The 115343-nt window shown below is 41.8% G+C and carries 80 protein-coding genes, 2 pseudogenes and 1 CRISPR repeat array; of the genes and pseudogenes, 37 read left to right on the top strand and 45 right to left on the bottom strand.

Annotation, left to right across the window (positions count from 1 at the left end; translation table 11 throughout):
- The first annotated feature begins 269 nt into the window (after positions 1–269).
- A complete protein-coding gene (locus ACYRY3_RS33005; RefSeq protein WP_460205887.1) occupies positions 270–572 on the top strand; it encodes a hypothetical protein in 303 nt (100 codons plus the stop codon).
- 301 nt (positions 573–873) lie between these two features.
- On the opposite strand, the gene cas2 is transcribed toward ACYRY3_RS33005, so the two are convergent.
- From cas2 to ACYRY3_RS32980, 5 genes are all read right to left on the bottom strand, one after another.
- The gene (gene cas2, locus ACYRY3_RS33000; RefSeq protein ID WP_460205886.1) at positions 874–1152 is read right to left on the bottom strand and encodes a CRISPR-associated endonuclease Cas2; all 279 of its coding nucleotides are present in this window, start codon (positions 1150–1152) and stop codon (positions 874–876) included.
- Positions 1153–1155: 3 nt separating this feature from the next.
- Entirely contained in the window at positions 1156–2148 is a 993-nt protein-coding gene (gene cas1 / locus ACYRY3_RS32995) for a CRISPR-associated endonuclease Cas1 (RefSeq protein WP_460205885.1), read from the bottom strand.
- 29 nt (positions 2149–2177) lie between these two features.
- Positions 2178–2456 carry a CRISPR-associated protein Csx18 gene (gene csx18 / locus ACYRY3_RS32990; RefSeq protein WP_460205884.1) on the bottom strand — a complete coding sequence of 93 codons (279 nt, stop codon included), beginning with the start codon at positions 2454–2456 and terminating at the stop codon, positions 2178–2180.
- A 275-nt stretch (positions 2457–2731) separates the two neighbouring features.
- A CRISPR array of direct repeats spans positions 2732–3960; the repeat unit is 36 nt; unit sequence GTCGCTTCTCACCTGAGAAGTGGAATTAATGGAAAC.
- Between the two features lie 185 nt (positions 3961–4145).
- Complete coding sequence (locus ACYRY3_RS32985) at positions 4146–6110, bottom strand: hypothetical protein (RefSeq protein WP_460205883.1); 1965 nt, start codon at positions 6108–6110, stop codon at positions 4146–4148.
- An 805-nt stretch (positions 6111–6915) separates the two neighbouring features.
- The gene (locus ACYRY3_RS32980) at positions 6916–9033 is read right to left on the bottom strand and encodes an AAA family ATPase (RefSeq protein WP_460205882.1); all 2118 of its coding nucleotides are present in this window, start codon (positions 9031–9033) and stop codon (positions 6916–6918) included.
- Between the two features lie 551 nt (positions 9034–9584).
- Here ACYRY3_RS32980 and ACYRY3_RS32975 point away from each other — a divergent pair.
- The 7 genes from ACYRY3_RS32975 to ACYRY3_RS32945 all read left to right on the top strand — a co-directional run bounded on the left by ACYRY3_RS32975 (position 9585) and on the right by ACYRY3_RS32945 (position 18724).
- On the top strand, positions 9585–11177 hold the full coding sequence (locus tag ACYRY3_RS32975; protein ID WP_460205881.1) for a Cas10/Cmr2 second palm domain-containing protein: 1593 nt from the start codon (positions 9585–9587) through the stop codon (positions 11175–11177).
- On the top strand, positions 11162–12148 hold the full coding sequence (locus ACYRY3_RS32970; protein WP_460205880.1) for a CRISPR-associated protein: 987 nt from the start codon (positions 11162–11164) through the stop codon (positions 12146–12148). The genes ACYRY3_RS32975 and ACYRY3_RS32970 overlap by 16 nt, the downstream gene beginning before the upstream one ends.
- The gene (gene cmr4, locus ACYRY3_RS32965) at positions 12148–12984 is read left to right on the top strand and encodes a type III-B CRISPR module RAMP protein Cmr4 (RefSeq protein ID WP_460205879.1); all 837 of its coding nucleotides are present in this window, start codon (positions 12148–12150) and stop codon (positions 12982–12984) included. Before ACYRY3_RS32970 ends, cmr4 begins: the two co-directional genes overlap by 1 nt.
- Before the next feature lie 2 nt (positions 12985–12986).
- On the top strand, positions 12987–13412 hold the full coding sequence (locus ACYRY3_RS32960) for a hypothetical protein (protein WP_460205878.1): 426 nt from the start codon (positions 12987–12989) through the stop codon (positions 13410–13412).
- Positions 13399–15015, top strand: a complete 1617-nt coding sequence (locus tag ACYRY3_RS32955) for a hypothetical protein (RefSeq protein WP_460205977.1) — start codon at positions 13399–13401, stop codon at positions 15013–15015. Before ACYRY3_RS32960 ends, ACYRY3_RS32955 begins: the two co-directional genes overlap by 14 nt.
- Before the next feature lie 2 nt (positions 15016–15017).
- Positions 15018–16556 (top strand): hypothetical protein, encoded by a 1539-nt coding sequence (locus tag ACYRY3_RS32950; protein ID WP_460205877.1) that lies wholly within the window; start codon positions 15018–15020, stop codon positions 16554–16556.
- Between the two features lie 962 nt (positions 16557–17518).
- Positions 17519–18724, top strand: a complete 1206-nt coding sequence (locus ACYRY3_RS32945) for an RNA-guided endonuclease InsQ/TnpB family protein (RefSeq protein WP_460205876.1) — start codon at positions 17519–17521, stop codon at positions 18722–18724.
- Positions 18725–19232: 508 nt separating this feature from the next.
- Here the strand turns inward: ACYRY3_RS32945 and ACYRY3_RS32940 are convergent.
- The 15 genes from ACYRY3_RS32940 to ACYRY3_RS32870 form a co-directional block, all read right to left on the bottom strand.
- Positions 19233–20090, bottom strand: coding sequence for a hypothetical protein (locus ACYRY3_RS32940; protein ID WP_460205875.1), 858 nt, complete (start codon positions 20088–20090; stop codon positions 19233–19235).
- Positions 20091–20356: 266 nt separating this feature from the next.
- Entirely contained in the window at positions 20357–20566 is a 210-nt protein-coding gene (locus tag ACYRY3_RS32935) for a hypothetical protein (protein WP_460205874.1), read from the bottom strand.
- Between the two features lie 47 nt (positions 20567–20613).
- Entirely contained in the window at positions 20614–21807 is a 1194-nt protein-coding gene (locus tag ACYRY3_RS32930) for an MFS transporter (RefSeq protein WP_460205873.1), read from the bottom strand.
- A 97-nt stretch (positions 21808–21904) separates the two neighbouring features.
- Complete coding sequence (locus tag ACYRY3_RS32925) at positions 21905–25117, bottom strand: efflux RND transporter permease subunit (RefSeq protein ID WP_460205872.1); 3213 nt, start codon at positions 25115–25117, stop codon at positions 21905–21907.
- Between the two features lie 103 nt (positions 25118–25220).
- On the bottom strand, positions 25221–26552 hold the full coding sequence (locus ACYRY3_RS32920; RefSeq protein WP_460205871.1) for an efflux RND transporter periplasmic adaptor subunit: 1332 nt from the start codon (positions 26550–26552) through the stop codon (positions 25221–25223).
- A gap of 462 nt (positions 26553–27014) precedes the next feature.
- Complete coding sequence (locus tag ACYRY3_RS32915; RefSeq protein ID WP_460205870.1) at positions 27015–28205, bottom strand: MFS transporter; 1191 nt, start codon at positions 28203–28205, stop codon at positions 27015–27017.
- 288 nt (positions 28206–28493) lie between these two features.
- Positions 28494–29210, bottom strand: coding sequence for a pirin family protein (locus tag ACYRY3_RS32910; protein WP_460205869.1), 717 nt, complete (start codon positions 29208–29210; stop codon positions 28494–28496).
- Between the two features lie 328 nt (positions 29211–29538).
- The gene (dps, locus tag ACYRY3_RS32905) at positions 29539–30114 is read right to left on the bottom strand and encodes a DNA starvation/stationary phase protection protein Dps (protein WP_460205868.1); all 576 of its coding nucleotides are present in this window, start codon (positions 30112–30114) and stop codon (positions 29539–29541) included.
- A gap of 281 nt (positions 30115–30395) precedes the next feature.
- The gene (nifT, locus tag ACYRY3_RS32900; protein WP_460205867.1) at positions 30396–30599 is read right to left on the bottom strand and encodes a putative nitrogen fixation protein NifT; all 204 of its coding nucleotides are present in this window, start codon (positions 30597–30599) and stop codon (positions 30396–30398) included.
- A 54-nt stretch (positions 30600–30653) separates the two neighbouring features.
- Positions 30654–30947, bottom strand: coding sequence for a nitrogen fixation protein NifZ (locus tag ACYRY3_RS32895; RefSeq protein ID WP_460205866.1), 294 nt, complete (start codon positions 30945–30947; stop codon positions 30654–30656).
- The gene (gene nifV, locus ACYRY3_RS32890; protein ID WP_460205865.1) at positions 30934–32070 is read right to left on the bottom strand and encodes a homocitrate synthase; all 1137 of its coding nucleotides are present in this window, start codon (positions 32068–32070) and stop codon (positions 30934–30936) included. The genes ACYRY3_RS32895 and nifV overlap by 14 nt, the downstream gene beginning before the upstream one ends.
- 316 nt (positions 32071–32386) lie before the next feature.
- Positions 32387–32581 carry a DUF2949 domain-containing protein gene (locus ACYRY3_RS32885; protein WP_460205864.1) on the bottom strand — a complete coding sequence of 65 codons (195 nt, stop codon included), beginning with the start codon at positions 32579–32581 and terminating at the stop codon, positions 32387–32389.
- Positions 32582–32768: 187 nt separating this feature from the next.
- Entirely contained in the window at positions 32769–33008 is a 240-nt protein-coding gene (locus tag ACYRY3_RS32880; RefSeq protein WP_460205863.1) for an Asr1405/Asl0597 family protein, read from the bottom strand.
- Between the two features lie 2 nt (positions 33009–33010).
- Positions 33011–33778, bottom strand: coding sequence for a serine O-acetyltransferase (gene cysE, locus ACYRY3_RS32875; protein ID WP_460205862.1), 768 nt, complete (start codon positions 33776–33778; stop codon positions 33011–33013).
- A 587-nt stretch (positions 33779–34365) separates the two neighbouring features.
- Complete coding sequence (locus tag ACYRY3_RS32870) at positions 34366–35307, bottom strand: NAD(P)-dependent alcohol dehydrogenase (RefSeq protein ID WP_460205861.1); 942 nt, start codon at positions 35305–35307, stop codon at positions 34366–34368.
- 363 nt (positions 35308–35670) lie between these two features.
- Between ACYRY3_RS32870 and ACYRY3_RS32865 the strand changes: the two genes are divergently transcribed.
- On the top strand, positions 35671–36156 hold the full coding sequence (locus ACYRY3_RS32865) for a hypothetical protein (protein WP_460205860.1): 486 nt from the start codon (positions 35671–35673) through the stop codon (positions 36154–36156).
- A gap of 274 nt (positions 36157–36430) precedes the next feature.
- Here the strand turns inward: ACYRY3_RS32865 and ACYRY3_RS32860 are convergent, their stop codons facing one another.
- Positions 36431–37057: a type I restriction endonuclease gene (locus ACYRY3_RS32860; RefSeq protein ID WP_460205859.1), complete on the bottom strand. Its 627-nt coding sequence runs from the start codon at positions 37055–37057 to the stop codon at positions 36431–36433.
- 181 nt (positions 37058–37238) lie between these two features.
- On the opposite strand from ACYRY3_RS32860, the gene ACYRY3_RS32855 reads away from it, so the two are divergent.
- Genes ACYRY3_RS32855 through ACYRY3_RS32845 form a run of 3 tightly spaced genes read left to right on the top strand, consistent with a single transcriptional unit; the run spans position 37239 to position 38246 of the window.
- The gene (locus ACYRY3_RS32855) at positions 37239–37763 is read left to right on the top strand and encodes a Uma2 family endonuclease (protein WP_460205858.1); all 525 of its coding nucleotides are present in this window, start codon (positions 37239–37241) and stop codon (positions 37761–37763) included.
- Positions 37711–38034, top strand: a complete 324-nt coding sequence (locus tag ACYRY3_RS32850; RefSeq protein ID WP_460205857.1) for a class I SAM-dependent methyltransferase — start codon at positions 37711–37713, stop codon at positions 38032–38034. The genes ACYRY3_RS32855 and ACYRY3_RS32850 overlap by 53 nt, the downstream gene beginning before the upstream one ends.
- 41 nt (positions 38035–38075) lie before the next feature.
- The gene (locus tag ACYRY3_RS32845; RefSeq protein ID WP_460205856.1) at positions 38076–38246 is read left to right on the top strand and encodes a hypothetical protein; all 171 of its coding nucleotides are present in this window, start codon (positions 38076–38078) and stop codon (positions 38244–38246) included.
- A gap of 46 nt (positions 38247–38292) precedes the next feature.
- Here the strand turns inward: ACYRY3_RS32845 and ACYRY3_RS32840 are convergent, their stop codons facing one another.
- The 4 genes from ACYRY3_RS32840 to ACYRY3_RS32825 form a co-directional block, all read right to left on the bottom strand.
- Positions 38293–38538, bottom strand: coding sequence for a type II toxin-antitoxin system RelE/ParE family toxin (locus tag ACYRY3_RS32840; RefSeq protein ID WP_460205976.1), 246 nt, complete (start codon positions 38536–38538; stop codon positions 38293–38295).
- A gap of 40 nt (positions 38539–38578) precedes the next feature.
- On the bottom strand, positions 38579–38824 hold the full coding sequence (locus tag ACYRY3_RS32835) for a ribbon-helix-helix domain-containing protein (RefSeq protein ID WP_460205855.1): 246 nt from the start codon (positions 38822–38824) through the stop codon (positions 38579–38581).
- A 164-nt stretch (positions 38825–38988) separates the two neighbouring features.
- Positions 38989–41049 carry an AAA-like domain-containing protein gene (locus ACYRY3_RS32830; RefSeq protein WP_460205854.1) on the bottom strand — a complete coding sequence of 687 codons (2061 nt, stop codon included), beginning with the start codon at positions 41047–41049 and terminating at the stop codon, positions 38989–38991.
- A gap of 112 nt (positions 41050–41161) precedes the next feature.
- The gene (locus ACYRY3_RS32825; RefSeq protein WP_460205853.1) at positions 41162–42856 is read right to left on the bottom strand and encodes an AAA-like domain-containing protein; all 1695 of its coding nucleotides are present in this window, start codon (positions 42854–42856) and stop codon (positions 41162–41164) included.
- A 451-nt stretch (positions 42857–43307) separates the two neighbouring features.
- On the opposite strand from ACYRY3_RS32825, the pseudogene ACYRY3_RS32820 reads away from it, so the two are divergent.
- Positions 43308–44237 (top strand): annotated as a pseudogene (locus tag ACYRY3_RS32820) (penicillin-binding transpeptidase domain-containing protein); the annotation flags it as partial.
- Between the two features lie 38 nt (positions 44238–44275).
- Here the strand turns inward: ACYRY3_RS32820 and ACYRY3_RS32815 are convergent.
- On the bottom strand, positions 44276–44473 hold the full coding sequence (locus ACYRY3_RS32815) for a hypothetical protein (protein WP_460205852.1): 198 nt from the start codon (positions 44471–44473) through the stop codon (positions 44276–44278).
- Between the two features lie 142 nt (positions 44474–44615).
- Between ACYRY3_RS32815 and psb35 the strand changes: the two genes are divergently transcribed.
- Positions 44616–44852, top strand: coding sequence for a photosystem II assembly protein Psb35 (gene psb35 / locus ACYRY3_RS32810; RefSeq protein ID WP_460205851.1), 237 nt, complete (start codon positions 44616–44618; stop codon positions 44850–44852).
- Positions 44853–44927: 75 nt separating this feature from the next.
- On the opposite strand, the gene ACYRY3_RS32805 is transcribed toward psb35, so the two are convergent.
- The 3 genes from ACYRY3_RS32805 to ACYRY3_RS32795 form a co-directional block, all read right to left on the bottom strand.
- A complete protein-coding gene (locus ACYRY3_RS32805) occupies positions 44928–45353 on the bottom strand; it encodes a tellurite resistance TerB family protein (protein WP_460205850.1) in 426 nt (141 codons plus the stop codon).
- Positions 45354–45514: 161 nt separating this feature from the next.
- Positions 45515–46966, bottom strand: coding sequence for a 16S rRNA (cytosine(967)-C(5))-methyltransferase (locus ACYRY3_RS32800; RefSeq protein WP_460205849.1), 1452 nt, complete (start codon positions 46964–46966; stop codon positions 45515–45517).
- Positions 46967–47132: 166 nt separating this feature from the next.
- On the bottom strand, positions 47133–48581 hold the full coding sequence (locus ACYRY3_RS32795) for a glycoside hydrolase 100 family protein (RefSeq protein WP_460205848.1): 1449 nt from the start codon (positions 48579–48581) through the stop codon (positions 47133–47135).
- Between the two features lie 1906 nt (positions 48582–50487).
- Here ACYRY3_RS32795 and ACYRY3_RS32790 point away from each other — a divergent pair.
- A complete protein-coding gene (locus ACYRY3_RS32790; RefSeq protein ID WP_460205847.1) occupies positions 50488–51573 on the top strand; it encodes a hypothetical protein in 1086 nt (361 codons plus the stop codon).
- 141 nt (positions 51574–51714) lie between these two features.
- Here ACYRY3_RS32790 and ACYRY3_RS32785 read toward each other — a convergent pair whose 3' ends face one another.
- A complete protein-coding gene (locus ACYRY3_RS32785) occupies positions 51715–54153 on the bottom strand; it encodes a PAS domain-containing hybrid sensor histidine kinase/response regulator (protein WP_460205846.1) in 2439 nt (812 codons plus the stop codon).
- Positions 54154–54688: 535 nt separating this feature from the next.
- Here ACYRY3_RS32785 and ACYRY3_RS32780 point away from each other — a divergent pair.
- Positions 54689–59269: an AAA family ATPase gene (locus ACYRY3_RS32780; protein ID WP_460205844.1), complete on the top strand. Its 4581-nt coding sequence runs from the start codon at positions 54689–54691 to the stop codon at positions 59267–59269.
- A gap of 13 nt (positions 59270–59282) precedes the next feature.
- On the opposite strand, the gene ACYRY3_RS32775 is transcribed toward ACYRY3_RS32780, so the two are convergent.
- The 3 genes from ACYRY3_RS32775 to ACYRY3_RS32765 all read right to left on the bottom strand — a co-directional run bounded on the left by ACYRY3_RS32775 (position 59283) and on the right by ACYRY3_RS32765 (position 60890).
- Complete coding sequence (locus ACYRY3_RS32775) at positions 59283–59489, bottom strand: response regulator (protein ID WP_460205843.1); 207 nt, start codon at positions 59487–59489, stop codon at positions 59283–59285.
- Positions 59490–59652: 163 nt separating this feature from the next.
- Entirely contained in the window at positions 59653–59937 is a 285-nt protein-coding gene (locus ACYRY3_RS32770) for a WD40 repeat domain-containing protein (protein ID WP_460205975.1), read from the bottom strand.
- A 515-nt stretch (positions 59938–60452) separates the two neighbouring features.
- Positions 60453–60890 (bottom strand): QcrA and Rieske domain-containing protein, encoded by a 438-nt coding sequence (locus ACYRY3_RS32765; protein ID WP_460205842.1) that lies wholly within the window; start codon positions 60888–60890, stop codon positions 60453–60455.
- 145 nt (positions 60891–61035) lie between these two features.
- On the opposite strand from ACYRY3_RS32765, the gene ACYRY3_RS32760 reads away from it, so the two are divergent.
- The 3 genes from ACYRY3_RS32760 (at position 61036) to ACYRY3_RS32750 (ending at position 66057) form a co-directional block, all read left to right on the top strand.
- A complete protein-coding gene (locus ACYRY3_RS32760) occupies positions 61036–62235 on the top strand; it encodes a Coenzyme F420 hydrogenase/dehydrogenase, beta subunit C-terminal domain (RefSeq protein ID WP_460205841.1) in 1200 nt (399 codons plus the stop codon).
- Positions 62236–62688: 453 nt separating this feature from the next.
- The gene (locus ACYRY3_RS32755) at positions 62689–64044 is read left to right on the top strand and encodes an alkaline phosphatase PhoX (RefSeq protein WP_460205974.1); all 1356 of its coding nucleotides are present in this window, start codon (positions 62689–62691) and stop codon (positions 64042–64044) included.
- 387 nt (positions 64045–64431) lie between these two features.
- Positions 64432–66057 (top strand): TAXI family TRAP transporter solute-binding subunit, encoded by a 1626-nt coding sequence (locus ACYRY3_RS32750; protein WP_460205840.1) that lies wholly within the window; start codon positions 64432–64434, stop codon positions 66055–66057.
- Positions 66058–66165: 108 nt separating this feature from the next.
- Here the strand turns inward: ACYRY3_RS32750 and ACYRY3_RS32745 are convergent.
- Positions 66166–67335: pseudogene (locus ACYRY3_RS32745) on the bottom strand (methionine gamma-lyase family protein); the annotation flags it as partial.
- A gap of 240 nt (positions 67336–67575) precedes the next feature.
- On the opposite strand from ACYRY3_RS32745, the gene ACYRY3_RS32740 reads away from it, so the two are divergent.
- Entirely contained in the window at positions 67576–68310 is a 735-nt protein-coding gene (locus ACYRY3_RS32740; protein WP_460205839.1) for a hypothetical protein, read from the top strand.
- 55 nt (positions 68311–68365) lie between these two features.
- Here the strand turns inward: ACYRY3_RS32740 and ACYRY3_RS32735 are convergent, their stop codons facing one another.
- Positions 68366–69499 carry a quinone-dependent dihydroorotate dehydrogenase gene (locus ACYRY3_RS32735; RefSeq protein WP_460205838.1) on the bottom strand — a complete coding sequence of 378 codons (1134 nt, stop codon included), beginning with the start codon at positions 69497–69499 and terminating at the stop codon, positions 68366–68368.
- Between the two features lie 108 nt (positions 69500–69607).
- Here ACYRY3_RS32735 and ACYRY3_RS32730 point away from each other — a divergent pair, with 108 nt between their 5' ends.
- From ACYRY3_RS32730 to ACYRY3_RS32710, 5 genes are all read left to right on the top strand, one after another.
- Positions 69608–72472 (top strand): sensor histidine kinase, encoded by a 2865-nt coding sequence (locus tag ACYRY3_RS32730; RefSeq protein WP_460205837.1) that lies wholly within the window; start codon positions 69608–69610, stop codon positions 72470–72472.
- 265 nt (positions 72473–72737) lie between these two features.
- Positions 72738–75881, top strand: coding sequence for a PAS domain S-box protein (locus tag ACYRY3_RS32725; protein WP_460205836.1), 3144 nt, complete (start codon positions 72738–72740; stop codon positions 75879–75881).
- 623 nt (positions 75882–76504) lie between these two features.
- Complete coding sequence (locus ACYRY3_RS32720) at positions 76505–77215, top strand: hypothetical protein (RefSeq protein ID WP_460205835.1); 711 nt, start codon at positions 76505–76507, stop codon at positions 77213–77215.
- 168 nt (positions 77216–77383) lie between these two features.
- Positions 77384–77548, top strand: a complete 165-nt coding sequence (locus ACYRY3_RS32715) for a DUF2256 domain-containing protein (protein WP_460205834.1) — start codon at positions 77384–77386, stop codon at positions 77546–77548.
- Between the two features lie 112 nt (positions 77549–77660).
- Positions 77661–78620, top strand: coding sequence for an isoaspartyl peptidase/L-asparaginase (locus ACYRY3_RS32710; RefSeq protein ID WP_460205833.1), 960 nt, complete (start codon positions 77661–77663; stop codon positions 78618–78620).
- A gap of 46 nt (positions 78621–78666) precedes the next feature.
- On the opposite strand, the gene glmU is transcribed toward ACYRY3_RS32710, so the two are convergent.
- The 3 genes from glmU to ACYRY3_RS32695 form a co-directional block, all read right to left on the bottom strand.
- On the bottom strand, positions 78667–80031 hold the full coding sequence (gene glmU, locus ACYRY3_RS32705) for a bifunctional UDP-N-acetylglucosamine diphosphorylase/glucosamine-1-phosphate N-acetyltransferase GlmU (RefSeq protein ID WP_460205832.1): 1365 nt from the start codon (positions 80029–80031) through the stop codon (positions 78667–78669).
- A gap of 103 nt (positions 80032–80134) precedes the next feature.
- Positions 80135–81373, bottom strand: coding sequence for an HD domain-containing phosphohydrolase (locus tag ACYRY3_RS32700; RefSeq protein ID WP_460205831.1), 1239 nt, complete (start codon positions 81371–81373; stop codon positions 80135–80137).
- A 566-nt stretch (positions 81374–81939) separates the two neighbouring features.
- Positions 81940–82851, bottom strand: a complete 912-nt coding sequence (locus tag ACYRY3_RS32695) for a tRNA (5-methylaminomethyl-2-thiouridine)(34)-methyltransferase MnmD (protein ID WP_460205830.1) — start codon at positions 82849–82851, stop codon at positions 81940–81942.
- Between the two features lie 92 nt (positions 82852–82943).
- Here ACYRY3_RS32695 and ACYRY3_RS32690 point away from each other — a divergent pair, with 92 nt between their 5' ends.
- Entirely contained in the window at positions 82944–83807 is an 864-nt protein-coding gene (locus tag ACYRY3_RS32690; protein ID WP_460205829.1) for a sulfurtransferase, read from the top strand.
- A 39-nt stretch (positions 83808–83846) separates the two neighbouring features.
- Here ACYRY3_RS32690 and ACYRY3_RS32685 read toward each other — a convergent pair whose 3' ends face one another.
- Positions 83847–85421 carry a hypothetical protein gene (locus tag ACYRY3_RS32685; protein ID WP_460205828.1) on the bottom strand — a complete coding sequence of 525 codons (1575 nt, stop codon included), beginning with the start codon at positions 85419–85421 and terminating at the stop codon, positions 83847–83849.
- Positions 85422–85770: 349 nt separating this feature from the next.
- On the opposite strand from ACYRY3_RS32685, the gene ACYRY3_RS32680 reads away from it, so the two are divergent.
- Entirely contained in the window at positions 85771–87603 is a 1833-nt protein-coding gene (locus ACYRY3_RS32680; RefSeq protein WP_460205827.1) for a FecR domain-containing protein, read from the top strand.
- A 94-nt stretch (positions 87604–87697) separates the two neighbouring features.
- Here ACYRY3_RS32680 and ACYRY3_RS32675 read toward each other — a convergent pair whose 3' ends face one another.
- Both ACYRY3_RS32675 and ACYRY3_RS32670 read right to left on the bottom strand, forming a co-directional pair.
- On the bottom strand, positions 87698–87820 hold the full coding sequence (locus ACYRY3_RS32675) for a hypothetical protein (RefSeq protein ID WP_460205826.1): 123 nt from the start codon (positions 87818–87820) through the stop codon (positions 87698–87700).
- Between the two features lie 242 nt (positions 87821–88062).
- Positions 88063–90441: a CHASE2 domain-containing protein gene (locus tag ACYRY3_RS32670; RefSeq protein ID WP_460205825.1), complete on the bottom strand. Its 2379-nt coding sequence runs from the start codon at positions 90439–90441 to the stop codon at positions 88063–88065.
- 445 nt (positions 90442–90886) lie between these two features.
- On the opposite strand from ACYRY3_RS32670, the gene ACYRY3_RS32665 reads away from it, so the two are divergent.
- The 3 genes from ACYRY3_RS32665 to ACYRY3_RS32655 all read left to right on the top strand — a co-directional run bounded on the left by ACYRY3_RS32665 (position 90887) and on the right by ACYRY3_RS32655 (position 93146).
- The gene (locus tag ACYRY3_RS32665; protein WP_460205824.1) at positions 90887–91021 is read left to right on the top strand and encodes a hypothetical protein; all 135 of its coding nucleotides are present in this window, start codon (positions 90887–90889) and stop codon (positions 91019–91021) included.
- Between the two features lie 486 nt (positions 91022–91507).
- Positions 91508–92008 (top strand): phytanoyl-CoA dioxygenase family protein, encoded by a 501-nt coding sequence (locus ACYRY3_RS32660; RefSeq protein ID WP_460205823.1) that lies wholly within the window; start codon positions 91508–91510, stop codon positions 92006–92008.
- 82 nt (positions 92009–92090) lie between these two features.
- On the top strand, positions 92091–93146 hold the full coding sequence (locus ACYRY3_RS32655) for a glycoside hydrolase family 43 protein (RefSeq protein ID WP_460205822.1): 1056 nt from the start codon (positions 92091–92093) through the stop codon (positions 93144–93146).
- 301 nt (positions 93147–93447) lie between these two features.
- Here the strand turns inward: ACYRY3_RS32655 and ACYRY3_RS32650 are convergent, their stop codons facing one another.
- Entirely contained in the window at positions 93448–95445 is a 1998-nt protein-coding gene (locus ACYRY3_RS32650) for an amylo-alpha-1,6-glucosidase (protein ID WP_460205821.1), read from the bottom strand.
- Between the two features lie 777 nt (positions 95446–96222).
- Here ACYRY3_RS32650 and ACYRY3_RS32645 point away from each other — a divergent pair.
- Genes ACYRY3_RS32645 through rppB form a run of 3 tightly spaced genes read left to right on the top strand, consistent with a single transcriptional unit; the run spans position 96223 to position 98770 of the window.
- Positions 96223–96750 carry a hypothetical protein gene (locus tag ACYRY3_RS32645; protein ID WP_460205820.1) on the top strand — a complete coding sequence of 176 codons (528 nt, stop codon included), beginning with the start codon at positions 96223–96225 and terminating at the stop codon, positions 96748–96750.
- 27 nt (positions 96751–96777) lie between these two features.
- The gene (gene rppA / locus ACYRY3_RS32640; protein WP_460205819.1) at positions 96778–97482 is read left to right on the top strand and encodes a two-component system response regulator RppA; all 705 of its coding nucleotides are present in this window, start codon (positions 96778–96780) and stop codon (positions 97480–97482) included.
- Positions 97469–98770, top strand: coding sequence for a two-component system sensor histidine kinase RppB (gene rppB, locus ACYRY3_RS32635; RefSeq protein WP_460205973.1), 1302 nt, complete (start codon positions 97469–97471; stop codon positions 98768–98770). Before rppA ends, rppB begins: the two co-directional genes overlap by 14 nt.
- Before the next feature lie 51 nt (positions 98771–98821).
- Here rppB and ACYRY3_RS32630 read toward each other — a convergent pair whose 3' ends face one another.
- The gene (locus ACYRY3_RS32630) at positions 98822–99127 is read right to left on the bottom strand and encodes a hypothetical protein (RefSeq protein WP_460205818.1); all 306 of its coding nucleotides are present in this window, start codon (positions 99125–99127) and stop codon (positions 98822–98824) included.
- Between the two features lie 766 nt (positions 99128–99893).
- Between ACYRY3_RS32630 and ACYRY3_RS32625 the strand changes: the two genes are divergently transcribed.
- The 3 genes from ACYRY3_RS32625 to ACYRY3_RS32615 all read left to right on the top strand — a co-directional run bounded on the left by ACYRY3_RS32625 (position 99894) and on the right by ACYRY3_RS32615 (position 102544).
- On the top strand, positions 99894–101003 hold the full coding sequence (locus ACYRY3_RS32625) for a M12 family metallopeptidase (RefSeq protein WP_460205817.1): 1110 nt from the start codon (positions 99894–99896) through the stop codon (positions 101001–101003).
- A gap of 258 nt (positions 101004–101261) precedes the next feature.
- Positions 101262–101396: a hypothetical protein gene (locus ACYRY3_RS32620; protein WP_460205816.1), complete on the top strand. Its 135-nt coding sequence runs from the start codon at positions 101262–101264 to the stop codon at positions 101394–101396.
- A 53-nt stretch (positions 101397–101449) separates the two neighbouring features.
- Entirely contained in the window at positions 101450–102544 is a 1095-nt protein-coding gene (locus ACYRY3_RS32615; protein ID WP_460205815.1) for a glycoside hydrolase family 3 N-terminal domain-containing protein, read from the top strand.
- A 160-nt stretch (positions 102545–102704) separates the two neighbouring features.
- Here the strand turns inward: ACYRY3_RS32615 and ACYRY3_RS32610 are convergent, their stop codons facing one another.
- Both ACYRY3_RS32610 and ACYRY3_RS32605 read right to left on the bottom strand, forming a co-directional pair.
- A complete protein-coding gene (locus tag ACYRY3_RS32610) occupies positions 102705–111329 on the bottom strand; it encodes a choice-of-anchor L domain-containing protein (protein WP_460205814.1) in 8625 nt (2874 codons plus the stop codon).
- A 717-nt stretch (positions 111330–112046) separates the two neighbouring features.
- The gene (locus ACYRY3_RS32605; protein WP_460205813.1) at positions 112047–112346 is read right to left on the bottom strand and encodes an SH3 domain-containing protein; all 300 of its coding nucleotides are present in this window, start codon (positions 112344–112346) and stop codon (positions 112047–112049) included.
- 620 nt (positions 112347–112966) lie between these two features.
- On the opposite strand from ACYRY3_RS32605, the gene ACYRY3_RS32600 reads away from it, so the two are divergent.
- Positions 112967–114490 carry an adenylate/guanylate cyclase domain-containing protein gene (locus tag ACYRY3_RS32600; RefSeq protein WP_460205812.1) on the top strand — a complete coding sequence of 508 codons (1524 nt, stop codon included), beginning with the start codon at positions 112967–112969 and terminating at the stop codon, positions 114488–114490.
- The last annotated feature ends 853 nt before the right edge of the window (positions 114491–115343 follow it).

Raw genomic sequence — 115343 nt, 5'->3', positions numbered from 1 at the left:
ACAATATCCTCATAAAACTTTGAGGTTCGTACTGATGTAAAAAGTCATCCTGCAGAATGAAACTAAATACAGGGAGTAAGCAAAGCGGTACAAATAAAATGAACGGGTTTTGGTTGTTATTTGTTATTTGTCATTTGTCAGGGCGATCGCGATGTTTATATTCCTTTAACATAACTGATTTTATTTCCGCCGACTTATTTACCACCTTTGAGAGCTATGAAAGAGGAGATTTTTCTACTGTAGTAGCTTAACCTAACAAATCATTGATTGTGTTGGGTTTTGTTTCTGAAACTAACCAATCATTGATAATGTTGGGTTTCGTTCCTGAAATGTATTGTATTATGGGAAATCATCAAATTCGTAAAGAAAAATGGGAAATCATTCAAGAGAATCTTGAGAAAAGTTCGGAACTTTTGAGTGAAGTTCAGCTCTTAACAGAAGAATTGCGTGAAGATTACAGCTATTCTAGTGCTGCCAGTGAAAGACAAGAAAAGCTAGATGAACTTTATTCAGATTTAGAAGAAGCGCTGGAAACTCTTGAAAAAGCTCTTGGGCTCTTAAATGGTTATTGATTCTTGGCTTTTTTGCAATGCTGACATCTTGCACCTTCGAGTGGGAGGAGGTGGTGGGCTATGGCTGCAAAGCGCCCTTATCTTGAAATAAAGACAGTCGCGTGAAAATACTGAATTTTCAACCTTCACAACTTCTTCATTTTTTATACCTATAGTAAAGACTAGGTTCAACCAAACAAGGTTTGTTTTTGAGCCCTCTATCTAACTTTTTATTTCTAAGAACTTATGTTAATCTCCCCTTGGGTTTTTCCTGAGGGGTATTTTAATTTTAGGGAAAAGACTGGGGAGATGTGCGATCGCCTTAAATAATGATTGAATCTGGGAATTCTGTCACTGGCGGAGAACCCCAAGTTTCAATTTGGTCTAATGTGTGTCGGGTTAAAGGATAAAACCGCAAACTATCTTCTGACAATTTGACTTTTTTGCGAAGTCTTTTTCGCAGTTCATCATATTTGTTTTTATTCAGAACACACTCAAAAACTGAATATTGAACTCGCTTACCGTATCCTTCTAACAAATCTGATATTTTTTTGCGACGTTTATCACAAGGTATGTCGTATACTACCACGTAAAATAACATGACTTAGCGTATTTGATAAGGCTTATATATCTGGGTTGGATGGTAGACAAATTCTTTAAAAGCTTTGACTTGCCTTGTCATTAAATCCCAACGCGGTTGCTTTTCACCCTCTGCATCTTGAACTTCTTCCTCCAGACGCTGTAAGAAATATTTTATGTACTTGGGGCGACCGGAGTTATTGAGATAGCAGCCCCCATCATAATATTCAAAATCCTCCCGAGCATCCATAATTTTACTGTTGACCAACCATAACACTAGAGAGTCAATGATGGGGGCGCGGAACTCTTCAATCAGATCGGAAGCAAGAGCAGCATGACGTTCTGTTCCTTGATGCAAACAAGCATGGTAAGGGTCTAGTCCCTGAAGTTCAATCAGTGTGAGTAAGTGATTCCATAGAATTTGGTAACCAAAACTCAGCATTGCGTTGACAGGATTTCCCGGTGGGCGGCGACTGCGTGCTAAAAATACAAAGTTGGGGCTATTTAAACACTCGCCAAATGCAGAAAAATATTGTGCAGCCCCAGCACCTTCCAATCCCATCAGTCGCTCAATTGTTTCTGCTTCTTCTGCTTTCTTTACCAGATGCTCTAGACTTTTAATGGCTAATTCTGCGGTTCCTGAAGGATTGCGTCGTTGCTGTCGCATCAAAAAAGTCCGGCTGTTTTTGAGTTTTACCTGAACTATTTTTTGCGCTACTATCAAGCGTTCAACGGATGTGAGTTGTTGCTGATAGCGAGAAAGTTGCCGATATCCCCGCTCAATGGGCATAATTCTACCATAGCAGTATCCCATTCGCGACAAATAAGCAATGGGGATATCTTGCCAGAGACAAGCACGGATGGCTTGGGTAGTTATTTGAGATTTACCAAATATCAGTATTTGCTCTAACAGAGGTAATTGTACTTCGCCGTGGATGGTTTCTCCTTGTTTGACTATTAGGTTTTCGCCTTTCAGAGTGATGTAACAACCTTGTCGGGAAACATATAAAGTACGCATATGAAAACAGAGAGAAGAGACAAGAATGTTTATCTAGTTTGATTGGAATTATTTGGACGAGACACCATTTGAGATTGGGAAGAAATTACCTCAGATATTAAGGTTTTAATTTGTGATGGCTGCAAAAAGTGGATGATGCGATCGCCTGCTGTTGCATTGACAAAAGTAGCAACAGTCACAAGAAGCGTGTTAGTAATCACTGCAGCCAATCCTAGAGGTGCGATTAATAGGATAATGAGAGTGATAGTTCCATTCAGGAGAGCTACAGCTAAATTGCGAACTAATGCAGCACGAGTAGAGATATACATACGTGTGATGTTTGATGCTTCGGTAATGTGTTCTATGTCTAAGGTAGTTTGTGGTTTTTGATTTGACTAGTCTTTTCATGCGAATGACGAAAATATTGCGGCAGGGTCGGCAAAACCTGGAAAAGGTTATTCTTTGGTTGACCCCGCCGAGATCTCTCCTAGTAAGGGTTTCAGCGTTTTTTATCCCCTGGTTTCAGCGGAAAATTGCTCTCCTCTCAGACCCCGTCGCAAACGGCATCTGGACATCAGACAGGGTAAGGGTTTAAATTAGAGGGGTCGCTTCTCACCTGAGAAGTGGAATTAATGGAAACTGAATTACATACAGGACATCGCCTGGAATGAATACTTGTGGGTCGCTTCTCACCTGAGAAGTGGAATTAATGGAAACACTGTTTGATATGTTGGCTTATCAAGCGATTATGCTATCGTCGCTTCTCACCTGAGAAGTGGAATTAATGGAAACAAGTAAGTTGTGAATGGTATGCTCTGTTTATTCCACTCGCGTCGCTTCTCACCTGAGAAGTGGAATTAATGGAAACGTTTCACTATGTATTTAAAGTGGGCATCTAAGTTAGCGTCGCTTCTCACCTGAGAAGTGGAATTAATGGAAACAATGTCGTTGATTATTGTAGACGCTGATTCAAATGTCGCTTCTCACCTGAGAAGTGGAATTAATGGAAACTCGTTATTCCAGTAAACGAAAATAGCACCTGGATGTTCGTATAGTCGCTTCTCACCTGAGAAGTGGAATTAATGGAAACTCGCATACTTTACCAGTTATGTTATTCACTCCAGATGTCGCTTCTCACCTGAGAAGTGGAATTAATGGAAACAGTAGCAAGTCAATTCTTTAATCAGGATATTCCTATCAGGTCGCTTCTCACCTGAGAAGTGGAATTAATGGAAACGAGTTATAGCAACCCAATTAATGAGCAAGTATGCGCTGCAGTCGCTTCTCACCTGAGAAGTGGAATTAATGGAAACTGCGGGTTCTTCTACAACTGCAGGTACATCAACCTGGGGTCGCTTCTCACCTGAGAAGTGGAATTAATGGAAACAAAAGCAGGCGGCCGACGGCGGCATCGATGCCCGCAGTCGCTTCTCACCTGAGAAGTGGAATTAATGGAAACAAATTGATTGTTCTGCATACCCAGTTGATGGTCTGTCGCTTCTCACCTGAGAAGTGGAATTAATGGAAACTTTTTGACTTCTGTGTTGATGTGTTTGCTAGAAGCATAATGTCGCTTCTCACCTGAGAAGTGGAATTAATGGAAACCCTAGAAGCCAATGAGTAAGCAAAAGGTAAGTTTTCCTTTGCATGTCGCTTCTCACCTGAGAAGTGGAATTAATGGAAACGCATATTCGATTTCATCCTTGAAATCTCTGCCCACAATACGCAGTCGCTTCTCACCTGAGAAGTGGAATTAATGGAAACTTTCTAGATGCAAAAATGTCTCTTAACTGCCCTGTCGCTTCTCACCTGAGAAGTGGAATTAATGGAAACAGATAGCAGGAAGGGGGTATTAAAAAAGCCAATCAACAAATCACCTCCATAAGCAAACACCCCAGTTAACCAAATGACTGGGGTGTTGCTTTGTTAACGTGAGCGATCGCATAAAAGCCTACTTGCATGAGACCAATTTGCAATTCGCGCTAACAGTAACTCACAATTTCGTAAAAACGTATCAATTAAAAACTACCAGGGTTGTCGTCAAGTGCTAGCAGAAAATTAATGAGATCTGTTTGTTGCCTGGGATTAAACCCAGCTTGTCTATCTACATAAAATTCGTGACCTGTACCATCAAGGTTACTACGCACTAAACCAGGGTTAGCTTTGTTAGCTTGCACAACTAAAGCACGAAGTTCGCGATCGACCAAAGCACGCAAGCTACTTGCAGCATCTGCTGGTATGCCTTGACTGAGAGTGTTAGTTAAACCTAAACCACTTGGATCGACAAGAGTAAAGCTACCATTTGGATGAACTGCCAGACTTCCGGCACGTACTGCTACACCACCATCGTGCAAATATGGTGCGCTCAAATAGAGACCGCGTAGGGAAGGAGTTTTGTAACCCCCATCCGGCAATAGACCTTCAGGTAAAGTCGTGGGTTGCTCAGAGATACCTTGCGTTGGCACATCCAGTTCTTCGGCGTTAGCAGGTATGGGAACAGGAGTATCAAAAGTGTATAGCTTTGGTGGCACTAACGAGTTATTCAGCGCTAGGCGGGACTGAGCACGGGCTGGGTTAGTACGAATTTTATCAAGCGGATGAATTTTATTGTCGGTAAAGAAGGGGGAAATGTGACAAACTGTGCAATTGGCTTTCTCAAACACTTTTGCCCCTCGCTTAACAGAATTACTGTTCAATGCTTGCCAATTTTCCGGTGTGCGGTTGGCAGGTGGTACTAAGCTATTTTGGAAAGCAGACATGGCATTGTTAGCAAATAGGAAAGTGCCACTAGCAACATCATCTGAGTTTCCAGTATTAGGGCTAAAAATTAAACCGTTCGATGTAAACAGGTTGGGTTGTAGATTTGGATAAGTTCCGCTACCGGGAGCAACAACTTGGTCTTCTAATTCTGCTTTGACAATATCTGGTGCAATTGTCCGCAACCACTCTGAGGGTTTTACTGTAACTCCTTCCGGTAAACGTAATCTTGGATCGGCAGCATTCTGAAGAGTCGTACCAATATAGACTTCTGGGTCAATGCCAAGAGTTTTTGCAATGAATTGTGCAGATGCTATGACATTAATTTCTGAAGAGTGAACACCATTATTGAGAGCACTCAATCCTCCAAATGGACCAACAGCGGCTTCTCCAGACCAACCATAAGGACGACTCTTAAACGTGAAAACATTGGGAATTTGGGTGGTATTTTTAATGCCATCTGTTGAACTCTCGAAATTACCAAAAGGTAAGTCTAGTAAGATATCATCAAAAGCTTTCTCAAACTTCTCGGGATCTGGTAATTTTACTAAATTTCCCTGACTGTCAATAATAGTTTTGCCATTACCTTGATATTGTGGGTCTAGGGGATTGATTTGCGTGCGTGAAAATCCTGCAGCTGAATTTGGTGCTAAAGCAAGAAAGAAGGGAAAAGCAATTTCACTATTTGCAACACCCAGAAGGCGTTTACCCTCCTTTGAAAGACCTGCATGACATAGCGCACAGGTAATATTGCCATTTGGTGCAGATCCTAAGGTGGTAGTGCTTCCTTTTTCGACCTTTAAGCCTGTGTTGATAACAGTTCCTCTCGCAAACGTCCGACTACCCAAGGTAATATCTTTCAAGAGAGTAATTTGTAAATTTTTCGTTGGCCGACCTTGCAAATTGGAAATTGCTACAGCGAATTCATCTGCTAGAAGATTTGTACCTTGTCCAAGACCGAATATCCCTTGCAAACCAAATGTGTCACCAATTTTGCGGTTGAGAAATATATCTTCACCTATTGCAATTAATTCTTGAGTGATTTCAACTGCTCCAACTCGCTGGTAAGAACTGGCGTCGTTAGAGTCGAGCCCTTTACTTGCAACAAGTTCTGACGCTTCTTTTGGGCTTAGCAGTTTGCCAAAATAATCGTAATAGCCTAACGGTTGACTGGGTGCGGGTTGCAGGAGGTTGACCTGGGCGAAAGTTTTTTGACTTGTCGTCAAAATATTTGATAGAACTATACTACAAAAACTAATTAAAAAAACACAAATCAGTAAGAAGAACTTAGCTTTGAAAGCATATACTCTCCTTACGATTCCAAAAGCAGGATGATGTTTTTTCATTGCGTATTATGGAATGAAGTTAAATAACTTTAGATAGACATAACATAGAAACAAGGTATCTATGTACAGACAGATATATTTTTTTAGCTTCCGTCATTTATCATGATTGATTTTGATTGACGGCATAGATGACAACTGTTCTATATATTGAATAAATCTGAAAGAAAGCAACCTCCGAATTCAATTTGGAGGCTTCAGCAAAAACTTAGGTTTAGTTGAAGCCTGGTTTACCTGACTCAGTACTGAAAGTTCGCGTGTCTTTACGTAAGACCGATTGAAGAATACAATACTTTTCTCTATAGTAGAGTTGTTGCCAAATTGCCATATATAAAACAATACAGTTCAGTTAAGGTTAATGTGTAAAAAATCACGTATGTAGAGACGCGCCATGGCGCGTCTCTACGTTGTGTTATCGCTCCGGATTTTGGTGTTATTTGAACCGTATTGATATATAAAATGTAATCACCAGCTTCTGTTAGTACCAGTGTCTAAGGGAGTAAGGTATTGCGTGACTACAATATGGTCTATGTACTCGAAAATTCCTGTAATATTTTTTCACGATAATCGGCATACATACAAATTTTGTAAAGACGCGCTGTTTGAAGCGTCTCTACATTATGATTTGTATTATCTTTTGCGTACAATGGTATAAGCTTTTGTCAATTGCAATCCATATCACGATTTGCTAATCCTGATAAACCCGAACAATCGCCTCACCAATTCCCTTAACCTTATCCAACAATTCCTGTGGTTGTATTACCTTAACATTTCCCCCGAAGCCAACTATCCAACGGAAAAAATCCACATCATTTAAAGACCATTTAGGTAATACAACTTGAAAACGATTGGGAAAGTAACGATCGCCTGTTTGTTTGAGGCAAAACATTGACTTTGGCAGAGTTAATTTGCTGCGTTCTCCAGGTAAAGACATCTTCATTTGGTTGGCAGAATATCTTTTTGTGCCCTCTGCGACAAAGCGAAATGTACTATCATTAAACCACAATTCCACTGTTAGACAAACCTTTTCACGTTCTTGTTTGTTCTTGCTAAGAAATTGATGCTGGTCACTGACAGTACACCCTAAAAAAATTCCCGCACTGGCTGTAAATAACTGCTGTAACTTCTGCAAAGACTTTTCTTGTTCCCGTCTTAGGCGTACTGTTGTTTGAGGCTGACCCATAAACAATCTATCCAAGCGTTCAAAACGAAACAATCCAGAATTTTTCCCACCTTGGCATTCATAACCCAAGTACCACGCCAAGTTATAAAACACAATTTGCAGAGGAAACGCACAGAAAAACCCTTCCTCATCACCGACAAACTTTCCACCACCAGGGAAGCGGTTTAATTCCAAGAGTTGTCCGTTTGCGATCGCCTCCTCTAAATAGTGTAAATTTCTAGAAAGGGCATCTTTTGGCAGAAAGTCCGGGTTAACGATACAGCGATTGCCAATTCCCCGTACCGGATAGACCTCAGCAAATCCCAGTTTACTCCTTGCCATGCGGTCAGCAAATGTCTCATAAATCTCCAATGCAACTGGGTCTTCAAGACTTTTCGCTTGGGACTGAAGAACACCAAAAACTTCCATGAGTTCTGATTGTGATAATATCGCCGTCCCTGCAAAGTAGCCATCTCGCAGGGGGAAATTAGGTAATATCTTATACGGCTTTAGTACCTTCTCAATATCCTTACGGACAGTATCTATGCCATCACCGTCAATAATTCCATTGTCCCTCAGTGCGATCGCCAAAGTTTTTAAACTACTCTGCCCGGAATTTTGCAAATATGGATGATGCAGAATGAAGCGAATTGTTTGCACCAGACGTGTAAAGGTGTCTAAATCCGAGTAGGAGTGAGTGGGGAATGGAGAGGAAGGGAGATGGGAAGCAACAGACAAGGGGAGAAGGGGAGAGGCGGGGATGGTGTTGACACCAATTAGACTATTTTGCTCCAACCAACGTAAATCAGATGCGATGGCGTTTTTATCTGAGTATATCTTCCCGCACAACCTCTCCATAAAAGCGCTGAATTCTTCTACAGAACTTGCAAATTCGGGAACTATGCCAAAAATCTTTTCCACCACACTCGGGTCAGTTGCTTGCAAATTCCCGATTCCCGGATAGCGGATAATCAAAGAAATCAGGTGCATCAAACGTTCAAAGTCCAGAAGCTTGCTGTAGGAATGTAACTTAACGTGACGATTGCGGTTGGTTCGGTTGATGAGGCTGCGGGAAAGACCTTTCAATTGAAGTTTGATGTGTTCAACGTCGAACCCAGGAGATGAGGGATCGATAGAATTAACCACTGCAAAACCTTCCGCTGCTATGGGAGGGAAGTCTTGCAGGGACTTATACATTGCCTCAATCACGACATTTGGAACTTTCCTATCCCGTTGTTCGTTCCACGCCAAGCAAGTTTCAATGGGGGTTTGTAAATACCAGCCAATCCAGGTGGGAGATGTGGAGGAGGGAAGAGGGGGAAAGTTTTTCTCATCATCCCCTTGTCCTTCCTGATGACAAGCACTTAACTTTAACAGCAATGCCATCCGCCACGCACGTTTGGCGTTTGTAGCATCATAAATCACAGCTTTGCCAGATGCGATCGCACTTACAATCTGCGAGATAGCATTTTTCTCTACCTCTGACCATTCTCCTTGGATACTGGCATCACCATACAGTTGTTCGCGAATTGCGTCAGTAGAAACAACGCAATAGTTACCCAGTTTCGCTAACTGTGCAGTCAAGGTCGATTTACCGCTACCAGGAATACCAATGAGAAAGTGACAGATAGGAGATTTGGACATGGGGTGATGAGTATGTGAGGATGTGTTGATTTTAAAAAGGTTGTCTTGTTTCGTCTAGATTTGTCAAGCGAACGACGATTTGCTGGCAGCAATGGCAAAATATCACACATCTTATCGACCTAACCCCCCTGCCCCCCTTCCCTGAGAGGGAATGGGGGTTTTAAAGCCTCTCTCCTCATAGTAGGGTAGGCACTGACCACCTTCCCTTGATTGAGAACGTGTAAAATGTCAGGGCAACAGCAAGGATAGAAGAACTAGATACAGCATTTTTCAAGGTAAATGAAGTACGTCCGTAGGGGCGTTAGCGTAGCTTGCCGACGAAGGAGGCATACGGTTGTTCGCCCTTACAACTGGTGACAAGCCTGAGAAAATTTCGTCATTCGCATCAGAAGCCATTTACATTTTAGATTTTTGAGCCAAGATAGAAACAACAGCAGGCACTGACTAAAGCTTAGACAGAAATCATGACTGCCCACAATTGTTAAGTGATAATAAGATTTATTTTTTAGACGTGGATTTACTGAGGCTAGTCTAACGTTACAGCATTTATTATGACAAACGTGCATATTACCAATAGTATGACTGCGTTCAAGTATACTGCCATTACCTTTGCCCCTGTCCAAGGATTTATTGAGAAATCCCGCAAACTCCGAGATTTGTATGGAGCATCTTTAATTCTCTCTCATCTAAGTAAAAAAATAGTTGATGCTGCTAATCAACAACCTCATATTGAAGTCATTTCTCCTGGACTCCCCAGTGTTGAAAAAGGGATGCCCAACCGGATTTTGATCAAAGGAGAATTTTCCGAGAAAGACGCTAGGGAAACTTTACTGTCTGCATGGAAAACCATATTGAAAGAATGTCGCTACTGGATAGAGAAGAATTTACCTATATATGAATATCACTGGGAGAGGGAGTGGACAAACTGGGGAAACTACGCTTGGGAAATCTTTTGGGGAACTGGGGAAAGTATCCAAGCAGCAATGGATGATTTAGAAACTCGCAAACTCTCCCGTGGATGGACTGGTGTTAATTGGATTGGAGAAAGTTCTAGTCTGACCGGTACAGATGCGATCGCATTTCCGGGATTAGGTGCAGAACAAAGAAACCCCAATCATCGCAATTGGACGGTAGAAAAAAATGATATTAAAACATTTTATGAACAACTTTCTTGCTTATTAGAAAATTTACCATTAAATAGCAAGCCAAAAGGCAAATTTCTATCTCCTGAGGAGAAATTAAGCATACCTGAACTAGTCAAACGACTGGTAACTAGACAGGATATTTCCGAAACAGTTGGTATGTCCGGTCTTGAAGAAGGATTTCAGGAGATTTATCGGAGACCAGAAGTTAAACACCAACAAGGAGAAGGACGTTGGACTGGCTGGTTTATGGGGGATGGCGATAAAGTTGGAGACCACCTTAAGAAACTTGCTCAAGAAAAGGATGGTGGAATTAAAGAATTTAGTGAAGCCATGCGCGATTGGGGTAAAAAGTTCAGCGATGAATTCCCCAAAGAATTAGGAAGAATTGTTTATGCAGGAGGTGATGATTTTTTAGGAGCCATTTTTTCTGAGAAAGAAAAAGAGCCTATCAAAACACAAGATGTACTTACCTGGTTAATGAAATTTCCTCAAAAATGGCAAGAACACGGGCGGAAAATCACTGTAAGCGTTGGATTTGTTTGGGCTGGTCATAGCGTACCTCAACGAGATGTGTTGCAACATTGTCGTCAAGCAGAGAAAGTTGCAAAATCTTTAGGAAGGAACCGAGTTACTATCAGAATTGTATTTAACAGCGGGCAATATGTTCAATGGACTTGTCCTTGGGATTACTTGGATATATTAAGCAAATATCAAGACCGAGAAGGTCAAAAGAACTGGAGCCATATTTATAATGATTTAGCCCAGTTACAAGCCCGCAGAGCTTTTAATACTGATAAAAAAACTTATGAAGAAAAATTTATTCAAGAATTCTTTGATATTTACTTTCCTGGGGAAGGCAAAAAATTGAGTGAATATGAATTTGCAAAGTACATAGTTGGATTTAGCGATGATGACGATGGTTATGAAAGAGCAAAAGCCACAATAGATTGGATGAGTGACTTAATTCATGTAGGCTGGCATTTATGTTTAAATACTTAATTAGCATTAATCCTTTGGGATTCATGTATGGAAGTTTCGGTGCTTTTCTTTCAACAGAGAATTTAGTCGGGCTTTCTGGCTCGAAGTTTCCTCCAGAAGCATCTACCCTATCAGGATTATTTTTTAGTGTTAACAAAACTAAAAAACAGTTTTCACAAGAGGAATTGAGGAAAAACTTATTCGTCTCCGGTCCGTTTTGGGCAAAATGCCATGACAAGCAAGATTTCTTTGTGCCAATTTCTTGGAATAAAATCATTGCTAAAAAAGGGATAGATGAGTGGATTTTAAAAGATGGGGAATGGCACCGTCAAAAGCAGGACGAGAAATTAGAACCAGATTACCGATGGCAAACCATAACTTCTTGGGGACATCCCCCTAAAGCCCTCAAAGATAATAAATCCATCTCCGATCATCCCTGGAAATTCGTCCCTTTTCTTCATCCCAAGATTAAAGAATCAGAACGGTGTGTTGAAGGCTCAGACGGGTTATTTCTGGAAAACTCAGTACAAATGTCAGAAGAGACTTGTTTGGTCTATCTCTCTACTTACCCTCTTGAAAACGGTTGGTATCGGTTTGGGGGAGAAAATCACATTGTAGAGATAGAGTGCGAAGAGATTGCAAGAAAGAAAGTATTAGAGCTTTTCAATAAACCGATTAAGCGCACCTTTGCCTTAATTGCACCAGGCGTTTGGGGTTCCACTCGTTTTTCCCACCGCTACCCACAACACGATCGCTTCCCTAAAACGGTGCAGATGCTAACTGATAAACCTCTACCTTACCGTTATCGTGCTCAAGGACAATTGGGAAGGGGGCGTTATGCAGTCCCGGCTGGTAGTGTCTGCGTTCTGGAAGAACCTTTAAATAAGCCTTGGTGGGACTGGGAGGAAGAATGGTTTCCCAATGAGGGTTACAGCCTCAAACGTGTGGGATGTGGTCTGTGTTTGCCAATAGAAATTCAAGGAGTTGCATAATGTACAAAAAAGCGTATGGCATCATTGAAACTTTAGCACCGCTACATGTAGGTGCAACAGCCGGAGAAGAAAGCGGTAATTTAAACCTGATTTTCCGCGACCAGTTTACCCAAACGGGTATTGTTCCGGGTAGTTCCTTGCGGGGTCGTCTGCGATCGCAAATGCGCCTCGAACACGGAGAAAACGATGCAAATTACTGGTATGGAAATTCAGTAGTGTCAGAACAGTCAGAAATAAATAACGAGTCTATTGTCAAATTTGAATACGCTTCCATCCTGTGGCTACCTGTTTTTTGTCCCGGACAACCGATTGTTTGGGTTAGTTGTCCGCATTTACTCAAACGCTACCAACGCATAGCTGGAGATTCTGTCAAAGTCAATAACAAGGGACTCAAAGAGATAGACATCCCCGAACCATACACGGGCTCAAGAAATTTAAAAGCACGAGAATCTCAAGGCAAAAAAACTCTATTCTTCAACTTGGGTTTCTTGACCATTAATAAAACCGCAGACTTATCACCTTGGTTTCCTACAGGAAAAGAAATGCCAGCGGTGGTCGTAGGAGATAGTGATATATCTATGATTCACGACATGGCATTATACCGTCAGAGCCGTGTCAGATTGAAAGCCGACCAAAAAGTTGTTGATGGTCCGGGGTTTTTTAATACAGAAGCTTTGCCAGAAGGCACAATCTTAGTCTTCCCCATAGCGCTGAAGGATGACAAATCGGGTAAAAAGTGGGAACCATTTGGTAGCAATGCAAATACAGATATTTACCTTGGTGGATTGGAATCCATAGGCTTTGGTCACTGTCATTTAACTTTAAAAGGGGTCTAGCCATGAGTTGGGAATCATATAACTTAGACCGAGAAGCACAACGTTTAGTTCTCGCACACCGTAATAAAGAGGGTGTCATCGGTCAGTCTCATAAAATGCGAGCCACTGTTGCTTACGGTTTAGAGCGTTTTTGGGGTGAACAACTGCGCTTACTTGGAAAAAGCGATCGCAAAGAAAACGACAAAGGAGAATACTGGCGCGATACTTGGAAGAGTTTTGTCAAAATCGTGGAAAGAGGGGGAATTAAACTCCCCAAGGAAGATGTCAAAAATAACGACACCAAGCAAATTCAAGAAGTTGCAGCCAAACTCTGGGATCTTCCTATAGAAGACCAACGAATCTGTATAGCCGTGCTGACTCAATTCTGCGACAGTCTGGTCTGGTGGACTCAGCGCTACAAGAAATCTGGAGGTTCTGATGAGGAGTAATGAAGTTCCTTTGATGTTTCAAGCGCAAGTCCAAGGTCGCGGTCAAATTCAATACGTAGGAAATCCAGACCAAGCGGAGAGATGGGTTGATGAATGGGTTGAAGGAGCTGCAACTCAAGCGCCGCGATTTAGTTCAAATGTGAAAACCAGAGAATACAAAATCACTTGGCGCTTTGTCTCTAACAGCGGACAAGACCAAGACATTATTCGACCAGTCATTGCAGCTAAGGGGTTTCCGTATTATCCGGGAGCAAGCATGAAAGGTGCTTTCTTGCGGGCTTGCACTTCCCAACAGGGGAAAAGATACTGCGGTGGAGAATCCGCAAGCGATATGTTACCGGGAATTCTGCGTTTTCACGGTGGGTATCCCAAAGATGCAACTTGGGGTGAAGAACCTTTGGTTGATGTCGTTCACCCACAACAGAATTGGCAAGTCAAAAATAGGGAAAAACCTGCAGCTAAAATTCAGATATCCCTGTACCAACCTACTTTAGTCTTTGGGATTTCCAGTACAGAAAAACTCGAAGAGAGTGAATGGGACACTATCTGGAGTATCTGGGAAAAAGCCATAGAAAGGGGACTTGGTTCTAGAGTGAGTGCTGGTTACGGTCAACCCATCAAGCATCTAGAAACTAAACTTTTCAGTGTAGACCTGTCAGGACAAGGATTGGCGTCTCAATTATTCGATAAAACGGGTGAGTTTCGCCCCAATATGTTTAAAGCAGCATTGCGCGGTCATACCCTGCGGTTGTTTAGTGGTGTAACCGACGAGAATACCGCTGAGGATTTAACCAGAGAACTTTGGGGAGGATTCGCTGGGAAAAATGGGGCTGTTGTCGGACATTTAGGGATTGCTTTTCATGCGATCGATTTAGAAGTCGATGAGTATAGGTATGGTAGAGGGATAACCATGCCTACCTATGACTTAAAAAAAGGAACCCTGAGTATCCTGTGCATGGGTCAAGTCTCAGATGAATACAAGAAAGAATTGAAGAACCTGGTCACTCATATTTTGAGATTTGCCATGCTGCTAGGTGGTTTTGGTAAGTCATGGCGAAGGATTGACCACAGCATATTTTTTCCGGAATACCTAAATAATAAACCAATGATAGGTTGCCATTGGCAATTTATCGGTAAATCAACAAAATATTATTTTCCAGTCAAGAACTTAAGCCATATTACTAACATTCTGGATAATGTTTGCACAAGCGTAAACAATTGGCTGAAATTCAAAGGAATAAAAGCAATTAGTACCGATAGCAGCTGGCGAGAAACATGGCATCCAAAAAAAGTGCAAGTATGGGGTCGTCTTGCTGAAGATGAAGAAGATAGCGAAGCAGTCAGGTGGTTTCACGGTCCTTACCAAGGAACCAAGTCAATTAAAGGTTCCAATCTCACAGGCAAAATGAGCCAAATTGGTTGTATCTGGCATCGTATGTATCCTCGCTATATTCTCACACCTGATGGAGAAATGAAGCGAAAAAAGCAGGAATCCTATGTAGAATTGCTCACCATTTTTCCCGATGGATCGGATGAAATAACTCAGGACTTTTTAAATTTTTTAGAAACCAGTAAAACATTTACCAAGCTTTGGGGAGAATAACTATGACTATTTGGATTGTAACAACTGGTAATAGCGACATCCGGCTTAAACACGATAAAAATTGGGGCAGGTTCTATGGTGAAGTTGTAGATGATTTAGAATGCAATCAGTTTTCTTCTCCCATACCAATAGACCCACATGATAAAGAAGCTGGTTACACGGTACCAGCTAGGGTTTTAGGTCGAGTTTATGAAAATCAGTCAGAGGATGATTATAAATCAGATTTAAAATTCCCACTTTTCGAGACTTATCAGAAGTATTTTACAAACAAAAATAAACCTGAAAAGATTATTATTCTTCTCACAGACCAAACTCAAATATTCTCTGAAGAAAAAAGAATTTACGAACAATGCCCGTATTGGCAGGACACCTGCACGCTTAAACCTATACTAAATTGGTACTTAAAAAAACATTTTCACTGCCAGTTAGAATTTAAGTCTTTAGAACCACAATCTGGGAAAGGCATTGACCATTGGGATGAGACACTTTCACTTGTAAAGCAAACCTTACACGAGCTAGAATACAACCCTGTTAAAACCGTGTATGTCAGTCACCAATCTGGAACTCCAGCCATATCCTCTGCCGTACAATTTGTCAGTTTAGCTCAATTTAAAAAAGTTGAATTTTTACTTAGCAATAAGTTTTTCGATGACAATTACGAGCAACAATCAGAACCAGAAGTTATTGAAAGTTCTAAATATTGGCGAGGTATACAAATACAAAAAGCCAAGCAATTAGTTGTAGGGGGATTTCCTGGTGCTGCCGTAAAAGTATTAGAAGGTATAGACAGAATAGATGAAAATGCCCTTGCTGAACTCCACCAGCTTGTTAATTTCTTCAATCTCCATAGTAGTGGAGTAGATAGTAACCAAGATTTTGAAATACCCCAAGCCACTCAACGTATTGTAGATACCCTTGACCTTATCGGATTTTTCTTCAATCAACAAAATTATATCCAAGGTATAACCCTGCTTTCTGCTGCTCAAGAAACTTTTTTAAAGGTAGCCATTTTATCAAAAATAGCATTGATTAATGAAACTATTACTTTAAAGGGTTCCTCTTACCAAGTTTCAGAGCTAGTGAATTGGGTTCCCCTCGGCTTATTTCTAAATCAATCAATTCATTTTGATAACGTAACAGTGAAACAAAAAGCTTTACAAACCATAAAAATTCCTCTTGAAAGAATAGGAAATGTTGAGGAGTTTCAAGGAACCAGGACAAATTCAGTATTTCTGCATTGGTTGCAAAATCTAGAGCCTAAATTTGAAGCTTGGAATTTATTGAAATATTATTGTAATGATAGGAGGAATAATAATCAAGACCTTCGTAACCAATACATACACAATTTGAGAGGAATGGATGATACAAATGTTATTGAATACTTATTGGGCTATCAAAAGCAACCAGTTTATAATATTAGAGAAGCATACAAGAACTATGTTAAACAACCATTTTTAAATGCTATTAATCTTCTTAATCTTCCATACAAAAAGGAAAACTTGTATAAGAAGTTACAAAAAATAGCTGATTCACTTGTTTAACTGCTTCCAGAGCATCACTGTATCTATCAGACCATGCGTCGCACTCTCAAGCGACAGGGTCGGCAAAACCTGGAAAGGCTTATTCTCTCGTTGACCCGACCGATCTCCTTCCTAGTAAGAGTTTCAGCGTTTTTTACCCCCCTTGTTCCAATGAAAAACACCTCTCCTCTCAGACCCCCTCGCAAATGGCATCTGGACACCAGACAGGGTAAGGGTTTAAATTGGAGGGGTCACTTCTCACCCGAGAAGTGGAATTAATGGAAACTAGTTGAGGCTAGTGTCTTGCTGTGCGATACGGGCAATGTCACTTCTCAATTGAGAAGTGGAATTAATAGAAACAGAGTTATTTTTTCCCCTATTGGTAGCTGTCACTTTACCCAGGCAATGGCAGTAAAGTGGAAGCAGTTGATGGTAGTAAAAAAGCGTGAAATGCTGATGATAACGTTGCACCTTCTGAGGCGATTGTGACCATCACAGAAGCAGTTGATGGCAGTAAGTATAAGAATGGAAGCTCGCATCTTGTTCCACTGAAGGTAAGGATTGTAGCCCCATTCCTTCATCACCAGCGCCTGATAGAATTAACAAGACATTGAGCTGTTCAACCGAAGATAAGTTTGGACGAGGGCTATATAACGAGAAAAGGTTACTCCTTGATGAGCTAAAAACCGCAATCCTTAGCGTCAGTTTAAAGTTCGGCGAGAGGCTCAAAACATAGATGAAGCTTCTCGCGCTCAATGAGCAGAACGCTGGCAAAACTTACAACAGTTAAAGCAGAAAGCCCACGCGCTTTAGCCGTGTGGGACGCGAATAATGCGGGAGGCAACGAGCGAACCGCATTTTCGCTCATGAATGCGTAGCACTTAAAAGTGCTTTGTGTGATTTATCTGGAATTGGGATTGTCAAAGAAAGTTTATGCTATACTAAATGCAGTAAGATTTACAGACCGGGAGGTGAGGTTATCCATGTTAGTATTTGAAGCCAAGTTAGAAGGAACGAACGAGCAATATAGTTTATTGGACGAAGCTATTCGTACAGCACGTTTCATTCGTAACTCGTGCCTCAGGTACTGGATGGATAATCGTGGCGTTGGAAAGAATGAAATTAGTGCATATACAGCAATCCTTGGACAGCAGTTTGAGTTTGCACGTAAGTTAAACTCAATGGCAAGGCAAGCTTCTGGCGAACGTGCGTGGAGTGCAATTTCTCGGTTTTTTGATAATTGCACTCGTCAGAAGCCTGGAAAGAAAGGTTATCCACAGTTCAAAAAACATCGGACTCATGGCTCTGTTGAGTACAAAACGACTGGTTGGAAGCTTTCAGAAGATAGAAGACACATCACATTTACTGATGGCTTCAAAGCAGGAACTTTTAAAATGTGGGGCACTCGTGACCTACATTTCTATCAGTTAAAGCAAATTAAAAGAGTGCGTGTTGTACGTCGAGCTGATGGGTATTATGCACAATTTTGTCTCGACCAAGATCGATTAGAGAAACGTACACCAACTGGTAAAACTATTGGTTTGGATGTGGGTTTAACTCATTTCTACACTGACAGTGAAGGTCAGACAGTTGAAAATCCACGCCATCTACGTAAGTCCGAAAAGAAATTAAAACGCCTTCAACGACAACTATCTAGAACTAAAAAAGGTTCTAAAAATCGTGCAAAGGCAAGAAATAGATTGGCAAGAAAGCACTTAAAGGTAAGTAGGCAACGTCAAGACTTTGCGGTCAAGGCTGCAAGGTGCGTAGTCCTGTCTCACGACTTGGTAGCCTATGAAGACTTGGCGGTTCGGAACATGGTGAAGAATCATCATCTTGCCAAAAGTATCAGCGATGCTGCATGGACGCAGTTTAGAGAATGGGTTGAGTATTTTGGGAGAGTCTTTGGTGTGGCAACTGTTGCAGTGCCACCACACGGGACATCTCAGAATTGCTCAAACTGTGGGCAAGTCGTCAAAAAGACTCTTTCTACACGGACTCACGTCTGTCCTCATTGTGGACACGTCCAAGATAGAGACCACAATGCTTCCCGCAACATCCTTGAGATAGGACTCCGTACCGTGGGGCACACGGGAACGTTAATCGCCTCTGGAGACATCGACCTCTGTTCTGGTGAGGAAACTCAAAAGAATAAGTCGGGTCGTAGAAAGAGGAAATCTCAGAAGTGATTCTGGGAATCCCACGTGCTTTTAGCCGTGGGAGGATGTCAATTAGCCTCTACAACAACCCAAGCAAGGAACCAAGCCAATCGCGTAGAAATACTGAATTTTCAACCTTCACAACTTCTTCATTTTTTATATCTATAGTTAAGACTAGGTTCAACCAAACAAGGTTTGTTTGTGAGCTTGATATCTAACTTTTTATTTATAAAAGATTTATGTTAATCTCCCCCTCAAGTTTTTCCTGAGGGGGATTTAAATTTTAGGGGAAAGAGCGATAGCTTTGCTACGGCATAGCTGCAAATCGCATCTCATGTATTAGGTTTCGTTGTTCAACCCAACCTACCAATGACAAAGGACAAATGACCTATGACCTATGACCGATTATGTTGGGTTTCGTCCCTCAACCCAACCTACCAATAACAAAGGACAAAGCGCGATCGCGTCTCGTCATTTTGGGTTTTTACCAATGACAAAGGACAAATGACCTATGACCGATTATGTTGGGTTTCGTCCCTCAACCCAACCTACCAATAACAAAGGACAAAGCGCGATCGCGTGGTGTCGCTGGTCTTGTGATGCGACGGGTAAGCGTTGACTGTCTGAGTTTGTTTGTCAGTGCTGTTGTATCGGGAGCTACATCTGTTGGTTGCGGTTTGGGTGTCGCTGGTCTTGTGATGCGACGGGTAAGCGTTGACTGTCTGAGTTTGTTTGTCAGTGCTGTTGTATCGGGAGCGATATTCGTTGGTTGTGATTCGGTTGTTGGTGTTGTAGTCGTGCGGCGACCAATAGCCGATTGTCTGAGTTTGTCTGTCAGTGCTGTTGTATCGGGAGCTACATCTGCTGGTTGTGATTCGGTTGTTGGTGTTGTAGTATCTAAAGTCTCCTCTGTTTGGAAGGGTTGAAGTTTTGATTCTGTGACTGTATTAGAAGTAACTTCCTGTTGGTCGGGTTGAGATACTTTTGGTGTAGTAGCAGGAGCAGGAGCAATTCTCCGAGGGTTAGGTGCTTGTAGTACCTCTGCTGGTTGAGAACCAGAAAAATCTTGAGAACTAGATGCAGGGGTTTTGGGTTCAGATGGTGATGTTGACTTAGCAGTAGAAACAGGTCTGTCAGGTTTTGCTTGACCACCTGCGACAGAATCTCTAGTAGCTCGTGTTGGGGTTTTTGGGGGTATCTTTGTCTTATCGGGAGGAACTTCAATATACTCTATTGGAATTGGTTGGGAAAGCTTTTGCTCGGAAGTCGTTTGAAGCCAGTGATTGGCTACGAAAAACAGAATAGAGTGCAAGACGATGGAAGCCACCAGACTAAAGCGCAAATCCTCAAAAAGGCGATCGCTCTTGTCTCGCTGTAATCTATCAGACTTAACCATATGGTTTTTCTTTCTTGACAGCAGCCTCGGAAATCAATTTAACACCAAACAAAGTTTCTTTTTTGAGAAGAAGGCTATAAACCCATCTACTTATGTTAGCTTCCTGGAAGCAACGTGAGCAAATATTAGCAAAACACTAGCTAGTTAATAACCCTCAGACACTAGGTTGGTGGCGATCGGAATTTTTCCATAACAAGGAAAAAATAAGGGCTTGCGCCATTTAATTGTGGGTAATCCGTATTGAGTTTTTCAAATCCATTTCCGCTCTAGTGTTCAACCAGCCTTTTCAAATGGAGGTACGCTTCCTCTGGTGTGAAAGGTTCAGATTGGTTGTCACAGGGAATGTAAAATATCCAAGCATCAGGGAAATAATGGATAGCAAAATTAGGTATCAGACCAAGTGCCATTGCTTTTTTCCCTAGTTCTTCGGCTCTTGTTTCCAAGGTGAGTTGGTTGTTGAACTCATAATCGCTCATTTCTGCTCTCCTTAGTATGAGGTTGTTTAAATCCTACACCTTATTAATCATAAACAAGTGCAATACCTAAATACTACAAGAGTTAAAAGTGCAAAACCCGCGCCAGTATAAAAGACACTATTGATACCTCCAAAGCTGAAAGCCAGAAGCATCAGTAGAGGTCCAAGGGTTTGACCCAATCCAAAAAATGTTCCGTTGACAGATAGAATAGTAGCTAGATATTGTTTGGGTGCAACTTCTGTTAAACGAGTTTGGATACTGGGAGCACCAATTCCCAAACCGATTCCAAAGATTGTAGTAGGAATTAACAGTAACCAGATATTTGGTATTAGGGGAATCGTCAAGAGAGCTAAAGCGTACAAAATAAACGACGCCCTAATTAAAGTTGTTGTATGAAATCTTCTAGATAATCTCCCTAATTGTGATGATGTAATTGTAATGGCAATGGAAACACTGGATAGCAACAAACCAATTGCGAAAGCAGGTGCTTTAAAAGTGTCACTAATCAATTGGGGTAAATAAGTGACATAGGCTCCGTAAAGAAGAATAAAGTTAGCAGCACTACCAATAAAAAGCCCAGCTAATTTTCGATTTTGTAAAGCGTGCAAAGCATTTTTTAGATACTCTTTCAGGTTTCTTTCTCCCTGAGGTTCTGGATTCTTTAACACAAATAACACCAGTAACCCAATCGGAATAGCTACTATAGGTAGTGTAAAAGGGTAGTACCAACCCAACGTTGCCAGCGCTCCACCGATTATGGGATAACTTGCTGTACCGATACTAGTAACACTGGCATTGTAACCCATTGCCGTCGTGCGCCTATCTGTTGCGTACAAATCTCCAATTAAGGTAATACTAAGAGATAGCAAAGAAGCTGCACCTATTCCTTGTAAGAAACGCAGTAAAAGCAAAAGGTTAAAATCACGGGCAAATGCACAAGCAGTGCCTGCAATGGCAAATAAAGACAGAGAAGGAACGATAATTTTTTTTCTACCCAAGCGATCGGCAAGGACACCGATCGCTGGTCCTAAAATGACAGCAGGGAATGTAAATGCTGTGACGAGTAATCCCAAATTTTTGGGATTGACATTTAAAGCATTAGCTAGCTTGGGAAAAGCTGGAGTAATGCTAGAAACCCCCATAACTGCCATCAGAGATACTGCACAAATAATTTGAAAATTTGTGTCTAAGTAAAGTGGTTTGGGGGATTTGTGCTGGTTATCAACGCTTGCTGGTTGCATGTATTTCTCTTAAAAAATAGAAAATCTCTAAAAATTAAGGTGGGCATTGCCCACCACTCTAGGAAATAATGAATACCACCCACCCTAGGTTCTAAATCTAGCGATGAGTTTCAGAAGGAACTCGACCATCTTCTTCAGCAGGTGCTAACTGCAAAGAAGGACGACGTGGTGCAAAGCGGACGCGAATCTTGCCAATTACGATATAAAGAATTGGCACAATAAACAGACTTAGAAGAGTAGAGACTAATGTTCCACCAACGATAGCTGTACCAAGAGATCGCCTACTAGCTGCCCCTGCTCCTTCTGGGAATAGCAACGGCCAAATACCCAAAATAAAAGCAAACGTTGTCATGAGAATAGGTCGCAAACGTTGTTCTGATGCTTTTATGGCTGCTTTAGTAACTGAATATCCCTCAGAACGCAGTTGGTTGGCGAACTCTACAATCAAAATAGCGTTCTTACTTGCCAAACCAATTAACATTACCAGACCTACTTGGCAGTATATATCATTAGGCAAACCCCGTAGGAACTGTGCTGCTAGAGCTCCTAAAACAGCTAGAGGAACTGAGAGCATGATAATCAAAGGATCGATGTAGTTCTCGTATTGAGCAGCTAGCACCAAGAAGACAAAGACAATTCCCAAGCCAAAAATCAGGGGCGCTTGACCACCAGACTCTAGCTCTTCAATCGCAATCCCTGACCATTCATAGCCCAGATTTGTTGGTAGCGCTCGCTTTGCTAGTTGTTCCATCGTTTTAATTGCTTCTCCAGAACTAAAACCAGGAGCTGCAGCACCATTGATTTCAATTGACCTAAACAAGTTGTAGTGATTAATTGTTTGCGCCCCAGTGGTTGGAATGATTTTCACCAAATTACTGAGGGGAACCATTTGACCGTTGGCTTGACCATTGACTTGAGTGTTGGCTTGATTGTTTGCAGAACGGACATACAAACGACCTATATCTTGAGGGTTGGAGCGAAACTCAGCGTCAGCTTGAACATACACTCGGTAAGTCCGGCGGAGATAGTTAAAGTCGTTGACGTAACGAGACCCCAAGTAACTTTGTAGAGTGTTAAAGATATCATCTATATCGACCTGTAATGCCTTAGCTTTGTTACGGTCTACTTCAATCAAATACTGAGGTGTACTTGCAGCATAAGTGCTAAATACAGCTTGCAATCCTGGTGTTTGATTTCCCTGTTGGATGAGCTGACCCATATATTGGAGCATAGTATCCAAACCACTGTTACCGCTCCGATCTTGTAACTGAAATTGAAAGCCCGCAAAACTACCTAAACCTCTAATAGCTGGTGGGTTAACTGGCAACACTCTTGAATCTGTAATTGTTGCAAATTTTCCCATCAAATTGCCGATAATTGCCTGTACTGACTGCTCCGGCTTGCGGCGCTCATCCCAAGGCTTAAGAGTTGTAAAAACAACACCGTTATTTGCCGTACTACCACTGAAACTAAAGCCACCTACAGCGAAAGTTCCCACAACTTCAGGCAATTTGAGGATTTCTTGTTCTACCTGACGCATGACTTTGCTGGTGTAGTTAAGCGAAACCCCTTCTGGTCCTTGGATAATGGTGATGAAATACCCTTGGTCTTCATCAGGAAGAAACGCTGTAGGTACGCGGGTGTAAAACCAGCCTGTAAACACCAAAGATGCAACAAAGAGCAATATCACAATTGCGCTGATACGATTGAGAGCTATAAGCGATCGCTCGTACTGTCTGCGCGTCCAATCAATCAAATTATTGAACCGCTCAAACAGCCAACCCATCCAACCACCTAGTTTTTGACCGCGACGCAGCAGCAAGGCTGAGAGAGTAGGCGTCAATATGATAGCAAGAGTGGTTGAAATCCCCACTGCAAAAGCAATGGTCAGCGCAAATTGTCGATAAATTTCTCCTGTAGAGCCTGGGAAGAAGGCAACTGGAACAAACACCGCCATGAGCACTAAGGAAGAAGCAACGACTGCTCCAAACAGTTCGCGCATTGCTTCAGAGGCTGCTTGAAACGGTGTCATCTCTTCTTCTTCAAGCAAGCGAGTGATGTTTTCAACTACGACGATCGCATCATCAACTGTTAGACCTGTGGCTAAGGTCAAACCAAATAAGGTTAGGGTGTTGATGGAGAATCCAAAAACCTTAATGACGGCAAAAGTACCAATTAATGTTAGGGGAATAACAACTGCAGGAATTATAGTAGTGCGCCAGTCTTGTAAGAATATGAAAATCACGAGGATGACAAGACCAACTGCTTCAAAAAGGCTTTGGACGACTTCTGCTAGCGACTCTTCGACAAATAAGGTAGTATCAAATGCCACCTGATATTTTAAACCAGGTGGAAACTGGAGTCGAATTTGCTCCATTTCTTCCTTGACGGCCCTAGCAACTTCCAAGGCATTACTTCCGGGAGTCGAAAATATCCCAATTCCCATTCCTTCTTGACCTCTAAATCGCAGAAAGGAGTTGTAATTTTCCGCTCCTAGTTCTGCTCGACCCACATCTTTGAGCTTAACTAGGATACCATCCTGCCCTGTTTGAACCACCATCTCGTTAAATTCTGATGGTTCCTTAAGTCTACTTAGGGCTTGTAAGTCTATTTGGAACAACTGGTCTTCGGGAGACGGTTGCTGACCGATTTGACCTGCACCCACCTGAATATTTTGTTCTTCGAGGGCATCAATCACATCTTGAGCGGTGAGGTTGCGACTGGCGAGGCGATTTGGGTCAAGCCATATACGCATAGCATAGCGGCGTTCACCAAATATCCGCGCTTCACTCACACCGTTAATTCTTCTTAGAGCATCTACTATATAAAGATCGGCGTAGTTACTTAAAAAGACGTTGTTGTACTCATTATTATCGGTGTACAACCCTATTGCTAAAAGGATGTCACTAGATTGTTTGCTAACAGTCACCCCTGTTCGCTGTACTAGTTCTGGCAGTTGCGGTTCAGCTAACGACACCCGATTTTGCACATCCACTGCTGCAATATCTTTATTGCGCGATGGATCAAATGTGACTGTGATTGTACTAGTGCCATTGTTACTGCTACTTGAGGTCATGTACCGCATACCATCGACCCCGTTGATCTGCCTTTCTAAAACAGTAGTCACCGTGTTTTCTACGACTTCAGCATTAGCGCCGACGTAGTTAGCGGTCACGTTAATTTGAACTGGGCTAATCTCTGGATACTGCGCTGTTGGTAGTGTGGGAATACTAATTGCCCCTACTAGCAATACAATAATGGCGCAAACACTGGTGAAAACAGGCCGCTTAATAAAAAAGTCAACAAACATAAAATCTTGGGTATTGGGAAATTGTTAGTGGTTAGTGGTTAATGGTTGGTGGTTGGTTAAAACTGCCACTCACTACTAACTACTAACTACTAACCCTGGATTACTATGATTCAGGAATAATGGGAACACCATCTCGCAGGTTCAGTAACCCGGAGACGATAATTCTGTCCCCTGGCTGTAATCCATCAAGAACTTGGTAATTGTTCCCTTTGATATTGCCCAGCCTCACACGCTTTTGCTTTGCCACAAGTTGAAATCCATTTTGAGAGGATTGCGGCGACTGCGGTGGTGTTTGGGCTACATAGACAAAGGTTTCCCCTGCCACTCGAGTCACTGCTGTTGTTGGAACTAATACTCCAGGGCGTTGGCTCCAAATGACTTTAGCGCGTGCAAATTGGTCTGCCCTAAGTAGATTTTTGCTATTGTCATAAAGAGCTTTGATGAGTACTGCTTGCGTATTATTACTAGCAAGCGGTGAAATAAAAAACACTCTACTCATTCCTAAGCTCTTACCTTGTGCATCCATCACCTCCACTGGTGTTCCCTTTCGCAATTGAGGTCCACGCTCAATTGGCACAAAAATGTTTAATTCCAAAGGTTGATTCTGAGTAATGGTAGCCAGTTGTGTGGATGTATTGACGAAATCACCTACTTTTACTGGTATGTCTCCAACTGTTCCCGCAAAAGGAGCAGTGATTTGGTAGTACTGAAGTTGGACTTGCTGCTGATTGATATTGGCTTGGGCTTGCTTCAAAGACTTTTCAGCTTGGACAATGGTCGCTTCTTGTGCTTTGATCCGAGCTTCTGTAGCACGAAGCTGAGCTCGGGCAGTTTCCAGAGAGTTTGCGTAGCGATCTCGTACCTGCCGAGATTCCGCTCCTTCGGCTGCTAACCTGGCATACCTGTTGTATTCCTCTTGATTTAATTTCACATCAGATATGTTGGATAGCCGCTCTGCTTGTAGGGATTGAAGAGTTGCACGAGCATTTTCCATTTGCGATCGAGCCACCTCTGCTGCTGCTACAACACTAGTGACTGATGCTTGTTGCTCTCTAGCATCGACCTGGACGATTGGGGCTCCGGCTGCTATTGTATCTCCCGATCTAACAAATATCTGAGCTACTTGACCCTGAATTCTTGGTTGGAGATTAACTGAACGGCGTGACTCCAAGTTAGCAACAAATTCCGAACTCTCCTCAATTATACCTGTTTGTACTGTGGATATCTTTACTCGCACCCCTGGCGGTTGAGCATTTGCAGGCGAGGGCTGGCTTTGTCCTGGCACGAGGAAACGCCAAAGAGCATAGCCTCCGCCTGTTAGTACAACTAGGGCTATCAATAACCAAAGCCACCGCCGCTGTCTGCGAGGTGGCTCTTCTAAGGCTGTCTCTGGAAGATTATCTTCAAAATGAGTTTGTGGCTCAGGGAATTTCATGACTTACAGGCACCTAAGAAGAATTTAACTGGAAGCAAATAGAATTAATCCTATATGGAAATTATTCTCTTTGGATAAGGCTTGTCTGAAAAGTATATAGTAGCCTAACCAAGTATACTTTTTTCCTCCAGTTGTCTAATCTATCCAAAGATGAATGCTACAAATAGCTTACCTAGAAAATCGCCCTGATGTCTTTTCTATTTTTGCGAAAATTGTTCTAATCTTGCTTTTACTTAAGTATTTTATTTTTCTGATGCTTGAAAATTGGTCAGGTTGCAGAACCCATACAAATCAGGCTCGTCAGTGCAAACTCAAGAAGAAATGTTGAGTTAAATCGAATTATAACACTTTCTCATATTTGTCAATTCTCCTAAAGTAAGTAAAGAGTCAGACTTTGTCCGCAGGTGTGAGCCTGCTTGCGGCAATAGCTAAAGTATTGATAATCCAGCCTTCATCATACGCTCAAGCATTACTAACCTGATGTTGTACTAACCAACGGTGTAAAATCGCCATAATAACTGCTAAAGGAAGCATCAAAACTGGAATAATTTCCAAGCTAAAACGCGTTGCTAAAGTACCAACAGCAGAGGGAATAGTTGCTGCACCCAAACTTGCAACACTTGTCATAAATCCAATTGCCGCAGGAACTATAGCTGCTGGTACTCGTTGTGGCATCAACCATATTGTTAGCGGAAACATTGAGGCTAACGCAAAGCCAATGACTGGTAAACTCAGCAATTGATTTGGTAGTAACCACCAAGCAAGTAAACCAAGCCCAAGCAGTAGTAAGGAGTTATCAAGAGTACGAACAGCGCCCAACCGATTAACGATACGTCCCGTCAACGCACGTCCCAGGGTGAGCCCTACCCAGTAACCACTGACGCTGTAACCTGCAAGCAACTTTGGTGTGCCTCGGCTGAGACTTTGTACGCTATAAGCCCAGTTTCCAACTGAAGCTTCCGTACCCACATAAATAAATAAGAACATTGCAGCTAGAAATACGGCAGGAGTTGTCAGGGCTATACGTATATTGGCGATCGCATTCGTTTCCGTCACCTGTACGCCCTTATTTAAAGGTCTGTAGTTATACACAACTGCCCAAAGCATTCCTGCTACCATTATCCCGACAAAAGTTGCAAAAACTAGGTAAATACTTCTCCATTGCAAGTTAAATGCTAAAAGCGTGGTAGCCACTGCCGGACCTAACAAAGCCCCAATACCATAAAATGCGTGTAGTAGCCCCATCAAATCAGCCTGCTGTTGTTCGTTAGCAATATAGCTATTAATACCAGCATCAATCAGACCAATTCCCAAACCGAGGAATGTTCCCATAGCAACCATCAACCACCAATAAGGGCTGAGGGCATAACTTACAAGGGCGGTGGTGAGAATTGCAGATGCTAGCAGCAACATCCGCGCCATTCCCAGACTGCTACTCAAGATACTGCTTGCTAGTGCTGCAAAAACATAGCCTGTCACTTGGCTGAGGAAAAGTAGGGAGATGTTAGCAGAAGTTAAGTTGTAGGTTTCCTGAATAGAGGGGATTAAGACACCTAAACCTCCTTCGGCAATGCCAATTGCTATAAAGGCATAGAAACACAGAGCGATCGCAATCCACTTTTTGCTGTTTATTTGAGAGCGCAACGATGGCATAATAGCAATACCTGCTGTCTACTTCAGAAAAAATGACGACAGAGATAATTTTGCCGTTGTATTGCAAAACTGCTACCTGTTGTTGCTAAATGTTAACGTTGTACTTACCTATTTGCAGGTTACTGAAGTTTACCATCGATCGGAGTTTTTAGTTTTATTTCAAACAATTAAACATAAGAAATGACGCGATTATACTGAGAATGATTAAAAATTAGGACGGGCATCTTGCCCGTCCCACAAGAGTTAATTTAGTTTTGCGAGATAACTGGACTATCTCAATCAGATACATTAGCCTAGATCGAAGAGCAAGATTTCCGCACCTGCGTTAGTGGCGATCGCCAGTTGTTCTTCTCCGCTAATCTGTACCCCATCCCCTGCTCTGAGTTCTTCACCATTTAAAGTTGCTACACCTCGAGCAAGTTGCAACCAAGCATAACGACTGGGTTTAACGTGATAGTTGATAACATCACCTGGTTCCAGAATAGATGTGTATAGGTCAACATCTTGGTAAATAGTGACTGCACCATCACGTCCGTCTTTAGCACCAATTAAACGCAATTTTCCACGTTTTTCTTCAATGGGAAAAGCTTTTTGTTCATACCTTGGTTGCAAACCTTGTTTGTTAGGAAGAATCCAAATTTGCAGAAAGTGAACGGGTTCTGTTTTAGAAGCATTGTACTCACTGTGCATAATACCAGTTCCAGCGCTCATAATTTGGGCTTCACCTGGACGTATGATTGAGCCATTTCCCAAACTATCTTTATGTTCTATTGCTCCTTCCAAAACGTAGGTAAGGATTTCCATATCACGGTGTCCGTGGGTTGGGAAACCTGCACCGGGAACAACGCGATCGTCGTTAATGACTCGAAGAGCGCGAAATCCCATGCGACTTGGATCGTAAAAATTACCAAAGGAAAATGTGTGGCGGCTATCTAACCAGCCTATTTTAGTTTGACCCCGTGCATTGCGATCGTGAATAAGATGAGTGTTGGAACTGATAGCCATAAGTTTTACCTCTAATTAAAAATTTGCAGTCCGTAATTAGCAATGAATTTTTGTATTGGTCTACAATAATTTAGTCGTTACTGATGTTGTTCTTGCAATTCATTTTCAACTATCTCAATCTTAAAATAAGTATATTTAAAATGAAAAGTACGCACTCAAAAGTGCCGTACTTACCAAAAAGATACTAAGTCGGTTGGTTCCCTGTTCCCTTCTTCCACAAAAAAGCTGGATTTGATGTTTAATCCAGCCGAGCAATTGTTAGAGATTCAGTCATGGTGGGCAAAAGCCCTACCTAGAAAAATATAGAACTATTTTGGCCCAATAATGTCTACCTAATCGAAGCGGCAGCTTTATCCAGATTTTGAGAGGTAGCTGGGGCACCATTTCCTGTATTGTTTGCAGCAGCTTGCAAATGAGCTTCTAGGAACCAGAGACGCTTGTCAATGGTGCGGGAAACTTCAGTGTAAAGGTCAGCAGTGTCAGCATCGCCTAAATTGTTGGTGCTGTCGATGGCTTCACGAAGATGCTTGGCATAGGGTGCGAAGCGCTCTGCCAAAGCAGTGACGTGCTCCATTCCAGCGATAATCTCTGTAGGATACTCTGGCAGTATGGAGCCAGCTGCCGCCATACGTACAGTACCGCAAGCGTATCCACCCAAAGCAGTGATACGTTCGGCAAACAAATCAATGAACTCTTCTAACTCTGTTGCGATCTCATCAAACAATTCGTGTAACTGGTAGAAGTCACTGCCTTTGACATTCCAGTGTGCTTGCTTGGTTTGAGATTTCAAATCTGTCGTAGCTGCTAGTGTTTGGTTAAGAAGTGCAGCTATCTTGGAGCGTGCTTCTGCAGGAATATCAATACGGGTTGGATAAAGACGTGATGCTAGTTTGTTGTCACTCATGATTCTGCCTACCTAATCTCTCTTCTCTTATCGGCATGACACCACAAGTCTACAAATATTTGTCTGTTTTCGGAAACCTTCTCCTGATAGATGGATTTTTACCTTAAGATATATAATGATTATTAATTACCTTGCTATTATATTATAGAGAAAATGTATCAACTATAGTACGGGATAATGGCTTGTTAGGGTTGTCCTTTGTCATTTGTCATTTGTCATCTGTCATCTGTGGTGACAAAGGACTAAAGACTAAAGACTAAGGACTAATGACCAAGGACGGTTTATGCGATGCGCCGAGCTTCTACAGTTTGAGGTAACTTAAGCGGATCTGGCAAATTGGAAAACTCTAGTTCCCAGCCATTTGCCAAAGTGAAAATAGTGCCTTCTGCTCCTTCTGTTTGCTTAACCACTTCCTCCTCTAGGTCTTTCTTAGCAACATAGACAACTAACGTTCCGGCAGCATTCTGACGCAGCATAACTTTCATAAATTTTCCCGCTTTCTAGTGATATTATGGATGTACTAAGTCAACCAACCGTCCTCATTCCCCTTCAGGAGAGGCGTCTTCTGGGCTTTCCTCAACAAGTTCTAGTTCGTTTTTGCGACAACCAATAATGTACCCTGTGGTTTCGAGGAAATGAACAGCGTAGATGTATGACCTTTGTAAGAAGGTGCCTACACTTGCGACATAGCCAACATCTCCCTTCTTGGCGAGGATTGCTCCTATTTCTTGTCCGGGAAAAGTGCCGTCATTTTTAATCAATTTGCGAAGTCTAACTTTATCTCCAATATCAAAGACTGGTTCAAGACCTAGCTCCAGTTCATCCAATTGCATGGGAGTACCTTTGTTGTTCCTTTGCTAAATTCAACAGTTCTTGCACGGTTAAGCTGCGTTTTTTCTGTACCGACTCTTGTCGCACTGCCGCCAATACAGATTGAGTCTCTTCTGAATTCAAGAAGATACCGTGTTCTTGTAAAATATTTGATACCAAATGTCTACCTGAATGCTTGCCCACAACCAATCGCCGTTCCCACCCAACTTCTTCTGGCGCAAATGGCTCGTAAGTTAAGGGGTTTTGCAAGATGCCATGAGCATGGATACCTGCTTCGTGAGCAAAGGTATTTTCACCGACTATTGCTTTCCAAGGCGGTACGGTAGAACCTGATGCCTGGGCAACAAGTCGAGATAGTTCTAACAAACGAGGAGTGTCAATGCCCAAATCTACGCCGTAAATGCGTTTGAGAGACATGACAACTTCTTCTAATGCTGCATTTCCAGCTCGCTCTCCCAGCCCGTTGACGGTTGTGTTCACTGATAAGGCTCCAGCCTTGATTCCTGCAAGAGCATTAGCGGTTGCCAACCCAAAATCGTTGTGGGTATGTATCTCTACAGGAATACACAATGCCATCACCAGTTGCTTGATTTTGCGATATGTGGTAAAGGGGTCAAGAACGCCAACAGTGTCACAGAAACGAAACCGCGATGCACCCCATTCTTGGGCGTAATTAGCTACGTCTAGGAGGAAGTTTTCATCTGCTCTAGAAGAATCTTCTCCTCCGACCGCTACCCAAAGACCTTTATCTAGAGCAAAGCTAATGCTGTCTCTAAGTTGTTGCAGTGTTACCCGCCACTGACCTTGGAATTTAGTTGTGATGTGAATTCCTGAAACGGGTACGGAAATGTGTACTCGTTTCAAACCACAAGCTATCGATGCTTCAATATCTGAGATGACAGCACGGTTCCAGCCAAGGAGTTCGGCTTGCAAATCTAAGTTACGAATTGCCGATATTGCTCGTGTTTCTTCCTCTCCCATTGCAGGGATACCAACTTCTAACTCCTGAACGCCAATGGCATCGAGAAATTTAGCGATCGCCACTTTCTCTTGTAAGTTGAAGGCAACTCCGGCTGCTTGTTCGCCATCGCGCAATGTTGTGTCATTAATTAGGATTTGGTTCATCAGCTGAAAACCTCTTTAGTCATGATGAATTTTGAATGATGAATTATGAAAGCAAAACTATTCATAATTCATCATTCAAAATTCATAATTTTTCTGTATGACAGCAAACAATAAATGCGTAACAATTACACATTATTTTTATCTGTAGGAGCCTCTTCGTTACCAAAAAGCAAATAGCTAATATAGGTATTAGCAACTCCAGATAAAATTAATAAGCTGAATCCAGCGATTAAACTAGAAATCATAATGACATCCTCCCTCTTTTGTATCGCCTTGCAGAATAAGTTGCAGTTGTTATTACTACAATCTTGTTTATCTATTGATGTTCTTCCAGCCAATCCAAAATCCGTTCTAGCTGTTCTATATCGACCAACCCATATTGCCAAAGCAGCATCGATAATGGTGCGTTATCTAGCTTGTGTTTTCTTAGGGCGATCGCAATATCTTGAGCGGGCAGTGCAAGTTCTTCTTCTAAAAAAGTGATAAATGGTGTATTGCCGTGATAATTCATCTTTGAATTCTCAAAAAATAAAAAAATAAGAAACACACCTTGTATCAGTTATAAGTTAACAACAAACAGTTATTATTAACTAAACTAAATGCATATAACCTTGAGTGGATTGCGGATGAATTTAAGAAGACCCCTGTTAAAATTTATAAGGCTAAGCCATAAGCATTCACCGCTTGCTGAAGAAAGTTCAAAACTGCCAACATTGCTCTAGCCAATCAATTAATTCTTGGCGACTTGCCATCAATTGAAATACAGTACTGCGAACAAGAATTGCCGTCAGACATCCATCAATCTTTACCCGCAGAGAACCATCGGGGGGACACCAACAGGGAATCATCAATTCTTGCAAGCGGTGATAAATTCGCCAGCGATCGCCTACAGGAATCTGTACGATATGCTCGCCTTGCTCTCTACAGGGTTGCAACATAGTTAATATTCCTTTGTTACCAGTTCTTTTTCCTTTACTTCATTTTTGAGAGTTTGCAGCCTTTGTTCGAGTTGCTCAATCCGTTCTATCAAAGAGCGAATCATACGAGCTTCGATGTCGGGTAATTTTCCGTGTTCGAGGGGAGAAAGGCGTTCGTCTTGCTTGTGAGAAATAATTCGACCCGGAATGCCCACGACTGTGGAATCTGAAGGGACATCTCGCAATACAACTGAACCTGCGCCTATACGGACGCGATCGCCAATCTGAATATTACCCAAAACTTTTGCACCTGCTCCCACAACAACGCTTTTACCCACAGTGGGATGGCGCTTACCAGTTTCTTTTCCCGTTCCACCAAGGGTGACACCTTGGTAAATCAGAGCGTAGTCTCCTACGATGGCAGTTTCTCCAATCACAACCCCCATCCCGTGGTCAATAAACACGCCTTTGCCTATCTTTGCACCTGGGTGAATTTCAATTCCCGTTAAAAACCTTCCCAAGTGAGAGATAAACCGGGGGAGAAAAGTTACGTTGTGACGGTGCAACCAATGAGCAATACGGTGCAAGCAAAGTGCGTGCAATCCTGGATAGCAAAACAGCACTTCCAGCCAGTTACGCGCTGCTGGGTCTCGCTCAAATATGATGTGAAAATCCATTAATATTGCATCAGAAAAAACATGAGAAAGCATTGCTTTCAGTAAGTTAGCGATCGCAAAATGCGTCGTTCTTGCAGTTTTTGAGTTGTGGATATGGTCTAGTGACTGTTGCATCGGTACTGTTTGGTGAGAAGAGCCGCATGCGGTTATGTTTTCTGCTTATATCAGATGGCTCTAAAAATGGTTATCCAGTTGATGCTGATTGTATTTATTGGATTAATTAAGGTTGTACTCAGACACCCCAAAGCTGCATTTAAAGTAGACTTTAAATTCTTGATGGGGTGGGGGTGCTGGTATTTTCAGGACAGGGGTGCTGGTATTTATGGGGGAGGGGAATAAGTATTTCTGTACTCGATAGGAATCTTCCTGCCTGTAAGACTTTGCTCGCATTTAGGCAAGATTTTTTTGCATAAATTAACAGATACTCACCTGTACTCAAACCTGAGTTGAATCGGGTTAAATGGAGAGTTCTGTATACCCTATTACTTTTTTCTATTTTATTCTTTTCAGCGATAAAAAACAAGTCCCTCTATTCTATTGGATGGTTGTTTGTCTGTAGGTATAGATACGAATTTAGGTAATAACAAATGTAGTTTGATTAACATGAATGACCGGGACTTGTATTATAACAAATTGATAGTGGATAGTAGATAGTGGTGAGTTGTTAGTAGAAGTACAACTCACCACTGATGTGAGATAAGCTATGAGATTGAGATTGCAATTTTGCCTGCGACACGCCCACTTTCACTATATGTATGAGCGGCCACTATTTCTTGTAAGGGATAGGTGCGATCGATAACAGTTTTGAGTTTCCCCGCCTCGCTCAATTCCTTGAGGTAAGCTAAATCTTGAGTTTTGGGTACCGCCAAAACATTCCTAGCTTTTTGACCGGGAAGGATGAAAGTCAAGATATTTTGTACTACACTCTCAAAGCTAGGAACTGTAGTCACATAAGTTCCATTTGGTTTGAGAACTTTTTGACAGCTAGAAAATGACTGCTTGGCAACAGCGTCTAAAATAATATCGTACCGTGTAGTATCCTGAGTAAAATCTTGTTGCGTATAGTCAATAATTCGGTCTGCTCCTAAAGACTTTACCAAATCTACGTTTTTTGTACTGCAAACACCTGTAACTTCTGCACCCAAAGCCTTAGCAATTTGCACAGCATAAGTTCCAACACCACCAGAAGCACCATTAATCAAGACAGATTGTCCCGATTGGATATTGCCCAAATCTCGTAACGATTGCAAAGCCGTCAGCCCTGCGACAGGTACCGCAGCAGCTTCCTCATAGGTCATATTAGTTGGTTTGAGTGCAACACTAGTTTCAGGAACCGCTGTAAATTCTGCATAAGCCCCGCCTTTTAAACCAACATTTCCGTAAATTGCATCCCCCGGCTTAAAAAGTTTAACTTGGGAACCAACTTCTACAACATCGCCTGACAAGTCAAATCCCAAAATGATGGGGAAATTACTTCCCGTAATAAACTTCAACATCCCCTGGCGGATTTTCCAATCAACGGGATTGACGCAAGAGGCGCGGGCTTTAACGAGTAATTCTGTAGGTTGAATCTTTGGTCGTTCCACTTCTTCATACTGCAAAACTTCAGGAGAACCGTATTGGCGGATAACTGCTGCTTTCATGGGATACCTCTATCTGAGTCTTACTTAAACTTAGAACGAGTATGAGTTTCTTTTGAGAACTTACCTTTTGTAATAAACGTTTATTGATTTTATTGCAATCATAGATAATGATAAGAAAAGTTAACTACTGATAACATTGTTCTTGATTATACAATATACTTAATACAGTATTGCTTGTCATGGCTAAAATACTTGAACTATAAAGCTTTTAGCATTTCAATCCCCCCAGGAGCGAATGCAACTGCTGCATTGCTTGCAATGCCTGAAAGGCTTTAAATACAAAGCTTTTAGCCCAAACTCAAATTCTCAAATCTGTATCACGAGTCAATATTTCTATATTTAGAAATTGATTCTACAAGAATTATGACTACTTTGGGAAGAAGAACAATGTTAGATTTTGGAATAGTTAGTTTTTTCCGCAATATTATAATTTTCTCTAACTTGACAACAGACTATTTACAGGAAATTAGATTTCAACCAAAGTTAGGGCTTAAGGTTAACCTTGGAGAGATGAAAGAGGATTTTGAATTTCAGTTAGAAAATCATAGAATTTTTCATCATGGATTTGTCCATAACATAAATATTAATGTTCACTACCAGTATGTTAAAAAAATAGAGAATGGTCAGTATCCAGATTTTCTCAAACTGGAGCAAGACATAAAACAGTTTTTACAGAATTATCCCAATGAAACCGATTATTGGGAAATTATCAACAAAGAATTAGCTAAAATATTACTTGTTAAGTACCCCCAACTCTCATCTATCACTCTTAAACTTCACGTAAAACCTGATGTGAAAGTGACAAGACCGCGCTCTAGTACTGTAACTTTGACTAGATATCAACAGTAGGCTTATGCATAAGTAGACCAGCACAATTAAAGTTAACCACTCAGAATTGTTATTGGTCATTTGTCATTAGTCATTTGTAAATATTTCATCACTCAATGTATGTTGGGTTGAGGAACAAAACCCAACACCACCATTCATTTGTTACCATCCAACGTCAATTGGGTTGAGGAACAAAACCCAACACCACCATTCATTTATTACCATCCAACGTAGGTTGGGTTGAGGAACGAAACCCAACACCACCATTCATGATTTCCATATAATTTTAAAAAATTTATTTTTCAGAGACAAGTTGAGCTAAACGCTTTAATATTTTTACAACATTACTTATATCATCACGGCTATCTAAAGCAAACAAATCGGATAGAGCATATTGAGGAGTTTGTGCTTGTACAAGTTTAATAAATCTAAACTCACTGCCATTTGTTACAAATCCAAAAGCAGGTTTTTCTGGAGTTAAATTAGTTAGCATATAAGCCAATGCTTGTGGAATTGCTGGTACTAAGGAATATTCTGCTCGTTTTGCTTCGATAACAAGAACCCAGAATGGAGGTTGAAAAACCAAGATATCAATACGTCCTCTAATAATTGTTCCTTGGTCTTCTGAAGAGATTTCAACTTCTTGCTCTGAAGCAATGTAGAAAGGGGAAGTGTAAAAACCTGCAAGGCGCAAGAGTGGTGATAGTACCACCATTTTGACAACGGGTTCTAAAATGGTGTATTGAGAAAGATGGAGATAGTCTGCTTTGACTTCAATTAGAGTTTGCTTGTCAGCTTCGCTTAATTCTGGTAGATTATCTTGCCACTCTCGGAAGAATTGTTCATCTTGTGAACGTTGTAAATTAAATTTCTCTACGAGAGCGGCGATAGTAACATCTTTGCCTTGAATAATTTGAACCATATTTTGTGATGAATCTTGTTTTCTTTACCAATTGTAAGACTACTCCTTTTCCGCTTTAAAGTTACCGATTTTTGTAGGTAGGGCTATGGCGCACATTCACTTCTTAACGTTTAGTAAGCTATGCTAAGGATATTTGTACACCACTCCTAATCCTAAGGCATACAGAGGAAGATAAGGAACTATGACTACTCTAGCACTCAAAATTCCTCGCATTACCCATGAAAAATTTTGGGAGATTTGCCAAGCCAATCAAGACTTGCGCTTGGAGTTAACCGCTACTGGAGAAGTCATTGCTATGTCACCCACTTACTCGAGTAAGGGAAGACAAAACTCTGGACTGACAGCACAATTGTGGAATTGGAACGATCGCACAGGATTGGGTGTTGTCTTCGATTCTTCTGCTGGTTTCACCTTACCTAACGGCGCGATTCGCTCGCCTGATGCTGCTTGGATTAGAAATGAGCGATGGAATAGTCTTTCGGAAGAACAGCAACGTTACGAATTCTCGCCCATAGCACCAGATTTTGTGGTGGAATTGCGCTCAAGTAGTGATGTGTTAGAAACACTGCAAACTAAGATGCAGGAATATATGGACAATGGAGTACAGCTGGGCTGGCTGATTAATCCCCAACAGCAACAAGTAGAAGTATACCGTGCAGGACAATCTGTCGAAGTGTTGCGATACGCGAAAGGTTTGTGCCATTGAAACTTTTTACTTTTGGTCAGATCCGATTGCTTGTTTGCAAGAAGTGCGACGGGTGTTGAAACCAGGCGGGCGAATAGCAATTTCTATGGAGTTCAGTCAGGAATCCATGAAAGTGCAGGAAAATTTAGCCGTAGCTGCTAAATTAGACACGCCCCTTTACTCTGGCGCAGACATGATACAAATGCTCACTACTGCTGGGTTTAAAGATGTATCCTTTGAAGCTAACCCATATATGGCACATGGTTGGCTGTATGCTCAAGGCATAAAGTAATGTAGGGATTAATCCGCAACAGCAACACGTAGAAGTATACCGTGCAGGACAATTTGTTGAAGTGTTGCGATACGCGAAGCGTAACGGCTAAAGCCGAATCGCCAACGCTGCTTTCAGGAGAAGATGTTTTATCTGGATTTGAGTTAAATCTTAACCCTCTCTTAAGAAATCGCAAGGTTTCTTTACATCCACAAGGGGCGATCGCCACTTAACAGCTTTTGTCATTCTAGACAGAGAATAATCGAAGCGAATAGAATTTTAAAATTCAAGCTCTATGTCAGTATCTTGGCTTCTAAGGATTGCCATGATTTCAACCACATCGTTTTCAATACGGTAATAGATGCTATTCACACCACATACGCTGCGGCGATAGCCTTTGCGGATAAAATCAACAGAGGGGTATAAATAGGGCTGTGCAGCTATCTGCTCAAAGCGGTCAAAAAGGTCATTATAGTATTGGTCTGCGGCTGCTTCGCCCCATGTCTCTAAGCCATAAAAATAAATTTACCGCAAGTCTTCCTTAGCCGCTTGCGTCAATCTGTAATTAGCCATTAGAATCCAATACTTTCTTAAATTCTGCCAGAATTTCCTGACGGTCAGGGGTAATAAAGCCGCTTTGCTCTGCTTGAATTAGCTTGAGGCGGATTTCTTCAACTTTCTCTTGTTTGGCACGAGCCTTACGTATCAGGTCGTTCACCACATCACTTTTACTGGCATATTCCTGACTCTCCACTTGTGCTTTTAACCAGGCATCATTCGGGGGTGTAAGTGAAATGCTTTGACGGGGCATAATCTTTTCCTTAAACTTGTGATGCAATTATACACCATAATTACACCATCAAACCATATCTATCTGACGTGCTGTTGGAAACGTCTGTGTGTATTGCAATACATTGCAATACATTGCAATACACACAGTTGTAAGGGCGCAAGGCCGCCGCGCCCCTACGTACTTCATTTACCTGAAAAATGCTGTATATTCCACAAAACCTTATTATCGGGGCATAACTCACGCCGTTTATCGGGACGGCTGGCAAAATAACCTTTGAGCCAATTGCAACCCTTCGCTAACAAATCATCTAGGTTCAAACTCCATAGAATAATTTCTATAACTGTATCTGTACCGACAGAAACAAGGGTTTGTCCATCAGGGCTGAATAGAACTGTGGTGACTGCTTTGCTATGAGCGCTGAGAGTGGTAATTTCTGTCCCAGTGTCGAGATTCCACAGTTTGATGGTCTTGTCTGGACTGGCGGAAGCTAAAGTTTTGCCATCCGGGCTGAAACTCACACTTAATACCCAATAGCTATGACCGCTAAGAGTGGTGATTTCGGTTTTGGTGTCGAGATTCCACAGTTTGATGGTGTTGTCATCACTGGCGGAAGCTAAAGTTTTGCCATCCGGGCTGAAACTCACACTCCATACCCAAAGTTCATGACCCTCAAATTGATTTTGTTCGCGAATATTAAATAGAATGCTTTGTAAAGCAAATAACGGGCTGTAAGCAGGATAATTGGCTAGAGATGCTTTATTTTTAACCAGACTTTTCAATTCTTGAGTAGCCCGCATTGCTTGCAAAAGACCTTCGATTTGCCTGGATAGAGAAAACTGTCGCAATGCTGCTGCACCTGCTTGTTCTAATCGCGTAGCTGTGAGAGCAATTTTACGAGCTGTTTCTGCTTCTTCTAAAAACCTCTGCGCTTGCTGTTGTTGCTGTTTTGCCAGTTCTAAATTTGCAAGCGTAACTTCTAAAAGCTTTTGCACATCACGCTGTTCTAACTCCTGACTGGCAGCTAAAAATTGATAATCTACATCACTCAAGCTTTTACCTGTTGCCCATGTTTGAGCATCTCGCAGAGTTTGACCTCGCAGGAGACGCGATTCATCTTGCCTTTTGGAAGCAACCCAGGCATAGATTGCTTCAGCATAAGGACGCAGTTTTCCTAATTGCTGTTCGCACCATTCTCGGTTAAACACCTCTTGATAAATGCGGTTGTAAATCCGCAGTTTGCCTGAGCGTTTCACCACTAATCCTGTTAACCGCAGTTCTATTTGTTCGGGGCTATCATCGGCTGTGACTTCTTGATGCTGTAAAATTTGTTGACATAGGCCTAGCAATCTTCCACTGCGTTTTTCTCCAGTCAGTAGTAAGCGATCGCGAATTGTTTTCAGGTGTTCTGGTTCATCTTGTGCTTCCCAATTCTCAATAATCTGCTTTCGTACCAGTTGTTCTATCCACTCTGTAATTGAGGAGTGTGGAACAGATTGAACTACCAGTTTACAAACCTTTTGGGTGAGGAAGGGTTGTCCTCCCGTCCAATTAAGTATAGATTGCATCAAGGCTTGGGAATCGCCTACAGCTACAAGTCCCCGTGCTAGGGGTTCTGCTTCTTGTGGTTGAAATCCCGTTAAATCAATTGCTCGTCCGATGTTAAAGGGTGTTCGTTGTCTATCTTGTATCAAATCTCTTGGTGTTGTGACACCTAAGATTGCAAACGTGAGGCGGCGATAGTCTGGTTGGTCTGCTCGTCGATTGTAACATTCGCGAATGATGGCAAAGAAGTCATTGGTGTTGAACTTTAAACTGAGGATACTGTCAATTTCATCAATAAAAATAACAATATTAGTATCAATAGATTCTAGTAATATTTCTTGAAGAAATTTACTGAAGCGCTGGGGTAGGGGTAGTAAAGAATGGCTCTCCCACCAATCATCTATATGAAATTCGTATAAATAAAAACTGCTGGCTATGCTATCAATGACTCCTGCATACCATTGCTCTGGTGTTGCATCTACAACACTTATATCAATGGCAGCGCAAGCAATGCCTTCTTTTTGCAATCGATCCATCACCCGTACTCGCAAGCTGGATTTGCCCATTTGTCGGGAGTTGAGTACGTAACAAAATTCTCCCGCCTTTAAACTTTCGTAAATGTCCTGGTCTGCTTGGCGAGTTACGTAGGTGGGTGCGTCTTGAGGGAGGCTTCCTCCCACTTGATAATGGTATTGTGTCATACCAATTTGGGATTTTGGAGTTATACTAATTTTCCAAATTAACGCTACGCAGTGTTGGTTGTGGCGAAGACAGCGCAACTACGAACCTTTTGCGCTAAAGTGCAACAAGGTATTAAGTTTTGAGTCTTAAGCGATCGCAAAAATACTTTTGATATAAGTCACATAATGGTATCACCTCGTTCCCGTGAAATTTGACTACCCCCATGCTGCGGAGTTTAAATGCCTCTGTTGTGCCAATATTGACAGAATCATTAGCGGCAAATACTTGTTTAGCTGCTTGGAGTAATTGTTCATCTTCTTGCAAGTTGAGCAGATGGCGGCGTAGGTGGTCGCTGTATGGACCTTCTTCAGTAGGCGCAACTTGCTGGAGCTTTTCTAAAGCCATTCTGTTCCGAGCAATTTGATACAAACCTATACGTACCAAATAAGGATGACCTCCTACAAGTTGCATCAGTTGAGCGATTTCTTGTGCAGTCCAATTCAGCCCGTGACGATTCATTAAATCTTGCACTTGTGTCTGTGTTAAAGCTGCTAGTTCTATGGGCAATCCTACATTGAAAGGTGATTGATTGATATTGAGTGGGATGTAAACTTCCTTTGAGTGTACGATGATTAACCGCAGTTGTTTCCAAGTAGGCTCGTTTTTCGATCGCTCGTGCCAAGAACGCAGTAACCCAAAGAAATCTGCTGCAATTTGTGGATGTTTAAACACTTCATCGACTTCATCTAATCCCAAGACAATGGGGCTATTGAATGCAGATAACAAATATCCTTGGAAATATTTAGTACATTTATTCTTGCTACCTAAAATACCCTTCCAATAGTCCTCAAGTTTGTCTGGTAAATTTAAGCGGTCGGTGATACTGGCACAAAACCATTGTAAGAATTGGTCTGTATCACTGAAAAACTCTGTATCTGCTTCTTGAAAGTTTAAAGATAGTGCTCGGTAGCCTTGCTCTGTTGCATAGTGTAAAATTCGTGTCATTAAGGAAGATTTACCCATTTGCCTTGGTGCTTTAATGCGAATCAATGCACCAGGTCTGAGAATAGTTTCGTAACAGTCAGCTTCAATGGGTGGACGTTCAACGTAAAAGGCAGATTCTAGGGGGACTTGACCACCTTGTGGTTCTTCTAAAGATACACCGGGCGTCACTTTTGTAGATGACTTCTGATATCCACGGGTGTCTGTTTCTTGTCCTGATAAATTATCTTGAGGAACTTTCTTGTTACTAACGGATACAGCCCTGGTTTTCCTCCGAGTTTTTAAAACAGGGGTTGAAGATTCTGAAATTCCTTCCAAATCGATGGAGGTACAACCAAATTCGTAAGCATCTTCTATGGTTCTGCCTGCACCTAGGGCATCATAGAACCCAATGACAAACTCAATCGCTGCCCTATCCCCCAGTGCTAGACTCATGCCTACCACATAGTCCACGTGCTGATAAATCGCCTTGGCTTGTACTTCTGAATAGCAAGCGTTGAGCAACACGCACTCAATTTTTCCTTTAAACAACTTAAATAACCGTGCCAGTGCATCAGTACTCACCAGCTGCGTTTCTCCTGAGTTATCCTCAATGGCTATGCCGTCAGTTCCCGTACCGTGACAGGAAAAGTGTACTATATGTGGTTCGTGGTCTAGTAATGCACGACGCAAATCGTCAGGACGTACTGCCCATTTACAAATAATTTCAAATTGCTCGCGTTTTTTGGCTCGTTCCAACCCTGCTTGAATTTCCCGCACTTCCTCATCTAAGCGCAACTTGGTTGTGTCTGTTGGATTAGCTGACAAAATCAGGATTTTTTTCACATTGCTGGGTAGAAGGCGGAGGATTAGATAATAATATACTACGCCAGTCTGATTTTTTACCTAGCTTCTAGTTTGGTTTTTTAAGATAACGCTCACAATTGTTTAACTTGTAAAGTCTTGGTAAACCACAATCTTGTGGTTAGCTCGCTCATATCATCCTCAGTCCTGCAATACGGCTTCGTTTAATGCTTCGCTTATCGCACCTCTATTCTTCTCTCTGTGCTTTCTACGTCTGTATGGTTACATAAATTACTCTTTAACTATAGAGGCGCAGAGAACACAGAGGTAAGAGGAAGTGTTGGTCTCAAAAATTGTGTCTTGTTACAGAGCAGATTTTGCTACATCTCCAATTTTAAATCTTCGGTCAATGACAGATTCTTTTTTGGAAAGTTGTCACTAGGATGATTGACAATTTAGAATATATGTACAGAAGTTTGTACATAAACGGATGCTATCCGAATTAACCAGTGCTTATGGTACCTTTGCCACTCAAGGGTTGCACGCAGAACCTCATGGCATTACCCGCATTCTCAACCGTCAGGGAAAGGTAATTTGGTCTGCAGGTTTTAAGCCACAACGTGCTCTTGATGCTGAAAGTGCTGCTATCATGACATGGATGCTACGTAGTGTTGTAGAATCAGGCACTGGTCGTGCTGCTCAAATAGGTAGACCTGTAGCAGGTAAAACAGGTACAACTGACCAAGCCCGCGATTTATGGTTTATTGGCTATATTCCTCAATTGGTTACGGGTGTTTGGTTGGGAAATGACGATAACAAACCCACTTGGGGTAGTAGTGGAAGCGCTGCTTACACCTGGCATGAATTTATGGAACAGGTGGTAGATAAAATACCCGTTGAGAAGTTTCCGACACTACCCAAGCTAGCAGGTCGCAAAAGCAGTATCAAAGCAGCACCTGTTAAAGCCAGACGAATTATTAATCGTGCTGCGTCCTCATATAATAACAATTATGATGAGGATACCTCTCGTAGATCTTACAGGCGCAATCAAGAAGCTAGTTCTGATGATAGCGATCGAGAACGTACATATAGAAGACGTAGATATCGGAGACGTTATTATCAAGAGGAGCAGCAGCCACAAGAGTACACCCCAAGACGCAACCGCCGTTATTACCAGCAACAACAAGAGGAAGAAACAACTACACCAAGGAGGCGCTATCGCCGTCGCTATCGTGTAGAACAGTCAAACTCTAATGAGCCTCGTTCCCGGCGGCGATACAGAGGAGGAGATTCTGATTCTTCCACAAGGTTTCGGCGACAGTACACTCCCAATACAGATAATTCTTCAGAATCTTCTTCTCCAAAACGTTCTTGGAGAGAAAGACTCAGACCCACAACACCTGGTTCTCAAACCAGCCCTTAGATTAAACTTTGACGTTGCATACTAACTTTTGAGGCTCGTCATTTGTCAAAGCGTCTTTCGTTATTGACAACACAATCGACAAAAGACGCTTTGACGATCGCATCACTCATATCTTGCACCATCACCTTATTGCAAAAATCAAAGCCCAAAAATCTTATCGCGATCGTAGGTAGGGCTATGCCGCACACCCCCTCCCACAAAGAAGGTGCAAGTTCTATGCATATTAGCTTAGACAAGGGAGTAAATTCTTTGTTGTCTCCCCCTCTCTCCAAATGCAAATGTATTACCTTGGATAAGTTCTATAGAGAATACGTTGATGATAATCTCTTTTTATAGGGTCTTAATAAGTAGTCTTGCTTAGGTTAGGAGGGTATACTCATGTATTTTTTACTAGAAACAGCAGCGCAAGCAGCAGCAGAAGCAAAAGACCCATATCAATTTCCTTGGGCTTTTACTGCAGTTTACGTCATTGGCTTTATTGCTGCTGTGACAATTGGTTCAATTGCTTGGTACAACTCCAAGCGCCCAGTAGGTTGGGAAAGTAAAGAGCGCCCAACTTTTGTACCTAAAGTGGATAAAGACCCAACTCCAGGTTTGGGCGAGCCAAAATCATAATCAGTCATTAGTCATTGGTCATGAGTCATTCACATTTCACAAATGACGGATGACAAATGACAAATGACATATTTTTTAGTTCTGAACCTCAACCCAACGGCGATAAAGCTTTTGAATTTGTTTGAGAATGGCATTGTATCGGGGTTGGGTTGAATCGCTTGCTTCCGATATTCCTTGTAATTTTGTCAACAGTTTTGCTTCTTCTGCTGCCACTTCACCGTCACTGTAAATTAAGCCACCAATTGCTTCAATTAAACTTTGGCACTGTTCCTGACTGGGATTATCTCCTAGATACTCTTTCACCCACTCGTAAAACTGTTCTGGTTGTACGGCGACCAACTCGTACAACCAAGGCTGGATTTCTGGATCGTGAGCGACTCCCTTGTCTTGTGCTACTTTACGAAGATATTGCCGCTCTTCTGGCTGAATTCTGCCATCAATCCAAGCTGCCCCAATTAAGATTTTTACCAACTGGTTCACGCTCCTAGAATTACCAACCATAGGGTAAGTCCTCCGGTAGTTTAATCTACTTATTGTCGCTTAACTAGGTTGGCGGAAATAAAAGCAGTTATATTAAAGAATGTAAAAATCCTCATAACCATTACAAATGACAAATGACGAAGGACGACCAAAACCTGTTAACTTCATTTGTACCGACCGACTTAATTTCTGATTTTTCTTAAGCGCACCATAAAAAAGCCATCCATATCGTGTTGATGGGGCAAAACTTTCATCCAACCTTCTGGAGTCGAGTAAGCACGAGCAAAGGAATCAACACCAGGAGGCTCAATTTCCCAATTTGGATGCTCTGCTAGAAATGACTCGATCGCATCTTCATTTTCTTTCGGATGTAAGGTACAGGTGGAATAAACGAGTACACCATTAAGCTTGACAAAAGTTGATGTATGTGATAACAATTGCTTTTGCAACATAGAAAGTTCTGCAACTGTTTGCGGTGTTTGCCGCCAACGAGCATCTGCATGACGGTGCAACGTTCCCAACCCAGAACAAGGGGCATCTAGTAACACTCGATGAGCAGTGTCTTTAAGCTCGGGAAAATTACGGCTATCCCCAATGTGAATTTGAATGGATTGCAAACAAAGGCGTTGAATATTTTCTTGAAGTTTTTTGAGACGAGATGGAGTGCGATCGCTCTTAGCGCAAGCTGTACCCAGCTTATCGCAAGCCAAAATTTTCCCTTCATCCCCAATTAACTCTGCAATATGAGTTGTTTTCCCACCAGGTGCAGCACAAGCATCCACGATAGTCTCACCTGGTTGCGGGTCGAGTAAGTGACTCACCAGTTGGGCGCTACTATCTTGTACAGTCCACCAACCTTGGTCATAACCGGGCAAATTTTGAATCGGACCTGCGTTACCAAGCAATCGTATCGCTTGCGGTAGGTGAGGAACGTGTTCAAATGAAATACCAGCAGATTGTAAAGCTGCTTCCACTTCTGCGACTGAAGTACGCAGTAGGTTGACCCGCAAATCAATTGCTGGAGTTTTGTTCATCCACACACACAATTTTTCGGTTTCCGCCAAACCGAACTGTTCTACCCACACTTGAATTATCCAGTCAGGAAAACTGTGTAAAATACCCAAGCGTTCCACCGGGTTTTCAGGCAATTTCAAAGGGAATTGGGAATTTCTCTCTGAGTCCTCGTGTCCCCCGGTTCCGCCGTCTGCTTCTTCCCCTCCCATTCTGACATACTGTCGCAGGAGACCATTGACCACACCTGTGAGCTTGGAGAACCCATTTTCTTTTGCTAGCTGAACCGTAGTGTTAACAGCCGCACTGACAGGAATCCGTTCTTGATAGCGTAACTGATACAAACCTAAATGCAAAATAGTACGGAGGTCTTTTGGCTGCTGGTAGGCTTGCTTTTTACCCAGTTGGTTGATAATAGCATCAAGGGTGCGCTGTCTGCGAGTGCAGCCATACACTAATTCTGTTACAAGACGGCGATCGCGTAGCGTATCCGCAGGAGATTCGACATGAGTTAAATTAACTTTTTGCAAAACACGGTCTAGGGCTACATCAACATAGGCCCCCTTGTGAATATCTCGTAGGGCAATGAAAGCTAATTGACGGGGGGGTGTTGACGAAACCATATTGGATTGTAACTGCAGATGAACGCAGAGGAATGCGGATATTTGTCTATTCTACTGGGTATATCCGGGTCAAGCTATGGCGAAAGAAAGACGCGCCATGGCGCGTCTCTACATAAATAGGTTTGTAGTCTTGTGTAAACCGTATTATGTTGATACAGTCTAATTTTTATCCAAGCATCATGGTATCAACCTGAACGAGTTCAAACTCACAAGCTCTAGAAGCAGGTTCTACAGAGAATGGAGCAAAAGTTACCAGTGGTAAAAGTGAGGGGTTCCGCAACAATTCTTTTGCTAACAAGAACCCAGCAATTGTCCAAGTTTGATATTTTCTCGCTTGTTTGCCCATCAATCGACCCTTCTTACCGTCGTAATATTCAGGCCATTCATCATGATGCAAACGTGCTTGTGCAATATCAATAGCTCTAAGTGCTAGTTCCGGTCTATTGGTCTTCATAGCAGCTGCTGACAACAACCACAATAAAACGGGCCAACTACCCCCATTATGATAAGACCAAGGTATATTCTTGGGGTCAGATCCAGTAACAATTTTATACTCTTCGTCCTTCAAAGCTGGGAAACAAATTTTCATGGGCATATCCCCAACTAAATCATCCCACCGTTCGTCGATGAGAGTCATAATGGCTTGTGACTGTTCTTCATTAGCCAAATCCGAGATAACAGCTACAAGATTGCCCAGAGAAAAGAAGCGAGTATCTAACTGAGACGGACCAACATTACCAGCAAGATAACCTCCTTTTCTTGGCAACCACTTGTCCAACTCATAGTAGGGCAGAGAATCAGCATATATATTGAAGAGATTCACAGCTGATTTGCCATACTCTTCACTCTTGAAACGATATATTTTGTTCAAGCGGTTCAAATCCATCCAATAATGCTGGCGAATATGAACCCGCAGAAGTGGTAAGCGGTTATCAATCGCTTCCACAATATCCTCATTACCCTGACAAATCAGCAGTTCTCTGGCTGCACGCAGTGCAGCAAAAAATAGAGCTTGAATTTCCAAAGGATGACCGTAAATACCCATACGACGGTCAATCATACAAGCACCGTCTGGAACAAGTAGCGTTGGGTACATATCAAACCTAGTCGCTAAGCATAGTTCCATAGCAATCCTGATACCGTTTTGGAATTCAGGTTGATAGGCTAAAGAAAAATCTTTTGTAGCAACTACATAAGCACGCAATAGAATTATCCACCAGAGGCAGGAATCAACTGGTGTGACTCGAGCGATCGCATGCTCACCAAAGTCAGGCTCTAAATATTCTTCTCCATTTTCGGAGACAACTTTAAAGCTAGCGGGCATTAAACCACGACCTGGCTTGTAAGCATTCAATTGCCGTTCTTTTGGCTGTAACTTTAAGGTTTCAACTAAAAAATTCCGAACAATATCTGTTCTTCCTTTGATAAGAAAAAGTAGCGCTGAAGATACGAAATCTCGAACAAAGCATTGGTCGTAATTTAGTGCTTCAACCGATGCGTCATAGGCAGCTACCGTCCCTACAGGACGTCCTTGATAGTAGAGAATTGACTTTTCTAATGCTTTCCAAGCTTCAGTTTCTATGTTTTCACTTGATACTAAGTCTTCTAAATGCATTGCCAGAACAACTCCGTTGGTTTAGTAGATGGAATAGTGGTTTAGTAGTAGATGCGCTTTTTACTGCCGCTATTTTCATCATAACAATGATGATTTCTTCAATAGCAAATACAGTCCACTAGAGCTTGATAGCAGAGACAACAGCTTAAATTGCTCATTTTGTGGCAGCTTAGTTGAAAGTATTGCTTGTAGGAACAACCTTTATGGTTAGTCAAAGCTGTTGTTTTTTCATATCAAAAGCCACATAAAATTTATTTTTAAATGATATGTTGTTTTGTTTAAACGTTAAAGAGACTTTTTTACCAAACAAAAACATATCTCAAATACTATGTAATGCTTGAATGACGTGGACTGCTTAGTTAAGTAATTTTACTTAAACATATGAAGTTTGTTGAGAGTAAAATGAAAGGATCTGTCTATGCCCACATGATAAGAATCTATAACGAATTTTCAAAGGATGCAATATCATTTTTAAACTTTATATATTATTACCAAACAGGAAAGACATATTTTACCTCAATTATCTTTAAATAGGGATTTGAAGGATGAGAACATAGCAAATTACATCCCTTAATAATATGCAATAAAGGGTTTTTGCCCAAATTATGACATATCACTAGGTCTGTATCATAAAGTTAACGAATTTTGGTCTTCCTTTATCCTTTGCCGTCGTTGATAAGTAAGGGATTGGTCGATTTGGAAATTTGTTAACATAGATACTTTTGTTCCTCCCTGCTACTTAAAAGTAAAAAACACAAAAATAATGTTGCTTTGGAAACAGTAAAAACCTTTGTAATTTGTTTTAATTGCTCGTTTGTGACTTATTGGGATTGCCAGTTAACGGTTAGCAGGCGAGGATATCTAAATAATTCCCCCGCTCACTGCTTTTTCGCGAGCTTTCTGCCACTATAACTGTAAAAACCCCAACAATTAGCTGTAGGCAAAATTGCAACATTAATAACAATTGATTGATGGGGTTAACAAGAGCAACCCTTTTTAATAGCGGAGACTACCTTCAAGCAATTTGCTAGCAGTTAGTAAAGATAGTTGTTGCTGTTTCCAATGGAATAACGTATCTCTAGAGTTTTCCTCTAGAGGAAACTTATTCTATAACGCCGTCTAAAGACAAATTGTGACTTAGAAGCAGACTTCTAAATCATTAGTTGTTCTACCTAAGTACTTTCCAAGTAAAAGCAGTATAGCCTCAACCTGGACTCTGGGTTCTCACCATTATGATGATATTTCAGAAAATGGTAGCTTAATACACAGATTTTATATCAAATTCACCCATTCCTACATCCCAATAAATAAAAAATTATTTAAACTTTTACTGCATTGCAAGTAACATATATGTAAGATTTATACTTTTTATTATAGCTGGTGACTAACACAGCACCTCAGTAAAAATCAGTAAATTATTCCGGATTCCTGTTAAAGTTTTTGTAAATTACGGTAGCGATATTTTTGTATCTACAATGCAAAAAGCCTAGCTGATTTGAGCTTGTCCTTATTCTTCCGCTAATCTCTTTCCCTCTCAAATTACCAATTTTTCAACGGTAGGCAGTGTTTACCCCATGCTTTTAGGTAGTCTAAGACCGCAAAAGCAGTAGTTGGTCAAAATAATCTTAGGTTAATACGAAAAATAACAAATCAGTTTGTAACAATCATCCTTTGGCAAGCTCCTTGTCAAAATAAAGTACATTTGTTCTGATAAAAGAGACACCTAGGACGTTGTACGTACAGATAAAGTAGGTATACAGCTTTTCTTATAAAAGAAGTTATAAAAGACAAATCAGACCCTTTGTTCATAGTTATATTTGTTACTTTAAAATATATTTAACAATCGATAAAAAACTGCAATATTTCGATTTGTCAGATTCACAAAAACATTGCAAAGGCTAAATTCATGTTACAAACTTTTCAAGCTGTAAAAACTAATTCTGTAGAAGCTTTGCTGAAATTGTGGTTGCAGCGTTTTACACTTGATTTGTTTCCTACCTTCAGAGAAAATTCAAATTTATATAGCGATTTACTCAAAGCTAACTCAACACAGGGTAGAATCGAAACAACTGCTAAGTTAAAGGATAACGTATTAGATATTAACTGCCAAATGGCATGGCTTCAAACAAAACATCTTTACGCTTACATTCCTAATATTCTAGATCTGAATGAAGCAAGGCGGATAACTCAATTTGCTTTTCGCGTATACCGAAAAGTCTTGAAAATTTACCAACAACATTCTATAAATGAGGCTTTACATATAGCCGAACTGAAAAATGTTGTTCCTATATGGGGAATAGCAGAAATTGAACAGATAGCATATGAATTGGAACCAGTCTTAATAGTATTTCAAGAGCAACATATAGCATCTAAAGACTGGCGAGCAATTGGTTTTATGACTTCCCAGATAAACTTCAGCAACAAGTTGATTTTAAAAAGGCTGTCAACTGCTGAACAAGTGCTGCTTGCTCCTTATCTTAAGTTTGTTGAAGAGCAAGTTGCCGTACCTTGGCAAAGAGTGTGTAACGCTGCTGGTAAGTACGAACAGGGTTCGCCCGTGTTAACCCTTGTTGAGCAAATGTTACCTAAAGCAGAGGAGATTGCTCGAGCTGTTTACTATCAGCTTATTGAATTATTACCTGGATATTACAGTCGTAGGGGAGAGTTAACCGATCCAGAAATTACCCACTCATGTCTTCGCGACCTCAATATGTTCCAAGCCTATCTTTGGCTTTGTTTATTGGAAAGAAGTACTGCACCGATAAAACAGGAACTACTTCCTTTATGTATCATGGTTGTCCAAGGTGTAGGAATTCAGTGGGAATTGACAGAAAAATGGTGTCAAGTCTTGGGAGATGAGATAATGAGCCGTGCTGATTCCGAACAGCAAGGTTTGTTGAAACCCTACATTCAAGGGATGCAGCAAATATTTTTTGAGGAACGTCAGCGTTTGAGTTTTACACCGGACTTAGAACCGCTTTCTCAAGTTTAAACACTGGACTGCAGGTGAAAAGGGTGCGATCGCCACAATCTAAAAAAATTTCTTTGCTACTCATATCAAGATAACTTTTACCCTTAAATATGCGGCTGTCCGCATTCGGAAAGTTGAGTCACCTCATTAGGCGCAGAGAACCTAATCAAAATTTCCTTGAGCCAAACGAGCAACAACGGATACTAACTCAGCAGGGTTAACTGGCTTTGGCAAATGCATTTGAAACCCAGCCTCTAAAGTCCTAATTTGTTCCTCTTCTTTGGCATAAGCTGTCAGAGCAATGGCGGGAATTTGCTGCTTGTGGTGGGTTTCTAAACTTCTTATTTGCCGAATTAACCAATAACCATCCTCATAAGGCATACCAATGTCACTAATTAGAATGTCTGGTTGGAGTTGCGAAAACCGATCGAGCGCTTCTCTTGCTGATGTCGTTTTTGTTACCTTTACCTGACACTGTTCTAGAATAAAGGCAGTTAATTGCAGCGCATCTGCATCATCATCAACAATCAGTATTTGCAAGCCTTTGAGGGATGGAAACTCATTGAGCCCAACTGGCTTTTGCTCTAGCGATCGCATTGGTTGCTCTTTTTCCAATGGAAGTTGAACTGTAAAAGTTGCGCCTCGACCTTCCCCTTCACTAGCGGCGTATACAGTTCCACCATGCATTTCAACTAGGTGATGCACGATCGCCAAGCCCAACCCCAAACCACCTTGAGCCCTTGTGGTTTTGGCATTTCCTTGACGGAAGCGCTCAAAAACGTAGGGGAGAAAATCAGTACTAATACCTTGCCCTGTATCGCTTACTACAATTCGAGCGGAAGAATTAACTTGTTCAAGGCGTACCTCCACACGACCACCTTGGGGAGTAAATTTGACAGCATTGGCTAGTAGATTCCAGACAATTTGCTGCAAGCGATCGCTATCGCCTATCACCTTACTAACACAGGAGTCCAGTATCGTCTCAACTCGAATTGCTTTCACTTCAGCACTGGGACGTATATCGGCGACGGCGGAATTAATAATAGAGACCAGATGAACGGGATTCAGATTGAGGCGGATTTTACCTTGAACAATTCTTGAAACATCAAGAATATCATCAATCAGTTTTCTTTGAAGTTGGGCATTGCGCTCAATAGTTTCTAACGCTTGAGCAGTGGTAGCTTCGCTTAATTTCTTGTGACGAAGCATATTTGCCCAACCCAATATAGAGTGAAGGGGTGTTCGTAGCTCGTGGGAGACAATGGCAAGAAACTCGTCTTTAATTCGATTGGCTTCACAAGACTCGCGGTAAAGCCGCGCATTATCAATAGCTAATGCCGCTAAATCAGCTAACTCTAGCGCCATTTCTAAATCGGCTTGAGTATAGTGGCGTCCCGGTTGTGCCGAACTGAAGGCAATGGTACCGAGTTTGCGATCGCGGACTATCAATGGTACGACCATGTAAGACTTAGCTTGCAACTGGCGCAGCAGGCTAAGATGTTCCTCATCCCGAGCAATAGAAAAGATAATTGATTCTGGGATATGTGAGACTAGTTCTGGTTTTCCCGTTCTTAGCACTTTCGGGGGTCCATAATCAGCATCTACAGGAGTGGGGTATCGTCGCTTCAGTTCCAGAACCAATGCTTTCTTTTGAGGATCGACTGCTGCAACAACTGGTTGACTGAAAGGTTTGACATTCTCTTCAATAATGTCAATGAAGCACCAATCAGCAAGAGTAGGGATAGCCAGATCTGCTACACTTGCCAAAGTTGTGCGGTAATCAAGAGAAGAAACTAAGATACTACTTGCCTGAGCCAGAAAGGAAGAACGCTGCTCTTGGGCTTCAGCAATGGCACGGCAAACTTGTTCCCTGTGAAGTAACTGCTTGCGATCGCTGATATCCTCTAGAAGCCCTTCTACAACAGGTTCGGGTTGTGTTACATTAATTATTTGGCATAAAGAAACCCAAATAACAAGACCATCTGCACGGCGCAACTCCACTTCGCGACTGCTATTTGCACCTTGTATCTCAAGCAGACTGGGAAAACGTATTTCCTTGGGTAGCTCCATATTTTGAGCTTCTTGTAAAGATTTAACACCCAACAAATTTAGAAATGCACTATTTCCTTCTAAAAAATAACCATTTAACGTTGAACGAAAAACGCCTACATTTAACTGATTTAATAAACCTTGTAGTCGCGTTTCTAACCGATTAGCTCGTTGCTCGGATTCCACCCGTTGTAAAATCGAACGAACAGCAACGCTCAACCGCACATAATGTTTGGGAGACTTGATAATATAATCATCAAGCCCTGCCTTCATCGCTTCTACTGCTATTTCTTCACTACCGCTATCAGTAAACATGATAGTCGGGCAATAGGGATAATGAGACTTAAATTCTCTCAAAACAGTTAGCCCATCACTCCATCGGAGGCGGTAGTCGGTGATAAGCAAACTAAAGTTACCTCTTTTTAAAGCTTGGTAAAAGCTTTCTGCATCTATAACTGATTCGATTTGTAAATCAGAAAATTCACGCTTTAATTCATAAATAATGAGAGCGCGATCGACCTGGCTATCTTCGACAAGAAGAATGGGAAGCATTCACACTTTTCAAAATGAGTCTAAACCAGGATATCTCCAAATTGAAATAGATGCTGCTTTTATCTCAAAACATGATATTACAAATAATTAAGAATTGTTAAGCAAGGAATATCTGGTATTTCGCTCCCCATATTTTGAGTCACTTGAACCAAAAGGGAATTGAATGTGGGATCTTCCTCCCTTTATAAGCATAAGCTACGGTGATTATTTCTTAATTTATTTTGAAATTTAGGCAATTTATAACTCCAACATTGTTTGCAATTTATTACAACTGTATTTTCTTCATTAGTTCTTTATTTTTTATTTATAATCTTATATTTACAACCTGCCCAAAATACAAGCACTCAGCCTTGAGCAATAGACTATCAGCTAAAGCAAGAAAATTATCAGTGTTATAACTGATGATTACCGCGCTCTTGGTTCAGTCTACGCAACTCCAAAAGCCAAAAACTCCTCTTATCTGACTGCGGCTCGCTGAATGCTTACCTCAAAATTAGCAAAAAAAATTACTACTAGTAATATAAATTAATAAAAAATGACTATCTCTTTACCCGGTTACTTACTCAACGAATGCCTGCATGAAGGTATAGATACCGCTATTTATCGTGGTCGCCGAGAGTCAGATTTATCTACAGTAATTATCAAAACTATCAATGCCGAATATCCAACTTTAGAAGAGATTACAAGGCTGCGCCACGAATATAAAATTCTCCAGACTCTAGTGGATATCAAAGGAATAGCAAAAGTATACAGCTTGGAACATTATGGTAACAATTCGGCAATAATTTTAGAGGATTTTTGGGGCATATCTTTTCAAAAATTATTAACCTTAGGTAAATTACCAGTTTTGCCATTTCTCTCCATTGCCATTCAACTAGCTGATATTTTGTACGGAATACATAAAAACCACATTATTCATAAAGACATTAACCCTCAAAATATCCTTTTAGATTCGGATAGCTTGACAGTCAAATTAATTGATTTCAGCATTGCTTCTCGACTCGCTAAAGAAAATTCCTGCATTACCAATCCCGAAAGACTAGAAGGAACACTTGCTTACATCTCACCAGAGCAAACGGCGAGAATGAATCGGTCAGTAGATTACCGCACGGATTTTTATTCTCTCGGTGTGACTTTCTATGAAATGCTGACGGGTCAATTACCGTTTAAAACTACCGATGCTTTAGAATTGGTACACTGCCATATAGCTAAAAACCCAACACCACCTCACGAAGTTGACCCAGAAATCCCCAAACCAGTGTCGGAGATTGTGTTGAAGTTAATGGCAAAAGCTGCTGAAGATAGGTATCAAAATGCTTTGGGTTTAAAAGCAGACTTAGAAACTTGTTTGTATCAGTTGCAATCCCAAGGTAGAATTGCGGAATTTACTCTGGGAGAGTTAGATCGCTCCGGTCAATTTTTGATTCCACAAAAACTCTACGGACGCATCCAGGAAGTGCGATCGCTTCTAGAAGCATTTGGTCGGGTATCCACTGGTAGCACAGAAATGATGCTAGTTTCTGGTTACTCTGGAATTGGTAAAACCAGTGTTGTTAATGAAATTCACAAACCCATAGTCCGACAACGCGGATATTTTATTTCTGGTAAGTTTGACCAGTTTAAGAAAAATATTCCTTATGCAGCCTTAATCCAGGCTTTTCAAACTTTAATTCACCAGATACTAACACAAAGCCCCGAAAAAATTGCCAATTGGAAACAAAACCTTTTGGCAGCATTAAGCCCAAATGCTCAAATAATTATTGACGTCATTCCCGAATTAGAACACATTGTCGGCTCTCAACTGCCTGTACCTGAACTTGGAGCTACCGAATTCCACAATCGGTTACATCGAGTTTTTCAACAATTTTTCGATGTTTTTGCCAAACTCGAACACCCACTTGTTTTATTTTTAGATGACTTACAGTGGGCGGATGCAGCATCCCTGAAATTAATTGAGAACGTAATATGCAACACAGACAGTAAATATTTATTGTTAATAGGTGCGTATCGAGATAATGAAGTTAGTCCAACCCATCCCACAATCATTACAATTGAAAAAATTCGCTCCCGCAAAGCTTTAGTCAAGAATATTGTCCTTCAGCCATTAACCTTTGACAATATTTGTGAATTGCTTAGTGATACACTTAACAAAACCCTAACTCTACAAAGTTCTTCTCTATATGAGAGCGATCGCAATAGGATAAAAGATTTAGCTGAATTAATTTATAATAAAACTCAGGGAAATCCTTTTTTCCTCACTCAAATGCTACAAACACTTTATACTGAAGGTTTGTTGCATTTTAACTTTGCTTTGAGACAATGGGAGTGGGATATACTGCAAATTCAAGCAGTAGGAATCACAGATTACAACGTTGTAGAATTGGTGGTACGAAATCTGCAAAAACTACCAAATTCAACCCAGGAAGTTTTAAAGTTAGCAGCTTGTATGGGGCATCAATTTACCTTAGAAAATCTAGCAGCAGTGAATAAGATATCCTTACAAGATACTGCTAATGCACTGTGGGAGGCACTGCAATCTGGTTTAATTTTGCCCCTCTCTCAAGCATACAAAATTCCCATGGTTTTAAAAAAATTAGAACAGGAGCATTGGCAGGTAGATGATTTCAAAATTAGCTATAAGTTTTTGCACGATCGCGTGCAGCAAGCAGCATATTCTTTAATTCCTGATGACCAAAAGCAAAAAACTCACCTTAGTATTGGTTGCTTGTTATTGCAGAAAAATCCCGATTCTGCCTTGGAAGAAAATATCTTTGATATTGTCAACCAACTTAATATCGGGCTGGAATTAATGACTCAAGCAAGCGAAAAAGAACATCTCGCTTCTCTTAATTTAATTGCTGGTTCTAAAGCCAAACAAGCAACAGCTTATGAAGCTGCTGTTAAATATTTAAATATAGGGTTAAGACTGATTTCAGAAACAACTTGGTCTACTAATTATGACTTAGCCCTTCATCTTTATACCGCAACAGCAGAAGCTGAGTACCTCAATACCAATTACGAGCGGGCTAAACAACTCTCAGATATTGTTTTAGCTAAAGCTAGACAGCCTCTAGAAAAAATTAAAGTCTACGAGACACAAATTCAATTTTATATTGCTCAAAATCAAATGTTAGAGGCAGTAAACACTGCTTTAGAAGCATTGAAACTCCTCAGAATTTCTTTGCCTAAAGCACCTAGCAAATGTAATATTATAGGTAACTCGCTTATAACTAAAATGATTGTTGCAGCAAAGGGTATTGATAATTTAGCCCAGTTGCCAGAGATGACAGATCCCTATAAAATTGCGGCAATGCGGGTATTAATTACTGTCCTGGTTCCTGCCTATCTGACAACTCCAAATTTATTCCCACTCGTCACATTTAAGATGGTTAATCTGAGTGTGCGGTATGGAAATTCTCCACAAGCTGCTTATGGATATGCTCTTTATGGCTGGCTGCTATGTGGAGCGTTGGGAGATATTAAGTCTGGATATGAATTTGGACAACTGGCGATGAAGCTGCTAGAGCGCTTTGATAACACAGAACTAAAATGCAAAGTTGTAAATATATTTAATGCTTTTGTTCGTCATTGGAAAGAACATGGTAGAGAAATCATTCCAGCTTTTGTAGACTCTCTAAAAATGAGTTTAGAAGCAGGTGACATAGAATATGCAGGTTACAGCAGTATTAATTATTGTCACTACACATTTTTACTGGGTGAGGATTTAGATAGTGTTATTTCTTCCCATAAACCCTACATTAATTTAATGCGGAAGCTGAAACAGGAATATGTCATTCATTCAATTAGTACGGTCGGACAAACGATAGCTAATTTATTGAGCGAATCAGCCAATTCCTGCCGTTTAATTGGCGCAATCTTTAATGAAGAAGAAATGGTGCCAGTTTTTCAAGAAGCAAATATCATGACTTCACTATTCATGACTTACTTCTATAAAGCCATGCTGCTTTATTTGTTTAAACAGTATGACCAATCTGTAGAAAATGCAGAGTTGGCAGAAAGATATACAGCAAGCATTCTTGGGTTTATGACATTGGCAACGCACAATTTTTACTATTCTTTGGCGTTGTTAGCTAGCTATCAAAATCAGCAGAATCCAAAGGCTCAAAAACGGATTTTGCAAAAAGTTGAAACCAATCAGAAAAAAATGATAAATTGGGCAGAACACGCCCCAGATAATTATCGGCACAAATACGAGTTAATTGAAGCTGAAAAAGCCCGAGTTTTAGGAAATCATGCTAAAGCAATCTCCCATTACAAAGAAGCTATTCAAGGAGCAGCACAGTCCGGTTATCTTCAAGAAGAAGCTTTAGCCAATGAGTTAGTAGCTGAATTTTATTTTGCTAGGAGTCAAGAGGCTATAGCTGAGGTTTATCTCATTAAATCATACTATGGCTATATTCGCTGGGGAGCAAACGCAAAAGTCAAAGATTTAGAATCACGGTACCCAGACTTCTTTTCCAGAATTCTTCAGCGAGAAAATATTAAGCTTGATATTAGCCAAACAATAGTGACTGCTAAATCAACAATACACTCAGAAGCACTGGATGTAGCCGCAGTTGCAAAAGCTTTGCAAGCAATCGCATCGGAAAGCGATTTTGACAAATTGCTTGCTAAATTAATGCTTGTTACTGTCGAGTCGGCTGGTGCTTCTAAAGGAGTTCTGTTATTGTCAAAAGCCGGACAATTAAAACCAGTTGCTGCGATCGCTCACCCAGTATTGTCAGTTAACAATGAACTCGAATTAATAACAACTAAACCTTCAGCACCTGTTGAATATGAAGTCCGCTTGCTGTCTTCACCTACAAAAACAGAATCCCTGCCAGAATTGCCTGTTTCAGTGATTAATTATGTTGAGAGGACACAAAAAACTTTGGTATTAAATCATGCCAGAGATGAGGGTATTTTCATTAACGATCCTTATATTCTCAAAACGCAACCAAAATCTATCTATTGCTGCCCCTTAATCCATCAAGAGCAATTTATTGGCTTACTTTATTTAGAGAATGACTTATCCGTGGGAGTTTTTACAAATACACGCTTGGAGGTTTTACAACTTTTAGCCTCTCAAGCTGGTATTTCTTTACTAGATACCTAATGCCAACTCTCTACTAGAAATCTTGATTTGGAGGACGTAGTAAAGAGGGAATTTGCTTTACCAATTTCACCAAATCATTCATCGGTCGTCCTGTTTTGACAAAGTATGAGTTAGCCCCTAAAGCCATTACTCTACTAATTTTATTAGGAAGGTCAGAACTACTCATAACAATAACAGGCAAGCCTTGCAAGGAAGGTTGTTGCTTAATCCATTCCAGCAACGGTTCTTGCGTACTTAGCGTGCTATTTTTATTGAAAAATAAGCTTGAGCCCAATGCTAGCCAAGCATAACAGCCATTATTGAATGCAAAACGGTCGGATGACTGAAAATTCAGACTAAAAGCGCCTGTAAGCCTTGATATTAAAGCAAATTTATCAACTGGATTAACAATTTAGCACGATATGTACGAAAGAACCAATTTTTCTATCAACACTACCACTTGCAATTATCTGACCATCAGGGCTAATGGCAACAGATAAAACGGCTTCCGCTTGTCCAGCAAAGGTATAAAGCCATTTCCCAGTTTTCAAGTCCCATATATGAACTGAAGTGTCATCACTTCCGCTAACAAGAGTTTGTCCATCGGGTGTGAAAGCGATCGCATTCACTGCAGCAGAGTGACCCTTGAGAGTTTGGGTGCATTTTGGAAACTCACACTGGTAACCTATATAAGCCTAATCTACAAAATTAACAACGTCATCAGAGATTCCCGCAAAGTAGAAAAAATACTATGCTGAAATCTAGCCGATTTCTTTATAAAAATTTTAAAATAGGAGCATAAATATTTAGGTATTAAACCTGTCAAGTCGCTTTGCGCCAATCGGTTATACCATTTCACTTTAATCATGATACATATACATCCTGTAGAGAGGCTTTAAACAGCGCGTCTCTACACTTTCGATTTGTATCATCCTTATTATGAAATCGTATTAGGGGCTTGTATCCTCAATAAATTAATTATTAATTAATCCGTAACTCATGAATTTTTAATAACGAAGACAATCAAGAATTTGATTAAATGTTGGGTTTCGTTCCTCAACCCAACCTACTCATCCATTTAATTCAAAACTGGTCTAGAAGGTCATTTGTAAAAGAAATCTTAAATTGCCAAATGTGTTGTATGGGAGAACAAAGTGGTACCCAACAATTCGATTAAATGTTGGGTAGAAGAATGAAACCCAACCTACCCTGCCTTTACTAAAACCTCATCCCCTTCAAGCTTAGCTGTGTACGTAGGTATCGGTTTGTCAGCCGGACCATTGAGAACTTTGCCGTCAAGGGCAAATTTGGAATCGTGACAGGGACAGACGAAGGCATTTTGGTCTTTTTGCCATGCGACATCACACCCTGCATGAGTACAAACTGGATTGACAGCTATCACTTGACTCGTGTTGCTTGGATCGCGAACTACCAACACTTTACCTGCCACGAATTTCTCGTTAAGGATTTGACCAGTTTTGTCTAAATCTACTACTGTGCCGACTGGCTGAAACCCATCAGCACGGGGCGGAGTTGCAGGTACCTGGGATTGTTGGGAAGAAGAACAGGCAGTGAGGACTCCAGGGAGAGAACTGGCAATGGTTCCTACACTCACACAACCGATAAATTCACGACGATTCATTACAAAATTCACCTTGGTTAAAAGTTTTCTTAGAGTATAGAAACACAAGCAAAACAACTCGTTCCCGTCCTAGGGAAACTTATTTGGCACTAATCTCTGGCATATTGTGAAATAAGTCATCTAGGTTTTTTAAGAAGAAATTTTAATGACCTCAGTAGATTATCCCAAACACAACAAAGCCAAAGCCCTCGCACCTGGTAGCCGTCGCCCTGCAAAAGAACTTTGTAGCGAATGCGGGCTTTGCGATACATATTATATTCACTATGTCAAGGAAGCTTGCGCTTTTATTAATCAGCAAATAGACCAACTCGAACAACAGACCCACTCGCGATCGCGCAATTTAGACAATCCCGACGAAATCTACTTTGGTGTCCACCAAGACATGATGGCGGCGCGGAAAAAGGAGCCGATTCCTGGTGCTCAATGGACTGGTATTGTCAGTACTATAGCAATTGAAATGCTGAATCGCGGCATTGTTGAGGGCGTTGTTTGCGTCCAAAACACTAAAGAAGACCGCTTTGGTCCGATGCCTGTTATCGCTCGTACCCCAGAGGAAGTACTAGCAGCCAGGGTTAATAAACCAACTCTGTCACCCAATCTTTCTATTTTGGAACAGGTAGAAAAATCAGGGCTAAAACGGCTGTTAGCGATCGGTGTTGGTTGTCAAATTCAAGCATTACGGGCTGTAGAAAAACAACTCGGCTTAGAAAAACTTTACGTTTTGGGAACTCCTTGTGTAGATAATGTCAGCCGTGAGGGATTGCAAAAATTCTTAGAAACAACCAGCAAATCACCTGATACGGTGGTTCATTACGAATTTATGCAAGACTTCCAGGTTCACTTTAAACATGAAGATGGGTCCATAGAGAAGGTGCCTTTCTTTGGATTAAAGACCAATCAACTCAAAGACGTTTTTGCCCCTTCCTGCATGAGTTGTTTTGATTATGTGAATTCTCTTGCAGATTTAGTTGTGGGTTACATGGGCGCACCCTTTGGCTGGCAGTGGATTGTTGTCAGAAACGAACAAGGTCAAAAAATGTTGGATTTGGTGAAAGACCAACTGGACACTCAACCAGTCATGTCGAAGGGCGATCGCAAAGCAGCCGTCCAACAAAGTATACCTGCTTACGACAAAGGTGTTACCCTTCCAATGTGGGTGGCGAAACTTATGGGCGTCGTCATTGAAAAAATCGGTCCCAAAGGTTTGGAATATGCTCGTTTTTCTATCGACTCCCACTTTACCCGCAACTATTTGTATGTGAAGCGGAATCACCCAGAGAAATTAGAAGCCCACGTTCCAGAATTTGCCAAGCGCATTGTTGGGCAGTATAAGTTACCGGAGTAGTCAGCAACCCCCGGATTTAATCCGGGGAAATTATGCCTAAAAAGAAATAAGTAAGTTTGGGGAAATCAAAGCATTTATATGAAGAAATATAAATTTCTATAGCCCCTACAAATGAAAAAGGACAAACGATAAAAGATGACCTTAAAAGACTAACTTTCTTTTAAGAAATCTACTAACAAATTTATATTTTTTCAAGATAACTTTTCTGATTAAAATACAATTAACACTGTCATTAACTAACCTTAACTTTACACGTATATCCTCTTGAAGGAAGAACTAAGTGAGTAGATTTGGTAACAAAAATTCCTGTGTCAAAAGTTGAGCAATACACAAGTTGTGCAAGCCATACCAAGCAATCAGTTTAGGTATGGAAGCTCTACAGATATTCTCAATCCTTGCCCTGAGTATTGCACGCCATCTGCTCATTTTTTAGCTGCAGATATAGAGGGGACTATGGCTTTATCTAGAAGAAAATTTTTTACCCTTGCAGGCGTCACGGCTGCAACTGTTGTTGTGGGAGACAACTTAAAAGGTCTTTACGCAAGAGCACAAGGGGTAAATTCGACAACCTATGGCTACGGTCCGCTGTTTCCAGATCCCAATGGCTTATTAGATTTACCCGGTGGCTTTCATTACAAAGCATTTTCCCGGACAGGCGATCCCATGAGCGATGGCAACCCCGTACCCGGTGGTCACGATGGAATGGCGGCTTTTCCTGGACCAAAACGCTCTGTTATCTTGGTTCGCAACCACGAACTCAGTCCAAATTCCTCAACACAAGTTTTGGGCAACAAATATGACGAGCTTTGTAAGGGTGGTACAACAACACTGGTTGTTAGTCCAGAACGCGAACTGATTAGAGATTATGCTTCACTAGCAGGAACCTATCGTAACTGTGCTGGTGGTCCAACTCCTTGGGGTTCCTGGATTAGTTGTGAAGAAAACACCTCAACTCCAGAAACAACTCCAGAAACCATAGAACAGCCAGCCAATTCTGGTATTTTCGTACCCAATCCCAACAGAGTCACCAAGCGCCACGGTTACAACTTTGAAGTCCCAGCGCTTTTAAAACCTAAAAAAGGTACTGTAGACCCCGTACCTTTAGTAGAAATGGGTCGATTCAATCATGAAGCTGTTGCTGTAGATCCGAGAACCGGAATTGTTTATGAGACAGAAGATGCAGGGGACAGCTTGTTCTACCGCTTTATTCCTAATAAACCAGGTCAATTAGAGGCGGGTGGTATCCTTGAGGCTCTTGTCATTAAGGGTATGCCTCAAGTCAACACTAAGACTGGTTTCCCTGTAGGTGTACGAAAGGAAGTAGAGTGGGTACGCATTGAAGATTACGACCCCTACGAAGATACCGTGCGGAAAGAAGGTTTTGCCAAGGGGGCCGCACAATTTGCTCGCGGTGAAGGAATATGGTATGGCAACGGAGAGTTTTACTTCTGTGCTACCAGTGGCGGTGCTAACAGTGGTGGTCAAGTTTGGCGCTATATTCCTGGTAAAAATGCCAAGGAAGGTGGCACTATCGAATTATTTGTCGAGCCAAACGATAAAAGCATACTAGATATGCCCGACAACATAGTTGTAGCTCCCTTTGGAGACCTGATTCTTTGTGAAGACGGCGATGATGACCAGTTCTTGGTTGGGGTAACTCCTCAAGGAGGGCTGTATCAATTTGCTCGCAACGCTATTAATGACAGAGAGTTCGCTGGTGCTTGCTTCTCTCCAGATGGTCAAACATTGTTTGTGAATATCCAAACTCCCGGAATCACTTTTGCTATCTGGGGACCCTGGGATAAATAAGTAGGACGGGGAAAATACCTATCCCACAAATCCATATTTTTTGTGGGATAGGTGGGATACCCAGCCTTGAAACTGCATTTAAATTTTATGTAAAAAATTTGCTATCAACCCTGAACTAGTGTTACGAAACTTAGTAGTAATAACTGTTTCTATTCACATGATAATCATGTAACTCAGTAGAACAGTTAATTAACTAGTAGTACACGTCGGCACAAATAAGGATACCATTGTGAATTTTTGTATAGCTTGCAGTATAAGCCTGTAACTTTCATCCTTTAGCCTTCATACTTCAGCCTTTTTGTACTGGGTTATACCTGCTTTAATTTTTCAAGGCAGGAGAAAACCATTATTCAATTATCTTTGCCAGATATTGGAATTTTGATAATTATGGCAGCATTCAAAACTTCTTCTAAACTCTCTTTTCTCAACTTTTTTCGCCAACTCGATCCTCTATCTAAAGTAATCTTTATCAGTCTTGGGTTTTTTAGCATAAGCTTAGTAGCACTGGGGACATGGAAGCTTGTCAGTCGTTTAACAGCCCCTGAACTTATCCTTGTCGCTGGTGACAAACAAGGGGAAAGCTATATTATCAGCCAAGCAATTGCAAAGGTTGTTGAAAGCGAATCTAACATCAAAATTACGGTTAAAGATACTGGTGGTACTGCAGAAAGCCTTGAGAAGTTAAAAATGGGGGCAGCACAACTGGGAGTAGCTCAAGCAGATGTTGTTTCTGAAACAATAGATGTATTGCCCGACAGCAAGACGCCACCATCAAAGTCTGAGGGGGCAAATGCCGTACTGAGAAGCGTAGTAGTTTTATATCGGGATTTATTTCAGTTAGTGGTTAGAGACCCCAGTATTAAGCAATTCAATCAATTGGAGGGAAAAACTGTTGCTTTGCCGGCAAAGGGAGGGCAATATAAGTCTTTTTTGAAAGTAGCACAGCATTATGGTTTAAGAAATATTAAAATTACAGGAAATTTAAAAAAACAACAAGATTACGACGATAAGAAAGCAGAAGAAGATTTTAAATCTGGAAGAGCAGATGCTTTATTTCGTGTTCGTGCTGCAGGAAATCAAGGGATCTCTCAACTTGTACAAACTTATGGTGGGGTACTGGTGCCGATTCAACAAGCACAAGCTATGAAAATTAAGCATCCAGCGTTTGAAGATGCAGAAATTCCTCAAGGGACTTATAAAGGAGATCCGCCCGTACCCGACCAAAATCTACCAACTGTAGCAGTATCTAGGCTTTTGGTAGCCAATGACACGGTTGAACCCGGTTTGATTCGAGATATCACTCGCATCATACTTGAGAATCGTCAGGCGATCGCGAATGCTGTTTCTCCAGAACATCCTGAAGTTAAACCCCTCGTTGCTAATATTAATGACCCTAGAGAATCCGCCAGTACAGGGGTTCCTCCCCTCCATCCTGGAGCCCTTGCTTTTTATGATAGAAACCAGCCCTCTTTTATTCAAGAAAATGCTGATTCTTTAGGTTTATTATTGACATTAATCTTGTTAGCATTTTCTTGGATTCGTCAAATAAAAACATGGATGGAAACTAGTAAGAAAAATGAATCTGATGTCTATATTCAATCAGCTATTAATTTAATGAAATCAAGTTCGGGAGACTTGGACAATAATCAAAAGCAACTTGACGAAGTGTTTAGAAAAGCTGCTGATGCTCTTATTGATGAAAAAATCTCCCAGGAGTCGTTCCGAACTTTTAACGAGGCTTACAAAACTTCTCGGGAAACAATAGAGCGTGAAAAGCAAATTGAACATCAAAAAATTGAACACAAACAGAGAGAACTTTCTGCAACTTACATTAAAGCAATAGTTGAGCTATTGCGAAACAGTAATGGTGATAAGGATATACTTGAGGCACAAATAGACAAAATTCTTAAAGAAGTTGCAGAAAAATTGATTTTGGAAGAAATTTCTCAAGAATCATTCCGAACTTTTATTGAAGCCTATAAAACGACAAGAGATGCAATTGAACGGCAATAATTAGGGGTTAGGGTTTAGTAGATAGTAGTTAGTAGCTGATAATTATCAAATACAACTAACCATCAACTATCAACCGTCCACTAACCCCTATCTACTATTCACTATCCATTAACACTTTCCCACTGCCTCAATTGCCGCTTCCAACGCGATGGCGACATGAGTCCAGTGAGTTCCACCTTGACAGTAAACAACGTATGGTTCTCGCAAAGGACCATCGGCTGAAAATTCAGAGGTGCTACCCTCAATAAATGTCCCTCCAGCCATCACAACTTTGCTTTCATAACCGGGCATTTCATCTGGGATGGGGTCGAGGTAGGAACCAATGGGAGAATTTTGCTGTATGGCTTTGCAAAAAGCAATCAACTTTTCAGCAGAACCCAATTTAATTGCTTGAATCACATCCCGACGGGGAGCAAGTGGTGCTGGATTGACTGGATAACCCAACTTGTCGAATACGTATCCGGTTAAGTGAGTTCCTTTCATCGCTTCTCCTACCATCTGCGGGGCAAGAAACAGCCCTTGGAATAGCAAACGGTTTTGATCGAGAGTCGCACCTCCATAACTGCCAATTCCAGGGGCTGTGAGGCGGCAAGTTGCTGCTTCTACCAAGTCAGCACGTCCGGCAACATAACCACCAGCTGTTACAATAGTACCACCAGGGTTTTTAATCAAAGACCCTGCTATTAAATCAGCCCCAACATGAGTGGGTTCTTGAGTTTCAATAAATTCGCCATAGCAGTTATCAACAAAGCAAACTGTGTTTGGGTTTTGCTGTTTGACCAAGTGGATAATTTTTTGAATATCGGCGATTGAGAGGCTAGGACGCCAAGAATAGCCGCAAGAACGCTGAATTAGTACCAAACGTGTCCTGTCCTCTATCAGACGGCTTAATGCTTCCCAATTTACAGTTCCTTCTTCAGTCAGATCCAATTGTCGGTAATGAATGCCAAAGTCAAGAAGAGAGCCTTGACCTTCACCGCGTAATCCAATCACTTCTTCAAGTGTGTCGTAGGGTGCGCCTACCACAGCAAGCATTTCATCACCTGGACGTAGAACACCGAATAAAGCACAGGCAATTGCGTGGGTTCCTGAAACGAATTGTACCCGCACAGCAGCTGCCTCAGCGCCCATGACCTGGGCAAAAACTTTATCTAAGGTTTCTCGCCCTAAATCATCGTGTCCGTAACCCGTGACACTAGCAAAATGGTGTGCGCCTACGCGACGATCGCGGAAAGAATTTAGCACTCGTTGAAGATTTTGCTTGACCTGAGCGTCAACTCATTTTTCGATCCAGTCGTAGAGCGGGTTTCAGCCTTCATCTTAGTAGTTCATTTGTTCGCGCCCCAAGGGCTGGCAGTGGTCACCCTATTGTTTGCTGTCTAAGCATTGACAATTGACCAATTTGCCGCAGTTTTGCTTGGACAATTTTCCGGCAAATAGACAATTGTTACAAACTATTGCCACAATTTTTGCCAAGATAATATTATTTCTCAACAAAGTCACTTGGCAATTATCGGCATGAGTGAAAAAACAATAGAAAGCTACGGCAAGGGTTTTCTAGTTCTACTTTTGCCTATCTCGTTTCTGATTATTTTCGTTGTTGCTACCTGGCGAATTTGGCTGGGATTAATCCTGCTTGTCTTGGCGTTCAATGTCTGGCAGTTTTATAAATGGCAACAGTGGTGCCGTAAAGTTAACCCTGTTTTCCATCAACTGATCCGAGAAAACCAAGGGAGGGTTACACCAATAGACTTGGCAATGAAAGGCAATTTTTCTGGGGAAACGGCAAGACGTTACCTGGAAAATAAAGCAACAGAATTTGGTGCTCGTACTGTTGATTCTGAGGATGGAGGTAAAGTTTATTACTTCATCACTGCTAGTACTCTAGGCAGCATACTTGACAGTAGCGAACCACCCAAAGAACTGGCTGCTGAACCCGTTGCCCATCGTGCTCTACCAATTCTGGCACCACCTCCACCCAAACCGCTTGTTCAAGAACCAGAGGCTGAATTACCACCTCAGCAAACCCATGAGACACCACAAAAAACACTAGAAAAGCAGTTGTTTTTGGGTTCTCTTATTCAATCTGAACTTGCCAAGCGGCTGAATGTTTATTCCAGTACGGTGTACAAAAGGAGAGACGATCCAGATTTCCCAGAGTGGAGCCGTAGTAAGGACCCTGATGGCATTGCATGGAAATACTCCCGAAAAACTAAAGAGTTTTTTCCATTAGAACTAGAGGAAAAAAATTAATCGTGGAAAGTCAAAAGTCAAAAGAGGTTTCTTTTAACTTTTGCCTTTTTACTTTTTACTTTTGAGCGGCAATGCCAACAACTTCTGAGATGGAATTTAACCCAGTTTGTTCTAGTTTGGATAACAAACCTCTGAGAATACGGCTTACCATAGCTGGACCTTCATAAATCCAACCCGTATAAACTTGGATTAGGCTAGCACCCGCAGTAATTTTCTCCCAGGCGTCTTCTGGGGTGAAGATCCCTCCAACACCAATAATGGGGATTTGACCTGCGGTTTGCTGCCAAATAAAACGAATAACCTCGGTGGAACGTTCTCTCAATGGAGCACCGCTAATGCCACCAGCTTCGTCTTGAGGTGATTTGCCAGTTGAGGCAATAACCTGAGTTTTCAACCCATCTCTACTAATAGTGGTGTTTGTGGCAATAATTCCAGCGAGTTGATAGGTTTTTGCCAAAGAAATAATATCGGTTATTGCTTGCCATTCCAAATCTGGAGCTATCTTGACAAAAATGGGCTTTTGTTGGGAATTTTCCTGTTGCAAGGTGTCTAAGATAGAACTTAGCATGGCAGCATCTTGGAGCGATCGCAGTCCAGGGGTATTGGGGGAAGAAACGTTGACGACAAAGTAGTCCCCATAATCCTTAAGCAAATGAAAACTATTGCGATAATCTTGTGCAGCGTCTTCTAAAGTCGTTATCTTAGATTTACCCAAGTTTAAACCTATAGGTATTGACCTGAACTCTTGCTGAATTTCCGCTAAGCGTCTTGCCATCTCCTCCGCACCGTTGTTATTAAAACCCATGCGGTTGAGGGCAGCTTTATCCAAAGGCAAACGGAACAACCGGGGCGGGGGATTTCCTGATTGTTTGTGAAAAGTTACAGTTCCCAGTTCTGCAAAGCCAAAACCAAAGCTTGACCATATGGGAACTGCGGCTCCATCTTTATCAAAACCTGCCGCCAAACCTATAGGGTTGGGAAACTTTAGTCCAAATAGATCTTGTTCTAGGCGTTTATCGCAAAGGCAGAACAATTGCACGAGAAGTTCGTCAATCCAACTTGCGGGAGGACGAACACGAGCCTTTCCCAACCAGCTTAAACTGCGAATTGTCCTCTGATGTAACCACTCTGGATCTGTTTTTGCCAGAGTGAACAAAAGGGGACGAATTGCATCTTTGTAAATATCCAATTTAATATCCCCACGCTAAAATTCACAATCTTAAATCGAAAATCGCTTAATCTGCGTGCTTTTATGGGCACCTTATATAGTAACAATCTACGTTGACCGATAATTCAGATGTTGCCCCCACAAAAACAAACAGCAGCCGACCAACATATATTGTCCTTGGGGCGCGTCCTCCAAAGCCTCAGGGAAGAGAACAATGTTGACGTTTTGATTGAAACCACTATCTCTTACCTAAAAGAGCAGTTTGATTATAGGCTAGTTTGGATTGCTCTTTACGATCGCCTGAGCCACATATTATTTGGTAAAGGAGGGATGACGCCCAACCCTGATAGCAGTTACTTGAGACAAAGGGTTGTTCTTAATCCAGGCGATTTGTTAGAACAAGTCGTGATTGAACAGCGCCCTATAGGAGTAGCTGACTTAAGAGCGGAAAACCGTGCTGAGGGATGGCAAGAGTTTGCAGAAAAATTTAACATACAGGGCACGATCGTATTGCCTATTCGTTATAAAGATCGTTGTTTGGGTATTGTGCTGCTGGGTTCGGAACGTTGGGGCTATTTGCTGGGTGGTGAAGCCAAAGCTCGGTTGATGATGGTTTTAGGGGAACTGGGGGCGGCGCTTTATCAAAGTGAAATGGATTTGCAGCAAAGGCAAACTAAGCGCTTGGACGAGCCATTACTGCGATTGCTAGAAAATGTGCGAATTCTAGGTAACTTAGAGCAAAAACTGGAAGCTGTCGTACAAGCAACTCATGAATTTGTTGCACCCACTCGGACAAAAATTTACTGGTTTGAGCGGGAAAAACGATATTTTTGGATGCGAGCCAACAATCAGCATGGCAGAACGCATACAGAACAGCAGATAGGATCTGTGATTACAGTGCAGGAACTCAGCGACTTTTATTATGCTTTGTCGGTCAATGAACTTGTGTCGATAGGGGAAGGACGCAGTTCTTTAAAAAGCACTTTTACAGCTAAGCTTCTGCAACGCCTCCAGGTGCGATCGCTTTTAGCAGCTCCAATTATTTGGCAAAAGGACTTGCTTGGTTTTCTGGCGGTTGAAGCCAGAGAAGCTCGAATTTGGTCGGAGGCAGAAAAAAATTTCGTGACAGGTGCTGCTGGGTTAATAGCCCTAGCAACTCCTACAGAAAGTATGGAAAGCACTATTAAACAAATTCAAGAAGATGCTCAACTAACCAGTCAAATCGCTAAAGCTATCTGTAAAGATTCCGACAATCTAGAAATTTTACGCATTTGTGCAACAAAAGTTTTAGAGCGTTTGGGAGGGTCGCGCTTTTTACTCCTCGATTTCGACTCGGATCAAAATAAATATCAACTTTTATACCAAAATCAACCATACAATCGTCGAAATTTGACATCAGCTTTTGATGCTCTGAAAGAACTGGATTGGCAAATGTTGCATCGTTCAACAGAGGCGGTGGGTATTGAAAATATTGAAGAAGATTTAAGATTTTATAACTGGCGTCCTCAGTTGCTAGAAAGTGGAGTGCATTCTTTTCTCATCAGTAACTGCACTCAGGGTCATGCACCAGAATCTCTCTTAGTTATTACAAGTGAAGCGAGTCGCTCTTGGACAACCCAAGAAAAGGAACTTCTCCAAGCCGTTAGTCAGCAGATTGGTGTGATTGTTCGTCAATGGCGGCTGCATCAAGTGACCCAACAGCAACAAAAAATATTGCGTAGCTTTCAGCAATGCTTCCGTATTTTAGAACAAGCTCAAATGAGTATTACTCAACCCATCCAAGAGTTTGAACGAGCGGCACTCGAACAAATAGCATCGGTTCTTGAGTGTCCTTTAGCATTGCTGCTATCTTGGACATCCGAACAAGATGTTGCTAACATTATACCAGGTGTTATTGCTAACAATCAATTTGAAGTCAACACTGATGCTGCTCTTTCAATTTATACTGAACCCTTAATCTATTGGGCACTAACTACAGATGGTTTATTAGGTATCAAGGTAGATGATTTACCCGAACAAACTAGGAGATGGCTGAACGGTCCGGATATTGGACAGATTTTAGTTATGGCGTTACGTACTACAACAGATTATCAACCAACAGGTGTTGTGGTCATGGCAGACCGTGCAGAACGTCAGTGGTCAGAACAAAGCCTCAGTGCCTTAGAGTCCCTGATTTGTCAATTAGCTTGGTCTCGACGGCATTTGCAAATCGCACAAATTTTCCAGTCTACAACTCACAACCTTCAACAACTGAATTGGTATAAACATCGTCGTTTGGAAGAAATACAAAGAACCGCCATACTTTTACTCGGTCAAATGTACGATTTGGGTGTTCCTACAAATGAACTTACCCATACACGTTACCTGCAGTTGCTGCGTCAACTAGATACGGCAACAGCATCAATGTCAGAAATGCTGAAACTTGAGCAGTGGCGGGTACACATCAGCAAAGAGACTGTACCAATAGCTAGCCTACTCAAACGCTCCCTTGAACGAATGGAAATTTTACTCAAACAACAAAGGTTGTGGGTCGGTGTGCATGGTTTGGGACAACCGATTGATAGCGGTTTGCCGGAAAAGAGTTATTCAACTTTATCTAATGCTTCTGATGGTTTAAAGCCCCAAGCTATGGCGATTACCGGCGATATAGTGAAAATAGAATTAGTTCTGTACGAATTATTAGTGAATGCTTGTCGCCGTTCAGCAGATGGCAGCAGAATTGACATTTGGTGTCGCCGTATGGATGAGCAGTTGCTGGAGGTGTCAATTACGGATAATGGCACCATTGAACCTCAACTTTTGGCAGAGTTGCATCAAGACACGCCGAAACAAGTGCTATCTCCCTCAAGTCTCAACCAACCGCCTGGTTTGCATCTGCTAATTTGTCAAAACCTCATGCAACTGATGGGAGGAGAACTGCATTTCTATCAGTTACCCGATGGTCGAGTCGTTAGTCGCTTGCTGTTGCCTTTAGCCAGAATATCGGTCAAGTAAACTCTCCTACTCTCCCTTTAGTCATCCTTTTCCTGGTTTTTACATTGTAGTAGCAGCTAATTTGTTTAGGTATATACCCTTTTCCGTATCTCGCACCAAGTCAGAATTTCATGACAAAAGAAACCGTAATTCCCAGAAAACTCGGTAGCTAAATTAACCAAATGGTAGTTATACTAACAGGCACTGACTGTAGTAAGTGTTACCTAACGATTTCGGTTGTCCAATGATTTTTCAACTTCTACAAAAGCCTCTGCCAACCTAATTTATGTATTTAAATCATTACCCAAAACTCTTCCAACTATTTTTAGAACATACACCCATTGCCATTGCGATCTTCGATTGTGAAATGCGCTATATAGCGACTAGTCGCAATTGGTTAGCAGAATTCTGCTTGGGCGAGCAAAGCCTCATTGGTCGTTTTCATGATGAAGTCATTTCGGAAATTCCTGACAAGTGGAAAGCAATCCATAAGCATTGTTTGGCAGCAGCTGCCAAGAGTAGCTATATGAATAGCGTTGTCAGAGTTGATGATTCTACTGATTGGATCAAATGGGAGAGCCGCCCCTGGTACGATTGCAACGAGCAAATCGGTGGTGTTGTATGTATAACTGAGGTCATTACCAACGATTGCCTTACAGAGGCATTAAGTCCGACAGAATATTGTTTTCAAACTCTAGCTGCCAAACTGACAGAAAAAATCTTTCAATTTTTACGGCGTCCGGATACTTTACTATTTTTATTTGATAATTACTATAATTATACCAAATTAATAGGATTAGAACAACAAGCAGTTCAGCAACATCTTGTGGACGAACTAGTTCATTCTAAAAATTGCCAAGAACATACAGGCTCAATTGCAGTTTCTGGCAATATATTACGACCAGAACAGTGGGAATGCAGAAGTGTTATATCTGCAGGTCAGCAGAAGTGGGTGAACTCTGTTTCCCAATCGTTTAAACAAAGTTATGGCACTTTTCTCTGGAATAAGCGAATGATTTGTATGAAAGACAAAGTCGAAGTAGAGGAGCAGTTAGACCAACATCAGGAAGAATTGGAAGCCCAAATACAACATCGCACAGCCGCACTCTACAAAATTAACCAACAACTGCAAGCAGAAATTATTGAGCGTCAACGGGTAGAAGAAGCTCTACGGCAAAGTGAGGCTCGTTTTATGCGTCTAGCTGCTAACATTCCAGGAATGATTTATCAATTTATACGGCGTGCAGATGGCTCTGAGTATTTCTCCTATGTTAGTCCTGGTTGTCGTGAATTGTATGAATTAGAGCCAGAAGAAATTCAAGAAGACATACACCGTTTTTATAAGTTAGTTCATCCAGATGAGCAACTAGATTTTAACCAGTCCATTACAGTTTCAGCAGAAAATTTACAGCCTTGGAGCAGAGAACACAGAATTATCACGCCATCAGGTCAGTTAAAGTGGGTGGAAGCTCGGTCCCGTTTAGAAAAGCAAGCTAACGGCGATATCATCTGGGATGGCGTAATAATGGATATTACTGAACGTAAGATTCCCGAACAAGAACTACAAACGTTTGTCTCTCTAGTTGAAAATAGTTCTGACTTTATTGCTATAGCTACCCTTGATAGTACAACACAGTTTCTAAATGAAGCAGGCCAAAAGCTTGTAGGAATTGAAAGTACAGAACAGTATAAAAAAACACATATATGTGATTACCACACACCAGAAGACTGGTTATATTTCCAAGAAAATATTCAATCAAGTCTTATGAAAACGGGACGGTGGCATGGAGAGTTCCACTTTCGTCATTTCCAGACAGGCAATCTTATTCCAATTGAGTATAACATTTTTGTAATTAAAAACCAAAAAACTAATGAGCCAATAGCTTTTGCTACCGTCACTCGAGACATAACAGAACGAAAACAAGCTGAAGCAGTGCTCAGGAAATCAGAAGCCCAATATCGAGAACTAGCATGTCGGGAAAAACTACTCAACAAACTAGCCAGTCAAATACGTGAATCTCTTGATATAGATATAGTTCTGGAAACAGCAATCAAGAATATTCAGCCGTTACTACAAATCGATCGCTGTAATTTTTCTTGGTTTCAGCAAGACAGCATTTCACCATATTGGGAGACGATTAAAGAAGCAAGAAATCCGGGTTTGCATAGTTTAGTAGGTCGCCATCCTGTTGATAAGGTTGGACCTGTGACTCAGATAATTCTGAGTCAACAAATACTTAAAATCAATGATGTTACAAAATATACAGAACCGATCCATCGCCAGTTCTTAGAATCCTTGGGATTCAAATCACAAATCTTGTTACCAATTCAGACCCTTACTGGTCGAAATGGTGTGATTGTCTGTGCTCACTGCACTGAACCTCACATTTGGACTGATAGTGAAATCGAGTTGTTGCAAGCGGTGACCGATCAGTTAACGATCGCAATTAACCAAGCTGAATTTTACACTCAAGCCCATCATGCCGCAATCACTGCTCAAAATCAGGCACAACAACTTAAGCAGACTGTGCAAGAACTTCAGAAAACTCAAACCCGATTGGTACAAACTGAAAAAATGTCGAGTTTGGGACAGCTAGTTGCTGGAGTTGCTCACGAAATTAACAACCCCGTTAACTTCATTTACGGCAATTTAGGTCATGCCAATAAATATATTGAAGACATATTACATTTACTCAAGCTTTATCAGCAGACATATCCCCAGCCAACTCTTGAAATTAGAGAAACAGTTGACACTATTGATTTAGATTTCGTGATTTCAGACTTGCCTAAACTGATCAGCTCGATGGAGGTTGGTGCTCAGCGGATTAGGGGAATTGTTCAATCATTGCGAACTTTCTCCCGCCTTGACCAAGCCGAGATGAAGGCTGTAGATCTTCATCAAGATATCGACAGTACACTATTGATTCTGCAACATCGTCTCAAACCCAAGCACGACCATCCTGGAATTGCGGTCATCAAAAATTACGGCAACTTACCTTTGGTGATGTGTTATCCCGGACAGCTAAACCAAGTGCTGATGAATTTGCTTGCTAATGCCATTGATGCTCTCGAGGGCTTTAATAGCTCCTGTCTGATAGATCGTGGGAAGGTTTTTTCTAACTCTCAATTCTCAATTCCCCATTCTCAATTCCCAATAATTCGCATTAGCACTGAAGTTTTAGACTGCGGGAAGATGGTTGCTATTCGTATTGCTGACAATGGACCAGGTATGACACCAGAAGTTCAGAAACGTATATTTGACCCATTTTTTACAACCAAACCCGTTGGTGTTGGTACAGGCTTAGGGCTTTCTATAAGTTATCAGATTGTTATAGAAAAGCATTGCGGTCAACTACACTGCTTTAGCGAACTAGGGCAAGGCACAGAATTCACCATTGAAATTCCTGTTTTTCAACCTGATAAAACCTAATGTATTAAGACACGTAAAATCACCCATAGCCATGCTATTTAGTTTGTGAGAATTGCTAAAGACCGGAAATTGCTTTCTTAAGGAAATCGGTTTTTGGCTCTTACAAATGATTTAGCTTGCTTTATTTCAGGTTCTCGTCTTTGACCTCTAACTCCTGGGCTGAACCTGAATTCATAACAATTTTATCAATCCAATTAGCTTGAGCTATTAGTTTTTCTAATTCCTGGAGAATTTCAGTAATATTATTTAAAGTAATTGCAAAAGTTATACTTTATTTTATTTTTCTTTAAATTGTATATCAGAAAAATTACTGTTGTCCAATTTAAAACAATATTTTACATTGTAATTAAATAGTTAATACGAGTTGTTTGTTGCAAAAATCATCTAGAATTTTTTAGCAAAGCCGAATTATTCGTATAACTGGTGAAAATATTGAAAATGTAATTGCCAATTGTTTGTAGGCTAAAAACTACGATAATCATACTGCCTAGTTATCAGCTGGCACTATCAAAAATAGTAAAGTTCAATCAGAACTCACCTAGGTCTGCTGTGTACGAAGATTAGCAATTATGTTTTGGTTAACTTTACTTTTACCTTGATAACAACTAGTTCCACGGAAAGACATGCAAGAAGTAATAGCTTTGATTCAAAATCACAAACAAGATTTTGCTCAATTACCTCTATTTAATTTTATGCAAGATAAAACTATAGACCCAAGGCAAAGACTAAGCTTTGCACCTTGTATGGCTCACTTTATCATGAGCTTTAGTGACTTGAATAAATATATTTTCAGAGACAATAAGTCTAAAAATGAACTGCAAAAAATCATTAACGAGCACAGTAATGAAGATAGCAAACATTGGTCTTGGTATATTACGGATCTTGACAAACTAGGATTCAATCAAGACGGCAATTTTACTCAAGCTTTAAAATTCCTTTGGAGCGAAGAAACAAAAATCACACGTCAAATTTCCTACCAAGTTTCTGCATATACTTGGCAGGCAGATCCTATCATCAAAGTAGCAGCGATTGAGTCTTTAGAAGCCATGGGTCACGTGTTTTTTAGTATGTCATTACCAATTGCCGTAGAATTACAAAAAATGACCAAAAAAGAATATGTGTATTTTGGTAATGTACATTTACAGGTAGAAACTGGACACACTATGGGTACACCAGAAGTTGAAGACTTTATTACCGATATAGAACTGACAAATGCACAGCGTCAAGAAGCTTTCGATGTGGTAGAGAAAACATTTAAAATTTTCTCGGAATGGACTTACGAGCTTTTAGCATATGCACGGGCGCAGAAAATAGAGCCTGTATTATCCAGATAATAGACCCTTTCTTCGGCTTTTACAACTCTTACTCGGTCAAACCCCCAAATTGAATTCTTGGAGATTACTCAAAATAAGTTGTCATAAGTACCCTACGGTTGTAGCAAAGTAGTTATAATTGACATCCAAATCTCAGAAATCCAACTCCAATTAACACCGTGTATTGATATGGGACGTGCTCGTTCTAAATCTGACTTGCCAACAAAAATTTGTCCGGTTTGTCAGCGCCCTTTTGCTTGGCGCAAGAAATGGGAAGATTGCTGGGATGACGTCAAATATTGCTCGGAACGATGCCGTCGTCGTCGTTCTGAAGCCAAAAAGACGGAAGAATGAGATATTTTGGCTACCAGCAGTCGGCACTTAGCACTCAGCACTTAGCTGATGGCGGATTGCAGATAGCTGGTAGCTAAATCAACCGCAGAGGCATGGAGACACAAGTAAAGAAATGGAAATAAAGGTGCAACCTAAATTAATCATTCATGGAGGGGCTGGTAGTTCTATAAAAGGCAAAGGAGGAGTCGAAACAGTACGCCGCTCGCTCTATAAAGTTGTGGAGGAGGTTTATTCTCTACTACTCTCTGGAGAAAGTGCTAAATCAGCGGTAGTGCGCGGCTGTCAAATGTTGGAAGACGATCCTTGCTTTAATGCCGGAACTGGTTCTGTATTGCAATCAGATGGTCAGATTCGCATGAGTGCTTCCTTGATGGATGGTGGCTCCCAAACTTTTAGTGGAGTCATCAATGTATCACGGGTAAAAAACCCCGTTGATTTGGCGCTTGCTTTACAAAACTCTCCCGATCGTATTTTGTCTGATTACGGTGCGGCTGAATTAGCAAGGGAATTACAAATTCCAAGCTATAACGGTTTGACCGAGTTACGGTTGCAAGAGTGGATACAAGAACGCCAAGATAATTTTAAAAGAGCAATGGCTGGGGTAGTGGCTGAAACTGAATTACTAGAAACCAGCAGTGCTCGACGCGGTACGATTGGTGTAGTGGCTTTAGATATTCAGGGTAAGTTGGCAGTAGGTACTTCTACTGGTGGGAAAGGATTTGAACGCATTGGTCGCGTTAGTGATTCTGCAATGCCTGCGGGCAATTATGCAACCAAATTTGCTGCTGTCAGCTGTACTGGTATCGGAGAAGATATCATTGATGAGTGCTTGGCAGCACGGATTGTTGTACGTGTCACTGATGGTATGTCTCTGAAAGAAGCTATGCAGCGCTCCTTTGCAGAAGCACATGAAAACCAACGAGATTTTGGCGCGATCGCCCTCGACGCAAACGGGGCAATAGCTTGGGGTAAAACTAGTCAGGTTCTCCTCGCCGCATTTCATGACGGCGAGAAGATTGGCGATACCTTAGAAATGCCCACTGGTACAGAAGTTGGTGTTTTTCACGGATAAAGTGTGAAAACTTATGAAGTGTGAAGGATGAAGTAAGAAATACTATTTACTCTTCATTCTTCTGATTTTTTAGCCGCCAACCGGGCTTCTCTACCTGACGAGCACGGGCAATCACCAAACAATCATCAGGAACATCTTCTGTGACTGCAGAACCAGCTGCTATGTAAACATCATTTCCTAATGATAAGGGGGCGACCAAAACACTATTAGCCCCCGTTTTCGTGCGATCGCCAATTTTTGTGGGGTGTTTTTTGACACCATCATAATTTGCGGTAATAGTACCTGCACCAATATTCACGCTGTTTCCTGCAGTAGTGTCGCCTAAATAAGATAAGTGGGCTGCATTGGAACGATCGCCTAATTTGGTATTTTTCAATTCGACAAAATTTCCTATACGACAGTTAGCACCTACAACAGCATGACCGCGCAAATGAGCGTAAGGACCGACTTTAGTTCCCGTCTGCACAATACTATCTGTCACCACAGAATATTGTATGGTCACATTCTCACCTATCTGGCTGTTTTCAATTAAACTTCCAGGTCCAATGCGACTGCCTGTCTGAATAACCGTACTACCTCGCAAGTGTGTTTGAGGTTCGATAATTACGTCTGGTTGTAATTCTACGGTGTCATCAATCGTAATACTGTTAGGATCTATGAGAGTGACACCCGCGCTCATCCATTTTTCTTTGATTCGCCTTTGTAAAATCTCGTATGCTGTTGCTAATTGAAGGCGGTCATTAATTCCCAGAATTTCCTGGTAATCTTCCAAATCTACTGCCATCACAGGTTCAATTTGACTCACTGCATCGGTTAAGTAGTATTCTTTTTGAGCGTTATTTGCTTGTAAGTTAGGCAGAATTCTTGCTAAATCCTGCCAGCGAAAGCAGTAAATCCCTGCATTGATACGTTTGTTCTGTTTTTGCTCCGGTGTACAATCCCGATCTTCAATAATTTGTTGTACTATGTTTTCACTATTACAAAAAACTCGACCGTAGCCTTTAGGGTTTTCTAGGTGTGCAGTCAGGATGGTGGCAGCATTTTGATTTCTAGTATGAGTTTGCAACAAATTTGTCAAGGTCTCTGTACGAAGTAATGGTACATCGCCATACAATACCAGTAAATCACCCGTATAATCCTTCAAATAGGGAAGCAATTGCTGGACTGCATGACCTGTCCCAAGTTGTTCTGTTTGTTCAACAAACTCCAAATTTGGAATTGACTGTAGGGCTGTTTTCACGTCTTCTGCTTGATACCCTACAATAACCATTTGCCGAATAGGCGAAAGGGGTTTTACACTCGCAATAACTTGTTCGATGAGCGCTCGCCCACCTAGGGAATGTAAAACTTTGGGCAGGTTTGATTTCATGCGTGTTCCGCGTCCTGCCGCCAAAATTGCTACGACTACCATAATACAGTGAATTGCTTTGACTGAGCTTGCTTATTCGAGTTTAGATGTTCAACCGCTCAATTGATACCAGAACAGCTCATAACACTGGGAAAATCTTCATGCCTCAGGGCAGGCAATTATTACAGGAAGCCATCACAAACTCTTCAAACTGCTTTACCAGCTCGGGATTGCGCCAACCCTTTGACGTTTCTTCTGCCATCACTTTCAGAGCTTCTTGTGGAGTAAATGCTTTTTTATAGGGTCTTTCGGTAGTTAAAGCATCAAAAATATCAATTATTTGAAATACTTGCGCTATGTAGGGAATTTCATTACCTACAAGTCCATCAGGATAGCCCGATCCATCCCAACGTTCGTGGTGGTGACGGATAATGGGAATCACACCCCGCATACTGCGTAGTGGCTGGCAAATTTTTTCTCCCATTAACACGTGCTGTTTCATAATATCCCATTCTTGAGCAGTCAGTGTGCCTTGTTTAAGCAGCACAGCATCGGGAATCCCTACCTTGCCTATGTCATGAAGATAACCGCCCCACATTAAATCCCGGATTTGATTGCGTGTTAAATTCAGATATTCACCAAAAGCTTTTCCCAATTTCATCAATCGCTCGCAGTGGTCTCCCGTGTTAAAGTCGCGGCTTTCGATAGCTCTAGCAATCGAAAACAGAACTTGTTCGGCATGGTCTAAGTCCTCATTCAAACGTTTTTGTCGCACTAAAGACTTGACACGGGCTGCTAACTCTAAGCGATCGAAGGGTTTGGTGAGGAAATCATCTGCCCCTACTTCAATTCCCCGAATGCGCGATCTTCTGTCATTTAAAGCCGTAATAAAAATTACTGGAATCAGCCTAGTATTCTCTTCCTGCTTGAGCAACTGGCAAACTTCAAATCCATCCATTCCTGGCATCATTACGTCTAGGAGAATGAGATCTGGTTGTTTTTGCTTTACCAATTCTATGGCAGCAGAACCGCTATCAGCTTCTATGACTTCGTAGCCTTCCATTGCCAAAAGAGCCACAGCAGTCATCCGACTAGCTGCATGATCGTCAACAACTAAAACTCTTGACACGTCCGAGTCAGAGCCATTCACTGTCCAACCTTTGGTTTCTACCGTTTCAGATATGAATAAATCGTATATGGAATTAACACGAGGGCTTACCCAACAAGGAGAAGCTTCCGGCTCTTGAAATGCCATTTCTTTAGATGAACCCAGTGAGCAATCATCTGTATTTTGCCATGCTGGTGTATGATTTATAACTATGGCAGTATCAACTTGATTTAGGATGTTCGACCCATCAACAATTTCTTGGTTGTTGCCTGTAAAGTTGGATTTCCATTGAACCACAAGGGTACTCCAATTTAAAAACTCGTAACAGTGATATTTATTAAAAACAAGTTTGGTACTTGAATGTACTCCGAGTTGTTTTTAGTTGGGCACTTACATGATAGCAAAACCGTTTTTTGTTATGTAACATACTTTTTCAAGTTTTTTTAATGCTAGAAACAATCTCACACTATTTATTCCTATATTTCCAGTATGAGCAATTCTTGCTTGTGTTCAATCGGGTTTTTACGGAGATTTATTAACACGGTATTTTAAGAAACCATCATCTTGATTTCATCCTATCAAAGTTAGGTAGTTGTCGTTTAAATTTTTAATGAAAAACTCATAATACTGGTATTTTTACTGCCGAATGAACGGTAATTATTAAATTACAATTACTTTTTACTACTAAACATCCCTGGAGTAATACCAAAAACCCGGTGCCTTTATCGGTTTGCAGTCTTAGATACATCTGTAGGTCAATGAAAAATTAGTCTCTTCAGACACCAAAACCAACTTTTTATGCCCAATAAGCAATCTATGTACTAGCCGACCTACTTCATTGAAAGAGATTGCCATAAAAAATTCTACACTATTTCTAATTGACTTCTAGATATCCACCGTTTTCGCCACACAGAGGTAGGTTCTAGAGAAGAAGCTTGTTGCTCTTGTTGTCGTCGTCTCAAAATTATCTCAGCAGAATCGTTCAATTGCGGATCGCGATAAGGAATTGCAGCACGAGTTAATAAATGTTCTTTCTCAGCTTGAGACAGTGGGTGGGAGTAGAAGTTTATCTCCCCATCCTCCTCTCGTCTTGCATGGGTTGCAACAGTACCGGGCGCACGCCTTCCTATAGGTGCTGTAGAACCAATTTGTAACCCAGCGCTTAAGAATGCAGTACGTACAGCAGCAGCGCAAGAATAAGTAGCTAATAAACCATTTAAATCAAGGCACAAGGCAAGTTGTTGGATAAATTCAATAGTCCACAACTGAGGGCAATGAGGAGGGGAAAATGGATCGAGGAAAATGGCATCAGCCTTAAAGTTGGATTTATGCACTAACTGAATTGTGCTTCTGGCATCCCCGACTAATAGATTTGCCTGAATGCGGTCTTGAAGAACTTGATGCTCAAAAGCTAACTGAGCCAGAATTTGGCTGTATTTATAATCCCAACTATTGTATAACTGATGGGTAATAGCTGCTTGCGATACGGCAGGATTTAGTTCTAGACCAATGACCTCTACATAACAGTTAGGGTTGACTTCCCAAATGGTTTGTAAAGCGGCTGCTGTGTTGTATCCTAGCCCATAGCAAACATCTAATAACCGCAATTTTGATTTTTTGGCAGCAGTAGCAAGTCGAGTGGGAACCGAATACTTGAAAAAACTCTCCTGGCGTGCTCCATAATGACTGTGAAACAATTCGCCAAACTCCTTTGAAAAGAAGGTGAACGAACCATCTGCTGTAGACTCTGGTATAAAATTGTCTAAGTTTGACATAGTTACAGGAATTGGTTAGTGGTTAGTAGTTAGTGGTGAGTTGTTCCACTAACTACTAACCACCAACTGCTAACAATTTCTAGCTGACGTTTATGACCAACACTGCTTTCGTTGTTTCTTGTGAATGGCTGTTTGAACATCTAAACGATCCGCAGGTCGTTATAGTAGATTGTCGCTTTTCTCTTGCAGATCCACAATTGGGACGACGACAGTACAAACAGTGTCACATAAATGGGTCGTACTACTTAGACCTAAATAAAGACCTTTCGAGTCCTGTTGGAGAACATGGCGGTAGACATCCTTTACCAAATCCCCATGAACTAGCTCAAAAGTTGTCAAACATAGGGGTACATTTTCAAAAAACTCTTGTCGTTGCTTACGATGATTCTCGTCTTGCTTTTGCATCTCGTTTATGGTGGCTGCTGCGTTACCTCGGACATGAGAAAGTGGCAGTACTAGATGGGGGCTTTGCTGCATGGCAAAAAGCTGGTTACCCTGTTACAGATGTTATGCCAGAAACTCGGATACCTACAGCAGCTGCTTCAACGGTGGAAAATAACTCGGCAGACAGCCTCATTTTTGTCCCTCATGTACAAACCAATATGGTAGTGGATATTACCACCTTAAAAAATTGCAAAGACTCACAAGAAGTTGTATTAGTTGATTCACGAGAACAGGAACGCTACTTAGGCGTCAAAGAACCTATTGATAAGATTGCCGGTCATATTCCTGGTGCAGTAAATTATCCCTGGCAAGATGTGACAGATGCTACAGGACATATGTTGTCCTTAGAAGAGCAATGCCGTCGTTGGTCTAATCTTGACAAAGCCAAAGAAATTTTTGTCTATTGTGGTTCTGGCGTAACTGCTTGCGTAAATTTACTATCTCTGGAATTAGCAGGCTTTCACACAGGCAAACTTTATGCAGGTAGCTGGAGTGATTGGATTAGTTATTAGTTAGTGGTTAATGGGAAAACTACTAATTATTCACCAACTTTAAAATCGACCTAATTCTAAATTGTAATTAACAGTGAAAAACCAACCATCAAAATCGATGTTCCGCTCTGTAGAATTACCTATGGTTACACCACCTTGTAAACTTAGATTGGTATAGTTGGAGAGCCCATAAGTTAAATGACCATATATTCTATGATATTGGTCGTCTCTTTCACGGCGGATAAAGTCTGCCAAACTAAACTGGTAGTTAAGACCTACTTGAAGACTTCTCGTCCAGTAGTAGTTTAAAGAAACCCATAAGGAATTAGTGATGCGATCGCGATTATCTTGATTACTAGGAGGGTTAGTAAAACTAGCTCGTAATTCGTAAAAGCTATCTAGCATTAATTTTGGAGTGAGGGGATCGCGCCTTCCAAAGGATAGTTGGATGGAATTTTCGTTAAGGAAGCGCTCTCCAGCGCTATAGAAGCTACCATTTCTAGCATAGAAAAACTGTTGATTGCTCCAACCGATTTCTCCATACATTCGGGGTGATAGCTGTTGGTAAACACCAACGTTAAATCTGATTTGGTTATAATTATATTTAGCTTGGTCTATATAACGGATTATACTACCATCAATAGATCCATTTAAGTAAGTTTTAGCTCCAAGGCGTAAAGGTGCAGAAGCTAGGGACAATCCCGTATAAAATAAGCCATCTTGTCTTGGCTCAAACTCTGAGGAAAAAATATTACTGGTATGAAAGTAGCCCACACGAGCTAATAAAAAACCTACTGGTTTGGGCTGAATCACAGGTTGCGGTGGAACTGGGGGTGGTATTTGTTCCAACGGTTTTTCTCGAACCAAAAGTCTTCCCAATTCTCCATAGCTACTTGTTTCAGTATTGGATTGTTGATTTTTTTGGAGCCTTTGCTGCAATCTCTCCAATCTGCGTGCACGTTCTATTTCAGGCGTTTGCAGTCGCTGTTCTATCTGTGGCGAGGTAGATGGGTTGGTGAAATTTTCTGGTTGTCCTTCTAACTGTGGTGGTTCAGTCTGTGGAGAGGTAGATGGTAGATTTTCAGGAGGTAATGATTCTTGAATAGGTTGGCTATCAACTGGTACTGGTGGTGGCGCTGGCATCCCTGGTGGCGGTGGCGCTGGCATCCCTGGTGGTGGTGGCGCTGGCATCCCTGGTGGTGGTGGCGCTGGCATCCCTGGTGGTGGTGGCGCTGGCATCCCTGGTGGTGGCTGTTCTGGAAGCTGCTGGTTTGTATCTAACTGTGCTTGTAAATTGCATTTCCCAAATTCGCTGCACTTGCCAACCGAGGTTTCAGAACTTTTGAAGCTTGAGGAAACAACCTCTTCCTGCAAATATTTTGCTTCAAGTTCTTTCCCAAAAATTTCTCTGAGCAATTTTTTATGGGTTTGAGCTTTCTTGCTTTTGTCTTGCCCCCAATTAGTTAACCGTACAACTCTCAAAGATGGTATCTTTGATACTGGCTGATTTTTTTCATCCCTAGAATCAGGATTTGCAGCCCACGCCGCATCTACTTTGTTGATGCAACACCAAGTTGCACTACTAGAGGCTAATAGAATCCATAAGAACAAGTTTTTCCAGCCCTTGGGTTGCATGCGTAACTCTGATTTTTGGCAAATGTAGACCTGAGATTGCTGCTTAAAGTTTCGCAGAGGCTTTGCGTCTCGGGGAAACTTTAGTGTTGATAAATCCTATGGTTACTTATTTTGTTAATTGGAAATTATGAATTATACAATATAGTGTGTAAAAACTTAGTTTTCCTTAAAAGAAACTTAATATTTGACAAGAGTATATTTACTGACTTTAGAAAATATGGATTATTCATCTAACTTAAGCAGATCCACGTAAAAAGTATTGCTATAACAGATAACAGAATTACCCCCTTCTCATTACAATTTCATTCTTACTGGTTTGGTTCAGTAAAATTATCCGAGGCTCCAAACGATGTTTCGCAAGTTTTTTCTACTACTGGTGATTAGTCTACTGGAAGTTGTTGTGCTACCTCTACCAAATCGGGCAAGCGCTTCGACTCCTTTGACTCGGGCTATCATTCACGAACTCCGTAACTTAGTACAACTCATGCCTCAAGATAAACCGAGGCGTCAGGCACGAAAATCTGATGCAATGATTCCTGGGGATGGGTTGTCTACGGGAAGAGCCTCTTTGGCAGACTTGCGTTTCAACGACGGTTCTTTAGCTCGGATAGGAGAACAAGCAGTATTTCGCTTCCTACCAAAAACACGTAATTTTAACCTGTCTAATGGTACTGTACTGCTGCTGATACCACCAGGAAGAGGGCAAACACGTATAAACACTCCAAATGCTGCTGCTGCAATTCGTGGTTCAGCATTATTCGTGCGTTACGACCCGCAAACAGATACCACCATTGTGGGAGCACTAACAACTAGTGGTATCAAAGTCCTTAACAAAAATGCTTCTCAAAGTCAGGATATCCAAGCCGGACAATTGATGGTTATTGTTAAGGGAAAATTTCAGGGTTTATACGATTTTGATTTAAGAACTTTTTATGAAACCAGCGATTTAGTTCGTGGGCTGGATCTGCCTCTAAGAAATAGCGTACCTAGCTCAGATCCTGCGATCGCTAGCGTTCAAGCTGAAACTGCTGCGGCGCTTGCAGCACAGCAACCCATTACTGGTCAGGGAGTTGTAGAAAATCCTCCTTTCCTGAGGTCAACCACTGCTTCCCAAAATTCTCCCAATAACATTAGTAGAGATAATGCTCCTGTAGGTACGTTTTTGGAAACAGGGCAAGTTTTATCAGATAATGGTGAGCAATCTAATGGTGGAGGTAGGAAACCAACAACCTCAGAACCTGACAATCCACCCAGCAATCCACCTAGCAATCCACCTAGCAATCCACCCAGCAATCCAAACAACCCTGCCACTCCCGGTAATCCAGACACCCCCAACAATCCAAGTAATCCAAACACCCCCAACAATCCAAGCAATCCAAGCAATCCAAGCAATCCAAGTAATCCAAACACCCCCAACAATCCAAGCAATCCAAGCAATCCAAACACCCCCAACAATCCAAGCAATCCAAACACCCCCAACAATCCAAGCAATCCAAACACCCCCAACAATCCTAGTGGACCGACCACGACACCAACAAACCCAACTGGACCAAGTGCGACACAGCCACAGCCGGCAACACCGTCATCACCACCCCCAGTTTCAACGGCACCAGAACCAGCGCCTGCGCCAGCGCCTGCGCCTGCACCAGCGCCTGCACCAGCACCTGCACCTGCACCTGCACCAGAACCAGCGCCTGCACCTGCACCCGCGCCTGCACCTGTACCTGCAACACCATCGGCTCCTGCACCAGCGCCTGCACCCGCACCAGCGCCTGCACCAGCGCCCGCGCCTGCACCTGCACCCGCGCCTGCACCCGCGCCAGAACCCGCACCTGCACCCGCGCCTGCACCTGCACCCGCGCCAGAACCCGCACCTGCACCCGCGCCTGCACCTGTACCCGCGCCAGCACCCGCACCCGCGCCTGCACCAGCGCCAGCGCCAGCACCCGCACCTGCACCAGCGCCTGCACCTGCACCCGCGCCAGCGCCAGCGCCAGCGCCCGCACCTGCTGTACCTTCTGCAACGGCACCAATGCCCGCACCTGGAACGCCAACAGTTGCACCGCAACCACCAGCGCAACCACCATCTACAGTGCAGCCAACTTATCCAGCACCAACTCTAACACCACCAACAGCACCATCCGATAGACCACAGCAAACTTCATTGAGGCCAAGTACTTAACAACTTAACAGCTAAAAAAGATCGGGCATGGAGCTTTGTCAAAAGTTACCTAGAAATTGCGGGAACATAGAAGCCCCGAAATATGAGCCTCAATTCATTTAATTTCTTGAGGCTCATATGTTATTGATATCGGGGAGGAAACGCGATCCGTGCGAACGGCAGTCGCTACAACTGGTGGTAACCACAAGCTAGCGCTGCCTGATTTATTCGCTGTCATTCTTGGTTTTCGGCAGCCGCTTGATATAGTCTCGCAAAACCTCGGCAGGGGATATTTGCTTTGATTCCGCATAGCACTTGAGCTTCACAAACTCTTCATCTGACAACCTTAAATTAAAAACGTTAGTCCTTGCCATTGTAGTAGAAATAAACTACGATAATTCTATGCCGAAAGTCCTCTCTCAGTATTGACTCTTCAGGGCTCCTACAAAGCCCTGCCCTAAAGGGCTGGGGTTCGTTTACTCAATCCTTGATTACCTTTACAGTTGACTGTGAACTTTCGTCAGATATTCCTGACCAAGGCGTGGTAGGAGTGTCGGAATCTTCCAAATAAAGAGTATCTGCTGATGATAGTTCCTCATATGGCAAAGTTTGTTTCTTCTCAGTTATGACTACCTCGTCTAAAGCCTTAAGGACTTCAGAGGCAGATTGATAGCGTTGTTGAAAATCTTCGCGCACCATTTTGCTGAGAATATCTGCTAAAGAGGGGCTGACTTGTGCCTTGTCAACCCATTTTAGTTCTCCATTAGCATCTCTATCTATTTCATGAGGAGCCATGCCGGTTAGAGCTTTGATACCAATCATGCCTACTGCGTAAATATCACTGCTGTACTGGGGACGCCCATAGCACTGTTCGCTTGGTGCATAACCCCTCGTACCAATACCGATAGTAAAGGCTGTTTGTTCTGAACCATCAAGCAGTTGTGTGGTTACTTCTTTGACAGCTCCGAAATCAATGAGTACTAGTTTGGCATCGGAATCTCGCCGCATGATATTACTGGGTTTAATATCCCGATGAATCACATTATTTTTGTGGACAAATGCCAATGTTTGCAGTAGATCCCGCAAAATATCAATAACAGCAATTTCATGAAGAGGTCTGCCTGCGGACAATTCTTGACTGAGGGCATGACCTACTATGTACTCTTGAATCAAATAAAATTCCTCTTCCTCTTCAAAATAGGCTAAAAGCTGAGGTATTTGATTGTGATTACCCAGCTTTTGAAGGGTTTGGGCTTCTGAATTAAATAAACGTCTGGCAACTGCTAACTGTTCTGGTTTACTGTTAGCTGGTTTTAGTTGCTTAACAACACATTGCGGGTTACCTGGAAGTTTAATATCTTGTGCGACATAGGTTTCACTAAATCCACCTGCACCTAAAACTTTGACAATTTTGTAGCGCCCATCAAGAATTTTTCCTGATATTGCCATCTCCCTCTGCTGGAGCAAATCTTTTAAGTCATCTTGTTGACTGAGGATTTCTTGAACCACTCGGTGAGAGGAATATTTCCGAAAAATATCGAGCAATTGGCTTTTTCTAATGATTTCCCTAGCAACTTCAGTTCCTAAGTAGCAAAACCCAATACTAATCATTCCTACTATAGGGACAGCAGCAGGTAAAATCAACAGCCCGTAAACAAAACTTACATAAGCAATTCCTCCCCAAGTTATGGCAAGAGCAACACTGAAAAAAAATCTAGTTATGCCCCGCTTCCTTAAGATAATTACCGTCGCGCATCCACCTAACAAACAAAGCACAAATAGACCTCGTCCCTGTGGATTTGAGATGGCTTCCACGAGCGCTTTATTTTCCATCAGAGTTGCGATCGCGTTTGCGTGAATTTCCACACCTGCCATTTTTTCATCTTGCAGCAAACTTGTAGAAACAGCTACTGAGTGATAATCATTTGCCAATTGGGCTGTTGCTCCAATCAGGACAATTTTGTCCTCAAAAAATTTCCCTTGCTGTAAATAACTGTTCCAGCTTTTTGGATCGAGGACATACCAAAAGGGAATTTGCTGAAATGTTCCTCCAGAACCGTAGAAATATATGCGCGAGCCTTTTGGTTGCTGGTAATCTACTTGGGCTGTTCTCAGAACCGCTTCATCAAAGGAAAGAACTTTTTCTGTTAAACTGTCATCTTTCGCTAACAACTTGGAAAACTCGCTAGCCAATTTGTAAACCTTACCGTTTATTTCTACTGGAAAATTAACCGAACCAATTGATACAGATCCCACTTGAAACATCTGTTGAGGTTGTGTCAATTGCATGAAACTGCCTTGATGGGTATCATAATTTTCATAAAGGGCAGCTAAAGTCACTTTACTTCCATAAAGTTGCAGTGACTGTTGCAATGCTTTATCGTCATCCTCTCCATAAGAGCTTGGAGTATCAAAAACTACATCCACCGCAACAGCGCGTGCGCCTGCGTTTACTAACTTTTCAATGACCTGAGCGTATGCGGTGCGTTTAAACGGATAAGATCTCAGCGGTTCAAAATAGGCAAATTCTTGCGGATTAGTTTTATAGTACTGTGTGCCAGTAGATATGGACTGTTCATCAATCGCTAAAATCACGATGTTTTTTGGAGGAATCAGGGGTCCTCTTAGTAGATAAAACAGGCTTTGTGCCTGGTTTTCCATAAACTGAGCCAAATTTGAATTTAAAGCTGAAAGTAGCGCTGCGCTGACAACTGAAGTACTAGCAAGCGCATGACCCAAACGGGCTAACAGCTTTGACCGACGTGCAGCCACCGTTGAGGTTGGTTTTGTGAAGTGGCTTGACGGTCGATTGGCAGCAGAGACATATTGTTTGGTTGTTGGTTGAGGTTCTTCTGCCATATTGCAATGCTGGTTAATTTACACGTAACGCTCTTATCCGCCTTTATCTATTTAGACACTCCCTAAGTGTAATCGATCGCAATTAGACTTAAGTCGGCTATCTCCAGACACCTGAAAACGCTTTGGGAATGTTTAAAAGCAGCAATATTTAAATCCTCATTAATATCAGCATCAGAGAAATTTATACATTTGTGAACTATTTTGGATTTTTTTACCAAAATTATGTAAGCAGATCTGTTGCCTTTCTCGGCGGCTTTTGCGCCGTAGATGCACCGAGGAGGCTACTCTTGGGAGCTAAGAACAGCCTATAGTTATTATTAAGCTACTGTACCCGGAAGAACACTTTGCTGTAAATAAAAAAAAGCTTTGCAAGTGTTTTTTTGAGTTTGTCGTGTCATAGAACCCCGTAGACGCTCGGAGGGCATTCTAATAAAGATAGAGTACGGTGGAACATGGGTTGGCTGCAACTCAAATGCTGTTTGACCCCAAGCCCAATCAGTTTATACTCATTTGTCATGCAGCAGTTGTCAGCGCTCCTCTTATCTTAATTTCTATGACACCAGCGATAAATGGGCTCTAACACTATATTACTACCTCAGCCTATCTCATACCTCTTTAGGAGTAAACTTGACAGGTAGAGAGCGAAGAATGCTGCTATACAGTCAATTTTATTGGTAAATTTTAGATTGCGGGTACTCCCAAGCTGCACTTGTGTAAAAAGGTGAGTCCCTGCACCACTAGAGAGTATACCAACTCCAATGTTCAGCAAATTTTCTGATATACGAGAGGTTAGATCAAGGCTACATATGACAATATAATTTATAGATATTAGCAAAATTACTATTTTATAATTGCTATAATCTATTGTTCAATCTAAATTCTTTTATATTATTAGGTGTAACAGTTATTTCGAGAGCGTCAGAATCAGCCTGGTGGGCTGGCTCCTCGTGAAATTGCCCGCTATTATCTGACATTCCCTTGGGTTGCTCCATTTGCTAATACGTCAGTTTTCGCCAATCCGACTATCCTGGGTATCCTCGATCGCGTGTTTTTCCAAGAATACGTAATGGTTCAGTTAGGAGCTGATATCCCGGTGCAAGGCTCAGATTATCAAGAAATTCACCGGGATTTTCGTCCCCTATTCTCAGACCAAATAGTCACACCACTCTACGCGTTGGCAGTTAACTTTCCTTTGGTTGAAGTCACGGAAGAGAATGGCCCATTCCAGATGGCACGTGGGACTCACCTTTTATCGCGTGAGGAGGGGCTGGCAAAGATTGCAAGTGGCGAAATCCCGATGGAATCTTTTTATATGCAGCCCGGTGATGTGACAATCCGCTCTCCCCTCGCGCTGCACCGAGGTTCACCAAACAGAACTTCTCAGCCAAGACCAATGGTAGTTATGGGCTACGTTATGCATTGGTTGCACACAGTAAAAGTGGATTTGACTGTTCCGCGAGACTACTATGAGAGCCAGCCAGAGAAGGTAAGGCAGTTGTTGCGATGTCAGGTGGTGGAGCAATTGCCAAAGGAAAAAGTTGAAACTTATGTAAATTTTAAGTACTAAAAAACTGACACATAGATAGAGGTTTCAGGAAGAAAAACAGAGGAAGATTTGTTATCTTCCAGTTGCATTCCTTACGGACACGATGTCTCATACAGAGCCAACACCTGAAACCCTCACTCAGACAGGTACTTATACTAATCCAGTCTACAAAGGCTATTTCGCCGATCCTTTTGTTTGGAAGTACCAGAACGTATACTATGCGATCGGAACTGGTGCAGCAGAGGCGCAAGGACAGATAGACGAAATTGCAGATGCGATAAGCACTGACTCCACTAGCAACTTGCGCGTCTTTCCTCTGTTACGCTCTTTCGATTTCCTAAACTGGTATTTTGTTGGTAACGCCCTGCATCGTCCAGATCCATCTCTGGGTGACAACTTTTGGGCACCTGAAGTTGCTTACTGCGACGGCAAGTTCTACCTTTACTACTCCGTGGGACACGAGGACAAGAATCATCAGTTGCGCGTTGCTACCAGCGATTCTCCCTTAGGTCCCTATGAGGATGTTGGAGAGCCCTTAGTAGATCCCAAGTCTTGTCCGTTCGCCATTGACCCGCACCCCTTCTGTGACGACGATGGACAGTGGTATTTGTTTTACGCCCGTGATTTTCTCGATACTGAGGGTGGCGTGCGTGCTGGGACTGCGCTGTTTGTAGATCGACTCGAAAGCATGACAAAGCTCTCGGGCTTTGGAACAACCGTCTTGCGTGCGCGTTGCGATTGGCAGAGGTTTTTAGCCGACCGTTTAATGTACGGTGAAATTTTTGATTGGCATACTTTGGAAGGTCCGTCTGTTCGCAAACACGAAGGTCGGTACTACTGTTTTTATAGCGGTGGACGTTGGGAAACAAAAAACTACGGTGTGGATTATGGAGTTGCCGACAATGTGATGGGACCTTACTCTGATGCGGGTAACGAAACTGGACCACGGGTGCTGCGATCGCACCCCGGTCGTGTTCTCGGTCCCGGACACAACTCAATTGTTCCAGGTCCCGACCAAGAAACTGAGTACATTGTCTATCATGCTTGGGGAATTGACATGGCTGCGCGGCAGATGTGTATAGACAAGCTCATCTGGACTCCAGATGGACCACGTTCTAACGGTCCTACTTGGACGCCGCAAACCATCAAAGAAGGATGAAGGATGAAGGATAAAGGATGAAATGTTTTGAAAATAGGACCGCACTGCCAAAAAGCAGTGCGGCAAGGTTTAGATATAAAGAGTTTAGAGTTAGTTGGTTTAGATATAACTAGCTAAGGAATGGTACTGTATTGTCGGTTAGGTACTTTCACCTGTCCCTAGCACTTCAGATTGTTGCCTGATTGCCAGTCCACCTTTCTACATGGACATACTAATCTACAAAGTCAAATTGTGGCATTCCGGATTTTACTGAAATATTTTTTTTCCTAATGACAGGGCGAAATCCCGTATTACGCAAATGCTACTTGTTGGCTGCTGCTTCCTCTGTCGCAAACCAAGCACGCAACACCTCAGCCACTGTCCAAGCTTGGGCAATACAGCCCCGTGGAGTCATGGGGGTATCGCCATCAAAAATTTCACTAAGATTGCCAACACCATGAGTTTGAAGATGATTTGCCATTGGTTCTAAAAACTGGCGGGCTTGAGTGGGATTTTTGTAAACGCGCAAATGAGCTAAAACAAAAGGACCAATTAACCATCCCCAGGTTGTTCCTTGGTGGTAAGCGCCATCTCGTTGAATACGATCGCCACGGTAGTGTCCTTGGTAATGAGGATGGTCAGGGCTGAGGGAACGCAACCCGTGAGAAGTCAACAACTTTCTGCCGCAGGTATCGACAACACTTTTTTGTTGTTCGGGTTTGAGTGGGCTGTCAGGCAATGAGACAGCAAAAATTTGGTTGGGACGTAAGGAAGGGTCGTCTCCTTCTGGACCATCTACAACGTCGTAACAGTACCCTGTCTCCTCATTCCAAAATCTGGTAAAACTGGCTAAGCTGCGATCTGCCATCGCCTCATATCCCTGATGTGGTTTATCAAGGTGGCGAGCAAACTGTGCCATCGTTTGCAAAGCATTATACCACAAAGCGTTGACTTCAATTGGTTTGCCAATACGTGGTGTTACTACCCAGTCATCGACTTTAGCATCCATCCAAGTTAATTGTGAGCCAACTTCACCTGCATAAAGCAACCCATCGGTAACATCAAGATGAATATTGTATCGAGTCCCCTGAGTGTGCCAATCGATAATATCAGCTAAAACGGGAAAGAGTTCTTGGAGTAAATCATTGTCCTCTGTCGCACGGTAGTAGCTGCGGATGGCTTCAAAGTACCACAGTGTAGCATCAACTGTATTATATTCCGGGGCTTCCCCAGCATCGGGGAACCGATTGGGTAACATTCCCTTGTCCACATATTTGGCAAAGGTGCGGAGAATAGAACGAGCAACTTCTGGTCGTCCGGTTCCAATGGTCAAACCAGGTAGACCAATCATTGTGTCCCGTCCCCAATCGCCAAACCAGTGATAACCTGCGATAATCGTTTTTCCATTAGGCTCCTCTGGTAAATGGCGAGTCACAATAAATTGGTCGGCGGCTAGGACTAAATGATTGATCCAGGCTGGGGTTTCTCTCGCATTGATTGGTCGATTGGCTTTCCAAAGGCTGATTAACTTCTGTTCTTGGCTACGCCGTAACTTTAATGCGGCTTCACCGTCTAATTCTGGTTGCTCCTCAATACTGGCAACAAAGGTCAGCGATTCACCGGGGTTTAGGGTCGCTTCAAAGGTAGCAACTTGCAGGTGATCTTCGCGATCGCTCAACCCCCGATAACGCTCTACTGCTAAGTCAAAGCCACGTACCCAATTGTGACACGGTGAGACTTGAGCATTTTTACACAATAGATACAACGGTACAGCATTTGGAGTGGCGATCGCACAAATGCCCCCCTCAATTTGTTCTATACCCATTTGCCAGCCGTTGCTTTGGGTGTCGCTGTGATAGTCGCGATAATTCACCATTACCTTAAGGGCAAGCTTTAGGGGTTGAGTCCCACGACGCAACGTATATTGAACGTAGGTTGTATTTGCTCCTTGCTGCATCCAGACTCGTTTTTCTAATGAAGCATCGGCGCAGGCAAAACGCCATGTGGGGATCGTGCCTTCCAAAGAAAAACGTTCAATGTGTAGATAGCCATCAGGGCTGATAGTACCATCTGCCCAACGATTGGTATATAGGGGATAAAATTGCTCCCCATAGAAAGCGGTGTCATCCAGTTTACTGAGCATCAAGGTTCGACCCAGTGGCGGATTGAGGGATGCAACGAGTAAACCGTGGTAGCGGCGGGTCAGCAACCCAGCCACAGTGCCAGAAGCATAACCGCCTATGCCGTTGGTTACCAACCATTCTCTGGATTCTGCAATGTTGAGACTTCCGCAGATTTCTCGCCCAAATTCAATACACATAGATTAATACGTTCCGTGGGGATTGCTGAACTATCAATTTTTTATGCTACACAAAACACACTCTCTAAAATCGCCTACAACAGCCTTGAAATTATTTAGGCTTATGATTCAGTAGTTTGACCGGGTAGGTGACTCAATCCCTTATTCTATCGTGACCGCCGTACCCAAAATAATCCCTTCTTATGAATCGTTCTGTCGGGCTAACACGCAAAATCCCCATTTCAGCCGTCAATCATAAGTTTGGCTACTCAAAAGCGTTTTACTCCCTTCCCGCTAGAAGATTACCGAAAATGTATTACAAAGTATACAAAAACGTGACAAAAAGAAGCTCTCATTTCTACTATTAATTAAAACGCGATGAATGTGTAGTAGTTGATAAATTTCTTGAGAAAGAGCTACTATTAGAGTCTGAAACGACAAAAGTTGGTTTGACAAATGATTGCCAAGTTATACAATTAAGTCAAGAACAATCTTCCAAAAAAATGTTTGATATCATTGGTAATTTGTTGGGTTTCATTCTTCAACCCAACCTACGTTCATCCTTTATCCTTCATACTTTAAATGTTGGGTAGAGTTCCTCAAACGCCACTTGCTTCAATGGGGGGAACTCCCACAACACAGTTGCTCCCCAACCTACGAGACATATTTCATCGAAATTTCATTTTTATTTGCAAAACTAAATAAGGCGATCGCTGAGAGTTTACTGCAAAAAGATATCAACTTTACATTATTTCACATATTTTTATTAGCTTGACTAAATAGGAAAGGAAACATCTTATGAAATCATTAAAATCCAGCTTGATTGCTTTAGGCGCTATAGGAACGCTTTTCTTAGGGGCTTGTAGTAACAATAATCCAGTAGCCACTTCAAACAGCAGTCAATCAACATCTTCTACAGAACAAAGTCAGTCTAACTTCACGGCAAACACTCAGCCTTCAGTTCCACCAGCTTCACCGGAGGCTGCTAAAAAAACAGAGGGGCAACACGGTGAATCTCATGGAGGGACTATTGTGGAAACAGGAGCTTATCATATGGAGTTTGTTCCTGTAAAAGAAGCTAGTGGAACTCATTTAGATTTTTATCTGCAAAAAGGAGAGAATCACGCAGCAATTTCTAATGCTAAAGTGTCAGCTTTAGTTCAGTTACCTGATGGAACCCAGAAAACAATTCCCCTTACCTATGATGCTAGTGGGAAACACTACAAGGGTACGCTTTCTGAAAAAGCCATCGGTCAATATCAGGTCAGAGTGACTTCTGATATCAATGGGAACAAGGTAGACGGACGTTTTAATTTTAATCGGTAAAATGTTAGTGGTTAGTGGTTAGTGGTTATGAGAATTTTACTAGTAGAAGATGAACCAGATTTAGGTGCTGCTATTAAGCTAGTTCTAAACCAAGAAAAATATGTTGTTGACTGGGTTATGAATGGTTCTGAGGCATGGGATTACCTCGACCAAGAGTGGACGCAGTATACTCTGGCTATTTTTGACTGGTTGCTTCCTGGATTGTCGGGTTTGGAGTTGTGTCAAAGGTTGCGGGCTAAAAAGAATTCTTTACCTGTGTTGATGCTGACTGCTAAAGACCGAATGGAGGATAAAGTCGCCGGTTTGGATGCGGGTGCAGATGATTATTTGGTAAAACCGTTTGGGATGGCGGAATTGTTGGCGAGATTGCGTGCTTTGCAGCGACGATATCCTCAGTTTCAACCCCAACAACTGCAAGTTGCTAACCTAATTTTAGATTACGGAAACCACACGGTTTACCGTTTTGAAGCGGATGGTAACAAAAAAGAAATTCTTCTTACAAATAAGGAATTTCAACTCTTAGAATATTTGATGAAGCATCCCAATCAAATTGTCACTAGTGACCAGATTCGCAATCAACTTTGGGAGGTGAGTGCGGATACGATGAGTAATGTTGTGGCGGCCCAAATACGCCTGCTAAGACGACAATTAGCACAAGTCGATAGCGCCCATCTCATTGAGACAGTTCATGGTAAAGGTTATCGTCTCAATACTGCTGATGAACCAGCATAAGCTTTTTTCTCAAACTCGTTTACGACTGGCTAGCTGGTATGCTCTTGTCATGGGCTTCATACTTGGCTTGTGTGGTTTGGGGGTCTATGAAGCGATCGTTCATGCTCACTGGCAAACTTTGGATAGGGAATTGGAAGCGGTTGCTGGAACCTTACACGACAGCATTGAAAATGAATTGAAGCAACCCGAACGTTTAGAACCATCTGCTAAGAACCTCCTACCAGCACGAGAACCGAAACGTCATATTCTGGGAGCAATTCACCAAGGCAATTACTATGTCCGGTTGTTGGATCGTTCTGGAGGGGTTATCGCTACAGCTGGTTTTGAGCCAAAGGGTTTACCCGTAACACCAGGTAATATCACTTGGCGCAATTTTGAGGATACTAGAGGAAATCGCTATCACCAAATTTCTCTGGTGTTGCACACCCGAAATCATGAGCTTTGGGGATATATGCAGATGGGGCGAAGTCTGCAAGATGTGGATAGTTATCTGGCTAATGTGAGATTAATTTTGTTGTTAGGATTGCCACTGGCTATGATTTTGGTTGGGGGGGCAAGTTGGTGGTTGTCTGGATTGGCAATGTTACCTATATACAAATCCTATCGGCAGATAGAACAATTTACAGCCGATGCGGCACACGAGTTGCGAACCCCTCTAGCTGCAACCCAAGCAACGGTGGAATCTGCTCTTTTAATAAGGGATTTGAATGAAAAAGAAGCAAGAGATATATTAGCTACCATATACCGTCAAAATCAACGCCTGATAACTTTAGTTGCTGACTTACTACTCCTTGCTCGTATGGATAGACAAGCCGCACCGATACAACGCAATTGTTGTTGCTTAAATGATATTGTCAGCGATTTGGTTGAGGAATTGACAGCATTGGCAATGAATGCCCGAGTAGAGTTGAAATCTGAGATACACGCAAAGCAACCCTTACAAGTTGTGGGCGATGAAGACCAAATTTATCGTTTGATTTCTAATTTGATTGTGAATGGCATTCAATACACGATGCCGGATGGTGAAGTCACAGTTATCTTAAACAGCGAAAACTACTATGCCGTGATTCAAGTTCAAGATACTGGCATAGGCATTCCATCCCAGGAACAAAAGCGGATTTTTGACAGATTTTATCGTGTGAATAGCGATCGCTCTCGCAGCACTGGTGGTTCTGGATTGGGTTTGGCGATCGCGCTGGCAATTGTTAAAGCACACCAGGGTCACTTGATTGTGCAAAGTGAGTTGGGTAAAGGTAGCACTTTTACTGTTCAATTACCTTTAATGTAAAGACGCTTCAAATAGCGCATCTCTACACGCATGGAATTGTTACGAATAGGCTTATTGGCTTAAAAGATGCTCCCTTTCCTCTACCAATAATGTATCTAGCGCCAATTCGCATGCCACTTCTTCAGGATAGGTGAGCCAGAAGTGTTGCCATCCACCAGTAGTCGAGAAAACCCACTTCCCGTCTTGTTTATTTTCCAAGTCTCTGACAGCAGCACCCATCATCTTCTGAAACTGCGGGTATTGCTTGCATTGCTGCACCGACAGGACAGCATAGTCATCAAATTCCTTCGGATTGTGATTGAATGCCATCACTATACCTTGATAGCGAAAAAAAGTTATTTGTTCGGGTATGCTCATCTGTCCCTTCTCCTTTGTCAGGTAAACATATAATCGTCAAAACTGCCGAGTCTTGCTGCACTCAAGTAAAATACCCCTTGGTTGACCCCAAGGGGAGATTAATATAGTTATTAGAAATAGAGGGTTAGAGATACGCTTAAAAACAAACCTTGTTCTCGAGGAACCTAGTCTTTAATTTAGCTAGTAAAAATGAAGAACTTGTGGGGATGGAAAATTTAGTAGTTTTTTCACTGCTAATTCATCTTCGATATACCATGTCCGACGCGGGAAAAACGACAATATCATCGAAAGTTGCCTCACCTTCTGCACCAACACCGAACTTTACAAACACATTCACACAAAAGCCTTGCGCCTTTTTTATTCAAAAAAATTTACAAACTTCTTACTAATTTATCGCATATCATATGTATTATTAAGATAAAATTTCTAATTGAGCCTAAATATGCACCTTAACATCAGTTAAAATCTTTGATTTTAAGCAATACATACACCTAATTAAGTTTTGGCACAAACAATAGACAAAGAAACTTGAGCGCGAACAGAGCGTCAGATAAAACCTGAAGCTGGAGTGCGGGCGACAAGGGAAGGAACTAGAGCCGTTGCCGCAGGGAATATTAATCCTTAATAGCGCTTTCATTTATGCTCAATAACAAATTTGCCGTTGGGTCAAAACACGAATTGTGCAATTGCTTCAAGATAGGGAAACTGTAGTACCTACACAGCAATAACAGATATTGTAGAGAATTTCTTAGGAATCGAACTTATCATGACTTTACAAAAGACAAACATAACCGAGCTAGAACAAGGTTCAGAAGATACACATACAGTTTCAGAAAACTCGAAAAACCTATATTGCGCGTTACGCGATCTGCCCGAACGGGTTTTTACATCAGATATTAACCCCAATCGTGCTAATCTGATACTTCTGTTCGGCAAAAAATGGGTTAACGGAACAGTTTTGCATTATCATTTCTTGGAGCAGTGGGCGACGACTGAACAGGAAAAAGATATAGTTAGAGCTGGATTTGAAAGGTGGAAAAATGTTGGTATTGGGCTTACTTTCAAGGAAGTTAATTCACCCGACCAGGCAGAGATTCGTATTGGGTTTGAGCGGGGTGATGGGGCTTGGTCTTACATAGGAAGAGACATCATCGACCTTGGCCTAGGACGTGATGAGCGCACTATGAATTTTGGTTGGGACTTAACTAAAAATCCGCGTGAAATAGATACTGCCATTCATGAAATTGGGCATACGTTGGGTTTCCCTCACGAACACCAAAACCCTAATGCAGGAATTGTTTGGGATGAAGAGGCCGTATACGCTGAACTTGCCAAACCACCTAACCGTTGGCCTCGTCCAACAACTTACAATAACATAATTCGTAAAATTAACCCAGATACAGTCCAAGGGTCGAACTGGGACCCCGACTCAGTCATGCATTATCCATTCGAGCCCGGTTTAATCAAAGAGCCAGCTAAGTACAGAAATGGCTTAAATCCTGCTGGCGGGCTATCTGAACGGGATAAGACTTGGGTCAAAACATTCTACCCACCTCTAAGTGATAGTGATTACGTACAACTCAAACCATTTGAGTCTATCAAGTTAATACTGGCACCGGGCGAGCAGAAAAATTTTATTATCCAACCAGATTCTACACGGTACTATGAAATCCGCACTTTTGGCACTTCAGATACTGTCATGGTTCTCTTTGAAGACAATAACGGCGAACTGAGTTACCTGACAGGTGACGACGACAGCGGTGAAGACCGCAACGCTTACATCCGGATCAAATTAATGACTGGTCGCAAATACATCTTGCGTATTCGCCTCTACTACGCTAGCAGTATTGGAGAAACAGCAGTAATGATGTGGTAGTGGTGTTCAGATTATCGATGTAGAAGGTGATTGGTGTTTTAGCCACAAAAACCTTGTACAAAACTAGGGGTATTTAGCGGCGATTTGCTGAAGCCAGTAGCGAAGCTATCTCAACTCCTATGGTTCGAACTCGCCTAAGCCCAAAAGGGTAACGAGGTATGTATGACAAACACCAAATCATTGAGGAGCCGTGTGCATCGAAAGATTCATGCACGGTTTTGTAGGCGAGGCAGAGTTGAGAAACTCTGAGGGAAAAGAATGCAACTTTTCCCGCCCTTAGCTAACCAAAAGCAAAACCAAGTAGGCGATGAAGTTCTAGAAACTCCATCCGCCGGGAGCGGTGGAGTAGTTCATATTGTACCTACCAAGCAAAAGGCAGGGCATCGCTCTTGATGATGGGAAATCCGAGGAGCAATGCCCGAAACTATACTACTGTAGGAGAGTAAATGGCTGTATCACAAGAACTCCAGCGTTTTGGAAATCATCTGATTGTTGGTATTTCCGGAACTACACTCAATGATGAAGACAAGCGCGTACTGAGTGAATTCAAACCAATTGGGATTGTTTTTTTCCAAAAGAACTTTCGTTTTGATGCTCCTTATGAGGTTTGGGTGCAAAGCTTTAGCGAGTTGATCGACCAAGTCAAACAGTACACCGAACGTGACTCAATGTTTCTCACTCTCGATCATGAAGGTGGTCGCGTCCATCGCACACCGCCACCAATAACTCGGTTCCCCCATGCCTTGCTCTACAAATCTAAATCCCGTGAGGTTGCTGCCGCTACAGGGTTAGAACTCAAGTCTCTGGGTATTAATGTATCTTGGGCACCCGTAGCTGATATTTTTTCCAATCCCAAAAATCCCGTTATTGGTCCCCGTGCCTTTGGAGACACTCCCCAAACTGCTGCCCAAAGTGCTGTGGAGTATTACCTTGGGCTTAAGGACTCAGGAATTATTGGGTGTGCCAAACATTTCCCCGGACATGGAGATACCAATACTGATTCTCACTTAGAATTGCCCGCACTGAATCTATCTGTGGATGAACTGCGTAATCGAGAACTGATACCCTTCAAAGCCCTGATTGTTGAGCAAGTCCCCATGATTATGACTGCTCATATCTTGTTTTCCAAAATAGATCCTGATGTCCCTGCGACGCTATCAGCACCTATCTTGGGTACCATCCTTCGAGAGGAACTTGGTTTTGGGGGAGTTGTCGTGTCTGACGATTTGGATATGAAAGCTGTCTCTGATATGTACACTCACACCGATACAATAGCAAAAACTTTCCATGCAGGTTGCGATCTGTTTATTGTATCTCGCAACCTACCCGCGTCATCTTCTGAAAAAACTAACAGGATTGCTCAAGATTTTTCAAATTCACTTCTTGATGGTAGTCTCTCTGAATCATTAGTCGAAGCATCTCGGGTACGAGTTGAAAAGCTACTTGCTGAAACTCCTCAATACAAACCTTATTGTCTCAATCAGGAGACTCTTTTGCAACACGCCCAACTCGCGATCGCCTGTTCGTTGCAATCAGTATAGATAGCAAAGTATAAAAACCTCCTAAAATTTCTTGTGGTGCGGACGAGGACGCCCGCCACTTATTTAAGACGGGCGAGGACGCCCGCTACTACTCATATAAGACGGGCGAGGATGCCCGTCCCACATTCCGGGGTAGTTTACTTCTTGAAAATCCCTAAATTTATCCGAAAAGTTGAGATGAAGCAGGCATTTGTTGCGTTAAGTTTCCTAAACCTCCATTGCTTGTAAAATTCACTTGTACAACCATATCGTTATAGTCGCGATCGCCTCCGCCATAAAGATCCTCGAAACCGAATTTATTATCCCCAAGCAAGCGAATATGATCCGCTTTGTCGGTGTTGGCTTCGGTAAAGGCAAAGTACGCAAGTGGACCAGTACTTAACACATTATTTGGATTTTGAGCGCGAACTTGCTCGATAGTACCGTTGGCGATAATGTACGGCGCAATCAGCGTATCGCCATTCATCTGCCCGGTTATATTTGTTGCATCCCCACTCAAGTTGATAATAGTGCGTTGGAATGCAGCTTCCATATAGCCTGCGTCTCCCGGTTTGAGATTTCCAATGCGTCCGCTTTCGTCGTCAATAGTATAAAAACCAACAGAATTCTTGTAAGCCGCTTCACTGTTTACCGTAAAACGAGTTGCGATCGCACCTGTCACTTCCCGCAAGTCAATAAGTTCGCGTTCTGTTTGTAGTTTTGTCCCAAGGGTGAGAGGGGTATCGCTGATTTTAACCTTTAAGACTAAGTCATCAAAATCGTTATCCCCACCCATTTCGTCTTCCCACTTAACAGACAATCCACCATCATTCAGATTATTTATTTGCAGGTGGTCAAAGTTATCAATATTTGCCAAATTCGAGGAGAAAAAGACATTGGGAGTAGGTCTTTGAGCAGCTAAACTCGCTTTAACTTCATCAGTACTGGCATTTTGTACTAAATAAAAGCTGAGGTAAGAACCAGAGTTAAAATTCAGCTTGCGAATTCCTTGTAGATCGGGAGAGGGATTATTTGCCAATGTAGAGAGAAGAACTTGAGAACGTGCCATTGCTGCTTGCAAATAGCCTGGTTGACCGGGTGCAATACCGTTGATTTCGCCTTTATCGTTATCCACGACAAACACACCCACTTCGTTGACTAACTTACTGTTATTTTTCTCAAGGGCAAATTCTAATTCAACCTGGGAACCACTTCCCGAAACGAACAACAAATCATTCGCAGTTGCAGTTACACTCGATTTACCACCAGTACCAGTACCCCCACCAGTACCAGTACCTCCACCAGTACCAGTACCAGTACCTCCATCACCACCTGATGTCCCACCCCCACCAATTGCATCGTTGACTTGTATGTTTAGGGGAGGAATGACAACACCATTGTAATTGGGGTCGGCACTGCTAGCGGTAAATTTGATTGTTTCAGTCTGGGTACCTTCTTGAATACCATCATCCGCCGTGGAAACAGTTACGGTGTGGGGAATGTAAGCATCAGTGGGAGTAAAGGTAATCGTTATCGGTTTACCTGAACCATTACCTAAATCGACTTGAGGGCTGGGTTCAACAGTAATTGTGACAGGCTGACTGGGAATAGTATTAAGTACTATATTGATAGTACCCGTCTCGCCACCTTCAGTAATTGTAACCGTATCTTTGCCATCTTCTGGCTTGATACTGACTCCCGGCTTGGTTCCGTCTAGGGGTTGAGGTGCAGTAATACTGAAAGTTCCAGCTTTAAGAAAGACAGCAGAATCTAATAAACCATCCCGGTTATCTTTAACATTAATGGCTAATTTGTTACGGGAATTGGGCTCAACAACTCCAACAAAAGTCAAAGGTTTGGTGTAGCCATCTAACTTTGTTTGACTGCTAGCAGGACCAGTTTCAACTGGGTTGTAGATTAAGTCAGGATGATATGAGGAGGCAAAGGGATTTTTGGCTAGATTATTAATGGTGACAGTATCTCCATCGCTCAACCGCGCCATATTAAAGCCATTGAGCTCTAAACTAAAAGCATCGTTGAACTTACCTGCGTATTCAGCCAACTCTTCCGAACCAAACGCAAATTGGAAGAATACATATTGCGTATTGGCATCAGCATCAAATTCTATTTCCATCGAAATAGCATCATCTGCTGTACCTGGTAAACCAAAATCTTGACTGAGGTCGTTTAAGCTGTTGACTTCGCGATTGGAAACAGTAATATTACCGCCTGCGATTTCACCATTATCGCCAACTTCACCAATATAAAGATAAAGAGGTTCTCCTGAAGCCAGCGACTGTCTTAAGTTAAAGCCAGCTTTCCCTAAATTTCCCAAACTCACATAACCATTGGCGCTACTACCAGTAGTAGCCACCGCATCAAAACTTCCTAAATTGGCAATACCATTATTAATGGTGCCGTTGGTGGTAGCAAATAAATCTGGGTTGGCTGGATCGGTTGGTGGCCGTTGGTTGCCCGGTGTAAAGATAGTTCCTATGGGACTAAAATCAAAGACATCCAGGCTGGGTAAATTTTGAATATCGGCAGCGTTAGTAATCTTGGTATTGCTGATTTTAATTCCATCTAGATCGAATCCAGTAAATCGTCCATCGCTACCACCAATGACACCACCATCACCAATTGTTAAAGATTTGAGGTCAAATCCCAAATTAGTTAAATCAGCACGGTAGACAGCAGTTGCTGCGTTGCTGGGATTACCTGTTACACCGTCAAGTTTCTCAAACTTTAAGGAAACATTAGTACCGGGGGAAAAACCACCATCAGCCGTATTTTTACCAGATAAATCAACAACTTTACCAGTACTGAGGACTATCCCTTCACCCAAACCAAAGGGGTCATTTTGGAAAGTACCAAAAGCACGGCTATCACCTTTGAGTTTTACCTTAAAGTTACTCAAGCCGTTGGTATTTCCTAGTAATTTGCTGAGCAATCGATCGCCATCCCCATCTTGTGCGATCGCAAAATCTGCAGTTGCTCCCAACGAAGACAGTGGTTGAATATCTGCACTTTCTACCTTGAAGTTCTGGCTGCCCACTGGTGGAGGTGCGTCAGGAGATTGAGGTTGTATCTGATTGGTGATGTTTGCTTGAGAACCTAGATTTGAATTTTGGGTAAAATTAAATTTTTGTAAGACATTGAGTGCAGTTGTGGGGTCATTAACGTAACGCACATAACTAGCACTCAAATCAAAATCAGTGACACCTTGGAGAATTCCAATCAAATCGCTAGATGGGGCTGTCTGGGCATCTTTCCGATAAATTTTAATGGAATTATTGTCAAGTTGAGTGATGTAATTTTCTTTAGTACCTTGTAATTGGAGAATATCTCCTTCTGAAGCATTAAAATCGGTAATGAAAGCGTAAGTATTGTCTCCTACGGTACGACTGTTGCTATCGTCATAATAGACAAACGTCCCCTCACCCAACCAAAATTCATCTGCACCGCTACCACCACTTAAAGTATCAATTTCCGAATTAATTTCCGTGTAATTTCCTACATCAAAATTAATTCCTATTAAGATATCATTACCACTGTCACCTTGTAGAGTATCGTTACCTTGACCACCAACTAGGGTATCGTTATCGTTTCCACCGCTGAGTAGATCGTTTTGAGTACCACCATTGATGGCATCATCACCAGTGCCACCATCAAAGCTATCATTACCACCATCAGCGATCGCAATCCCTGGAATAGCAACAGCACTGTTAAATTGAGATGTATTAAATGTCCACCCATCAACTATGATGTCATTGCCATCGCCACCACTAGCGATATCATCATCAATACCACCTACGACAAAATCTTTTCCTTCTCTTGCTTGGATTTGGTCTGTACCACCATTACCTATAATTAAGTCATCACCATCATTACCAACCAGAAAATCATATAAATCCGCACCAAATATTCGGTCATCTTTACTAGTTCCAGTAATGTTGAAGCGTTCAAAGTTAGTAAACTTAACTTCATCTAGAATACTGTCATCATTACTGCTCTTGCGGTAGTAACGTCCTCCATTTTTAGCATTGAAATTGGGAATTTCTGCCAGCATTCCCGTGCCAATATCTTCAACTGAGTAGTCTATAACTAACAAGTCATCTTCAATGGAATTGAAAAATTCTTGAGGAGTTATTACAGAATAATTCCCTTCATTATTTGTTGCTAATCCTAAAGTTTCTGGATTCTCACTTTCTGGTGCTTGCAGAAAATTAACCGAACTGTCTGGGCTTGTTGGTGCTGACAACGGAATCATAATCCCATCTGAGTCCATACCGCCATCGACAACATCTCTTCCCAAACCCACAATGACGAAATCTCTTCCTTTGCCGGTACTAAAGTTATTATTAACTGTTCCTAATTGGATGAGTATGTCATTTCCACCACCAGTTTTGATATCTTTGAAAATTTCAAAGTTGCGAATTGCAGTTCCATCACTAAGAACCAGCGCTTGTGTGGAATTTTCAACTAAGGGATTGAGCCCAATTAGGGAAATATTGTATTGCAGTGTCGTGTTGTTCGGGTTCGCAACCTTACCCGAAAGGTCGATGGATAGCGTATCAATGCCACGTCCGCCATCAATAAAAGTGCCAAATGTGTTATTGGGGATAGTCTTAAATTCCAGGTTGACATCGTTTTGGTCAACAACATTATCATTACCATCACCAGCAAGAATCAAGTTACCACCATGACCACCATAGATAGTGTCATTACCATCCCCAGAAATTAAAATATCATTGCCAGAACCGCCGATAATTGAGTCATCTTGCATGGTTCCTTTGACAACTAAACGTTCGATGTTAGTGAAATTAACAGCATCTAAAACCGAACCACCAGGAATGCGTTTCCGCAAAAACCCTCCAGCTATTGCCGAACCAACGGTATAACCCCCTGTCAATCCCGTACCAATATCTCGGATGGAATAGTCAACAATGAGAGTATCTGCTAATCCACCACCATCAACCTCATCTGTACCGCCGCTACTTAAACCAGAGTCAATGACGTTAACTCCATTATCTGCAGTCAGGGTATCGCCAAAGTCTGACCCGCGTAAATTCTCAACAGTGGATATTCCAGGTAAAGAGTTAACAAAAGTATCCCCTTGAGCATGGCTACCAGAACCAACCCCTTGAAGAGAGACATTCACTCCATTAGGAGATTCGCTGTAATCTGCCCAATCAATACCGAGTCCACCATCAAAACTATCTGCACCTGCACTGCCAATGAGAGTATCGTCGCCGCTTTCGCCTTTGAGGGTATCGTCACCTGCTAACCCTTCTAGTTTGTTGTCACCAATGTCGCCTTCAAGGGTGTCGTTATAGTTAGAACCAATGAGATTTTCAATGGAGTTGTATTCTGTTTCAACAGGTTTTTTATCTTTGTCCAAAATCTTGGCTTTGACTAATTCATCGCCTTCAGCATCAGAACCCGAACCTGCACCAGTTTTCAGACTGACATTCACACCAGCATTAGAATTGCGGTAGATAGCTGTATCATTACCGCCACCACCATCTAATAAATCTTCACCTCCACCACCTTCTAATTTGTCATCGCCTTCATAGCCACCTAAAGCGTTATCAGAATTATTACCAATGAGGACATCATCATAAACAGTGGCGTGGACGTTTTCAACAGAGGTTAACTTATCGCCTTCCGCGTCACCACCAAAAGCTTTACCAGTAGGGAGGTTCACAGAAACTCCACCAGGAGAAGTTAAATATGTTGTTGTATCCACTCCTGCGCCGCCATCTAGAATATCCCGTCCCGCACCACCAAGAAGAACGTCATCGCCCTCACCTGCAAAAATGTCGTCGTTACCCTCGTTTGCATCAATGAAATTTTTCTCTGCACTGCCGGTGATAATATCTCTGAATGCTGACCCTTCAACATTTTGAATATTTTGAAGCAAGTCAATCGTACCGTAACCGTCTTTTGTGGCTATGTTTGCGGCTAAGTTAACTATGACTCCCTTTGGAGCATCCGTATAGCTGGTGGTGTTATTTCCTGCTTTGCCATCGAGGCGATCGCTACCTGCTCCCCCAGTTAAGAAATCAGTCCCTGCTCCACCAATAATAATGTCGTTCCCTTCTCCACCATTAAGTTGAGCGGACACATCAACGCCATCGGTCAGGGTAATAGTGTCATCGCCCCCACGCCCATCAATGACAATTGCCTTAAGAAAGTCGTATTGTTTTCCTGGGGGTTTCCCTTCTGGAAAATCGAGTCCCAACAGCAGTACGGATTCGTTTCCATCCTTTTTATTACCGGAAAGATATTGAACCGTGATGGTCTCACCATTATTTGTACCCTTCCGGTCAATCACCCCTTGTGCTTTTAAAAACTCTTCAGTTGCTGGGTCAGGTTCGGGGTCTTCAACGTTAAAGTGCTCATCGTTTGGATCGCACCCCGTACTAAAGTCGAGGAGGTTGATATTGGCTAAATCCAAACGTTTTGAAAAGCTAAAAAAGCCCAGGTCGAGAGTCACAGACCCAAAGATAATTAAAGCTAAATTTCCACTAGGTGCTAACAAGCACAGAGGGTCTTCATAGAGTTCGCTTCCCCGTACTTTAGAAGGAGAATTTTGACCTAATTCAACTGTAGCTCTTAGCCCTCCGCCGACCTCAAGTTCAGCAACGGCGAGATTCACTGCGGCAGCTGCACCAATTTCTCCAAATATAGTGAAATAACCTTTATTCTCTGGTTTACTGAGGAAAAAGCCGTTCGTTAGATCGACAGGATTTTGAAAGTTATTTTTTGTAAAATCAATTAATCCTTGTGCATCATAACCAAATCCAAATTGAGCACTTGCACCAGCTTTTGCATAAATCTGAATGACAACTGGTCCAAAAACAGGAATAGGAGGAATAATACCGGAACCTAGTGTACCTGTCTCAAACTTTAATCCAGGTGGATTGTACTCAAAAAGAGTCACATTTTGACCCAACAGCAAATTAAAAGCTTTGGTTGGATCGGTCAAAAGCGGAAACTTAATACCATCTTCTTCTTCTAGCTTTTTGAGTGTGTCAACATAGCTGTTGGATGGTTCTTCCCCAAGCGGTAAGATGGACTTTGCTCCGAGTGTTTGTGCTGGTACTTCCGGAGATGGGTTTGAGTTATTTGGATTGGCGTTGAAATCACCAAGATAAATTTTAATCCCGTTCGTAGCATCACTTTCAAGACTATTAAACTGCTTGAGAGTCTTGGTAATTTGCCTGATAAAGTCTTCAGTACCGGGTTGTATCAAACTTGGTGCAAATTGTTGAGCAATACCAAGCAATGAGTAATCAATAACCGGCAGTGGTTCAACAAGCGGACTGAGGATTGAGTCAATGGGACGTGTAATTCTTTGGATATCTTTGAGAGTTGGTCCTACAAACTTGTTGGCAAAAGACCCTAGGTCGAGGGCAACATTTTTAAATTCAACACTGGGAATAGCTGCACCTAAATTCCAGTTGTTGATATTAAAGTCAGCGCTAATTGATGGTAAGTTACCATTTTTATCTAAGCCAGTATCAAGCTGTAAATTTAGGTTGGCATTTGCAGTGAAGTTGGGAGAACCAAGGCTGATACTGCCAAGATTTGAGAATTTGACCCGCTGACTTGTGGTGTTTGTCAGGTCAACAGCAAATTTACTATTGAGGTTGCTACCGCTGTCAGTGGCGCTAATTTGTAGAAATCCCAGCGAACCTTCTAACTTTAATGGTTGAGCAGTTTTATCTTTGAGATTTGCGTTGAGTTCGACTTGGAATTCCTCTGGGGTGGATGTGTCGAAGAAAAAGGCATCAGCACCACTGGTATTATCAACTCCAAAGCCGACATTTAAACCAAATGCTAAACTGGGAGCAATGCCTCCTGTTAAGTTAAAGCCTAAATTAGGCAACCCTAAATTTTTGGATAAGGAAATATCGGGAGTAAAGCTTTTACCAATTTTGAATTGAAACCCAATGCTGCTAGCGTCAGTGAGAGTTTTAATATCATTTATATCAATCGAACTATTATTATCTAAGTCTAACAGCAACCCCAATCCGCCTTGGCTTTCAGGCTTTAACGCATCAAATAAAGCTAGCTGTACGGAAGCTGTGGTTTTGTTAGTAATTTTATCGAGTTCATCTAATATTCTTTTTTCAACTGTATCTGTAATGAAGTCGTTTACATAATTACCAAGGGGAACATCACCCAAAATAGGCAGATTATTTAAACTTTGTCCTGAAACTGCCTTTTTGATGTTCTCAAATAAAGGCTGAATAGACTGGCTTAAAAACGACAGGTTACTTTCAGGGTCGGTCTCTGCTTCTGCCGCTATAACTTGCCCATTTACATGAATTAAAATGCGATCGTCTTCTGTTCGTAATTGTTGCAGTAGATGAGCATCTGGAGTTTTTCCTTGAATTAATGCTGAGAAAATTGCTCCTTCATCCCCTGAACTATCAAGGTCAACATTTAAAGTGTTGTCTAGGGAATGACCAATTTCTTCTAATAAAACCGATGCAATATCTTCCGGTCGGTTGCTATATTTTTCAAGAAAATCCTGCGAAATATAAATTGTATCCAAACTAGCTGCATATGCCGCATTGGCATTTAGCAAGATATCTGAACTGACGATTTCAATGTGAGGAAAATTACTAAAATCTCCCAAACTCCACGATTCAGTTAAACTCTCAACTTGAGACAATGAAGTTAAATTATCAAATGCTTTTGTCAGTAAGTCTCTCCACCCAGGCTCTTGCGCTTTTTCTCGCAGTTTAGTTTTAGCTAATGCAATACCTTGATTTAATACCTGTAAAGAACTCATAATTTCCTCTCAAAATAATATATTACGTATTGATATTGATTTTTAATATCAAAACTTATCTACTCCCTTCACGTCAGAAGATTCCCTCAAGACGTAGGTAGGGCTATGCCCCACAACAGCAAACATGTGCCATCAATCTACTTCGATTTAACGAGAAGACGTAGGGTGGGCTATGCCGCACAACAGCAAATATGTGCCATAACCCTACCTATAAAAATCGGTAATTTTAGAGCGGAAAGAGAGTAGTTTAAAGAGCCGAAATTTTTGTACAACTGACAGCTATCCAACGTAAGTTGGCTCAGAACCCCAACAACTCTCGTGGTTTATCCCGAGAGATGTAGACGTAAGTATACAAAAACTTAGTCCATTATGGTTTGGTAAAATTTAATGGTCAATACTGAAATGTTAAACTTGTCCTCAAATCTTCTAAAAGTTAACGATTGTTTACAACTCTATTCCCCTTCGGTATTCACCGATCTCTCAAGAACCGAATTATTACTGATAGCATTTTAGGTAATCTGCATCAACCCAACCTTTATACTGCTATCCATAGCGCTTAAAACCCTTGTGAATTAAAGGTTTTAAAAAAATTAGATACAATCACCAAAATTGTATCTAGTTTGATAACGTAAGCGTATCTAGAAAGGTTTAATTTAACTTAAGTAAACCCTTGTAACCAGGTTATAAAAAAGCTTGAAAACCTTAGTATTTACCAAATTATTGCTGATAGCATTTTAGGTAGCCGGCATAAACCCAACCTTCATACTGCTGTGTGGAAATGTCAGCCCATTCTCCATCTTGAGACCAGCCATGCAGTTCTACGACTGTGCCTTTAGGTAAGGTGTCAATAATTTTAGAATTTATGCTGTTATTTTCACGGACGTTTACAGATGTAGCTGTCACTTCCCAATACTGGCAAGATTTCGATTGTGCTGATACGGGTATTTGCATAATTGCATATCCAAAAATGGAACTAACCATCAACAGTGATAATGCTGAAAATCGCTTGATAAACATATTTTTTCTTTTGATTAAGAAGCTACTTGCAGGCTGGGTATTGCCTAATGTAGATGATGTTATGCGGCATAGCCCTACCCCCAGAAACTGACTTTAGGGCTAATTTCAACAAGTAACTTAATCTACACATTGAAATAGAACTTTTTCGGGAACTTTTGAAACTTTGTCTCTAATTCGTCCTTTGTCATTTGTCATAGGTAAATATTTCAGCTATTTTTACATCCCAAAACACATAGGTAATTTTATTGCCAGCACCCTACTTAACCAGTCAACTAAAGTATGAAGTGCGAAGGATGGAGGATGAAATACCTAATAGCGAAATGAGGGGCTTGCATCCCTGTTTGTAGAGGGAGAAATTTTTCATCCTTTACCCTTCATCCTTTATACTTTTTTGGTTACCATAAAATCAACCAGTGCAATTATTGGTGTCAGTTTAAACTTTCATAAAAATTAGTGATTCTTATGCTATAACAGCCCAAGAGACTGGTTACTAAAAAAGTAGCATCGAGTATAAAATTTTTCATTTTTAAGTTGCACAAATAACAAATGACAAATAACAAATGACAGCCTTAACTAGTTAACTTTATTTGTGATGACCTACTTAATTTTGGGTAAAGCTAATGGAACTGACGCCAAACAACTTAAAGGTAGAAATTTTAGTAGTCGATGATATAGCTGCTAACTTACGCTTATTAGTTGATATTTTGCGAAAAAACGGTTATGAGGCGCGAGCTGTCATTAATGGACATTCAGTACTTGAGATTGCACTCGCAAGCCAACCAGATTTAATTCTACTCGATATTCTCATGCCTTCTCTCGATGGTTACGAGATTTGTCAGCAACTCAAAGCCTGTCCTGAAACAAGAGACATTCCGGTTATTTTCCTCAGCGCACTTAATGAAGGAATAGACAAAGTCAGAGCATTTGAAGTTGGGGGTGTAGATTACATTACCAAACCCTTTCAGGTGGAAGAAGTGCTAGCACGGGTGAACAATCACCTCGCTCAGCGTTTTCTCCTAAAGATTCTTCAGCAACAAACTAAGCTACTCTATCAGCAAAACCGACATCTTCAAGTAGAAATAAGCGATCGCAAGCAGGCGGAAGAAGCGCTGCGAATGGCTAAAGAACGCTATTACAGTATTTTTGAAAATGCGATTGTCGGCATTTATCAATCAACTCCTGAAGGGCGCTATATCAGCGCCAACCCAGCATTGGCAAAGATCTATGGTTACTCATCTCCAGAAGAATTGCTACAGGATATACAAGATATTAACCGACAGTTATATTTTGAGCCCAACCGTCGCAATCAATTTACTGCAGCGCTCAAAGAAAATCATACCGTATCTGAATTTGAATCACTAGTATGTCGTAAGGATGGCACACCGATTTGGATTTCTGAATCTGCACGTGCCGTTCGGGATTCAACAGGAAAACTTCTTTACTACGAAGGCATGGTCTCTGAAATTACCGAACGTAAATTGGCACAGGAAGCTCTGAAATTTCAACAAGCTCAAACTGAGGAACTTCTATTAAATATCCTACCTCAACAGATTGCCCATCGCCTTCGGGCTGGAGAAACTTTGATTGCGGAACAGTATCAAGATGTGAGTGTGCTCTTTGCCGATTTAGTAGGTTTTACTCAGATCTCCTGTCAGAAAGCTCCTGGTGAGTTGGTGGAATTTCTCAACAAGATTTTTTCTAAGTTTGACCAATTGACAGAAAAACATGGTTTGGAAAAAATTAAAACTATAGGGGATGCCTACATGGTTGTTGGAGGGTTACCCACGCCAAATCCCGATAGTGCCTATAAAGCAGCGCAAATGGCACTCGATATGCAAGCGTGTTTGGCTCAATTCAATGTCAACAAAGAAGAATCATTACAGTTACGGATTGGTATGCACACAGGTCCTGTAGTAGCTGGGGTGATTGGGATAACTAAGTTTAGCTATGACCTATGGGGAGATACAGTGAATGTTGCGTCGCGCATGGAATCAAACGGGCTACCCGGTAAGATCCAAGTGAGCGCTGCGACCTACGAACGTCTCAAGGATCGCTTGGAGTTTGAGCAACGGGGAGAAATTTTTGTCAAGGGTAAAGGAGCGATGATTACCTACTGGTTAATAGGACGTACCCCTACCCTTTAACTATGTGTAATTTCAAAGCATCAAAGGAAGTGGGAAAATCGGTAAATACTCAAAATTGAAGTATCAACAGTTAATTTATAAAATTTCATCAAAAAAATAGTACATCCTACCCTTTTGCGAAAGCAAAAACTTTTTCAACTTTTCTCGAACTGTTTATATTAAACTCGACGACTTTCCGAGGATTTTTAATGTTTCTCTCTAATAAGTTAAGGGCTTTGACTTCTTTGGTAAAATTCGGCATTTCTTGGCGACAAGATGGACAAAACCAGTAAATTCCCTGAGAGCGGATATGGCGCAACAACTGGTCAGAGCAGCAAGGGCAATGTATCATGATATCACCTCAAATTACAGGTATCTTCCAAAGAGTTGATAAATCAGGTGGTATTAAACATGGGATTGGGCTAAACAGCGATCGTCTGCCCCTAAGCTTTAGGAATTCAAGTTTGTAAAGATTCGCTTTTTTACCTGAGTGTTTTCAATGCTAATGTAAGATTGTGAGAATCTTGTGAAGAAGTAGTCAAATCATAAATTAGTTCCGGGCTTTCTCAGATACGGGAACTCTAGTATGGAATATAACTTACGTATTTTCCTGCAAACTGCACTTGAGATTAGCAGTTGTTGACAACCACTGCTACCGCACTGTCTTAAGACTCTCCACACTGGAGCTAAACATATCAGTAAAAATGCTCATGACAGTGCGCTCCCTAACCCTCTTTTATCACTTTCGGGAGAGAATAATCTAGAATGGTTACAGCGTAAGACTTTTACCAAAAATCTTGATTTCAGCCATTTTGTTAGAAAATAAACACCAAATGCTTACCCTGTCTAGAGTTAAAAATTTGGCTTTTATTTT

The organism is Scytonema sp. NUACC21, assembly GCF_054684315.1.
This window is presented reverse-complemented; position numbering and strand designations above follow the sequence as displayed.

Coding starts and splice junctions, on each gene's coding strand:
- cas2 (WP_460205886.1), bottom strand. CDS start 1,152: ATGTTATTTTACGTGGTAGTATACGACATACCTTGTGATAAACGTCGC.
- cas1 (WP_460205885.1), bottom strand. CDS start 2,148: ATGCGTACTTTATATGTTTCCCGACAAGGTTGTTACATCACTCTGAAA.
- csx18 (WP_460205884.1), bottom strand. CDS start 2,456: ATGTATATCTCTACTCGTGCTGCATTAGTTCGCAATTTAGCTGTAGCT.
- ACYRY3_RS32980 (WP_460205882.1), bottom strand. CDS start 9,033: ATGTCCAAATCTCCTATCTGTCACTTTCTCATTGGTATTCCTGGTAGC.
- ACYRY3_RS32975 (WP_460205881.1), top strand. CDS start 9,585: ATGACAAACGTGCATATTACCAATAGTATGACTGCGTTCAAGTATACT.
- ACYRY3_RS32970 (WP_460205880.1), top strand. CDS start 11,162: ATGTTTAAATACTTAATTAGCATTAATCCTTTGGGATTCATGTATGGA.
- cmr4 (WP_460205879.1), top strand. CDS start 12,148: ATGTACAAAAAAGCGTATGGCATCATTGAAACTTTAGCACCGCTACAT.
- ACYRY3_RS32960 (WP_460205878.1), top strand. CDS start 12,987: ATGAGTTGGGAATCATATAACTTAGACCGAGAAGCACAACGTTTAGTT.
- ACYRY3_RS32950 (WP_460205877.1), top strand. CDS start 15,018: ATGACTATTTGGATTGTAACAACTGGTAATAGCGACATCCGGCTTAAA.
- ACYRY3_RS32945 (WP_460205876.1), top strand. CDS start 17,519: ATGTTAGTATTTGAAGCCAAGTTAGAAGGAACGAACGAGCAATATAGT.
- ACYRY3_RS32940 (WP_460205875.1), bottom strand. CDS start 20,090: ATGGTTAAGTCTGATAGATTACAGCGAGACAAGAGCGATCGCCTTTTT.
- ACYRY3_RS32935 (WP_460205874.1), bottom strand. CDS start 20,566: ATGAGCGATTATGAGTTCAACAACCAACTCACCTTGGAAACAAGAGCC.
- ACYRY3_RS32930 (WP_460205873.1), bottom strand. CDS start 21,807: ATGCAACCAGCAAGCGTTGATAACCAGCACAAATCCCCCAAACCACTT.
- ACYRY3_RS32925 (WP_460205872.1), bottom strand. CDS start 25,117: ATGTTTGTTGACTTTTTTATTAAGCGGCCTGTTTTCACCAGTGTTTGC.
- ACYRY3_RS32920 (WP_460205871.1), bottom strand. CDS start 26,552: ATGAAATTCCCTGAGCCACAAACTCATTTTGAAGATAATCTTCCAGAG.
- ACYRY3_RS32915 (WP_460205870.1), bottom strand. CDS start 28,205: ATGCCATCGTTGCGCTCTCAAATAAACAGCAAAAAGTGGATTGCGATC.
- ACYRY3_RS32910 (WP_460205869.1), bottom strand. CDS start 29,210: ATGGCTATCAGTTCCAACACTCATCTTATTCACGATCGCAATGCACGG.
- dps (WP_460205868.1), bottom strand. CDS start 30,114: ATGAGTGACAACAAACTAGCATCACGTCTTTATCCAACCCGTATTGAT.
- nifT (WP_460205867.1), bottom strand. CDS start 30,599: ATGAAAGTTATGCTGCGTCAGAATGCTGCCGGAACGTTAGTTGTCTAT.
- ACYRY3_RS32895 (WP_460205866.1), bottom strand. CDS start 30,947: ATGCAATTGGATGAACTGGAGCTAGGTCTTGAACCAGTCTTTGATATT.
- nifV (WP_460205865.1), bottom strand. CDS start 32,070: ATGAACCAAATCCTAATTAATGACACAACATTGCGCGATGGCGAACAA.
- ACYRY3_RS32885 (WP_460205864.1), bottom strand. CDS start 32,581: ATGAATTATCACGGCAATACACCATTTATCACTTTTTTAGAAGAAGAA.
- ACYRY3_RS32880 (WP_460205863.1), bottom strand. CDS start 33,008: ATGTTGCAACCCTGTAGAGAGCAAGGCGAGCATATCGTACAGATTCCT.
- cysE (WP_460205862.1), bottom strand. CDS start 33,778: ATGCAACAGTCACTAGACCATATCCACAACTCAAAAACTGCAAGAACG.
- ACYRY3_RS32870 (WP_460205861.1), bottom strand. CDS start 35,307: ATGAAAGCAGCAGTTATCCGCCAATACGGTTCTCCTGAAGTTTTGCAG.
- ACYRY3_RS32865 (WP_460205860.1), top strand. CDS start 35,671: ATGACTACTTTGGGAAGAAGAACAATGTTAGATTTTGGAATAGTTAGT.
- ACYRY3_RS32860 (WP_460205859.1), bottom strand. CDS start 37,057: ATGGTTCAAATTATTCAAGGCAAAGATGTTACTATCGCCGCTCTCGTA.
- ACYRY3_RS32855 (WP_460205858.1), top strand. CDS start 37,239: ATGACTACTCTAGCACTCAAAATTCCTCGCATTACCCATGAAAAATTT.
- ACYRY3_RS32835 (WP_460205855.1), bottom strand. CDS start 38,824: ATGCCCCGTCAAAGCATTTCACTTACACCCCCGAATGATGCCTGGTTA.
- ACYRY3_RS32830 (WP_460205854.1), bottom strand. CDS start 41,049: ATGACACAATACCATTATCAAGTGGGAGGAAGCCTCCCTCAAGACGCA.
- psb35 (WP_460205851.1), top strand. CDS start 44,616: ATGTATTTTTTACTAGAAACAGCAGCGCAAGCAGCAGCAGAAGCAAAA.
- ACYRY3_RS32805 (WP_460205850.1), bottom strand. CDS start 45,353: ATGGTTGGTAATTCTAGGAGCGTGAACCAGTTGGTAAAAATCTTAATT.
- ACYRY3_RS32800 (WP_460205849.1), bottom strand. CDS start 46,966: ATGGTTTCGTCAACACCCCCCCGTCAATTAGCTTTCATTGCCCTACGA.
- ACYRY3_RS32795 (WP_460205848.1), bottom strand. CDS start 48,581: ATGCATTTAGAAGACTTAGTATCAAGTGAAAACATAGAAACTGAAGCT.
- ACYRY3_RS32790 (WP_460205847.1), top strand. CDS start 50,488: ATGTTACAAACTTTTCAAGCTGTAAAAACTAATTCTGTAGAAGCTTTG.
- ACYRY3_RS32785 (WP_460205846.1), bottom strand. CDS start 54,153: ATGCTTCCCATTCTTCTTGTCGAAGATAGCCAGGTCGATCGCGCTCTC.
- ACYRY3_RS32780 (WP_460205844.1), top strand. CDS start 54,689: ATGACTATCTCTTTACCCGGTTACTTACTCAACGAATGCCTGCATGAA.
- ACYRY3_RS32765 (WP_460205842.1), bottom strand. CDS start 60,890: ATGAATCGTCGTGAATTTATCGGTTGTGTGAGTGTAGGAACCATTGCC.
- ACYRY3_RS32760 (WP_460205841.1), top strand. CDS start 61,036: ATGACCTCAGTAGATTATCCCAAACACAACAAAGCCAAAGCCCTCGCA.
- ACYRY3_RS32755 (WP_460205974.1), top strand. CDS start 62,689: ATGGCTTTATCTAGAAGAAAATTTTTTACCCTTGCAGGCGTCACGGCT.
- ACYRY3_RS32750 (WP_460205840.1), top strand. CDS start 64,432: ATGGCAGCATTCAAAACTTCTTCTAAACTCTCTTTTCTCAACTTTTTT.
- ACYRY3_RS32740 (WP_460205839.1), top strand. CDS start 67,576: ATGAGTGAAAAAACAATAGAAAGCTACGGCAAGGGTTTTCTAGTTCTA.
- ACYRY3_RS32730 (WP_460205837.1), top strand. CDS start 69,608: ATGTTGCCCCCACAAAAACAAACAGCAGCCGACCAACATATATTGTCC.
- ACYRY3_RS32725 (WP_460205836.1), top strand. CDS start 72,738: ATGTATTTAAATCATTACCCAAAACTCTTCCAACTATTTTTAGAACAT.
- ACYRY3_RS32720 (WP_460205835.1), top strand. CDS start 76,505: ATGCAAGAAGTAATAGCTTTGATTCAAAATCACAAACAAGATTTTGCT.
- ACYRY3_RS32715 (WP_460205834.1), top strand. CDS start 77,384: ATGGGACGTGCTCGTTCTAAATCTGACTTGCCAACAAAAATTTGTCCG.
- ACYRY3_RS32710 (WP_460205833.1), top strand. CDS start 77,661: ATGGAAATAAAGGTGCAACCTAAATTAATCATTCATGGAGGGGCTGGT.
- glmU (WP_460205832.1), bottom strand. CDS start 80,031: ATGGTAGTCGTAGCAATTTTGGCGGCAGGACGCGGAACACGCATGAAA.
- ACYRY3_RS32695 (WP_460205830.1), bottom strand. CDS start 82,851: ATGTCAAACTTAGACAATTTTATACCAGAGTCTACAGCAGATGGTTCG.
- ACYRY3_RS32690 (WP_460205829.1), top strand. CDS start 82,944: ATGACCAACACTGCTTTCGTTGTTTCTTGTGAATGGCTGTTTGAACAT.
- ACYRY3_RS32685 (WP_460205828.1), bottom strand. CDS start 85,421: ATGCAACCCAAGGGCTGGAAAAACTTGTTCTTATGGATTCTATTAGCC.
- ACYRY3_RS32680 (WP_460205827.1), top strand. CDS start 85,771: ATGTTTCGCAAGTTTTTTCTACTACTGGTGATTAGTCTACTGGAAGTT.
- ACYRY3_RS32675 (WP_460205826.1), bottom strand. CDS start 87,820: ATGACAGCGAATAAATCAGGCAGCGCTAGCTTGTGGTTACCACCAGTT.
- ACYRY3_RS32670 (WP_460205825.1), bottom strand. CDS start 90,441: ATGGCAGAAGAACCTCAACCAACAACCAAACAATATGTCTCTGCTGCC.
- ACYRY3_RS32660 (WP_460205823.1), top strand. CDS start 91,508: ATGGTTCAGTTAGGAGCTGATATCCCGGTGCAAGGCTCAGATTATCAA.
- ACYRY3_RS32655 (WP_460205822.1), top strand. CDS start 92,091: ATGTCTCATACAGAGCCAACACCTGAAACCCTCACTCAGACAGGTACT.
- ACYRY3_RS32650 (WP_460205821.1), bottom strand. CDS start 95,445: ATGTGTATTGAATTTGGGCGAGAAATCTGCGGAAGTCTCAACATTGCA.
- ACYRY3_RS32645 (WP_460205820.1), top strand. CDS start 96,223: ATGAAATCATTAAAATCCAGCTTGATTGCTTTAGGCGCTATAGGAACG.
- rppA (WP_460205819.1), top strand. CDS start 96,778: ATGAGAATTTTACTAGTAGAAGATGAACCAGATTTAGGTGCTGCTATT.
- rppB (WP_460205973.1), top strand. CDS start 97,469: ATGAACCAGCATAAGCTTTTTTCTCAAACTCGTTTACGACTGGCTAGC.
- ACYRY3_RS32630 (WP_460205818.1), bottom strand. CDS start 99,127: ATGAGCATACCCGAACAAATAACTTTTTTTCGCTATCAAGGTATAGTG.
- ACYRY3_RS32625 (WP_460205817.1), top strand. CDS start 99,894: ATGACTTTACAAAAGACAAACATAACCGAGCTAGAACAAGGTTCAGAA.
- ACYRY3_RS32620 (WP_460205816.1), top strand. CDS start 101,262: ATGCAACTTTTCCCGCCCTTAGCTAACCAAAAGCAAAACCAAGTAGGC.
- ACYRY3_RS32615 (WP_460205815.1), top strand. CDS start 101,450: ATGGCTGTATCACAAGAACTCCAGCGTTTTGGAAATCATCTGATTGTT.
- ACYRY3_RS32610 (WP_460205814.1), bottom strand. CDS start 111,329: ATGAGTTCTTTACAGGTATTAAATCAAGGTATTGCATTAGCTAAAACT.
- ACYRY3_RS32605 (WP_460205813.1), bottom strand. CDS start 112,346: ATGTTTATCAAGCGATTTTCAGCATTATCACTGTTGATGGTTAGTTCC.
- ACYRY3_RS32600 (WP_460205812.1), top strand. CDS start 112,967: ATGGAACTGACGCCAAACAACTTAAAGGTAGAAATTTTAGTAGTCGAT.